The sequence below is a fragment of the Neisseria sp. P0019.S003 genome, from assembly GCF_051957115.1.
Taxonomy (GTDB): Bacteria; Pseudomonadota; Gammaproteobacteria; order Burkholderiales; family Neisseriaceae; genus Neisseria; species Neisseria flavescens_D.
The window spans coordinates 1-83,078 of record NZ_JBQCWT010000007.1 but is presented as its reverse complement, the minus strand read 5'-3'; the positions used below and the strand labels follow the sequence as shown (position 1 = coordinate 83,078).

General features: G+C 50.3%; 81 protein-coding genes and 1 other RNA gene. 43 read left to right on the top strand and 39 right to left on the bottom strand.

Features of this window, described 5'->3' with window-relative positions; translation table 11 throughout:
• A partial coding sequence (locus tag ACTHTS_RS10180) for a DUF2167 domain-containing protein (RefSeq protein ID WP_440369961.1) occupies window positions 1-811 on the top strand: 811 nt, incomplete at its 5' end.
• 65 nt (window positions 812-876) lie between these two features.
• On the opposite strand, the gene gltX is transcribed toward ACTHTS_RS10180, so the two are convergent.
• Entirely contained in the window at window positions 877-2,271 is a 1,395-nt protein-coding gene (gltX, locus tag ACTHTS_RS10175; RefSeq protein ID WP_440369960.1) for a glutamate--tRNA ligase, read from the bottom strand.
• Between the two features lie 159 nt (window positions 2,272-2,430).
• Between gltX and ACTHTS_RS10170 the strand changes: the two genes are divergently transcribed.
• Both ACTHTS_RS10170 and ACTHTS_RS10165 read left to right on the top strand, forming a co-directional pair.
• Entirely contained in the window at window positions 2,431-3,525 is a 1,095-nt protein-coding gene (locus ACTHTS_RS10170) for an ABC transporter substrate-binding protein (RefSeq protein WP_049344933.1), read from the top strand.
• Window positions 3,526-3,642: 117 nt separating this feature from the next.
• Window positions 3,643-3,795: a hypothetical protein gene (locus ACTHTS_RS10165; protein WP_234394603.1), complete on the top strand. Its 153-nt coding sequence runs from the start codon at window positions 3,643-3,645 to the stop codon at window positions 3,793-3,795.
• Between the two features lie 179 nt (window positions 3,796-3,974).
• On the opposite strand, the gene ACTHTS_RS10160 is transcribed toward ACTHTS_RS10165, so the two are convergent.
• Both ACTHTS_RS10160 and arsC read right to left on the bottom strand, forming a co-directional pair.
• Window positions 3,975-4,631, bottom strand: coding sequence for a YdcF family protein (locus ACTHTS_RS10160; protein WP_049349227.1), 657 nt, complete (start codon window positions 4,629-4,631; stop codon window positions 3,975-3,977).
• Between the two features lie 25 nt (window positions 4,632-4,656).
• A complete protein-coding gene (arsC, locus tag ACTHTS_RS10155; protein WP_440369959.1) occupies window positions 4,657-5,016 on the bottom strand; it encodes an arsenate reductase (glutaredoxin) in 360 nt (119 codons plus the stop codon).
• Between the two features lie 169 nt (window positions 5,017-5,185).
• Here arsC and ACTHTS_RS10150 point away from each other — a divergent pair, with 169 nt between their 5' ends.
• The 9 genes from ACTHTS_RS10150 (at window position 5,186) to ACTHTS_RS10110 (ending at window position 14,185) form a co-directional block, all read left to right on the top strand.
• Window positions 5,186-5,668, top strand: coding sequence for a TlpA disulfide reductase family protein (locus ACTHTS_RS10150; protein WP_049349226.1), 483 nt, complete (start codon window positions 5,186-5,188; stop codon window positions 5,666-5,668).
• A 252-nt stretch (window positions 5,669-5,920) separates the two neighbouring features.
• Window positions 5,921-6,571, top strand: a complete 651-nt coding sequence (ftsE, locus tag ACTHTS_RS10145; RefSeq protein WP_003681151.1) for a cell division ATP-binding protein FtsE — start codon at window positions 5,921-5,923, stop codon at window positions 6,569-6,571.
• Window positions 6,568-7,485 carry a permease-like cell division protein FtsX gene (gene ftsX / locus ACTHTS_RS10140; protein ID WP_128582426.1) on the top strand — a complete coding sequence of 306 codons (918 nt, stop codon included), beginning with the start codon at window positions 6,568-6,570 and terminating at the stop codon, window positions 7,483-7,485. The genes ftsE and ftsX overlap by 4 nt, the downstream gene beginning before the upstream one ends.
• A gap of 196 nt (window positions 7,486-7,681) precedes the next feature.
• Entirely contained in the window at window positions 7,682-8,935 is a 1,254-nt protein-coding gene (gene murA, locus ACTHTS_RS10135) for a UDP-N-acetylglucosamine 1-carboxyvinyltransferase (protein ID WP_283122042.1), read from the top strand.
• Window positions 8,936-9,198: 263 nt separating this feature from the next.
• On the top strand, window positions 9,199-9,678 hold the full coding sequence (locus ACTHTS_RS10130) for a protein-(glutamine-N5) methyltransferase (protein ID WP_440369958.1): 480 nt from the start codon (window positions 9,199-9,201) through the stop codon (window positions 9,676-9,678).
• 66 nt (window positions 9,679-9,744) lie between these two features.
• Window positions 9,745-10,464, top strand: coding sequence for a hypothetical protein (locus ACTHTS_RS10125; RefSeq protein ID WP_440369957.1), 720 nt, complete (start codon window positions 9,745-9,747; stop codon window positions 10,462-10,464).
• Window positions 10,461-11,783 (top strand): Mbeg1-like protein, encoded by a 1,323-nt coding sequence (locus ACTHTS_RS10120; protein ID WP_440369956.1) that lies wholly within the window; start codon window positions 10,461-10,463, stop codon window positions 11,781-11,783. The genes ACTHTS_RS10125 and ACTHTS_RS10120 overlap by 4 nt, the downstream gene beginning before the upstream one ends.
• A gap of 126 nt (window positions 11,784-11,909) precedes the next feature.
• Complete coding sequence (metG, locus tag ACTHTS_RS10115; protein WP_440369955.1) at window positions 11,910-13,967, top strand: methionine--tRNA ligase; 2,058 nt, start codon at window positions 11,910-11,912, stop codon at window positions 13,965-13,967.
• 23 nt (window positions 13,968-13,990) lie between these two features.
• Window positions 13,991-14,185, top strand: a complete 195-nt coding sequence (locus tag ACTHTS_RS10110) for a virulence regulator (RefSeq protein ID WP_440369954.1) — start codon at window positions 13,991-13,993, stop codon at window positions 14,183-14,185.
• Between the two features lie 109 nt (window positions 14,186-14,294).
• On the opposite strand, the gene rsgA is transcribed toward ACTHTS_RS10110, so the two are convergent.
• A complete protein-coding gene (gene rsgA / locus ACTHTS_RS10105) occupies window positions 14,295-15,161 on the bottom strand; it encodes a ribosome small subunit-dependent GTPase A (protein WP_440369953.1) in 867 nt (288 codons plus the stop codon).
• Window positions 15,162-15,312: 151 nt separating this feature from the next.
• Between rsgA and ACTHTS_RS10100 the strand changes: the two genes are divergently transcribed.
• The 5 genes from ACTHTS_RS10100 (at window position 15,313) to ACTHTS_RS10080 (ending at window position 20,158) form a co-directional block, all read left to right on the top strand.
• Complete coding sequence (locus tag ACTHTS_RS10100; protein WP_440369952.1) at window positions 15,313-15,930, top strand: tellurite resistance TerB family protein; 618 nt, start codon at window positions 15,313-15,315, stop codon at window positions 15,928-15,930.
• Between the two features lie 99 nt (window positions 15,931-16,029).
• Window positions 16,030-16,950: a patatin-like phospholipase family protein gene (locus tag ACTHTS_RS10095; protein ID WP_440369951.1), complete on the top strand. Its 921-nt coding sequence runs from the start codon at window positions 16,030-16,032 to the stop codon at window positions 16,948-16,950.
• Between the two features lie 108 nt (window positions 16,951-17,058).
• Window positions 17,059-18,915 carry a ribonuclease catalytic domain-containing protein gene (locus tag ACTHTS_RS10090; RefSeq protein ID WP_440369950.1) on the top strand — a complete coding sequence of 619 codons (1,857 nt, stop codon included), beginning with the start codon at window positions 17,059-17,061 and terminating at the stop codon, window positions 18,913-18,915.
• Between the two features lie 135 nt (window positions 18,916-19,050).
• Window positions 19,051-19,278, top strand: coding sequence for an exodeoxyribonuclease VII small subunit (locus ACTHTS_RS10085; protein WP_003681131.1), 228 nt, complete (start codon window positions 19,051-19,053; stop codon window positions 19,276-19,278).
• The gene (locus ACTHTS_RS10080; protein WP_440369949.1) at window positions 19,262-20,158 is read left to right on the top strand and encodes a polyprenyl synthetase family protein; all 897 of its coding nucleotides are present in this window, start codon (window positions 19,262-19,264) and stop codon (window positions 20,156-20,158) included. The genes ACTHTS_RS10085 and ACTHTS_RS10080 overlap by 17 nt, the downstream gene beginning before the upstream one ends.
• A gap of 154 nt (window positions 20,159-20,312) precedes the next feature.
• Here ACTHTS_RS10080 and ftsY read toward each other — a convergent pair whose 3' ends face one another.
• On the bottom strand, window positions 20,313-21,857 hold the full coding sequence (ftsY, locus tag ACTHTS_RS10075; RefSeq protein ID WP_440369948.1) for a signal recognition particle-docking protein FtsY: 1,545 nt from the start codon (window positions 21,855-21,857) through the stop codon (window positions 20,313-20,315).
• A 145-nt stretch (window positions 21,858-22,002) separates the two neighbouring features.
• Here ftsY and msrAB point away from each other — a divergent pair, with 145 nt between their 5' ends.
• Window positions 22,003-23,571, top strand: a complete 1,569-nt coding sequence (gene msrAB, locus ACTHTS_RS10070; protein ID WP_440369947.1) for a bifunctional peptide-methionine (S)-S-oxide reductase MsrA/peptide-methionine (R)-S-oxide reductase MsrB — start codon at window positions 22,003-22,005, stop codon at window positions 23,569-23,571.
• 129 nt (window positions 23,572-23,700) lie between these two features.
• On the opposite strand, the gene purB is transcribed toward msrAB, so the two are convergent.
• Complete coding sequence (gene purB, locus ACTHTS_RS10065) at window positions 23,701-25,071, bottom strand: adenylosuccinate lyase (protein ID WP_049329319.1); 1,371 nt, start codon at window positions 25,069-25,071, stop codon at window positions 23,701-23,703.
• 210 nt (window positions 25,072-25,281) lie between these two features.
• Between purB and ACTHTS_RS10060 the strand changes: the two genes are divergently transcribed.
• Entirely contained in the window at window positions 25,282-25,722 is a 441-nt protein-coding gene (locus ACTHTS_RS10060; protein WP_070606532.1) for a surface-adhesin E family protein, read from the top strand.
• Between the two features lie 385 nt (window positions 25,723-26,107).
• Here ACTHTS_RS10060 and ACTHTS_RS10055 read toward each other — a convergent pair whose 3' ends face one another.
• Both ACTHTS_RS10055 and purD read right to left on the bottom strand, forming a co-directional pair.
• Window positions 26,108-26,677, bottom strand: a complete 570-nt coding sequence (locus ACTHTS_RS10055; RefSeq protein WP_440369963.1) for an L-threonylcarbamoyladenylate synthase — start codon at window positions 26,675-26,677, stop codon at window positions 26,108-26,110.
• A gap of 72 nt (window positions 26,678-26,749) precedes the next feature.
• The gene (purD, locus tag ACTHTS_RS10050) at window positions 26,750-28,021 is read right to left on the bottom strand and encodes a phosphoribosylamine--glycine ligase (RefSeq protein ID WP_440369946.1); all 1,272 of its coding nucleotides are present in this window, start codon (window positions 28,019-28,021) and stop codon (window positions 26,750-26,752) included.
• A gap of 139 nt (window positions 28,022-28,160) precedes the next feature.
• Here purD and ACTHTS_RS10045 point away from each other — a divergent pair, with 139 nt between their 5' ends.
• Window positions 28,161-28,472: a DUF4298 domain-containing protein gene (locus ACTHTS_RS10045; protein ID WP_314458485.1), complete on the top strand. Its 312-nt coding sequence runs from the start codon at window positions 28,161-28,163 to the stop codon at window positions 28,470-28,472.
• Window positions 28,473-28,526: 54 nt separating this feature from the next.
• Here the strand turns inward: ACTHTS_RS10045 and ACTHTS_RS10040 are convergent, their stop codons facing one another.
• The 5 genes from ACTHTS_RS10040 to ACTHTS_RS10020 form a co-directional block, all read right to left on the bottom strand.
• Window positions 28,527-29,138, bottom strand: coding sequence for an IMPACT family protein (locus ACTHTS_RS10040; RefSeq protein WP_440369945.1), 612 nt, complete (start codon window positions 29,136-29,138; stop codon window positions 28,527-28,529).
• Between the two features lie 61 nt (window positions 29,139-29,199).
• Window positions 29,200-30,132 (bottom strand): electron transfer flavoprotein subunit alpha/FixB family protein, encoded by a 933-nt coding sequence (locus ACTHTS_RS10035; protein ID WP_440369944.1) that lies wholly within the window; start codon window positions 30,130-30,132, stop codon window positions 29,200-29,202.
• A 10-nt stretch (window positions 30,133-30,142) separates the two neighbouring features.
• Complete coding sequence (locus ACTHTS_RS10030) at window positions 30,143-30,892, bottom strand: electron transfer flavoprotein subunit beta/FixA family protein (protein WP_003686610.1); 750 nt, start codon at window positions 30,890-30,892, stop codon at window positions 30,143-30,145.
• Window positions 30,893-31,076: 184 nt separating this feature from the next.
• A complete protein-coding gene (waaC, locus tag ACTHTS_RS10025) occupies window positions 31,077-32,045 on the bottom strand; it encodes a lipopolysaccharide heptosyltransferase I (protein WP_440369943.1) in 969 nt (322 codons plus the stop codon).
• A gap of 46 nt (window positions 32,046-32,091) precedes the next feature.
• The gene (locus tag ACTHTS_RS10020; RefSeq protein ID WP_440366504.1) at window positions 32,092-32,727 is read right to left on the bottom strand and encodes a nicotinamidase; all 636 of its coding nucleotides are present in this window, start codon (window positions 32,725-32,727) and stop codon (window positions 32,092-32,094) included.
• Window positions 32,728-32,897: 170 nt separating this feature from the next.
• Here ACTHTS_RS10020 and tsaA point away from each other — a divergent pair, with 170 nt between their 5' ends.
• Window positions 32,898-33,572 carry a tRNA (N6-threonylcarbamoyladenosine(37)-N6)-methyltransferase TrmO gene (gene tsaA, locus ACTHTS_RS10015; RefSeq protein WP_440366503.1) on the top strand — a complete coding sequence of 225 codons (675 nt, stop codon included), beginning with the start codon at window positions 32,898-32,900 and terminating at the stop codon, window positions 33,570-33,572.
• Window positions 33,573-33,668: 96 nt separating this feature from the next.
• Here the strand turns inward: tsaA and gap are convergent, their stop codons facing one another.
• Window positions 33,669-34,673, bottom strand: a complete 1,005-nt coding sequence (gene gap, locus ACTHTS_RS10010; protein WP_049335677.1) for a type I glyceraldehyde-3-phosphate dehydrogenase — start codon at window positions 34,671-34,673, stop codon at window positions 33,669-33,671.
• 649 nt (window positions 34,674-35,322) lie between these two features.
• On the opposite strand from gap, the gene lpxC reads away from it, so the two are divergent.
• On the top strand, window positions 35,323-36,237 hold the full coding sequence (gene lpxC, locus ACTHTS_RS10005; RefSeq protein ID WP_440369942.1) for a UDP-3-O-acyl-N-acetylglucosamine deacetylase: 915 nt from the start codon (window positions 35,323-35,325) through the stop codon (window positions 36,235-36,237).
• A 236-nt stretch (window positions 36,238-36,473) separates the two neighbouring features.
• On the opposite strand, the gene ggt is transcribed toward lpxC, so the two are convergent.
• The gene (gene ggt, locus ACTHTS_RS10000) at window positions 36,474-38,255 is read right to left on the bottom strand and encodes a gamma-glutamyltransferase (protein WP_440369941.1); all 1,782 of its coding nucleotides are present in this window, start codon (window positions 38,253-38,255) and stop codon (window positions 36,474-36,476) included.
• A 482-nt stretch (window positions 38,256-38,737) separates the two neighbouring features.
• Between ggt and gnd the strand changes: the two genes are divergently transcribed.
• The gene (gnd, locus tag ACTHTS_RS09995) at window positions 38,738-40,186 is read left to right on the top strand and encodes a decarboxylating NADP(+)-dependent phosphogluconate dehydrogenase (RefSeq protein WP_440369940.1); all 1,449 of its coding nucleotides are present in this window, start codon (window positions 38,738-38,740) and stop codon (window positions 40,184-40,186) included.
• Window positions 40,187-40,381: 195 nt separating this feature from the next.
• Here gnd and ACTHTS_RS09990 read toward each other — a convergent pair whose 3' ends face one another.
• Window positions 40,382-41,332, bottom strand: coding sequence for a D-2-hydroxyacid dehydrogenase (locus ACTHTS_RS09990; RefSeq protein WP_440369939.1), 951 nt, complete (start codon window positions 41,330-41,332; stop codon window positions 40,382-40,384).
• Between the two features lie 128 nt (window positions 41,333-41,460).
• Here ACTHTS_RS09990 and ACTHTS_RS09985 point away from each other — a divergent pair, with 128 nt between their 5' ends.
• Together ACTHTS_RS09985 and dinG are read left to right on the top strand one after the other, a co-directional pair.
• On the top strand, window positions 41,461-41,679 hold the full coding sequence (locus ACTHTS_RS09985) for a DUF2061 domain-containing protein (protein ID WP_070826381.1): 219 nt from the start codon (window positions 41,461-41,463) through the stop codon (window positions 41,677-41,679).
• Between the two features lie 164 nt (window positions 41,680-41,843).
• The gene (dinG, locus tag ACTHTS_RS09980) at window positions 41,844-43,994 is read left to right on the top strand and encodes an ATP-dependent DNA helicase DinG (protein ID WP_440369938.1); all 2,151 of its coding nucleotides are present in this window, start codon (window positions 41,844-41,846) and stop codon (window positions 43,992-43,994) included.
• Between the two features lie 69 nt (window positions 43,995-44,063).
• Here dinG and ACTHTS_RS09975 read toward each other — a convergent pair whose 3' ends face one another.
• Complete coding sequence (locus ACTHTS_RS09975; RefSeq protein WP_440369937.1) at window positions 44,064-44,519, bottom strand: GNAT family N-acetyltransferase; 456 nt, start codon at window positions 44,517-44,519, stop codon at window positions 44,064-44,066.
• 166 nt (window positions 44,520-44,685) lie between these two features.
• Between ACTHTS_RS09975 and ACTHTS_RS09970 the strand changes: the two genes are divergently transcribed.
• Window positions 44,686-44,952 carry a DUF3079 domain-containing protein gene (locus ACTHTS_RS09970; protein WP_003686685.1) on the top strand — a complete coding sequence of 89 codons (267 nt, stop codon included), beginning with the start codon at window positions 44,686-44,688 and terminating at the stop codon, window positions 44,950-44,952.
• Window positions 44,953-45,033: 81 nt separating this feature from the next.
• On the opposite strand, the gene ACTHTS_RS09965 is transcribed toward ACTHTS_RS09970, so the two are convergent.
• On the bottom strand, window positions 45,034-45,516 hold the full coding sequence (locus ACTHTS_RS09965) for a dihydrofolate reductase (protein ID WP_049349171.1): 483 nt from the start codon (window positions 45,514-45,516) through the stop codon (window positions 45,034-45,036).
• A 197-nt stretch (window positions 45,517-45,713) separates the two neighbouring features.
• Between ACTHTS_RS09965 and ACTHTS_RS09960 the strand changes: the two genes are divergently transcribed.
• Window positions 45,714-46,511: a factor H-binding protein gene (locus tag ACTHTS_RS09960; RefSeq protein WP_440369962.1), complete on the top strand. Its 798-nt coding sequence runs from the start codon at window positions 45,714-45,716 to the stop codon at window positions 46,509-46,511.
• Between the two features lie 89 nt (window positions 46,512-46,600).
• Here ACTHTS_RS09960 and asd read toward each other — a convergent pair whose 3' ends face one another.
• The gene (gene asd, locus ACTHTS_RS09955) at window positions 46,601-47,716 is read right to left on the bottom strand and encodes an aspartate-semialdehyde dehydrogenase (protein WP_440369936.1); all 1,116 of its coding nucleotides are present in this window, start codon (window positions 47,714-47,716) and stop codon (window positions 46,601-46,603) included.
• Between the two features lie 242 nt (window positions 47,717-47,958).
• Between asd and ACTHTS_RS09950 the strand changes: the two genes are divergently transcribed.
• Together ACTHTS_RS09950 and mltA are read left to right on the top strand one after the other, a co-directional pair.
• Window positions 47,959-48,546, top strand: coding sequence for an RDD family protein (locus tag ACTHTS_RS09950; protein ID WP_440369935.1), 588 nt, complete (start codon window positions 47,959-47,961; stop codon window positions 48,544-48,546).
• Window positions 48,547-48,636: 90 nt separating this feature from the next.
• Window positions 48,637-49,959 carry a murein transglycosylase A gene (gene mltA, locus ACTHTS_RS09945; RefSeq protein ID WP_440369934.1) on the top strand — a complete coding sequence of 441 codons (1,323 nt, stop codon included), beginning with the start codon at window positions 48,637-48,639 and terminating at the stop codon, window positions 49,957-49,959.
• 105 nt (window positions 49,960-50,064) lie between these two features.
• Here the strand turns inward: mltA and rnpB are convergent.
• The 7 genes from rnpB to ACTHTS_RS09910 form a co-directional block, all read right to left on the bottom strand.
• Window positions 50,065-50,426: RNase P RNA component class A (rnpB, locus tag ACTHTS_RS09940), an RNA gene on the bottom strand.
• A 53-nt stretch (window positions 50,427-50,479) separates the two neighbouring features.
• Window positions 50,480-51,187, bottom strand: coding sequence for a hypothetical protein (locus ACTHTS_RS09935; protein WP_440369933.1), 708 nt, complete (start codon window positions 51,185-51,187; stop codon window positions 50,480-50,482).
• A gap of 54 nt (window positions 51,188-51,241) precedes the next feature.
• Complete coding sequence (locus ACTHTS_RS09930) at window positions 51,242-51,475, bottom strand: methionine-binding protein (RefSeq protein ID WP_070584510.1); 234 nt, start codon at window positions 51,473-51,475, stop codon at window positions 51,242-51,244.
• A 13-nt stretch (window positions 51,476-51,488) separates the two neighbouring features.
• A complete protein-coding gene (gene ruvA, locus ACTHTS_RS09925; RefSeq protein WP_188213320.1) occupies window positions 51,489-52,073 on the bottom strand; it encodes a Holliday junction branch migration protein RuvA in 585 nt (194 codons plus the stop codon).
• Between the two features lie 98 nt (window positions 52,074-52,171).
• Window positions 52,172-52,891, bottom strand: a complete 720-nt coding sequence (locus tag ACTHTS_RS09920) for a septal ring lytic transglycosylase RlpA family protein (RefSeq protein WP_440369932.1) — start codon at window positions 52,889-52,891, stop codon at window positions 52,172-52,174.
• A 48-nt stretch (window positions 52,892-52,939) separates the two neighbouring features.
• Complete coding sequence (gene trmL, locus ACTHTS_RS09915; RefSeq protein WP_070584515.1) at window positions 52,940-53,404, bottom strand: tRNA (uridine(34)/cytosine(34)/5-carboxymethylaminomethyluridine(34)-2'-O)-methyltransferase TrmL; 465 nt, start codon at window positions 53,402-53,404, stop codon at window positions 52,940-52,942.
• Between the two features lie 63 nt (window positions 53,405-53,467).
• Window positions 53,468-54,184, bottom strand: coding sequence for a ComF family protein (locus ACTHTS_RS09910; protein WP_440369931.1), 717 nt, complete (start codon window positions 54,182-54,184; stop codon window positions 53,468-53,470).
• On the opposite strand from ACTHTS_RS09910, the gene bioH reads away from it, so the two are divergent.
• Together bioH and ACTHTS_RS09900 are read left to right on the top strand one after the other, a co-directional pair.
• Entirely contained in the window at window positions 54,183-54,929 is a 747-nt protein-coding gene (gene bioH / locus ACTHTS_RS09905) for a pimeloyl-ACP methyl ester esterase BioH (RefSeq protein WP_440369930.1), read from the top strand. The two genes, ACTHTS_RS09910 and bioH, sit on opposite strands and share 2 nt — an antisense overlap.
• A gap of 55 nt (window positions 54,930-54,984) precedes the next feature.
• Window positions 54,985-55,779, top strand: coding sequence for a class I SAM-dependent methyltransferase (locus tag ACTHTS_RS09900; RefSeq protein WP_150537086.1), 795 nt, complete (start codon window positions 54,985-54,987; stop codon window positions 55,777-55,779).
• 146 nt (window positions 55,780-55,925) lie between these two features.
• Here ACTHTS_RS09900 and ACTHTS_RS09895 read toward each other — a convergent pair whose 3' ends face one another.
• From ACTHTS_RS09895 to ACTHTS_RS09885, 3 genes are all read right to left on the bottom strand, one after another.
• On the bottom strand, window positions 55,926-56,174 hold the full coding sequence (locus ACTHTS_RS09895) for a BolA family protein (protein ID WP_003686612.1): 249 nt from the start codon (window positions 56,172-56,174) through the stop codon (window positions 55,926-55,928).
• Window positions 56,175-56,300: 126 nt separating this feature from the next.
• The gene (locus ACTHTS_RS09890; RefSeq protein ID WP_094192864.1) at window positions 56,301-56,630 is read right to left on the bottom strand and encodes an FKBP-type peptidyl-prolyl cis-trans isomerase; all 330 of its coding nucleotides are present in this window, start codon (window positions 56,628-56,630) and stop codon (window positions 56,301-56,303) included.
• A gap of 138 nt (window positions 56,631-56,768) precedes the next feature.
• Window positions 56,769-57,944, bottom strand: coding sequence for a cytochrome-c peroxidase (locus ACTHTS_RS09885; RefSeq protein WP_049333127.1), 1,176 nt, complete (start codon window positions 57,942-57,944; stop codon window positions 56,769-56,771).
• Between the two features lie 383 nt (window positions 57,945-58,327).
• Between ACTHTS_RS09885 and efeU the strand changes: the two genes are divergently transcribed.
• The 3 genes from efeU to efeB all read left to right on the top strand — a co-directional run bounded on the left by efeU (window position 58,328) and on the right by efeB (window position 61,731).
• Window positions 58,328-59,152 (top strand): iron uptake transporter permease EfeU, encoded by an 825-nt coding sequence (gene efeU / locus ACTHTS_RS09880; RefSeq protein ID WP_036492490.1) that lies wholly within the window; start codon window positions 58,328-58,330, stop codon window positions 59,150-59,152.
• A gap of 12 nt (window positions 59,153-59,164) precedes the next feature.
• Window positions 59,165-60,331 (top strand): iron uptake system protein EfeO, encoded by a 1,167-nt coding sequence (gene efeO, locus ACTHTS_RS09875; protein WP_049333129.1) that lies wholly within the window; start codon window positions 59,165-59,167, stop codon window positions 60,329-60,331.
• Between the two features lie 134 nt (window positions 60,332-60,465).
• Entirely contained in the window at window positions 60,466-61,731 is a 1,266-nt protein-coding gene (gene efeB, locus ACTHTS_RS09870; RefSeq protein WP_440369929.1) for an iron uptake transporter deferrochelatase/peroxidase subunit, read from the top strand.
• 72 nt (window positions 61,732-61,803) lie between these two features.
• On the opposite strand, the gene ACTHTS_RS09865 is transcribed toward efeB, so the two are convergent.
• From ACTHTS_RS09865 to ACTHTS_RS09845, 5 genes are all read right to left on the bottom strand, one after another.
• The gene (locus ACTHTS_RS09865) at window positions 61,804-62,865 is read right to left on the bottom strand and encodes a hypothetical protein (RefSeq protein WP_070826394.1); all 1,062 of its coding nucleotides are present in this window, start codon (window positions 62,863-62,865) and stop codon (window positions 61,804-61,806) included.
• Window positions 62,866-62,888: 23 nt separating this feature from the next.
• Window positions 62,889-63,581, bottom strand: coding sequence for a hypothetical protein (locus ACTHTS_RS09860; protein ID WP_440369928.1), 693 nt, complete (start codon window positions 63,579-63,581; stop codon window positions 62,889-62,891).
• Between the two features lie 127 nt (window positions 63,582-63,708).
• Entirely contained in the window at window positions 63,709-64,176 is a 468-nt protein-coding gene (locus tag ACTHTS_RS09855) for a CinA family protein (RefSeq protein WP_070646414.1), read from the bottom strand.
• A gap of 75 nt (window positions 64,177-64,251) precedes the next feature.
• The gene (locus tag ACTHTS_RS09850) at window positions 64,252-65,097 is read right to left on the bottom strand and encodes a mechanosensitive ion channel family protein (protein ID WP_440369927.1); all 846 of its coding nucleotides are present in this window, start codon (window positions 65,095-65,097) and stop codon (window positions 64,252-64,254) included.
• A gap of 111 nt (window positions 65,098-65,208) precedes the next feature.
• Window positions 65,209-66,210, bottom strand: coding sequence for a thiamine ABC transporter substrate-binding protein (locus ACTHTS_RS09845; protein ID WP_440369926.1), 1,002 nt, complete (start codon window positions 66,208-66,210; stop codon window positions 65,209-65,211).
• Between the two features lie 64 nt (window positions 66,211-66,274).
• Here ACTHTS_RS09845 and ACTHTS_RS09840 point away from each other — a divergent pair, with 64 nt between their 5' ends.
• The 4 genes from ACTHTS_RS09840 (at window position 66,275) to glmS (ending at window position 70,741) form a co-directional block, all read left to right on the top strand.
• On the top strand, window positions 66,275-66,922 hold the full coding sequence (locus tag ACTHTS_RS09840; protein WP_440369925.1) for a pyrimidine 5'-nucleotidase: 648 nt from the start codon (window positions 66,275-66,277) through the stop codon (window positions 66,920-66,922).
• Window positions 66,923-66,984: 62 nt separating this feature from the next.
• Window positions 66,985-67,269, top strand: coding sequence for a membrane lipoprotein lipid attachment site-containing protein (locus ACTHTS_RS09835; protein WP_440369924.1), 285 nt, complete (start codon window positions 66,985-66,987; stop codon window positions 67,267-67,269).
• A 98-nt stretch (window positions 67,270-67,367) separates the two neighbouring features.
• The gene (gene glmU / locus ACTHTS_RS09830; RefSeq protein WP_440369923.1) at window positions 67,368-68,741 is read left to right on the top strand and encodes a bifunctional UDP-N-acetylglucosamine diphosphorylase/glucosamine-1-phosphate N-acetyltransferase GlmU; all 1,374 of its coding nucleotides are present in this window, start codon (window positions 67,368-67,370) and stop codon (window positions 68,739-68,741) included.
• A 161-nt stretch (window positions 68,742-68,902) separates the two neighbouring features.
• A complete protein-coding gene (glmS, locus tag ACTHTS_RS09825; RefSeq protein WP_440369922.1) occupies window positions 68,903-70,741 on the top strand; it encodes a glutamine--fructose-6-phosphate transaminase (isomerizing) in 1,839 nt (612 codons plus the stop codon).
• Window positions 70,742-70,991: 250 nt separating this feature from the next.
• Here glmS and ACTHTS_RS09820 read toward each other — a convergent pair whose 3' ends face one another.
• A complete protein-coding gene (locus ACTHTS_RS09820; protein ID WP_440369921.1) occupies window positions 70,992-72,290 on the bottom strand; it encodes a M16 family metallopeptidase in 1,299 nt (432 codons plus the stop codon).
• 58 nt (window positions 72,291-72,348) lie between these two features.
• On the bottom strand, window positions 72,349-73,698 hold the full coding sequence (locus ACTHTS_RS09815) for a M16 family metallopeptidase (protein ID WP_440369920.1): 1,350 nt from the start codon (window positions 73,696-73,698) through the stop codon (window positions 72,349-72,351).
• Between the two features lie 194 nt (window positions 73,699-73,892).
• On the opposite strand from ACTHTS_RS09815, the gene ACTHTS_RS09810 reads away from it, so the two are divergent.
• The gene (locus tag ACTHTS_RS09810; protein WP_004519232.1) at window positions 73,893-75,071 is read left to right on the top strand and encodes a phosphoglycerate kinase; all 1,179 of its coding nucleotides are present in this window, start codon (window positions 73,893-73,895) and stop codon (window positions 75,069-75,071) included.
• Between the two features lie 163 nt (window positions 75,072-75,234).
• On the opposite strand, the gene yccS is transcribed toward ACTHTS_RS09810, so the two are convergent.
• From yccS to ACTHTS_RS09795, 3 genes are all read right to left on the bottom strand, one after another.
• Window positions 75,235-77,370, bottom strand: coding sequence for a YccS family putative transporter (gene yccS / locus ACTHTS_RS09805; protein WP_440369919.1), 2,136 nt, complete (start codon window positions 77,368-77,370; stop codon window positions 75,235-75,237).
• A 165-nt stretch (window positions 77,371-77,535) separates the two neighbouring features.
• Window positions 77,536-78,765, bottom strand: coding sequence for a PilT/PilU family type 4a pilus ATPase (locus ACTHTS_RS09800; protein WP_440369918.1), 1,230 nt, complete (start codon window positions 78,763-78,765; stop codon window positions 77,536-77,538).
• 86 nt (window positions 78,766-78,851) lie between these two features.
• Window positions 78,852-79,898 carry a type IV pilus twitching motility protein PilT gene (locus ACTHTS_RS09795; RefSeq protein WP_004519239.1) on the bottom strand — a complete coding sequence of 349 codons (1,047 nt, stop codon included), beginning with the start codon at window positions 79,896-79,898 and terminating at the stop codon, window positions 78,852-78,854.
• 117 nt (window positions 79,899-80,015) lie between these two features.
• Here ACTHTS_RS09795 and ACTHTS_RS09790 point away from each other — a divergent pair, with 117 nt between their 5' ends.
• The 4 genes from ACTHTS_RS09790 to dksA all read left to right on the top strand — a co-directional run bounded on the left by ACTHTS_RS09790 (window position 80,016) and on the right by dksA (window position 82,795).
• Complete coding sequence (locus ACTHTS_RS09790) at window positions 80,016-80,711, top strand: YggS family pyridoxal phosphate-dependent enzyme (protein ID WP_440369917.1); 696 nt, start codon at window positions 80,016-80,018, stop codon at window positions 80,709-80,711.
• A 76-nt stretch (window positions 80,712-80,787) separates the two neighbouring features.
• Window positions 80,788-81,585, top strand: coding sequence for a pyrroline-5-carboxylate reductase (proC, locus tag ACTHTS_RS09785; protein WP_440369916.1), 798 nt, complete (start codon window positions 80,788-80,790; stop codon window positions 81,583-81,585).
• 2 nt (window positions 81,586-81,587) lie between these two features.
• Entirely contained in the window at window positions 81,588-82,145 is a 558-nt protein-coding gene (locus ACTHTS_RS09780; protein ID WP_440369915.1) for a YggT family protein, read from the top strand.
• 233 nt (window positions 82,146-82,378) lie between these two features.
• Window positions 82,379-82,795: an RNA polymerase-binding protein DksA gene (gene dksA / locus ACTHTS_RS09775; RefSeq protein ID WP_049344904.1), complete on the top strand. Its 417-nt coding sequence runs from the start codon at window positions 82,379-82,381 to the stop codon at window positions 82,793-82,795.
• The last annotated feature ends 283 nt before the right edge of the window (window positions 82,796-83,078 follow it).

The following is an 83,078-nucleotide window of genomic DNA, read 5'->3' as shown; positions in this document are numbered from 1 at the left end:
GAACTACGTTGACGACCAAATCGTTCAAGGCCCGGCAACCGTTGATTTGGGCAATCAGGCCAAACTGAAACTGCCTGCAAAAATGGTCTTTGTGAAAAAAAATCGCGCCAACGCCATGATGAGGGAAGCAGGCAACGCCACAGATCCCAACCGCTACGGCCTGATTCTCCCCGAGTCGGAAAACGAGGACAGTGACACCAATTGGATAGTAGACCTGACCTTTACCGATTCCGGCTATATCAAAGACGATGATGCCAAAGAATGGGATGTTGAGGCCATGCTCGAGCAGCTGAAAGAAGGCACCGAGGAACAAAATAAAGAGCGTGCCTCCCGCAACCTGCCGGAATTGGAAACACGCGGCTGGGTAGAAAAACCGCAATATGATGCAAAGACCCATCGTCTGATTTGGTCGATTGACGTTCTGAATAAAAACGAACCCGATCCCAATCCTGCCATCAACTACAATACTTTCCAGCTGGGACGCGAAGGCTATATTGAATTGACTATGATCACCGATTTGAAAAGCATAGATCAATACAAACCTATTGTGCAAGAATTGTTGGGTAATATCGAATTCAATGAAGGCAAGCGCTACAGCGATTTCAATGCCGCAACCGACAAAGTGGCCGAATACGGACTGGCTGCCTTGGTTGGCGGTATCGCTGCAAAAAAACTGGGATTATTAGCTTTGGCCGGCGCATTACTGGCTAAATTCGGCAAACTGATTATTTTTGGTGCTGTTGCAGCAGGTGCATTGTTTAAAGGCCTATGGCGCAAAAAAGATAAAAACAAACCGAACGAAGAAGAATAAATAAATCCTGTTCAAAATAAAAAGGCCGTCTGAAACATTTCAGACGGCCTTTTAACATTCATGCCTTACGAACGGATCCGTTTCAACACTTCTTCTTTGCCGATTAATGCCAATACGGCATCGACGCTTGGGGTTTTTGCCGTACCGCAGACAGCGAGGCGCAAAGGCATACCGAGTTTGCCCATTTTGATGCCTTCTTCGTCGCAGAAAGGTTTGAAGAGGTCGTGGATGGCTTCGGCGTTCCAGTCTTCCAGCCCTTCGAGGCGTTCGGCAAAGCGCAGCATACGGGCGGCGGCTTCGTCGTCCCAGTGTTTCTGCACGTCAGCTTCGGCAGGGGTTTGTTTGACATAGAAGTAGAGGCACTCGTCGGCAAGCGTGTTCAGGTCTTGGGCGCGGTCTTTGACCAGTGCCAACACGTCTTCCAAAGCGGGCTTGCTTGTTTCGTGGATATCGCGCAGGGCGAGGCGCGGTTTCACCATTTCGGCCAGTTTCTCGTTGGCGGTGATTTTGATGTGTTCGCCGTTAATCCAGTAGAGTTTCTTCAAATCCATGCGGCTTGGAGACGGGGAAACATCTTTCAAATCAAACCATTCGATGAATTGCTCCATCGTAAAGAACTCGTCGTCGCCGTGCGCCCAGCCCAAGCGTGCCAGATAGTTGAGCATGGCTTCGGGCAGAATACCCATTGCGCCGAAATCGGTAATGGCAACGGTATCGCCGCTGCGTTTGGAGATTTTTTTGCCTTGTTCGTTAAGAATCATCGGCAGGTGGCCGTATTCGGGCAGGGTAGCGCCGATGGCTTTTAAGATGTTGATTTGTTTCGGCGTGTTGTTCACATGGTCGTCGCCGCGGATAACGTGGGTAACGCCCATATCGTAGTCGTCCACAACAACGCAGAAGTTGTAGGTCGGCGTGCCGTCGGCGCGGGCGATAATCAGGTCGTCGAGTGCTTCGTTGGGGATGGAGATTTCGCCTTTGACCAAGTCCGTCCATTTCGTAACGCCGTCCAAAGGCGTTTTGAAGCGGACGACGGGTTGAACGTCGGCAGGGATTTCTGGCAGGGTTTTGCCTTCTTCCGGACGCCAACGGCGATCGTACGTCGCCGTGCCTTCTTTTTCGGCTTTCTCGCGCATGGCTTCCAGCTCTTCTTTGCTGCAATAGCAGTAGTAGGCATGGCCTTTTTCTAAAAGTTCGGCAATGACTTCTTTATAGCGGTCGAAACGGCGGGTTTGGTACACGACGTTGTCGGCGTTGTCGTAGTTCAGGCCGACCCATTTCATGCCGTCGAGGATGATGTTGACGGATTCGGCAGTAGAGCGCGCCAAGTCGGTGTCTTCGATACGCAATAGGAACTCGCCTTTATAATGGCGGGCAAACGCCCATGAGAACAGGGCGGTGCGTACGCCGCCGATGTGCAGGTAGCCGGTTGGGCTGGGGGCGAAACGGGTTTTGACGGTCATGATGGCTCCAAAGTCTTTGAAAACAGGTATTTTACTTTTTCGGCAAGGTTTAAACAATGTAAGACCGTCTAAAAATAATGTCGGCGCAGAAGGACCATCTGGGAACTTTTCTCCTGAAAACAAAACTAATGATAATCATTTCTTTGAAAGTATCCGCTCATGAACAAACGCGCTTTATTTACCGCCCTCGCCCTCCTGCCCCTTTTTGCCCAAGCCGAAATCAAAACTATCAAAGACGTATTGGGACGTGAAGTCAAAGTCGATGTCCCTGTCAAACGCGCGGTTTTGGCGTTTTACTATCCCGACTATATCGCGGTAACGGGTGCGGACAAATTTAAAAACGTCATCGGCATTTCGCGTGAGTTTTGGGAGAAATTCAATCCCGGCAGCTGGGCGATGTTCAAACAGAAGCTGCCTACGCTGCAAAACATTGCGGATATCGGCAACATCAGCACCGGCACGTTTTCACTGGAGAAAACGCTCGCGCTCAAGCCGGACGTATTGATTCTGGCCGACTGGCAGTATAAGGCCATCGCCACCCATCTGCCGCGCATTAAAGCGGCAGGCATACCCGTCGTCGTGGTCGATTTCAACGCCGAAACCGTCGCGCGGCACACGCGCAGTGCGGAAATTTTCGGCGAACTCAACGGTACGCAGGCGCGCGCCCAAAAAATTGCCGCCGAATACGCCCGAGGCATTGCCGATATCCAAAAACGCGTCGCGCGCGCCAAGCAGTCCAAACCGAAAATCTATATCGAGTTCGGCGACAAGGGCCCGTCCGAATACAGCTACACCTTCGGCAAAGATATGTGGGGCGCGATTGCCGACACAGCAGGCGGCAACAATATCGCCGCGCCTTACGTTAAAAACTGGGGACCGATAAACCCTGAAAAATTCCTGACGGCCAAACCCGACGTCATCGTCATTTCGGGGACGGAAAACGGCCATAAAGACAAGCCTGGCATTATGGCGATGGGCATAGGCATCAGCCAGGCTGATGCGCAACGCCGCCTGGCCGGATTTGTCAAACGCAAAGGCTGGGCAGACATTCCTGCCGTCAAAAACAAACGCGTTTACGGCATCTACCACACCGCCTCCCGCTCGCTCACCGATTTGGCCAGCGCGCAATTTATCGCCAAAACCCTGTATCCGCAGCAGTTTGCCGACATAGACCCAAACAAGACCTATCTGGACTTCTACCGCAAATACCTGCCCGTCGTGCCGGACGGTACGTTTTACATCCGATTGAAATAGCGGCTGCAAAAATCATAGGCTCAGGCCGTCTGAAGATTCAGACGGCCTGAACATGTTATGTCGATAAAGATTTAATGAGTATAATTACTGTTCTTTCAACAAAATTACTGGGTACGTATGAACGGACAAAACCAAATCGACCGGCCTCAGGCTCCGGTCGTCAGCATCAGCGAATGGTTGGTTGGTAACCAGCTTGATTATGATGATTCCGCTGGTCAATCTGATCATGATGTTTGTGTGGGCATTCAGCTCAAACACCAATCCGAATAAAGCCAATTATTTCAAGGCTGCCTTGATTCTGTTTGCTATCGTAATGGCAATTTATCTGGTGCTGGCCGTAGTCTTTTTGGGCAGTATAGCTGCAAATCAATATCAATAAGTAAGAATACATTTAGGCCGTCTGAAACCTAAAAGGCTTCAGACGGCCTTTTGTATGGCTTGCCCAAGGCTCAACTGCTTATCCAATTCCAAACCGCATCGCTCCATTTGCCGATACGGTAGAGAAACAAAGAATAGCTCTCCTGCATCAGAAACTTGGCTTTCTTGCTGCGCTCATCAAAGCGCGTGGTCGGTGTGGCAGAGAACTGCGCGTCTGACAAGCCCAAATCGGCGGCCATTTCTTCGGCGCGAGCCAAATGATACGGGTCGCTGACAACGATAATGCTGCCGACTCCGTTGGCGTGCATGATGGGGACGACATTGCGCAGGTTTTCGTAAGTGTTGCGCGACGTGTTTTCAAACAGGATATTGTGCGCCGGTATGCCCTGCTTGAGCGCGTATCGGCGCCCCACTTCGGCTTCGGTCATAAATCCTTTTTTGGGCGTACCGCCGGTGAAAATGATTTTGCCGACCCGATGGCTTTGGTAGAGCGTGATGGCATGGTTGATGCGCTCACGGAATACCGGCGACGGGCGTTTGTCCCACGCCGCCGCACCCAACACCACCGCCGCATCGGCATGAGCGTCCTTCGGCAAGGTTTGCAAACCTGTCCGGTAAATCTGCCATGTGCCACTCAAAAAAATACCGCACACCAACAAAACGCTCAAAGCAAGGCCGCGAAATAGGTAGTATCGCAAGCCATTGCGGCTTTTAAGCAGGGAAATCATCTTCAGACGGCCTTATCCAACCCCGTCAGCCGAGTAGGGCGGCAATGTTTTCCAACGGACGGCCGATGGCTGCGCGCGTAGGCGTTACCAAAACGGGACGCTCAAGCAGGGCAGGGTGTTCGACGATTGCCTGAAGCAGGGCGGCATTGTCCAAATCGGGATTGTCCAAACCCAATTCTTTGTACAAGTCATCTTTCGTGCGCATCATGCCGCGCACCGATTCGATGCCGAGTTTGGCAAACATATCCTGCAAAGTCACCAAATCGGGGGAGGTATCCAGATATTTGACCACGTCGGCGGCAACGCCTTTTTCTTCGAGCAAAGCCAGCGCGGCACGCGATTTGCTGCAACGCGGGTTGTGATAAAGTGTGAATTCAGACGGCATGAAAGTCTCCGTATTATTGCAAAATCATTCAATGATGGCGGTTATTATCGTCTGCAACTGATTTTTACTCAAACTTTTTACCTGATATCTTGATACGAATCGGTAGGCATGCCCACCAAACCGTTTTACAATAAACATAATCTCGATTGGCAACCTCAAGGATACAACCATGAAAGCCTTAACCGCCCTTCTACTGTCCGCCACCGTTTTTACCGCTGCGCCGGCCTTTGCCGCCGATGAAACGGCAGGTTGGCAGGACAACAAACCGCAAAGCCTGGAATCGCTCAAAGCCCCCGTGCGCGTGGTCAACCTTTGGGCAACCTGGTGCGGCCCCTGCCGTAAAGAAATGCCCGCTATGTCCGCATGGTACAAAGCGCAGAAAAAAGGCAGCGTCGATATGGTCGGCATCGCGCTGGATACCACTGACAACATCGGCAAATTCCTGAAACAAACACCGGTCAGCTATCCGATTTGGCGTTACACCGGCGCCAACAGCCGCAACTTTATGAAAGCCCATGGCAACAACGTCGGCGTATTGCCCTTCACAGTCGTCGAAGCGCCGAAATGCGGCTACAAACAAACCATCACCGGCGAAGTCAACGAAAAAAGCCTGACCGCCGCCGTGAATTTGGCCAAAACCAAATGTAAATAAAACAGCGGATAGGGTGCTTAACCTACGCTGCTGATACCGAGGCCGTCTGAAACCCAATCGTTCAGACGGCCTTTTTTTCAAACCATATTGCTTTGTGTTGCAAACCGGCAGTGTATCCACAGGCAGAACCGGGGTTTCACTATCAAAAAGCAGCCGAAATATTTATAATCTGTGAATATCCCCATTTTTTCAGACGGCATGTTGCCCTACCGATGACGCCGGCCGTCTGAATCCCTATTTTCAGGAAAACCCATGATCCGTTTCGAACAAGTTTCCAAAACCTATCCCGGCGGTTTCGAAGCCCTGAAAAATGTCAGTTTCCAGATTAACAAAGGTGAGATGATTTTTATCGCCGGCCATTCGGGCTCGGGCAAATCCACCATTTTGAAGCTGATTTCAGGCATTACCAAGCCTACCAAAGGCAAGGTTTGGTTTAACAATCAAGACCTCGGCACCTTGAGCGACAATCAGATCGGCTTTATGCGCCAACATATCGGCATTGTCTTCCAAGACCACAAAATCCTCTACGACCGCAATGTCTTGCAAAACGTTATCCTGCCTTTGCGGATCAGCGGCTACCAGCCGCGCAAAGCGGAAGAGCGCGCGCGTATTGCGATTGAGAAAGTCGGCTTGAAAGGCCGCGAAAACGATATGCCCATCACTTTGTCCGGCGGCGAACAACAGCGTTTGTGCATCGCGCGCGCAGTGGTTCACCAACCCAGCCTGCTGATTGCCGACGAGCCGTCCGCCAGCCTCGACCGCGCCTATGCGCTGGATATTATGGAATTGTTCAAAACCTTCCATGAAGCAGGCACGACCGTGATTGTTGCGGCGCACGATGAAACGCTGATGGCGGATTACGGCCACCGTGTCTTGCGCCTGCAGAAAGGACGCCTCGCATGAGTATAATTCACTACATCTCGTTACACGTCGAATCGGCGCGCGCCGCGCTCAAAGAGCTTCTGCGCCAACCCATCGGCACGCTGCTGACACTGCTCATGCTTGCCGTTGCCATGACCTTGCCGCTGTTTATGTATTTGGGCATCCAAAGCGGGCAAAGCGTATTGGGCAAACTCAACGAGTCGCCGCAGATTACGGTTTATATGGACACCGATGCGGCAGGTTCTGATGCCGATACGGTGAAAAACCTGCTCCAACGCGACAGCCGTATCGATAAAGTCCGCTTTATCAGCAAGCAGGAAGGTTTGGAAGAATTGCAGACCAATCTCGACCAAAACCTCGTTTCCATGCTCGATGGCAACCCGTTGCCCGATGTCTTTATCGTTACGCCCGACCCTGCCACTTCTCCGGATCAGATGCAGGCCATCTATAAAGACATTACCAAACTGCCACGCGTCGAATCGGCAACCATGGATACGGAATGGGTACAAACCCTTTATCGTATTAACGAATTTATCCGCAAAATTTTGTGGTTCCTCTCGCTGACTTTGGGCATGGCCTTTGTCTTGGTGGCACACAACACCATCCGCCTGCAAATTCTCAGCCGCAAGGAAGAGCTGGAAATCACCAAGCTGTTGGGTGCGCCCGCTTCCTTCATCCGCCGTCCTTTCCTTTATCAGGCAATGTGGCAGAGTATTTTCTCCGCCGCCGTCAGCTTGGGCTTGTCGGCTTGGCTGCTGGCCGAGGTACGGCCGCTGGTGGACGCGATTTTCAAACCCTACGGTCTGAACATCGGCTGGCGTTTCTTCACATTTAGCGAAGTGTCGCTGGTATTCGGCTTCGTCATCGCGCTGGGCGTATTCGGCGCATGGCTGGCCACCACACAACACCTCTTAGGCTTCAAAGCCAAAAAATAAGCCTTGGCAAACAGGCCGTCTGAACCATTCAGACGGCCTGAAATCTTATCCTTTCGCAACTTAAACAAACCTTGTGAAAATTTAATACCGCCAAATCTAACAGCAAGGGCATAATCCCTTATAATTGATGGTTTATTACCCATCTCATTTCATTTGTGCGGCATAAGCCGTGCAGACAAATAACGAAAGACATCCTGTGGACAAACTCAAAATCTCTGCCAACGGCCCCCTCAACGGCGAAATCATCGTATCCGGCGCAAAAAACGCCGCCCTGCCGCTGATGTGTGCCGGTCTGCTGACTTCCGGCACTTTACGCTTGAAAAACGTACCCATGCTCGCCGACGTCAAAACCACCCAAAAACTGCTGCAAGGCATGGGCGCACGCGTTTTGACCGACAACATCTCCGAATTTGAAATCAACGGCGGCACCGTCAACAACACCTGCGCACCTTACGAGCTGGTAAAAACCATGCGCGCATCCATCTTGGTTTTGGGCCCGACCCTCGCCCGCTTCGGCGAAGCCCAAGTCAGCCTGCCCGGCGGTTGCGCCATCGGTTCGCGCCCGGTTGACCAACACCTCAAAGGCCTCGAAACCATGGGTGCGGAAATCACCATCGAACACGGTTACGTCAAAGCCAAAGGCCGTCTGAAAGGCACGCGCGTCACCATGGACGTCGTGACCGTAGGCGGTACTGAAAACCTGCTGATGGCGGCCACGCTCGCCGAAGGCACCACCATCCTCGAAAACTGCGCCATTGAGCCCGAAGTCGTCGATTTGGCCGAATGCCTCGTTAAAATGGGCGCAAAAATCAGCGGCATCGGTACAGCAACCATGACCATCGAAGGCGTAAAAGAGCTGCACGGCTGCGAACACAGCGTCGTTCCCGACCGTATCGAAGCCGGTACCTTCCTCTGCGCCGTCGCCATGACCGGCGGCAAAGTTGTCCTGCGCAATGCCGCACCGAAAACCATGGAAGTCGTGTTGGACAAACTGACCGAAGCCGGCGCCATCATCGAAGCAGGCGACAACTGGATTTCCATCGACATGCAGCAACGCCCCAAAGCCGTGGACATCCGCACCGTCGTCCACCCTGGCTTCCCAACCGACATGCAGGCGCAGTTTATGGCCATGAACGCCATTGCCGAAGGCAGCAGCCGCGTGGTGGAAACCATTTTTGAAAACCGCTTCATGCACGTTCCTGAACTCAACCGCATGGGCGCAGATATCACCACCGAAGGCAACACCGCCTACATCAAAGGAGTAGAAAAACTCTCCGGCGCCGTCGTGATGGCAACTGACCTGCGCGCCTCCGCCAGCCTCGTCATGGCAGGCTTGGTCGCAGAAGGCGAAACCATCGTCGAACGCATCTACCACCTCGACCGCGGCTATGAATACATCGAGAAAAAACTCGGTGGCGTAGGCGCAAAAATCGAACGCGTACGCGGTTAATCCCATACGCAGCCGATAAATAAAAGGCCGTCTGAAAACAAAATCTAGCAAACTCGCTATGCTTGTTTTCAGTCGGCCTATCTACTTGTGAAATAAAAAGCAGGTAACAAGATAAGGAATAGGATTTTCCGATTCGTAAACTGCTCAAAAACCTACCTTCCAATCTTTTCAAAATTCATCTGGTTTATATAAACAGCATTATTAAAGCAGTAAAAAAGCCGATAATTATTCACTACTAATCTTCCACATAATCAATATACATTATGAACGATTCATCACTCACGACAAAGAAATGGCTAACCCGTTATGGCCATAAACTATGTTTCTTTATTGCCATTTTCATTTGGATTTGTTCCTTATTTCAAAATGTATTTACTTTTGGAAAAGAAGGACAATATGAGGGATTTTTTGTTCTAATTATTGGAACAATATTTGGACCTGGTTTAGGCCACATTGGATATTTTGCTGTTTATGCAAATTATATTTGGTTCATTTTAATATTCATATCTCTTATCCGACTACAAGCAAAAAAATTTATCTTTACTTTGCATGGATTATTATGGGTTATGGCGCTACTTACATTTACCTTAAACGAAGTAATTGTGAATGAAGCAGGAGGACATGCAAAACCAACTTACGGATTAGGATTGTATTTATGGTTTACAGCATTTTTATTGACAACCATCGCAGAATTTCTAAAACAGCGTATTTATCAAAATTTGAAAGAAAATACAAAAGAATAAAGTAACAACAAATATTCCTGTATACTTTGAATCAAGATTCAAAGTCTTATTGTAGAAGGAACCCTTATGAAACCTTTTATCTTTCTATTCGGTCTCTGTGCCGCTTTATCATTAACTGCCTGCAACAAGGAGAAAAACATGTACGAGGAATACGGATTTAAAGAATCGGATTTCCCTACCTACAAACTGCCAAAAGGAGATGCTCCTCCAAAGGATGTCAAAATTAACCCAAACCGTAAAGAACATTATCAAGCTGTGGTTAAAATCAAAGATGCGCCTCTAGCTTTCCAGATTGTGACGGGAGATGAACTTTACCAATCGGAAAACTGCAAATATGTAACCAATCGTTGGGTAGGTGCGACAACGTGGCCTCAATACCGAAAAAAACTGGAGATGACTAAAATTGATAATAATACATATGCTACAGACTTTTATTCGGATACTCCTTTAGATGAAGATTACTATGGGGAAGGCGTATGTAAATGGCAGTTTTTAAGTGCTGCCATAGTAATGGAACCAACAGGAAAAGATAAGCGAGAAACAGCTTTGATTGTCCGTATTGATTCGGAAGATTTAAAAAAACTGACTGAGGAAAATCCTGAATTAAAAGTAACCAATCATTATGAAAAAAACCTTTATCCCATAGCAACCGAATTTCAAGGTAATGGTTCAATTGATAGCGGATATTCTGATAGAGGTATTGAAAGTTGGCATAAAAATGTGGCGGATTATAAACCGGATTCTCTTTTTACAGTTGAATTAACATTAAGAAAGGTTGAAAAATGAGAGCATTGAATAGTCAGGATTTTGCCCTGCTGTCTGATCACATTTATGGGAAGAAAGATGAAAACGGCGAAAAAAAACTGGTTTTTGATAACGAAAAAAATAAAGAAATAACTTTAAACGGTATTAAATATACTGTCGAGAAAATCAGTAACAATCCCCAAAACGGTTATTTTGGTGCCATTTACCGCCGCCTAGACACGAACGAATTAGTAGTCGTTCACCGTGGTACGGAGTTTGAAACCCGCCAAGATCGCGAAGCCGATATGCGTATGGTTAAAGACCATACTAATCCACAATACAACGATGCTAGAGCATTAACTGAAGTGGCGAATGCAATGGCAAAACATAACGGGGCAAAAATCTACCAAACCGGTCACTCCTTAGGAGGAGCACTTGCCCAGTTATGTGGCAATCGCTATGGTCAACGCACTGAAACTTTTAATGCCTTTGGCGCAGCAGGCTTGAAAGAAGCCCTTCCAATCAACCCATTAGCGGACAGATTAATCATTAATCACCGTATGGGTGGAGACTATGTCTCATCTGCAAGCAATCATTTAGGCAGAAGTATTTTGTATACTACAAAAAACGAGGTAGATAATCTGCGCAAAGGTGGTTTTGCCACACAAGATACTTCGGATGACAACTTTTTGGCTAACAAGTGGAATCTTTACTCATCTCATGCTATAAACAATTTTACCTCTGAAAAGGGATTATCTGTTTTATCTCCACATTCTCCAGCTCATCAACTGGCTGAAGAAAATATGGCTATGCTGAGCAGATTTAATAATCTAGTAAAAGAAAAAATTCGTCAATCACCACAAGCATTTGAAAAATATATTAACTGGGCTGACAAGTTTATTGCAGAAAATCAACAACAGTATTTAAATCCCTATGAACAACAGAATCGTTCTCAATACGCCTTTTTAGATCCACAAATAAATGCTAGCAAACTACAAAACATTTCGCCTGAAACCCAAAAGCTCTTCAATACTGCAATGGTGCACCTAACGACGTATCATAAGACAAACAACCTGTCTATTGATGAGGAAAAGCTGCAAAATTCCGCGATGGCACTTACCTCCTTGGCTCTGTCAAAAAATATCACTGATCTTACTTTATTTAGTGTAAAAAACGACCAGTATCTAATCGGGAACCGAAATCCTACATTAAATCTTGCTTCTATGGATATAGGACTATCTGCATCTATTCCCGTGGAAAAGAGCTTTAATCAAATCCAGCAAACGGCACAACTCTCTGAATATGAAGAGCAACAAAAACAATTAGCGCAATCTCAATCGCGTGGAATGAGTATCGGGTAACAATCTTTCTGCTAAATCTCAAAAGGCCGTCTGAAACACCGGCAATCGGGTTTCAGACGGCCTTTGCGTATTGTTTTGCGGTATAATTCCCGACATCTTTATCCATTGTTTTTAAAAGCACAAACCATGACACGCAAAATCCTTGTCACTTCCGCGCTGCCGTATGCCAACGGCAGCATCCACCTCGGCCACATGGTCGAACACATCCAAACCGACGTTTGGGTACGTTTCCAAAAACTGCGCGGCCACGAGTGCTACTACTGCTGCGCCGACGACACCCACGGCACGCCCGTGATGCTTGCCGCTCAAAAACAAGGCATTGCGCCTGAAGACATGATTGCCAAAGTACGCGAAGATCACCTCGCCGACTTTACCGGTTTCAACATCGGCTACGACAATTATTACAGCACCCATTCCCCTGAAAACAAACAGTTTTCCCAAGACATTTACCGCGCACTGAAAGCCAACGGCAAAATCGAAAGCCGCGTTATCGAGCAGCTTTTCGACCCTGAAAAACAAATGTTCCTGCCCGACCGCTTCGTCAAAGGCGAATGCCCCAAATGCCACGCCCAAGACCAATACGGCGACAACTGCGAAGTCTGCGGCACGACCTATTCCCCGACCGAACTGATTAACCCGTATTCCGCCGTTTCCGGTGCAAAACCCGAATTGCGCGAATCCGAACACTTCTTCTTCAAACTGGGCGAATGCGCCGACTTCCTCAAAGCATGGACTTCCGGCAACAATCCGCACGACGGCAAACCCCATCTGCAACCCGAAGCCCTCAACAAAATGAAAGAATGGCTGGGCGAAGGCGAAGAAACCACCCTGTCCGACTGGGACATTTCCCGCGACGCGCCGTATTTCGGTTTTGAAATCCCCGATGCGCCGGGCAAATACTTCTACGTCTGGCTGGACGCGCCCGTCGGCTACATGGCGTCGTTTAAAAACCTGTGCGACCGCATCGGCATCGATTTTGACGAATACTTCAAAGCCGACAGCCAAACCGAGATGTATCACTTCATCGGCAAAGACATCCTCTATTTCCACGCCCTGTTCTGGCCCGCCATGTTGCATTTCTCCGGCCACCGCGCCCCAACCGGCGTGTACGCACACGGCTTTTTAACCGTCGACGGACAAAAAATGTCCAAATCGCGCGGCACGTTTATCACGGCCAAATCCTATCTGGAACAAGGCCTGAACCCTGAGTGGATGCGCTACTACATCGCTGCCAAACTCAACAGCAAAATTGAAGACATCGATTTGAACCTGCAAGACTTTATTTCGCGCGTCAACAGCGACCTCGTCGGCAAATACGTCAACATTGCCGCCCGTGCTTCAGGTTTCATCGCCAAACGCTTTGAAGGCCGTCTGAAAGACGTTGCCGACAGCGAATTGCTGGCAAAACTCGCTGCACAAAGCGAAGCCATTGCCGAATGCTACGAAAGCCGCGAATATGCCAAAGCCCTGCGCGACATCATGGCCTTGGCAGACATTGTCAATGAATACGTTGATGCCAACAAACCGTGGGAACTCGCCAAACAAGAAGGCCAAGACAAACGCCTGCACGAAGTATGCAGCGAACTCATCAACGCCTTTACCATGTTGACCGCCTACCTTGCCCCCGTATTGCCGAAAGTGGCCGAAAACGCCGCCAAATTCCTGAATTTGGAAGCCATCACTTGGGCAAACACACGCGAAACTTTGGGCGTACACACCATCAACAAATACGAACATTTAATGCAACGAGTGGAGCAAAAACAAGTGGACGATTTAATCGAAGCCAATAAACAAAGCATCGCCGCCGCAGTCGCGCCTGCCGCCGAAGAAAGTAAATACGAAAAAGTCGCCGAACAGGCCAGCTTCGACGACTTTATAAAAATCGACATGCGTGTCGCCAAAGTATTGAACTGCGAAGCCGTCGAAGGCAGCACCAAACTCTTAAAATTCGACCTCGATTTCGGTTTTGAAAAACGCATCATCTTCTCCGGTATCGCCGCGTCTTATCCCAACCCCGCCGAATTGAACGGCCGCATGGTCATCGCCGTCGCCAACTTCGCCCCGCGCAAAATGGCAAAATTCGGCGTATCCGAAGGCATGATCCTCTCCGCCGCCACGGCAGAGGGCAAACTGAAGCTCCTCGATGTCGACGCAGGCGCACAGCCTGGGGATAAAGTGGGCTAAGTGTCAAATCTTAAGGAGAAACCATGTTAAACCTTTCCGCACCGGTACTTAAAGAAATTGAGTTGCTTCATGATGCAGGCTTATCGGTTGGCGCTATTGTTACAGTGTTGCGTCTGAAGTTTCCGGTAGAACTCCATGATCGGGAGGACAAACAAATTGAAGAAGCCGTGCTTCTCATGATCAATCCGCCGCAAAAAGCACCTTCTCTTTCCCGCTAAGGTAAGCGATACCGGTTGAAAGGTAAATTTGGTTATACTTCAACAAAAGGCCGTCTGAAATTTTCAGACGGCCTTTTTATTTATCCAAACACTTATTTCCGTTAAAACTTTATCTCAACAGTTCATCGGTAACGCGTTGCAGAAACTCGATACGCTCGGGTTTGGCTTCGCCTGATTCGGCAGCGGCTTTGACGGCGCAGCCGGGTTCGGCGCGGTGGGTGCAGTTATGGAAACGGCACTGGCCGATGAGGTGGTGCAGGTCGGGAAAGTATTGCAATAAATCGGCAGCTTGGAGATGGTGCAAGCCGAATTCTTGCAGGCCGGGGGAATCGATGAGTCGGGTTTCTGCGTTTAAATCGTACAGTTGGGCGTGGGTGGTGGTGTGTTTGCCGGAGTCGAGCGCGGTGGAAATGTCGCCGGTTCGGGCGGCTTGGTTGCCGAGTAGGGCGTTGGTCAGGGTGGACTTGCCCATGCCGCTTTGTCCGAGCAGGATGTTGGTTTGCCCTTCTAAAATGGGACGCAGGATGTCGGCGTTTTCCAATGCGTTAGTTTCGACCACCGAATAGCCGAGGGTTTCGTAGAATTTGAGTTTCTCGCGCCATTGGGCGGTTTCGGGGAGGTCGGCTTTGTTGAGGACGATAACGGCGTCGATGCCGGCCGCTTCTGCCGCGAGGAGGGCGCGTTGCAACAGGGCTTCGCTAGGTGAGGGGCTGGCGGCGGTTACGATGAGGAGTTGGGTAACGTTGGCGGCAATCAGTTTGGTTTTCCACGCGTCTTGGCGGTAGAGCAGGCTTTCGCGCGGGAGGTAGTCTTCAATCACGACTTGTTCGCCGTTAATGGGGCTGATGCGGACTTGGTCGCCGCAGGCGAAATCGACGCGTTTTTTGCGGGTGGTGGCGTCATATGTTTGGCCCTCGTGGGTGCGGACAATATAGCGGCGGCCATAGCTGGTAATGATTTGGGCGGTATCGGTCATGATGGGGTTTATTGTTTGGAATGGTGTGATTGTACCGAAAGTCGGCTATGGCCGTCTGAAAACTTGTTTGCACCTTTTAACTTTCTTTGGCTTGGTTTTTTGGTGTTTCTGCCCTATATTTGCAATGTATTTGTTTTCAGGAGATTTTTTTATGGATTTCAGTCAGTTGCTCAATCAGGTTTTGGGTGCGGCTCAAAAAGGCGGCAAAGCGGTGGCGGACAGCCCACTCAATTCTTTCGGCGGCGGCGCGCTGACGGGTGCTTTGGCATCGATGCTGTTGAAAAAGAAAAATACGAAGAAGCTGGTCAAGGCCGGCTCGGTCGCTGCTTTGGGTTTTCTGGCTTATAAAGGCTATCAAAACTGGAAGCAAAACCGCCAGCAGGACGAATTGCCGCAAAGTGCGTTCCAACCTGCCGGTCTGATTGGCGAAAACCACAGCCGTGTGATTTTGCAAACGATGATTGCAGCGGCGGCTTCAGACGGCCTGATTGACGATGCGGAACGCGCGGCGATTGAGCGTGAAAGCGACAGCGATGCGGAAACTGCGGCATGGTTGCAGGCGGAATATGCGCAACCGGCCTCCATCGAGCAAATTGCCGCTTCAGTCGGCAGCGACGAGGCTTTGGCAGCCGAAACTTATCTGGCGGCCCGATTGGTCTGCGCGGACTTGTCGCGCAAGGAAATTGTGTTCCTGAGCCGTTTGTCCCAAGCTTTGAATTTGGACGACCAACTGGTCGAAAGCTTGGAAAAACAGCTCGAATTGGCTTGAGCTTGATTTAAAAGGCCGTCTGAAACCTGATTTCAGACGGCCTTTCGACTTAATTTCAGAGTAAAATAACCCTTTCGACATATTAAAGGCTGTCTGAACATGAATAAACTTTTTTCCACATTCAAAACGTTTTTAGCCGCTTCGTCCGTCTTGGTATTGGCCGCCTGTCCGAGCGGCAACGCGCCGCAATCCAAACCTTCTACGCAGGGTCAAAATACGGTTTCGCGTCCTGCACCCAAACCGAAAGCCACGGTTGCGCTGGCTTTGGGCGGCGGCGCGTCCAAAGGTTTTGCCCATATCGGGATTATTAAGGTTTTGAAAGAAAACAATATTCCGGTCAAAATCGTTACCGGCACATCCGCAGGCTCGATTGTCGGCAGTATGTACGCTTCGGGAATGTCGCCCGACCGCCTCGAATTGGAAGCGGAAATTTTAGGTAAAACCGATTTGGTGGATTTGACCTTGTCCACCAGCGGCTTCATCAAAGGCGAAAAACTGCAAAACTACATCAACCGCAAAGTCGGCAACCGTCCGATGCAGCAGTTCCCCATCAAATTTGCCGCCGTTGCGACCGATTTTGAAAGCGGCAAACCAGTGGTGTTCAACGTAGGCAATGCCGGACAGGCTGTCCGCGCTTCTGCATCGATTCCGAACGTGTTTCAACCTGTCGTTATCGGCAGCCGCAAATATGTAGACGGCGGCCTGTCGCAGCCCGTACCGGTCAGCGCGGCGAAAAAACTGGGCGCAAACTTCATCATTGCCGTCGATATTTCCGCCCGTCCGGCCAAAAACGTCAGCCAAGGCATGTTCTCCTATCTTGACCAAACCTTCAACGTAATGAGTCAAACCGCCTTACACCAAGAATTGGGCCAAGCCAATGTGGTCATCAAACCGCAGGTTTTGGAGCTGGGTTCGGTTGGCGGCTTCGACCAAAAACAACGCGCCATCCAATTGGGCGAACAGGCCGCACGCGCCGCCCTGCCTGAAATCAAACGCAAACTGGCAGCATATCAGTATTAATCATCCGCCGTTTGAACAGGCCGTCTGAAAGTATGTTTTTCAGACGGCCTTTCTTGTGCAAATCTGCTAAAATCACGCGTTTCCTACAAATTATAAAATCCTAAAAAAATGAATATCTTTTACGAAGAGTCCGGCCAATTCAAAGTTGCCTTCATCGTCCAAAAAAACGACGCCACCTACCAAGTCGATACCCAACACGGCAAACGCACCAAAGTGAAGGCAAACAATGTCTTTGCCGAATTTGACGGCGATATGGCAGCATTTTTGGAGAACGCGCAGGCGCAGGCGGCGGACATCGACACCGATTTATTGTGGGAAGTATGCGGCGAAGAGGAGTTTACCGCCGAAGCCATCGCCGAAGAATATTACGGCCACGCGCCGACCAAAACCGAGCTGGCGGCGACTTTGATTGCGCTTTACGCCGCGCCGATGTATTTCTACAAAAAAGCCAAAGGCGTGTTCAAAGCCGCGCCCGAAGAAACCTTAAAACAAGCGCTTGCCGCCATCGAACGCAAAAAACAGCAAGACGCGCAAATCGACGCTTGGGCGGAAGCCTTGAAACGCGGCGAGATGCCGTCTGAAATCGCGGCGGATTTGAAAACCATCCTGCACGCGCCCGACAAGCAGTCGCTGACCTACAAAGCCTTTACCAAAGCTGCCGATGCATTGAAAACCTCCGCCTACGAACTGGCGAAAAAAACGGGCGGCATTACGTCCATTCCGCAATACCTGCAAGACGGGTTTGAAATCAAATACTTCCCCAAAAGAACAGGCTTCCCCGATCTTCCGCTTCCTGAAATGCCCGACTTGCCCAAGGCTGACGTTACCGCCTTTTCCATTGACGACGAATCGACCACCGAAGTGGACGATGCCTTGAGCCTGACCGACTTGGGCAATGGCATGAAACGCGTCGGTATCCACATCGCCGCGCCGTCGCTTGCCATTAAGCAAGGCGACAAAATGGAAAAAAACATCATGGAACGCTTGAGCACGGTTTATTTCCCCGGCGGCAAAATCACCATGCTGCCCGAAAACTGGATTGCCGCGTTCAGCCTTGATGCAGGCGCATACCGCCCTTCCATCAGCATTTATTTCGATGTGGACAACGAGTTCAACGTCGGCGCGTCAACCTGCAAAATCGAAGCAGTCAACATCGCTGAAAACCTGCGCATTCAGACCATCGAGCCGCATTTCAACGCCGAAACCGGCTTGGACGAAGCCGGCGAAATGATGTTCGCCCACCATCAAGACCTGATTTGGTTCTATCAATTCGCCATCGCCCTGCAAAAAGCGCGCGGCAAATACGAACCCGACCGTGCGCCGCAATACGATTACAGTATCGAATTGGATGAGGAAGGCAACGTATCCGTCGTCCGCCGCGAACGCGGTTCGCCCATCGATACGCTGGTCAGCGAGATGATGATTCTTGCCAACAGCACTTGGGCGCAAATGCTGGACGAAAACGAGCTGCCCGGCCTTTTCCGCGTCCAACCGGCAGGCAAAGTACGCATGAGTACCAAATCCGAGCCGCACATCGGCATGGGTGTGCAGCATTACGGCTGGTTTACCTCGCCGCTGCGCCGCGCCGCCGACTACATCAACCAAAAGCAGCTGATCAGCCTGATCGACGACACGGCCGAGCCGCTGTATCAAAACAGCGATGCCGAGCTTTTCGCCGCACTGCGCGACTTTGATGCCGCCTATACAGCCTATGCCGACTTCCAACGCCAAATGGAAGCCTACTGGAGCCTCGTCTATCTGCAACAGCAAGGCACGAGCGAGCTGACGGCCACCATCCTCAAAGAAGACCTCGTCCGCATTGAAGGTCTGCCGCTGGTAACGCGCGCGACCGGTATTCCGTTTGACGCGCTGCCCAAATCGCAGGCATTGTTCAAAATCACTGAATTGGATGCCGAGAAGCAGTTTATCGCGCTCAACTATCAAAAAGCCGTTTTACCGGGCTGATAACGTTATTTAGTTTGAAAAAAGGCCGTCTGAACAAAGAAACAGAAATCTTTGATTTCGTTTTCACCCCTGTTCAGACGGCCTTAATCATCTAAAAATGCTACAATTCCCCTTTTCTGCCCATCATTTCAAACCATGAAAAAAAACGCCCCCCAATCCTTTGAAGAAGCCTTATCCCGCCTCGAAACCCTGACCCAAGCCATGCAAAGCAGCGAAATGCCGCTGGAAGATGCTTTGGCCGCCTATCAGGAAGGCAACGAATTGGTCAGATACTGCCAAACCAAATTGGCGGAAGTCGAGCAGAAACTGCAAGTCTTGGATGCCGGCGAACTGAAGGAGTTGAACCTTGAACCCGGCGAATGAACTCAAAACATGGCAGCAAAAAGCCCAAGCGCAAACCGAATTGCTGCTGGCGCATTTCTTGCCATCTGAAAGCCAAGTGCCGCACACGCTGCACGAAGCCATGCGTTACGTTACCCTCGGCGGCGGCAAACGGCTGCGCCCGCTCTTGGTGCTTGCCGCATCCGAATTGGGTGAAGCAAACCAAAATGCCGTCGAGCAGGCCATGGCGGCCATCGAAATGGTGCACGTCTATTCGCTGGTTCACGACGATATGCCGGCGATGGACAACGACAGCCTGCGCCGCGGCAAACCGACCTGCCATGTGCAATACGATGAAGCAACCGCCCTTTTGGTCGGCGATGCGCTGCAAACCCAAGCCTTTGATGTACTGAGCCGTCCGACAGGCCTGCCTGCCGAACGCCAGCTTGCCATGTTGTCCACGCTGGCCCAGGCGTCCGGCAGCCTCGGCATGGCGGGCGGACAAGCCATCGACCTTGCCAATGTCGGCAAAGCCATGAATCAGGCTGAATTGGAACAGATGCACAGCCTCAAAACCGGCGCACTCATCCGCGCGGCCGTGGCTTTAGGCGCACTTTCCTGCCCAGACTTAACACCGGCGCAAATCCAAACCTTAGACCGCTACGCCGCCAAATTGGGCCTGGCTTTCCAAGTGATCGACGATGTATTGGACTGCGAAGCCGATACCGCCACCTTGGGCAAAACCGCCGGCAAAGACTCGGACAACGACAAACCGACCTACGTCAAACTGATGGGCCTGTACGCCGCGCGCACTTACGCAGAAACGCTGATTGCAGAAGCCGTTGCACTGATCGAGCCATTCGGCGACAAATCCTTGCGTCTGCGCCAACTGGCCGAGTTTGTTACCTCACGGAAAAACTAAACGCAAATAAATAAAGGCCGTCTGAAACCTGATTTTAGGTTTCAGACGGCCTTTTTAACAACCTGTTTGGCTTGTATCACCCGAATACGGAGTCTTTCAAAATACGGCTCAGAAATCCCCCGCAAACTGCGTTTACAAACCTCAACCTGTCTGTTTAATCCAATAGGGCATCCACGAATGCTCTGGCATTAAACGGACGCAAATCGTCGATACCTTCGCCTACGCCGATGTAGCGGACAGGAACAGGGCGGTCGGAGGCAAGGGCGGCAAGGATGCCGCCTTTGGCCGTACCGTCGAGCTTGGTCACAATAAGGCCGGTCAGACCCAGAGCTTCGTCAAAGGCTTTTACTTGATTGACGGCGTTTTGACCGATGTTCGCATCCAAAACAACGATGATTTCATGTGGCGCATCAGGCATGGCTTTTTGCAGCACGCGTTTCACTTTTTTGATTTCTTCCATCAAATGAAGCTGCGTTGGCAGGCGTCCGGCGGTGTCGGCAAGCACGATGTCAATCCCGCGCGCTTTCGCAGCTTGGACGGCATCGAAGCAAACTGCTGCGGAATCGCCTGTGGTTTGCGAAATCACAGTCACATTATTGCGCTCGCCCCAAGCTTGAAGCTGCTCACGCGCGGCGGCACGGAAAGTATCGCCTGCCGCCAGCAGCACAGATTTACCCTGAGATTGGAAGTATTTGGCCAATTTGCCGATAGACGTGGTTTTGCCTGCGCCGTTGATACCGGCAAGCATAATCACGAAAGGCTCCTTGGTTTCCGGCAAGACCAAAGGTTTTTCCAAAGGCTTAATCAAGTCGTACAGCGCATCTTTCAGCGCGCCGCGCAATTCGTTGCCGTCTTTGAGGCCTTTGAGGCTGACACGGTCGCGCACGTCTTTCATCAAGTATTCGGTGGCTTCCATGCCCATATCGCTGGTAATCAGCACGGTTTCCAGCTCTTCGTACAAATCCTCGTCGATTTGTCCGCCGCCGAACACGCCTGCCAACGATTTTGCCATTTTGTCGCGCGATTTGGTCAAGCCTTGTTTCAAACGCGCAGCCCAACTGAGCTTTTGTTCTTCTACCGGAGCAGGGGCTTCAGCCGGTGTTTCCACAACGGCTTCTTGAACTTGCTCGACAGCTTCGCTAACTGCCTCAACAGCTTCTTCTTTTACCGCTTCGGCCTGTTCTGCTGCTTTCTCAGCAGCTTCAGCCACTTCAGACGGCATCTCGGAAACAGTTTCTTGAACCTGTTCAACAGCCTCGCTGACGGTTTCAACAGCTGCTTCTTTAACTGCTTCAGCCTGTTCCGCTACTTCCTCAGCGGCCTCAGCCACTTCAGACGGCATCTCGGAAACGGTTTTTTGAACCTGTTCAACAGCCTCGCTGACGGTTTCAACGGCCGCTTCTTTTGCCACTTCAACGTGTTCTTCTACTTTTTCGACTGTTTCAGACGGCGTTTCGGTCAAAGCTTCCCGTACCTGCTCGACGGTTTCACTGACGGTTTCACTGACAGTTTCAACAGCCGATTCAACAACTGATTCAACATGCCCTTTGACGCTTTCTGCTAAAGATTCGGCATCTTCTTTAATATTTTCAACTACTTGAGCAACTTCAGATTCTACTTTTGCTGCGGTTTCCTGAACTTGAGCCTCCTCGGGAGCCGGAGTTTCCTGTTTTTTCTTGCGACGGAAGAAGCTGAACATTAAATTTTCCTTTTAATTTTAGAAACTTGAAATAGGGAGTATTGTAGCGTATTTTACGTGGCAAGGTCGTCTGAAAATCAAGGTTGTCAGGTTTTGGCATTTCTAACGTCTAATAAGATAAACCATCCATACAGGAAACATAGAGATGAATCCCCGCACATTATTTTCACTTTGCACCAAGCTCGGCTGCCTGCTTGCGCTTGGCGCCTGCTCATCCAAAATGATGGATACCGAAGCCGCAACCGTACCGCAGGCATTGTCCTCATTAAAAACCCCTGACAACCGCCCTGCCAGTGTTTTCCTAAAAAAAGACAAACCCATCCTAATTAAATTTTGGGCAAGTTGGTGTCCTTTGTGTTTGTCCGAATTGGGACAAACCGAAAAATGGGCGCAAGATGCAAAATTTGGTTCCGCCAACCTGATTACCGTTGCCTCGCCTGGTTTTCTGCACGAGAAAAAAGACGGCGACTTTCAAAAATGGTATTCCGGTTTGAACTATCCTAAGCTGCCCGTCGTGACCGACAACGGCGGCACCATCGCCCAAAGCCTGAATATCGGCGTTTACCCTTCATGGGCATTAATCGGCAAGGACGGCGACGTGCAGCGCATCGTCAAAGGCAGTATCAATGAAGCGCAGGCATTGGCATTAATTCGCGACCCGAATGCCGATATAGGCCGTCTGAAAAACTCGTTCTACAAACCCGACACACAGAAAAAGGATTCAGCAATCATGAATACGCGCACCATCTACCTCGCCGGCGGCTGCTTCTGGGGCTTGGAAGCCTATTTCCAACGCATAGACGGCGTGATTGACGCAGTATCCGGCTACGCCAACGGCAAAACGGAAAACCCAAGCTATGAAGACGTTTCCTACCGCGATACGGGCCATGCCGAAACCGTCAAAGTCACCTACGATGCCGACAAACTCAGCCTCGACGACATCCTGCAATATTTCTTCCGCGTCGTTGACCCGACCAGCCTCAATAAACAAGGCAACGACATCGGCACACAATATCGCAGCGGCGTGTACTACACCGACCCTGCCGAAAAAGCCGTCATCGCCGCAGCCCTCAAACGCGAGCAGCAAAAATACCAACAGCCCCTCGTCGTTGAAAACGAGCCGTTGCAAAACTTCTACAACGCTGAGGAATACCATCAGGACTATCTAATTAAAAACCCCAACGGCTACTGCCACATCGACATCCGTAAAGCCGACGAACCGCTGCCGGGCAAAACCAAAGCCGTCCAGCAAGGCAAAGGCTTCGACGCAGCAACGTATAAAAAACCCGGCGCTGCCGAACTCAAACGCCTCCTGACCGAAGAGCAATACCAAGTTACCCAAAACAGCGCGACCGAATACGCCTTCAGCCACGAATACGACCACTTATTCAAACCCGGCATTTATGTGGACGTCGTCAGCGGCGAACCCCTGTTTTCTTCCGCCGACAAATTCGATTCAGGCTGCGGCTGGCCGAGCTTCACCCGCCCGATTAATGCCGCCGCCGTTACCGAACACGACGATTTCAGCTACAACATGCGCCGCACCGAAGTGCGCAGCCATGCCGCCGACTCACACTTGGGACACGTCTTCGCCGACGGTCCGAAAGACAAAGGCGGCCTGCGCTATTGCATCAACGGCGCAAGTTTGAAATTCATTCCTTTGGAAGAAATGGACTCTGCCGGCTACGGCGCATTGAAAGACAAAGTGAAATAACGGATTGAATCGAAAAAGGCCGTCTGAAAAAGATTTCAGACGGCCTTTTTAATTTGTCGAATGTAGAAAGCTGGTTCTTATCTATCAAAAAATCTCAATAACTAAGAACGTGCGCCCTACAAAAACCTTTTAAATTCGTTTTGCCAACTCTTCGGCTTTACCCACATACAACGCAGGGGTCAGCTCAAGCAATTTGGCTTTGGCTTCTGCCGGAATTTCCAACGACTCGATAAAGAGTTTCAACACTTCAGGCGTAATGCCGTCTTTACCGCGTGTCAGGTCTTTCAGCTTCTCATAAGGATTGGCCACGCCGTAACGACGCATTACGGTTTGAATCGGCTCGGCCAGCAGCTCCCAAGTAGCGTCCAAATCGGCAGCAAGGGCGGCAGGATTCGGTTCAAGCTTATTCAGACCGCGCAGATGGGCGGCAAAGCCCAATACGGTATAGCCCACGCCTACGCCCATATTACGCAATACGGTGCTGTCGGTCAGGTCGCGCTGCCAACGGGAAATCGGCAGTTTTTCGGACAAAAAGCCCAATACGGCATTGGCCATACCGAGGTTGCCTTCGGAATTTTCAAAGTCGATCGGATTAACTTTATGCGGCATAGTGGAAGAGCCGACTTCGCCTGCTTTGACTTTTTGTTTGAAGTAACCCAAAGAAATATAGCCCCAAACATCGCGGTTGAAGTCGATCAGAATCGTGTTGACACGGCTGATGGCTTGGAAGAATTCCGCCATATAGTCATGCGGCTCGATTTGAATGGTGTAGGGGTTGAAGGTCAGGCCGAGGCTGATTTCAACGAAGTTGCGGCAATGGGTTTCCCAATCCACATCGGGATAAGCGACCATATGGGCATTGTAGTTGCCGACTGCGCCATTGATTTTGCCGAGGAACTCTTGCGCTTGCAGGTTTTTAAACTGACGTTGTAGGCGGTACACGACATTGGCGATTTCTTTACCCAGTGTGCTTGGTGTAGCAGGCTGGCCATGCGTGCGGCTCATCATAGGGACAGCAGCCAACTCATGCGCCATGCCGGTCAGTTTTTCGATGATTTCGGCCAGTTTCGGCAGCAAAACAGCCTCACGTGCTTCTTGCAGCATTAAAGCGTGGGACAGGTTGTTGATGTCTTCGCTGGTGCAGGCAAAGTGAATGAACTCGCTGGCAGCAGCCACTTCAGGCACGCCGGAGAAGCGTTCTTTAAGCCAATATTCGATGGCTTTGACGTCGTGATTGGTGGTCGCCTCAATGGCTTTGACAGCGGCGGCATCTTCAAGCGAGAAGTTTTCGATCACTTTGTCGATTTCGGCAAGCGTAAAATCGCTGAAAGCAGGAACTTCTACAATCTTAGGCTCGGCGGCAAGGGCTTTGAGCCAGTTTAATTCAACTTTGACACGCGCACGCATCAGGCCGTATTCGGAGAAAATCGGACGCAATGCTTCAACGGATTTGGCGTAGCGGCCATCTAATGGGGAAAGTGCAGCGATAGGGTTAATCATGTCGGATCTTCCTATGGGATAAAAACCAAATTGTTTGCAATTATACATGATTTTACACTCCAAGGCCGTCTGAAAGACAGGTTTCAGACGGCCTTTTAGGCGTATTTTTCATAAAATTCTTTTCAGAGGTTCAACTTTGCAAAATCGATTTACGATATATGCCATCTTCACGGATAATATCGGCTGACTTTCTGTAAATAATGAGGTTTTATGAATATCAAACGTTTTTCCCTAGCTGCCACCGTATTTGCGGCTTTGATGTTGAGTGCCTGTGAAACAACCACCACATCGAGCGGCGGCAGCAGCTGGACCAATATCGGCACCATATCTGAAGGTAATATCAAAGTGGCCATTGATAGAAGCAGCATTAAAAGAAATGGCGCACTGGTTACTTTCCGCGATAAAAAAACCGTTTCCAAACTGAAAGAGGAACGTTTCGTCAACACACCGGCCTATAAAACAGCCATCGGCAACTGGGAAATTCATTGCTCAAACAAAACCTATCGTCTGGCAGCGCTGCAACTGATGGACGAACATGGTCGGGTAATCTCCAACCAAAGCTATACGCCAACCAGCATCCGCCCAATGAGTGTCATGAGCGGCACGATTACTGAAAAACAATACGAAACTGTGTGCGGACATAAGCTTTAATCCACACTTATTCACAAAGTTATCCACAGTTTAAATATTTAAAAGGCCGTCTGAATGCTTTGAATATCAAGTTTCAGACGGCCTTTTTATGTTTTGATGGAAATTTATCTTCAAATTTATCCACAAAATTTGTTTATTCAAAAATAATTTATTACAGCGATTCATTTACGCTCAAAGTTTGCTTCATTCTTTGCAAGAGCATTTCACAAAATACTGCTTTATACTCTATTTACTGACTTACTATCTGCTTAATCTATCTGTATTTACAGACTGCTATGCATCAAACTGAATCTGCACTCAATGCTTTTCACACAGGTATTCCAATCTTTTGGAAAAAATTTGCTTCTCCAAATAAATACCTTTCCTTTGATGATACAGCCCATCTTTAACGCAGCCTTACCCCTGTTTCTCCGTCAATAATCTGGCTAGGCGTTTTCTGCTTACCTATCAATCCGCCTACAACCCAGACTTTTCTGCCAAACTGTCTTCTGACTTCCCTTTCCGTTTTGCACGCCCGCTTTCCTGCACGATTGCATGAAGTAGAGACTAAAGGCATTTCCAAAACCTGACACAAACTCCTTGCACCTGCGTGCGCAGGAACCCTGACAGCCAATTTACTGCGTCCTTTTCCCCGCAATGAGGGCAATACTTTTTTTCCAATCGGCAATAAAAAAGTCTTCGGAGCCGGCCATGCTTCATGCAGCATGGTTTGGATATTTTCAGACGGCCTTTGCAGCAAAGGTTGCAACTGTTCCAAGCTATGGCCAATGACAATCATGCCTTTGTGTTGCGGTCGTTTTTTCAGATGAATCAGCTGATTGAGCGCTTTGGGCAAAGTAGGGACACAGCCCAAGCCATAGCAAGACTCGGTGGGATAGGCGACCAAACCGCCTTTTTTAAGATGCGCCTGCAGCCTGCGTTGGGCTGCAGCCGATAAAATTCTGGGGAACATCATCATAATACCAAGGCCGTCTGAAACTGAGATTGTCGGACAATCTGTGTTCAGACGGCCTGTTTCTATTCATTATTAACGGTTGATGGCTTTATCGGCAATGTCTTTACGGTATTGCATACCGTCAAAACGGATTGTTTCCAATGCCTCATAAGCCTTGCTTTTAGCTTGTGCAACATCATCGCCCAAACCGACGACACACAATACACGGCCGCCGTTGGTTACAACTTCGCCTTTTTCATTCGTTGCAGTACCGGCATGGAAAACTTTACCGATTTGATTGGCCTTATCCAAGCCGAAGATCACATCGCCTTTTTTCGGAGAATCAGGATAATTTTGTGCAGCCAACACCACGCCTACTGCAGTCTGCGGATTCCATTCGGCAGCAACACTATCCAGTTTGCTGTCGATTGCCGCTTCAACCAAGTCCACTAAATCGCTATCCAAACGGCTCATAATCGGCTGGGTTTCAGGGTCGCCGAAACGGCAGTTAAATTCGATGGTATAAGGTGCACCGGTTTTATCAATCATTAAGCCCGCGTATAAAAAGCCGGTAAATTCATGACCTTCTGCTTTCATACCGGCCACGGTCGGCAAAATAATTTCATTCATCGCGCGTTCATATACGTCAGGCGTTACCACCGGAGCAGGGCTGTATGCGCCCATACCGCCGGTATTAGGGCCTTTGTCGTCATCCAACAGGCGTTTATGGTCTTGACTAGTTGCCATCGGCAAAACATGATTGCCGTCCACCATAACGATAAAGCTTGCTTCCTCGCCTTGCAAGAAGTCTTCAATCACGACACGCGCGCCTGCATTGCCCATTTTGTTGCCCAACAACATATCGTCGATAGCGGCATGAGCTTCATCCAAAGTCATGGCGACAATCACGCCTTTACCGGCAGCCAAACCATCCGCTTTAATAACAATCGGCGCACCTTTTTGGTTGACGTAATCATGTGCCGCATCGGCATTTTCAAAGGTTTGGTATTGCGCGGTTGGAATGTTATATTTTGCCATAAACGCTTTAGCAAAATCTTTTGAACTCTCCAACTGGGCCGCGTATTGAGTCGGGCCAAAAATCTTCAATCCGGCAGCACGGAAGTCATTCACCACACCCGCAGCCAAAGGCGCTTCAGGGCCGACTACGGTAAAGGCAATATTTTCATTACGGCAAAAATCAATCAAATCTTGATGCGTCGCCAACGCTATATTCTGCAGTTTAGGCTCAATTGCCGTTCCGGCATTACCAGGTGCAACAAAGACAGTTTCTACTTTAGACGACTGCGCCAATTTCCAAGCCAGTGCGTGTTCACGTCCACCATTACCAATAACGAGCAATTTCATACCATCTCCTTGAAGAATAGATGTTGTAAATAAAATTCAATCGATGGAATATTGTTCCATCTTGCATAGCTGTTTCAAATTAAGAATAATATTGCACCAAGACAACCATACTCTAATTTCAAACAACAAAAGGAAAATCATGCAAAAACGTATTGACGAAATTCAAAGTAAATACCGTGAATGGTGCGAATTACTACCACAACTGGAAGCAGATATCGCCCGCTGGAAACATGCTGCAAGCCTCATGCAAGACATGGATGACTTCTATACCAACGAATACCAAGCGTGTTATCAAGCCATTGAAGAAGGTGCAGATGTTGATTTACACACACAGGGCGAATACAGCATTATGAGCGAAGATGCCCTATGGAACGCACTGGGAGAATTTCATCAACTGGCTTGGGAACACCTGCGCTCAAGCGTAAATGCTTTAGACAGATACCAAGGCTAAAACATCAAAGGCCGTCTGAAACTTTTGATTGATCAAATATGTTCAGACGACCTTTTATTCAAACGGCTTCTCAGTATTTACTTCAATTTGGCGCGTATTTTTCCAGGCGGCAATACAGGCTTCATAATCGGCCAACGCTATTTTCACTGTCAACTTACAATCCAGCTGCAAATCCTGTTCCACAATATCGGCCTGATATTGTTTGGCAATCCGTATAGTCTCATTCAAAACAGGATATTCACACTTCAACCAAACTGTCTTTTCGACATTCTTTTCAACAACTTCAGCTATCGCCAATGCCTGAGCCGTTGATTCCTTATAAGCATGAATCAAACAGGGAACACCCAATAGCGTACCGCCAAAATAGCGCACAACCACAACTAACACATCCGTTACGCCGACAGAATCAATCTGTCCCAGAATAGGGCGGCCTGCACTTCCGGACGGTTCTCCATCATCGTTTGCGCGAAACTGCATTCCGTCCACACCCAATCGATAGGCGTAACACCAATGTCGTGCTTTGTGATGCTCTTCCTTTAATGGGTCGAGATATTTCTTCACATCGGCCAAAGTGCGGATCGGATAGGCGTATGCAATGAAGCGACTGCCTTTATCTTTAAATTCAGCCTGTGTCGGTGTGGTAATGGTTTTATAGGTCGTAATCATGCCAAAATATTTTCAGACGACCTTTGTTATAAAAGGCCGTCTGAACGTTTCACGTGAAACATTAGTTTTTCAGTGCTTCAGTCAGTTGAGGTACAACTTCAAACAAATCACCAACCAAGCCGTAATCTGCCACATTGAAAATCGGAGCGTCAGCATCTTTGTTGATGGCAACAATTACTTTACTGTCCTGCATACCGGCAACGTGTTGGATAGCACCGGAAATACCGATAGCAAAGTACAGTTGCGGCGCAACCACTTTACCGGTTTGTCCGACTTGGGCATCGTTTGGCGCATACTCGGCATCCACTGCTGCACGGGATGCCCCTATCGCCGCACCCAAAACATCAGCCAAAGGAGTCAATACTTCATTGAATTTTTCAGCGCTGCCCAATGCACGACCACCGGAAACAATCACTTTTGCCTGAGTCAATTCAGGGCGGTCAGACTGGGAAAGTTGACGGTTTACGAAACGGCTCAGGTTTTGAGCAGGCGTTGCCTCAACATTAATCACTTCTGCATTACCGCCTTGTCCGGCAGCATCAGATGCTGTCGCACGGAAAGTCAGTACCAATTTTTCAGAATTGGATTGAATAGTTTCAAATGCATTACCGGCATAAATCGGACGAACAAATGTCGAGTTATCCACAACTTCGGTTAAATCGGAAACTTGTGGTACATCCAACAGGGCAGCAACCCGGGGCAACAGATTTTTACCAAACGCAGTTGCAGTCGCAGCCACATAGCGGTAATCCGCAGCCAGTTTAACAACCAAAGGCGCTAATTCTTCTGCCAAACCTTCAGCGTAATAGGGCGCATCGGCTACCAAAACTTTCGCTACGCCTGCAACCTGTTTCGCCTCTTCAACCACCGCAGCAGCATTGCTGCCGGCAACCAATAAATCTACATTACCCAATTTGGCGGCAGCCGTTACCGCATGCAAAGTGGCAGGATTCAAATGTTGGTTATTATGTTCCGCAATAATCAATACGCTCATTTCATACTCCTTAGATCACTTTGGCTTCGTTTTTCAGCTTTTCAACCAACTCGGCAACATCAGCCACTTTCACACCGGCTTGACGTGCTTTAGGTTCGGCAAATTTCACGGTATTCAAACGCGGAGAAATATCCACAGCCAAATCGGCAGGACTCAATTTTTCCAAAGGTTTTTTCTTTGCCGCCATGATATTAGGAAGTTTGACAAAGCGTGGTTCGTTCAAACGCAAATCTGCACTGATGACCGCAGGCAGCTTCAATGCAACAGTCTCTTCGCCGCCGTCAATTTCACGGGTTACCAATGCTTCTTCGCCTTCAATTTGCACTTTTGATGCAAAAGTACCTTGAGCCGCATTCAACAACGCAGCCAGCATTTGGGCAACTTGGTTGGCATCATCGTCAATTGCCTGTTTACCCAGCAGTAAAATTTGCGGATTTTCTTTATCCGCAACAGCTTTCAGCAATTTCGCAACGGCCAAAGGTTCCAACTTCGCATCAGTCTCAACATGAACCGCACGGTCGGCACCCATCGCCAAAGCAGTACGCAACGTCTCTTCGCATTTTTTCTCGCCAAGAGAAACAGCAACAATCTCGCTTACTTTTCCGGCTTCTTTCAAACGGACAGCTTCTTCTACCGCGATTTCATCAAACGGGTTCATCGACATTTTGACATTACCGATATCCACATCGGAACCATCGGCTTTCACACGAACTTTGACGTTATAGTCCACTACGCGCTTTACTGCGACCAGTGCTTTCATTCAATTCTCCTAAAAAGAATGTCCATCAAATCAAGCATACTGCTTTTGATACATTCTTTATATAAAATCCAATTTGGTTTTCACCAACATGATAAAACCAAATTTGTATAAATCTTGGCAAATAGAGCGGAATTATATCATTTCTAAAGCATTTACTCAGAAAATAAATCCAACTCCCCAGCAATTATTTACCGTATGCTGCAACACAATCCATCAAGGTTTGGTAAACCTTGTCAACATTGGGAATTTGAGCAATACCGCCTAAATTTTTTGCATAAGCCGAAACTTGAACGCCTGTCTTGGCTGGATCTGTATCTGTATAAATTCCTACAACAGGCTTTTCCAGTGCATTGGCAAGATGCAGTAGTCCGGTATCTACGCCAATAATACCCTCTGCGTTTTTCAATAAAAATGCAGCCTGTAATAAATTCATTTTGTCGCAAACCGAAGCAAACGGTAAATCGCTTGCAATCTGTTCGGCACGCATTTTTTCGGTTTCATTTCCCCATGGCAGATATACATTGCATTGTTGTTCTTCATTCAACTTTTTCAATAATGCACGCCAGTGTTCTACCGGCCATAATTTACTGTCGCGACTGGTTGCATGCAAAGCAACGTAATAAGGGGATTGCAAATTTTTCAGACGGCCTGATTTAGGAACCGACAAACCAAATACCTGCGTCTCAGGCATTGTATAACCAAATACTTGGGCGAATAATTCACGGTTTCGCCAGACCGCATTTTTGCCTTTCGGCACGGCAAATGTTTTACTGTATGCAAGGGCAGCTAAACTTTCACGCGCGCTGTGTTTATCCAAACCGTAAATAGGGGATTTCGCCATTTTGGCAAAGCATGCGCTTTTAATCAGTCCTTGGCTATCTAAAACAAAATCAAAAGATTCAGCCTGTAAATCCGTTTTCAGACGGCCTATTTCACACCACGTTTCAGCCTGAAAAAGGTGTTTGCGCCACTGCCGCCATTTCATTACATGAATCTTTTTGACAAAAGGATGTAAGCGGGCAATATCTGCAAACCCTGCCTCACACAGCCAATGGAGCTCTACCTCAGGACATTGTCGCGCCAAATCTTCAACTGCGGGCAACGTATGAATTAAATCGCCCATACTGGACAAGCGGACAAGTAAAATCTTCATATTTTGGAAAATGTTTCACGTGAAACAATAGAATTTCAAATATAATTTATTGATTATTAATGTATTCTTTTATTTTTTCGGCGTTTTCTAAAATAACAGCCCCGGCAGAATGCATTTCACGCCATGCAGATTCAACCGTTTCCGGAGCAATGCCGCGACAAGCCGCCTGATTGACGATGACTTTCCAAGCCCCACCTTTAAGCAATTGTAAAACCGTTGTCTTCACACAATAATCCGTTGCCAAACCGCCGACAATAACTGTATCTGCATTTTGACAGCGCAACCATTCAATCAAACCTGTACTGAGCTTTTCTTCAATATCGTGAAAACATGCGCCGTAAGGGTGTAACTCAGGATCAACGCCTTTCCAAACGCAATAATCGTATTCTTTGGCTGAAGGCAGGCCATCCAACAATTCATAGCCATATGTTCCAACCATCGCATGCGACACCCAAGTCAAATCCGCATCGGACAAACCCGTCGGTTTCAACATATCAACAGGATTATCCACAAGCCATTTTGCCGTGGCATGATGCGCATCTTTCGTCATCACGCGTAAATCCGCCAATGCAGCTTGGGCATTGAGTTCATCCGCAATCAGATGACCTTCGGTAACAGGCAATTCTTTCGGACACAAAGGCGTAAACGTTTTTTGTGCATCTACATCGATAGAAACAATCATGGATTAATTTAACCTATTGATTTTATTTTATATTATTCAAATTGAGCATTTATTGCCCATGTACGGACATTTGGAATAAATGCTTTTTATTATAACAAATTACTACCGCAAAATGTGGGAAAACATCTGTGATATGATGACAGTTTGCACAGAATATTTATCCACAAATTATGTCCTATTCGATTACGCCTATTGCAACCGTTCATTCCCCCTACAAACAAAAATTCGGCATTGCCCGCCAACCCGGTTTGGTTCCTGCAGCAGAAATTTGCATTGAACTCACTCCTGAATTTACCGCAGACAGCGTTCGGGGCTTGGAATATTTCGACTATGTGTGGATAAGCTTTATTTTTCACGGCGTATTGGATGAAGGTTGGGCGCAAATGGTGCGTCCGCCACGGCTTGGAGGCAAACAAAAAATGGGCGTATTTGCCACGCGCAGCCCGCACCGCCCCAATCATCTCGGTTTATCCCTGCTGAAACTCGAACGAATCGAAACAGGCAAACCTGTCCGCATCTATTGTAGCGGTGCAGACCTATTGGACGGTACTCCGGTAGTGGATATCAAACCCTACATCCCGTTTGTTGAATCCAAACCTGACGCATCATCAGGCTTTGTCAGCGGCAAACCTGAAGAATTGAACGTTGTCTGGGCAGAAAGTACGCTTGCGGAACATTTATCCACAGAAGAAAAACATCTCATTGAGCAAAGCATTGCCCAAGATCCCCGCCCTGCCTATCAAGATATTCCCGAACGGGTTTATGTAATGAATATTGCGGAATATGAAGTACAGTTTAGGATAGAAAAAAAATGTGCCACTGTGATTAAACTATCCACAATCTGAATTACCAATTTAATCTATCTACATACAAAAGGCCGTCTGAAATGTTCAGACGGCCTTTTAATCATCCACAGACTGATTGATTCAGTCTGTTATCCTCTAGATTTTGCTGGCAAAAAATTCCAAGGTGCGAACCAATTGGCAAGTGTAAGACATTTCATTGTCGTACCAAGCAACGGTTTTCACCAATTGTTTATCGCCAACTGTCATCACGCGGGTTTGAGTCGCATCGAAGAGTGAGCCGTACTCGATACCGATAACGTCGGAAGAAACGATTTGATCTTCAGTGTAGCCTAAAGCATCGTTGGCGGCAGCTTTCATGGCTGCATTGATTTCTTCTTTGGTAACAGGACGTTCGAGAACAGAAACCAGTTCGGTCAAAGAGCCTGTAGCAACAGGAACGCGTTGGGCAGAACCATCAAGTTTGCCGTTTAATTCAGGGATAACCAAGCCGATGGCTTTAGCAGCACCGGTGCTGTTCGGTACGATATTCAAGGCAGCGGCACGGGCGCGGCGGAAGTCGCCTTTGCGGTGTGGCGCGTCAAGGGTGTTTTGGTCGCCGGTATAAGCGTGGATAGTGGTCATCAGGCCTTCAACAATACCGAATTCTTTTTGCAATACCGCAGCCATAGGAGCCAGGCAGTTAGTCGTACAAGAAGCGGCGGAGATAACAGTTTCGCTACCATCCAAAATATCTTGGTTTACGCCGTATACAACGGTTTTCACATCATTGCCGCCAGGAGCCGAAATCACAACTTTGCGCGCACCGGCACGGATATGGGCTTCCGCTTTGGTTTTATTGGTAAAGAAACCGGTACATTCGAGGACGACGTCCACACCCAGCTCGCCCCAAGGCAATTCTTCAGGATTAGGATTGGCAAATACTTTGATTTCTTTGCCGTTAACAACAATAGCGTCGTCTTTCAATTCGGCAGAGCCTTCAAAGCGGCCTTGAGTACTGTCGTATTTGAAGAGGTGCAACAGCATGTCTGCAGGAGTCAAGTCGTTAACAGCAACGACTTCGATACCTTGGGCTTTTTCAATTTGACGCAATGCCAGACGACCGATACGGCCAAAACCATTAATCGCTACTTTAATACTCATTTTGCTACTCCTAATTAGATGGAATGGGAAAAATTTCTCAGTGAGGCCATTGTATCCTGAAATAAAATTACTTTCTAGGATTTCAGATGATTACTTTTAAGTTGTTTGATTTAAATAAAGAAAACATGAAATTCTTGTTTGTAGGAAAATATCAGGTAAATCGAATCAGACTTAGCTTTTGATATTTTATTTCATAAAAACCATTTTCCAATCTTAAAAGTTTCATAAGTTTATGATTTTCATAAACTTAGTTCTATTTCTCCGTATTTTGCCATTTTTGTGTTGATCATTCAGTGTTTTCTTCAAATTATAATATTTTATTTTTAAAATGATGATTTTAATGAAGAACCAAACTATCTGTGGATAACAGGATAACTTTCTTTAAAACCAATTTGATAATTCCTTTTTATCTTTGAGGCCAACCCCAACTGAATGCCGGAATAAAAAAGGATAGAATCTTAGTTTACCTATTTATCTGTGGATAAAACCCAAATTACCCACTTCAATTTCACATGCTATTGTGGATAATTTAAATCTAGAAGTTTCTCTCGCAAAACATCCATATTGGCAAATACTATTAAAAATGATGGCTTGTTTTTTCCTTTTTAACGTATCATTTGCCCATCAGACTTTTTAAAAGGAAGCAATTATGCTGCAACGGACTTTAGCCAAATCAGTAAGCGTTACCGGCGTTGGCCTGCATTCGGGCGAAAGGGTCGCTCTGACTTTGCATCCTGCCGAAGAAAACAGCGGTATTTCGTTCCGCCGTACTGATTTAAGTGGAGAAATGGGCGAAATAATCAAATTGAATCCTTATTTGATTAACGATACCCGCCTCTCTTCAACCATCGTTACCGATAAAGGCGTGCGCATCGGTACGATTGAACACATTATGTCGGCACTGTCTGCCTACGGCATCGACAATGCTTTGATTGAATTGAACGCGCCTGAAATTCCGATTATGGACGGCTCCAGCCTGCCGTTTATTTACCTTTTACAAGATGCAGGCGTGGTGGATCAAAAAGCCCAAAAACGTTTTTTGAGAATCCTCAAACCCATTGAAATCAAAGAAACCGGAAAATGGGTGCGCTTTACGCCTTATGACGGCTTTAAAGTTACTTTAACCATCGAATTCGACCATCCCGTATTCAACCGCAGCGCACCTACTTTCGAGATTGATTTTGCAGGAAAATCCTATATCGATGAGATTGCCCGCGCCCGTACCTTCGGCTTTATGCACGAAGTGGAAATGATGCGCGCCCATAATCTCGGACTGGGCGGCAATTTGAACAACGCCATCGTGATTGACGACATGGATGTTTTGAATCCGGAAGGTTTGCGCTATCCCGATGAATTTGTCCGCCACAAAATCCTTGATGCGATTGGCGATTTGTACATTGTCGGCCATCCGATTATCGGCGCATTTGAAGGTTACAAATCAGGCCATGCCATCAATAATGCACTGTTGCGTGCCGTTTTGGCAGATGAAAGCGCTTACGAATGGGTTGAGTTTGCCGATGACGAAGACTTGCCTAGTGCTTTTCACGAGCTGCCGGCAGCCTGATAGAAAATAGACAAAACAGTCCAATAAAAAGGCCGTCTGAACCTTTCAGACGGCCTAAATCATGTTGTTTTCCACAAGTAATTATCCACATATTCATCCCTTTTATCTTATTGAAAAATAGAAATATTAAATTTTAACGTTATTCTTATACACATCTTATCCATATGTTTTCCCAAACTAAAAAGGCCGTCTGACAACTAGGTTTCAGATGGCCTTTTTCATGTCAACCGACAAAATCAATCGCCCATGACTTTGCCTTCGCGGCGCGGGTCGGCGCCTCCGAGCAAACCGTCTTTGCCGATCACAATGCCTTGTACGCCGGAATTCAAATCACGGATTTGGACTTTGTAGCCTAGTTTTTCTAACGCATCCGCTTTATCCACTGCAGCGGTTTTTTCCTCGATCTCATACTGGCTGCCGCGATTAAGCATATTCGGCAGTGAAATTGCCGTCTGAATGTCCATACCCCAGTCGATATGTGCCACCAACGTTTTAGCAACGAAACCGATAATGCGGCTGCCGCCCGGCGAACCGACCGCCATATAAGGTTTTCCGTCTTTCATCACAATGGTCGGCGCCATTGAAGAACGCGGACGTTTTCCACCGGCAACGCTGTTGGCCACCATTTTACCGCCCTCTCCGACAGGGTTGAAGGCAAAATCGGTTAATTCGTTGTTGAGCAGATAGCCATTTGCCATCAGCCCCGAACCGAACGCGTTTTCAATCGAAGTCGTCATCGATACAACGTTACCGTCTTTATCCACAACCACCAAATGGCTGGTGGACGGCAGCTCGACCGCCATGCCTTGCGCGTATACCTTGCCGAACTTGCCTGCCTGAACAGTTTCCAATGCCTTGTCAGATTGGCGGATTTCTTTAGCACGCGGTTTCAAATAAGCCTGAGAAATCATGGCACGGGTCGGAACATTCACAAACGCAGGATCGCCGACATAATAATCACGGTCGGCAAAAGCAATCCGCGACGCATCGCCTATCCAGCGCCAACTGTGGATATTTTCCGCGCCCAACGCCTTCATATCCTGATTCTGCAATACACCCAAAATCTGCCCCAAAGCAATCGCGCCCGAACTTGGTGCGCCCATACCGCAAACTTCATATTCACGATACGGCGCGCAAACCGGTTCACGCTCGATAACGCGGTAGTTTTTCAAATCCGCCATGCTGATTTTGCCAGGATTATCCACAGCACCGGTAACGGCACGAACAATATTCTGCGCCTGCATTCCCTGATAAAACGGCGCACTGCCTTTTTCCGCCAACAGGCGTACGGAACGCGCAAATTCAGGATTTTTCAAAATCGTTCCCGTAGCCAAAGGTTTGCCGTCGGGTAAGAAATAGGCAGCAGTTTGCGGATAACGTTGCAAGGGTTCCAAATTTTGTTCGATGGATTTCGCCATACGCGGAGAAACAGCAAAACCCTGTTCCGCCAAAGTAATCGGTTTTTCAAACAAACTTGCCCACGGCAATTTTCCGTAACGCTTGTGGACATCTTCGAGCAGCTTCGGAATCCCCGGCACACCGACCGAACGGCCGCCGACCACAGCTTTCATAAAGCCCATCGGTTTGCCGTTTTCGTCCAAGAAAAGCCCCGGCGTTGCCGCTTTCGGCGCCGTTTCTCGGGCATCAAACGTTGTCAGCTTTTTCGCCTTATTGTCCCAATACACCAAAAACGCGCCGCCGCCCAATCCGGAAGACTGCGGCTCAACCAGTCCCAAAGTTGTCTGCATGGCAACCATCGCATCTATCGCACTGCCGCCGCGCTTCAAAATTTCATAACCGGCTTCAGTTGCCAGCGGATTGGCAGACGCCGCCATATAATGTTTGGCGCGGATTAATTTCTGCTCCGTCAGCCCCGTCCCTTGCTCCGGCGCATGGTTATCCATAGATACGGAGGGCAGGGAAACTTGAGGCTTTTGAACCGGCTTTTGAACCGGCTGTTGCGCACAAGCGGCCAAAATCAAAACGGATAACAGGTTAATACTAAAAGAAAACTTCATATGCATACCCTTATTGACATATTTTCAGACGGCCTTTTCCCAGCTTAAACAAAAGGAAATATGAAAATAGCTTGAAATAAAAAACCATTTGACTATTTCTCCAGTCAATCAGTTCCAATTGGAGAAGTATAAAACAAGCTAAGATTGTGCACAGGCAAAAAGTTACCCACAGAATAAAACAGCAGGAAAAATTTATCCACATCTGCAAACAAGGCCGACCATACTTTATCCTCATCAAAAAAGATCAGCTAAGTATTTGAAAAATTTTTGTAATAAAAGTTATCAACAAGCTATGGCAGCACTCAATATCATCTTCTATTTATTATTTAAAATCTAATTTATAGTTTGTTTTCCCAAAGGCAAAGGCCGTCTGAAACGTAAAGGTATCTTTTCAAAAAATTAAAAAGTTAAGGATTGTTAAAAAGTTGTAAATCAGCTAGAGTTACGCTTGATAAATTTAATCAATAATGGAGTTTCACCAAATGAAAGGCGACATTGGCGTTATCGGCCTTGCCGTGATGGGGCAAAACCTGATTCTCAACATGAACGACAATGGTTTTAAAGTTGTTGCATTCAACCGTACAACCAGCAAAGTAGATGATTTTTTAAACGGCGCAGCCAAAAATACCAATATTATCGGCGCATATTCACTGCAAGATCTGGTTGATAAATTAGAAAAACCGCACAAAATCATGATGATGGTTCGCGCTGGTTCTGTTGTTGACGATTTTATCGAGCAACTCGTTCCGCTTTTGGATGAAGGCGACATCATTATTGACGGCGGCAATGCCAATTATCCTGATTCCACTCGCCGTACACACGAGCTGGCCGCAAAAGGCATCCGCTTTATCGGTGCCGGCGTATCCGGCGGCGAAGAAGGCGCGCGTCACGGCCCGTCTATCATGCCTGGCGGCGATGAAGCCGCATGGCCTGCCGTCAAACCGATTTTCCAAGCCATCTCCGCCAAAACGCCTCAAGGCGAGCCTTGCTGCGACTGGGTCGGCCGCGACGGTGCGGGTCACTTCGTCAAAATGGTGCACAACGGCATCGAATACGGCGACATGCAGTTGATTTGCGAAGCGTACCAATTCATGAAAGACGGTTTGGGCCTGTCTTATGACGAAATGCACCAAATCTTCAACGAGTGGAACAAAACCGAACTGGATTCTTATCTGGTTGAAATTACCGCCGCGATTTTGGGTTACAGAGATGAAAACGGCGAACCTTTGGTCGAAAAAATCCTCGATACCGCAGGTCAAAAAGGTACAGGCAAATGGACCGGTATCAATGCCCTCGATTTGGGTATTCCGTTGACCCTGATTTCTGAAGCCGTGTTTGCACGTTGCGTGTCCGCGTTTAAAGACCAACGCGCCCAAGCAAACAGCCTGTTTGGCAAAACCATTACCCCGATTGAAGGCGACAAAGCCGCATGGGTGGATGCTTTGCGCCAAGCCTTGTTGGCATCCAAAATCATTTCTTATGCACAAGGCTTTATGCTGATCCGCGAAGCCAGCGAAAACAACGATTGGGCATTGAATTACGGCAATACCGCCCTCTTGTGGCGCGAAGGTTGTATCATCCGCAGCGCGTTCTTGGGCAACATCCGTGACGCATACGAAGCCAATCCTAATTTGGTATTCTTGGGTTCCGATCCTTATTTCAAAGGCGTGTTGGAAACCTGTCTGCCTGCATGGCGTAAAGTGGTGGCCAAAGCGATTGAGTGCGGTATTCCGATGCCTTGCATGGCTTCCGCCATTACCTTCCTTGACGGCTACACTTCCGAGCGTCTGCCGGCCAACCTGCTGCAAGCGCAACGCGACTACTTCGGCGCGCACACTTACGAGCGTACCGACAAACCGCGCGGCGAGTTTTTCCATACCAACTGGACAGGCAAAGGCGGCGATACCGCTTCAACCACATACGATATTTAATTTATCTAGGCAAACAAAATGCCGTCTGAGTATCTTAGACGGCATTTTTATAGGGTTATCCACAATGAAGAATGAAACGATTTAACCTACTTGATAGATAACTTTATGAAATAAATAAAGATTAATAAAGGCCGTCTGAATATTTCAGACGGCCTTTAAAATTGTTCACAACCTTATCAACAGGTTTTCCATAGATTAAACCAGATTTTGCGGATTGCCGGCTACAAAGCGGTTGATGTTGTCCAAAAGAATGTCAAACAGACGGTTGGCGGCCTCTTGGCTTGCCCATGCAATGTGTGGCGTGATGATGAGATTGGGCAATCGGGCTTTCAGCAGAGGATTGCCGTCGCGCGGCGGCTCTTGTGTCAACACGTCAAAACCTGCCCCGCCGATTTGGCCGTATTTCAACGCCGCAACCAAAGCGGCTTCATCGACCAAGCCGCCTCGCCCACAGTTGATGAGGATGGCGCCGGGTTTCATTTGCTGCAATTCGGCTTCGCCTATCATATTGGCCGTTTGCGGCGTGAGCGGGCAATTAAGCGATACGACATCGGCAGAACGGATGGCTTCGTCAAAGGAAACATAGCCGTCGCGGACGCTTTGGGCATTTTTATGTTCGGCGAACACGACATTCATTTTGAAAGCCTGAGCATAAGTTGCCAGCGTTTTACCGATATTGCCGCGTCCGAAAATCGCCAGCGTTTTGCCGTTTAAATCGCGCATCGGGGCGCCGAGATGGCAGAAAAACGGCGAGTTTTCCCACAAGCCTGCCGCAACGTCGCGCTGATAGGCAGGCAGGTTGCGCATCAGGGTAATCATCATCATAAACGCGTGTTCCGCCACGGATTCATTGCCGTAAGCGCGGATATTGCACACTGCCGTGCCGTTTTGTTTGGCAGCCTCAACGTCCACATTATTGACGCCTGTCGCGGTAACGGCAACCAGCTTGAGTTGTGGATTTTCGGCAAATGCTTGGGCGGAAATCACGACTTTGTTGGTAATCACAATGTCCGCGCCGCGGATGCGCTCCAGCGTTTCGTGCGCTTCGGTTGTGCCGTAGCTGCTCAATGTGTGTGGAAAATCAAAATCAAACGGGCGGTTGACGAGGGTATCGCGGTCAAGGACGACAATATGGAGCGGATTCATAAAATTCCTATCAAAAATAAAATATCGATTTATAAAATCTAAATCAGGATAAAGGATTTAAAATATACGCGTTAGTTGATAATAATTATTATGTAGCGATTAAAACATCAATGTATCAGGAAAACAGCATGATTAAAACCATTACATTTGCTATTTTGCATTTCAGCGTCGCATTTAGTGTCGCCTATATTTTGACCGGCAGTATCGGTGTTTCCAGCGCGGTGGCTTTGGTCGAACCCATCGTCAATACCGTCGTCTTTTATTTTCATGAAAAAGCGTGGAACCGCTACGAGAAAAACAAATCCGAAAAGCAAAAATTGTGGGTACCTCTGCATCAGTGCGGCTAAAGTTTCAGACGGCCTTTTGCTTGATTAAAACCGGTTATGCCTTTGTGGTTCTCCCATAGCTATAAAAATGCCAAACCCTAAAATAGAGTAAGACTTTACGAAGGCTTCATGAAGGTAAAAATGCTAAAATACGCTATTCTTGCAAACCCATTCAGACGGCCTCAATGCTCACCGATTTAGAAAAAAACGCCATCCGCGACCATTACCAAAACATCGGCAAAAACCTGCCCGGTTTCCGTCCGCGCGCTTCGCAGCGGGAAATGATTGCGGCGATTGCCAACGCTTTTTCGCGGACGTTGACGCGTGAAGAAGGCGAAGAAGCGCCCAAACGCGAGGGCGAGAGCATTGCCGTGATCGAAGGGCCGACCGGTGTGGGTAAATCGTTGGCCTACCTTTTGGCTGGCGGCATCATGGCGCAAACGCGCGGCAAACGGCTGATCGTCAGCAGCGCAACAGTGGCTTTGCAGGAGCAGTTGGTTGACCGTGATTTGCCGTTTCTGGTGGAAAAAAGCGGTTTGGAGCTGACCTTTGCGCTTGCCAAGGGGCGAGGCCGTTATCTTTGCCCCTACAAACTCTATCAACTGACGCAAAACAACGCCCAGCAAAACCTGCTTGGTTTTGAAGCGCCGGAAGTGTTGTGGGACAGTAAACCCAAGCCCGAAGAATTGAACCTGCTGCGCGACATTGCCGATGAATTTTCCGCCCGCCGCTTTAATGGCGACCGCGACGCTTGGCCGGAAAAAATCGATGACGCGATTTGGCTCAAAGTGACCAACGACCGCCACGGCTGCCTGAAATCCGCCTGTCCCAACCGTCCGGAATGCCCTTTTTACCTGGCACGCGATGTCTTGGAAACCGTCGATGTCGTTGTTGCCAACCACGATCTTCTGCTTGCCGACATCAGCATGGGCGGCGGCGTGATTCTGCCTGCGCCCGAAAACAGTTTCTATTGCATAGACGAAGCGCACCACCTGCCCAAAAAAGCCCTCAGCCGTTTTGCCGCCGAACATTCATGGAATATTGCCGTTTGGACGCTGGAAAAACTGCCGCAGTTGACCGGCAAAATTGCCGCACTGACCGATAAAGCCGAACTTGCCAACCTCGCCGACGAAGCTGCCACATCCTTGCTCGACAGCCTGCACGAATGGCAGTTTCACTTGGCGGAAGAGCCGTCTTTAAGTTTGGGGTCGTCTGAAAACGACAGGCGGAAACACAACGAACCGACTTGGCTGTGGGAAGACGGCAAAATCCCTGAAGGCCTGGAAACCACAGTTTCCAATACGGCCATTGCCGCGCGCAGCCTGCTCAAACATGTTGTCGGCTTGAACGATGCGCTTTCCGCCGCGCGCCGCGATAAAGAGCAGGACGGCGCGCTCCTCGACCGCCTGACCAGCGAGTTCGGCCTTTTTATCGCTCGTATCGAACAAATCAGCGCGGTTTGGGATTTGCTCTCCACCGTTCCCATTGAAGGCGAAGAGCCGTTGGCGAAATGGATAACCCGCCGTGCCGACGACAAAAACGACTACATTTTCAACGCCAGCCCTATCAGCAGCGCATCCCACCTTGCCAACAGCCTGTGGCGGCGCGCGGCAGGCGCGGTGCTGACTTCGGCCACCCTGCAATCGCTCGGCAGCTTCAACCTGATTTTGCGCCAAACCGGCCTATTATGGCTGCCCGAAACCACCACGCTTGCATTGGAAAGCCCGTTTAATTTCGATACGCAAGGCGAGCTGTATATTCCGCCGGTTCATGCCAGCCCGAAAGACCCTGATGCGCACACGGCTGCCATTGTCGAATGGTTGCCGAAGCTGGTTTCGCCGGTTGAAGCCATCGGCACGCTGGTGTTGTTTTCCTCGCGCAAGCAAATGCAGGATGTCGCCTTGCGCCTGCCTGACGAATACTTGCCGCTTCTGCTTGTGCAGGGCGAGTTGCCCAAGGCCGTTCTTTTACAAAGGCACCATCAAGCCATTGCCGAAGGCAAAGCCAGCATTATTTTCGGCCTCGACAGTTTTGCTGAAGGCCTCGACCTGCCCGGCACGGCCTGCGTGCAAGTCATTATTGCCAAGCTGCCGTTTGCGATGCCGGACAACCCCATCGAGAAAACCCAAAACCGTTGGATTGAACAACGCGGCGGCAATCCCTTTATCGAAATCACGGTACCTGAAGCCAGCATCAAACTGATCCAAGCCGTCGGCCGCCTTATCCGTACCGAACAGGATTATGGCCGCGTGACCATCCTCGACAACCGCGTTAAAACGCAACGCTATGGCCAACAATTATTGGCCTGTCTGCCGCCGTTTAAGCGGATAGGGTAGTTGTGGATCATTCAAAAAACAAAGGCCGTCTGAAATCAAATGTTCAGACGGCCTTTTATTCTTTTCAAGCTATAAATCCAATTTCATGACGGATACGGTTTCCCCGTTGTGCCAAGTCTGCGTGATTTCTTTCCAGCCGAACTTTTCATACACGGCCTGCACATCCGGCGTATAGAGAAACAGATGCGACAAACCCAGTTCGCGTGCTTTATCCAGGCAAAAGGAAACTAGCTGCCTGCCCACGCCCAAACCGCGAAATTGCGGCAAAACGAACACATCGCCCAGCCAATATTTGTGTTCGGGAAAACACGCCATATCAAACCGCTTCAATGCCGCCGAACCCATCAGCTGCCCTTTGTTATCCACAGCCGCAAACGCCAGCGGCAAGTTATCCCCATCGAGGCATTGCGCGTAATACGCACGGATTTTGTCCAAAGACGACCACGGCGCAAAATCGTGCCATTCCTCAAACAGCGCGAGGGCTAAAGGCTCGACAAATTCAGGCTTCAGACGGCATATGTTCATATCGGGTCCTCTTGTTGTACCGCGTAGGGATAGTTTTACAGTATAAGCCTTCTGAAAGATTAACACATCTTAAAAAATCAGCGTAAAACACGATAAACCCGCCGCCAGTCCCATTCAAATCACTTATAATTCTGCCCATACCGCACACAAACAAAAGAAGAACATCATGGCCAAGAAATTTCCCATTTTCCCGAAAAATCCCGAGCGTATCTGCTGGGGTTGCGACAAATACTGCAAAGAAGACGATTTGCAATGCGGCAACGGTTGCGAACGAATCCAACACCCCATCGAGTTGGACGGCCGTGACTGGTATAAAAAAGGCGACTGGAGCAATTTGTTGAGCGAAGAGCAGCAAATCGAACTTGGACTGAAAGAAGCGCCCAAGCCGGCCAAACCGCATATCAAGCTGCCTTTGAAAAACAAAACGGCTTAAACGGAATGCCGTAAACAAACGAAATAAAAGGCCGTCTGAAACCTGAAAAACAGGGTTTCAGACGGCCTTTGCGTTATCGGATTATGCCTTCACATAATGCACAAACGCGTATTCGATGCCTTTGGCGGAAACATGGTTTTCCCGAGAGGCTTCTTGCCATGTTTCTGTGGAAAACTCAGGAAAAAACGCATCGCCGTCCACATCCAAACCGACTTCAGTCAAACGCAAATCGGTGGCAATCGGCAGGGCTTGTGCATAAATTTGCGCGCCGCCCATGATGATGACTTCTTCAACCCCCTGACACAAAGCCAGCGCATCTTCCAAAGAGGCCGCCGTTTGCGCGCCTTCGGCCTGATAATCTTGGCGGGTGATGACGATATTTTGACGGCCGGGCAATGGCTTGCGCGGCAGCGACTCCCATGTTTTGCGGCCCATAATGACGGGTTTGCCGGTAGTGTAGGATTTGAAGAAGGCAAAATCCTCAGGCAAATGCCAAGGCATGGTGTTGTTGATGCCGATACAGCGGCGGGCGGCGTAGGCGGCGATAAGGGTGATTTTTGGCATGATGAAATCCGTTTGCAAAATAAAATGATTATAGCGGAAGGGAGGCTGGATGAACTGAATGCCCGATATTCTAAAAATGTTTCAATATTTATAAAATTAATATTCAAAATGCTTGATTTTGACAAAAATCATTTATTGTTCATTTTTTTAGGTATATGATAAATATCATACCAAATAAAAAAGGAAAGGAAAAAATGATGAGAACCCTCCGCATTTCTGCTTTGACTGCTTCCCTGTCTTTGATGTTGGCTGCCTGTGGCGGTGCAACAAGCGGTTTGTCGAATGCCGTGACCGAACCGCTCAATCCGCATCCGAAAGGCGTGTTGTCTGTTGAATTGAACGAATCCGTCCCTGAAAACGGTACGTTGGAGCTGACGGCCAACGGTAAACCGCAAACCCTGCAAAAAGGCGGCAAACTCGATACCGGCTTTTTGAAAACCGATAAAGTATCCTCTTACGACTACGCCCAAAAAATCAAGGTAAACGGTCAAGTCATCACTTTGGAAACGGGCGATTTCCAAGTGTATAAACAAAATTATTCCACTGTTGCCGCGCGTTACGCCAAACAAAAAGCCGATGACGCAGGCAAGCTGCAAAACCTCGATACATACACATTCACTGTCGGCGAAGTCCAAGGCGATGAAACCGCTTACCGCAATTTGCCCAAACAAGGCAGCTATCAGTATTCGGGCATCGCGTTTAATGGCGACGACCGCAGCGGCCGTCTGAAATACACTGTGGATTTCGATAAAAAACAAGGTTACGGCAAAATCAGCAGCATGGCTTCCCATAATAATGTCGATCTGCTTGCCGCAGGTATTGCCAATAACAATGGCAAAGCCGCCATCAGTGGGAAAACCAGTTTGAACGGTATCGAAAACGGCCGTTATGATTTGAAACTCTTCGGCCCGCAGGCTGAAGAAATTGCCGGTAAGGCGCAAATCAAAGTTGGCGATTCCACCAAAGAAATCGGTTTGGCCGGTAAGAAAGAATAGGAAACAAGGCCGTCTGAAAGGTTCAGACGGCCTTTTTGTGACAAAAAAAGCAACGGCCCAAACCGTTGCTTTTTTCATGCCAACCTAAATTACAGGCTGCCCAAGATAATGCGCAATACGCGGCGCAACGGCTCGGCAGCACCCCACAAGAGTTGGTCGCCAACGGTAAATGCGCTGATGTATTCGCCGCCCATCTCCAGTTTGCGGATACGGCCGACAGGAACAGACAGCGTACCGGTAACTTTGGCAGGAGTCAGCTCGTGAATGCTGGCTTCTTTTTCGTTGGGGATAACTTTCACCCAGTCGTTTGCGCCTGCCAAAATGGCTTCGATTTCAGAAACAGGCAGGTCTTTTTTCAGCTTCAGGGTGAGGGCTTGGCTGTGGCAGCGCATAGAGCCGATGCGTACGCACAAGCCGTCGATTACGGTCGGATTGTCGCTGCGGCCGAGGATTTTGTTGGTTTCCACGCCGCCTTTCCATTCTTCTTTGGACTGGCCGTTGCCCAAGTCCACGTCAATCCACGGAATCAGGCTGCCGGCGAGCGGTACGCCGAAGTTGGCTTTCGGATAATCTTCGCTGCGCAGGAAATCGGACACTTTGCGGTCGATATCGAGAATCGCGCTGGAAGGATCGGCAAGCTCGTCTGCCACTTTGGCGTGAATCGCGCCCATGCCGCTGATGAGTTCGCGCATGTTTTTCGCACCCGCGCCGGAAGCGGCTTGGTAGGTCATGCTAGTTGCCCATTCGACCAAATCGTTTTGGAACAGGCTGCCCAAAGCCATCAACATCAGGGAAACGGTACAGTTGCCACCGATGTAGTTTTTCACGCCGTTTTTGAGGCCGTTGTCGATGACGTTGCGGTTGACAGGGTCGAGGACGATAATCGCGTCGTCTTTCATGCGCAGGGAAGATGCCGCGTCAACCCAGTAGCCGTTCCAGCCGCTGTCGCGCAGGGGTTGGAAGACGGATTTGGTGTAATCGCCACCCTGACAGGTAACGATGATGTCCATTTTTGCCAATTCGGCAACATCGTTGGCATCCAACAATGTTTTGGCTGCCTGACCGAAATCAGGGGCAGCGCCGCCGACGTTGGAAGTGGTAAAGAAAAACGCTTCGGGAATGTGGACGAAGTCGTTTTCTTCTTTCATACGCTGCATCAAAACAGAGCCGACCATACCGCGCCAGCCGACGAAACCTACTTTCATGTGTTACTCCTTACAAAGAAAATCCGGATAAGTTTTATAGTGCATTAACAAAAATCGGAACGGCATCGCCTGCCACTTTGTTCAGACTTTTGTTAACCCACTATAAAAAAGGGGAAAACGAACGTTTTAACGCCGTCTGCGGAAAATGTAAAGGTTTTTATCGAAATTTTTTAGAATGATGGAAAAATAGGTTAAGATGGCAATGAAATTGCATCTCATTAAATAGCACAGAGGAAGATTAAATGAGCGAAATCAATTTGTCGGATTTGCCTAAAACAGAAATAGTAGATGTCCATATTGCTTCAGTATGGTCACGGGTCGCGGCATATTTGTTGAATTATTTATTTAATGTAATTATTTTTTTACCCTATTATTATATTTTATATACTGAGACAGCAGCAATTGCCAAGCAGAAAAATATTGCTTTTACACAAGAGCTTATAATAAGTGTCAGCGAGCGGGCCGATATGACACAGATGCTAGGATTGACCTCTATCGTATATTTAATTGTCGGTGTTGTTCAGCTTTATTACATGAGCCGCTATGGTCAATCCTTGGGTAAAAAGATCATGCGTATTCGAGTATTGAAAAGCAATGGCAGCAATCCGGGTTTTCTTGGTACGGTATTGGTACGAGAAGTTGCATGGGGCTTAATTGTACTTGCCATTGTGTTTGCTACATACTTTGTATTAAAAGGAAACATTTTAATTTATTCACTACTGATTACACTGATCAACTTCATCATGCTCTTCTCGATCAAACGCGACCGCCGCACGCTCTACGATATGCTGGCCGATACGGTTGTCGTCAAATTGCCGCCGCGCCGATAAATCGCTTTTTTGTGTTAAAATCAGCACTTTCCAACATAGGCCGTCTGAAAAAATAGCTTTCAGACGGCCTTTCGACACGCTATTGATTCCATGAAAAAACATCTGTACCGCATTACGCTCGTCAGCATTGCCGCGGCCATTCTTGCCGCCTGTCCGAGCAAAAGCATTAAAAATCTTCCTGAAACCGACACCAGCGTTATCAAAGGCCCCAACCGCCCCACCGGTACGCCCGATCCCGTCGGTACGACAGTGAGCGGGGGAGGAGCAAACTACACCGTAGTTTCCTACAACGAATTGCCGCACTGGGACCTCCAACACTTTACCAAAAGCCTGCAGTCTTTCCGTTTAGGCTGTGAAAAACTCAAAAACCGCCAAGGCTGGCAGGACGTTTGTATCCAAGCCATGCAAACACCGATGCACCATTTCCAAGCCAAGCACTTTTTCGAGCGCTATTTCACCGCATGGCGCGTCGATAACGGCGGCAATCCTGCCGGCACCATTACCGGCTATTACGAACCGGTCCTGCACGGCGACGACAAATCCACAAGCCAATCCCGTTTCCCTATTTACGGCATTCCGAACGATTTCGTTTCCGTTCCGCTGGCTGCAAACTTGAGGGGCAGCAAAGCCACCGTCCGCATCCGTCAAACCGGCCAAAACAGCGGCGTCATCGACAACAGCGGCACATACACGGCCGACTTGTCCAAATTCCCGATTACAGCACGCAGCACTGCGCTGAAAGGCCGTTTTGAAGGCAGCCGTTTCGTTCCTTACTACACCCGCAGCCAAATCAACGGCGGCGCGCTTAACGGCAAAGCGCCGATTTTGGGTTATGCAGATGATCCGGTCGAACTTTTCTTTATGCACATTCAAGGTTCAGGCCGTCTGAAAACCCCGTCCGGCAAATACATCCGTGTCGGATTTGCCGATAAAAACGAACATCCGTATGTTTCCATCGGCCGCTATATGGCGGACAAAGGCTATCTGCCGCTGGGTCAGACCAGTATGCAGGGCATCAAGGCCTATATGAAGCAAAACCCCGGCCGCCTTGCCGAAGTTTTGGGACAAAACCCAAGCTACGTCTTCTTCCGCGAGCTGACCGGCAGCGGCGATTCCGGCCCGGTGGGAGCATTGGGTACGCCGTTGATGGGCGAATACGCCGGTGCCATTGACCGCCACTACATCACGCTTGGCGCACCGTTATTTGTTGCCACTGCCCATCCGATCACCAAAAAAGCCCTCAACCGCCTGATTATGGCGCAAGACACCGGCAGCGCGATTAAAGGCGCGGTCCGTGTGGATTATTTCTGGGGTTATGGCGACGAAGCAGGCGAAGTGGCCGGCAAAATGAAAACCACCGGCTATGTATGGCAGCTCCTGCCCAACGGCATGAAACCGGAATACCGTCCATAAACAGCGGTTTAAAAAAGGCCGTCTGAAACCAAGATTCAGGTTTCAGACGGCCTTTTTATTTCATAAAAATGCGGCAGGTTTTAAAAACCTGCCGCGGTATGGGGACATACAGCTCGGACGGTAAGCCGGGTTCTGTCGCGGACAGTCATTCCTCTAGGCACATCATTGCTGGTGTGCTCAAGCAACCTACCCGAACGCTCGGCGAGCAGCGTCATCGCGTTCTGTTTGGTCTTGCTCCGAATGGGGTTTAGCCTGCTGCGCTTTGTTACCAAATGCACGGTGCGCTCTTACCGCACCTTTTCACCCTTACCTGTTTTGCCCGAAGGCAATCATCGGCGGTATTGCTTTCTGTTCCACTTTCCGTCGCGTTGCCGCGCCCGGCCGTTAGCCGGCATTCTGCTCTGTGGAGCCCGGACTTTCCTCCCCGTATGCCTTACGCGATACGCGGCGACTGTCTGTCCGACCTGTATGAGGTGCGGATTATAACACAGCCGCCATAGGGTTCAGACGGCCTAAATATTTATTTTTTCTTTTTAAATGCTATTTCGGTCAAACCCAATTCCTGTGCTTTTTTGCGGACTGCGGATTCGGGCATTTCGCGTGCCAGGCGGCTGGTGCAGTATTCGGTCATGGTGGTGGCGCAAGCTTTGAAGTTGCCAGTAAAGTCGCTGGCAGCACTTAAAAACGGGATGAGGCGGCCGGCCATGATTTCTTCGGCCGGTGCGTCTGTTTGGGCGGATACGCGTCCGGACTCGACCGCCGAGAAGATTTGTTCGGTAAAGCGTCGGGCGAAGTTTTCTTCTGTTTGGCAGTCTTGGAATGCGGTGTTTTCGTGTTGGCAGACAAGGGTAACTTCGCCTTGAGCTTCTTGCAGCGGTTCGGCCAAATCGAGTTTGAGGGTTTGCTTGTCGGTTTGCAGCCAGGCGGTGCGGCCTTGGGTTTTGATGATTTTGCCGTAAACGCCGATGGCATCGTTTTGGGGGATGTTTTTCTGTTCGGCAAGTTGTTGGGCCGAGAATAAGGGGGCTTGTTCGGCAAATGCGCCGCCGGTTTCGTGTTTGAAGTAGGCGGTGAGGTCTTGTTTGATGAGGGCTTGGGTCAGCAGTTTTTCGCCTTCGGTCAGGCGGTGTGCGAAGCCGTGTGTTTTGGGGGCGGATGCGGCATCCGTGGTCTTGGTGTCCGGTGTGCAGGCGCTCAGGAGTAAAAGCAGGGGAAGGATATATTTCATGGTTGGTCTCTCAACAGGCCGTCTGAATATATGGTTTCAAACGGTCAGCGTTGTTTATCGATAACGATAAACCCGGCGGGGATAGACGGGATAAGCCGGATTGTTGTGAACGGGTTGGCTGTCTTGGTAAATGACGGTCGTTCCCGGCGGGGCGTTGATGGTCACGGTTTTGTTGACAGTGGTTTGCGAGTGGACGGGCAGGTCCAAGACGGCGGTGCGTCCATACGGAGTCTCGGTATAGACGCACGCGCTTAGAAAGAGGGTGATGCTCAGGACCAATGCCTTCATGTTTCAGACGGCCTTATTTGAGCAGGTTTTTCAAGGCCAGGCGCACGCCTTCGCCGACTTCCGTGCCCTTGGGAATGCCTTTGGTGGCGGCTTTGGCTTCGCGTTCGTTGTAGCCGAGGGCAAGCAGAGTGTTGATGATGTCTTGGCTTTCGTCGGCAACGGCATCAGGGGCAAACAGGCCGTCTGAAACGGTATGGGATACGAGTTTGCCGCGCAGTTCCAACACCATGCGTTCGGCGGTTTTTTTGCCGATGCCGGGGGCGGAGGAGAGGCGTTTGACGTCTTCTTCGGCGATGGCTTGCGCCAGCTCGTCGGCATTCATGGCCGACAAAATGCCCAATGCGGTTTTGGCACCGATGCCGCTGACTTTGACCAGTTGGCGGAAGGTGGCGCGTTCCTCGGCTGAGGCGAATCCAAACAGCAAATGCGCGTCTTCGCGGATGACAAGCTGGGTGTAGAGATGGACGGTTTCGCCAACGGGGGGCAGGTTGTAGAAAGTCTGCATGGAAACGTCGGCTTCATAACCGACGCCGTTGACGTCGATAACGACCTGCGGCGGATTTTTTTCAATCAATTTGCCTGTAAGCCTGCTGATCATGGTGTTTCCCTGTGATTAAAAAAGGCCGTCTGAAACCTTGCAATCGGGTTTCAGACGGCCTTGTATTGTATCAAACTTCAGCGGTAACGCGGACGAAATCAGATGGCGGATACCAGGTTCAGATGACGGGCGCGTTCGCCTGCTTCGGCGGCACGTTCTTGGCTGCTGAACGGACCCATTTTGACAACGTATTCGTAGTTGCGTTTTTCAAGCATGACTTTGCTGTCTGACGGCAGGCTTTGTGCGGCTTGGTTCAAATAAGCCTGTGCTTCGCGTTGGGTACCGAAGGATTTCAAATCAACAAAAAATTCTTTGTTGTTTGGGGAAATAATGGTTTGAGCGGCGGTTTGGCCGGGGATGATTTGCTCAACTTTGACGTTGGCCGTGCCTTGGTTGATGAAACCCAATTGTTGGGCGGCGGCTTTGGAAACATCGATGACGCGGTTGCCGTGGAAAGGGCCGCGGTCGTTGACACGGACGATGACGCTTTTGCCGTTTTGCATATTGGTCACGCGTGCGTAGCTGGGAATAGGGAGGGTTTTGTGGGCGGCGGAGAGGGCGTTCATATTGTAACGCTCGCCGCTGGAAGTTTTACGGCCGTGGAATTGGTTGCCGTACCATGAGGCTTTGCCGGTTTGGCTGAAAGAGGAAACTTTGGTCAGCGGCGTGTAGCGTTTGCCGGCAACTTTGTAACTGCGGTTGGCAGAAGGATGCAGTTTTTCGACTCGGACCACGCTGTCGGCGACGGCGGCATTGATGGAAAGGACGCCGATGGTGGCGGCGGCTAAGGAAAGGAGGGTTTTTTTGGTAAAAGTCAAAACGGGTTCCGTTCTTGAGTTGATAACGCAGCGGTTTCAGACGGCCTGTTATACGCCGCCGGCAAAACCGTTTTGCCGCCATGCTTCAAACAGAATAACGGCGACGGTATTGGAAAGATTCATGCTCCTGCTGCCGGGCATCATCGGCAGGCGGATTTTTTGTCCGGCTGGCAGGCTGTCGAGAACTTCGGCAGGCAGGCCGCGTGTTTCGGGACCAAACAGCAATACGTCGCCTTCGCGGAAGGAAACTTCGTCGGGGCGGGTAGAGCCTTTGGTAGTCAGCGCGAAAATGCGGCGGCCTTCGAGAGCCTTGAGGCAATCATCGAAATTCTCATGTACCGTCAGTTTGGCAAACTCGTGATAATCCAAACCCGCGCGTTTCATTTTGGACGAATCCAGAGGGAAACCAAGCGGCTTGACCAAGTGCAAATCAGCACCGGTATTGGCGCACAGGCGGATGATATTACCCGTATTGGGCGGGATTTCGGGTTGGTACAAAACTATGGTAAACATATAAATCAATCACTTATAGAGTGGCATAATGCCGAAATGTTCCATGGGTGTCAAAAATTTTAGCTATTTTTTCATTGGCGGCCGCGCCAAACTCCAGCAATAAATCTTACCTGCGCCTGATTTTTTTAGCGTTTTCGCCAATTCGTTTAAAGTCGAGCCGGTGGTGAAGACATCATCAATTAACAGAATATTACACGCCTTCGGCAATTCGGTTTTGATTTTAAATGCATTCTTGATATTTCGCCGACGTTCGTCGCTTTTCAGCGTACTTTGCGGCTCGCTATGCCGTCTGAAAACCGCGTGGCGCGGCAGCAGCGTCCAGCCGTAGCGTTTTGCCAAAATATCCGTCAACGCCTCGCTTTGGTTGAATCCGCGCTTGAGCCGCCGCTCTTTGCTCAAAGGCATGGGCAGGACGAAATCGAAGTGTTCCGTCGCCAGCCAGTCCGGTGCGTTTTGGCTCATTAGATCTGCCAACGGACGGCTCATGCCCAAATCGGCCAAGTGTTTCAGCTCGCGTATCATGCTGCTGACGGGCGGTTCGTAATACAGCGAGGCCCACATTCTATCAAATGCGGGCAGCTTTTTCTGACAACTGCCGCACACTGCCCCACCCGCGACATGGCGGAAACACAAAGGGCAGCTTTGTGCCGCGTCGATAAAATATTCCGTCAAATCGTTTGCGCAGCCTCTGCAAAGGCCGTCTGAAACGGAATCGTGGCATAATACGCAACGTCGCGCATTGAGCTGTTTCAAACTGCGCCACCAAGAAAGAACATTCATGCCACACTCCGCCAAAAAAGTTTATCTGATACACGGTTGGGCGGCGAACCGCCATGTATTCGACGATTTGATACCGCGCCTGCCTGCCGATTGGGACGTCCGCGCGCTTGATTTGCCCGGACACGGCGATGCGCCTTTTGCTGAACCGTTTGATATTGCCGCCGTTGCCGAAGCCTTCGCCGGACAAATCGACACGCCGGCACACATTCTCGGCTGGTCGCTGGGCGGATTGGTTGCCCTGTATCTGACCGCGCTTTATCCCGACAAAATCCAATCGCTCTGCCTGACGGCAAGTTTTGCCCGATTGACTGCCGACACGGATTATCCCGAAGGCTTGGCACAACCTGCCTTGGGCAAGATGGTCGGCGCATTCCAGCAGGATTATGCCAAACATATTAAACAGTTTCTACAACTGCAACTGCTGCACACGCCGCATTCAGGCGAAATCTTAAACCGGGTGTTGCCCGATTTGGCGCGCTGCGGCACGCCTTCCGCCTTACAGGCCGCGCTTGAAGCCGTCAACCATGCCGATGCGCGCCCACTGTTGCCGCGTATTCAAACGCCGTCATTGCTGGTGTTTGGACAGAAAGACGCCATCACGCCGCCGCGCATGGGCGAATATTTACACCGCCATTTGAGCGACAGCGAGCTGGTCCTTATCGACAAAGCCGCACACGCGCCCTTTTTAAGCCATGCCGACGAGTTTGCCGAAATTTACCGAAACTTTGTCGAAAAGGCCGTCTGAAACAGCCTTAAATCATAAAAACATTGTCGGGCAAAGCCCACTGACACGACCCACCATGACCGAACAAGACAAACGCTGGCAAATTCACCGCCATCTCGCCCAAGACACCGACGAGCGCCTGCAGCTGGTCCGCAATGCACCCAAACGCATCATGCTGATTGGTGCCGATGCCGATATCAGCCGCAGCCTGCTGGCCGCGCGTTATCCCGACGCCGTGTTTGAAGAATACGATCCGAATGCCGATTTTTTGAAAACCGCCGCCGCCGCGCGCAAAGGCGGTTTCTGGCAGAAGCTGACCGGCAAAACCATTCCGCAGCATTGCCAAGCCCTGACCGCGCCGTTACCTGAAGCATCCGCCGATATGTTGTGGGCCAACCTTAGCCTCAGCCGCGCCGATGATATTTTGCCGGTATTGAAAAACTGGGCCGCTGCTTTGAAAACCGACGGATTATTGTTTTTCACGCACTTTGGCCGCGACAGCCTGAGCGAGCTGACAGGCCGTCTGAACCATGAAGGCATCGAATGCGAAGCGCCCACGTTGATTGATATGCACGATTTGGGCGATATGCTCGCCGACAACGGCTTTTACGATCCGGTGACCGATACGGCCAAGCTTGAGTTGAGCTATAAAAAAGCCGGGACGTTTTGGCAGGATATGGAAACCTTGGGATTGTGGAACGCGTTGAAGTTCAGCAATCCGCAAGCGGCCAAGGAATGTGTGGATAAGATTTTTGCCGACGAAGGCTGTCTGAACATCACGCTTGAAACCGTGTACGGCCATGCCGTGAAGAAATTGGTGTTGCCGCAAGGGGAGAATGTGGTGCAGTTTTTCCCGAAACGGCAGGGCTAGTTTGGTTGCCGTTTCCGGTAGGATTTACATTGCGATTGTGTGTTGTCGAATGCGGTTTGGCGTTTGTATCGATTGCCTGCGCTGTTTAATATGTATGAAAAAGGCCGTCTGAAAAGTTTTCAGACGGCCTTTTGTTTGATTCCAAATTAAGCCTGTTTGGCAGCCCATTCGGCCGGAGTGGCGGCAACGGAAATAGACAGCGCGTGCAATTCGTTGCTTTCGAGTTGCGGCTTGAGGCCGTCTTTAATCAGGCGGTGGCGGGCGAGGCGGGCTTTGCCTTCAAATGAGGAGGAAACGATTACGGCGAAGAAGTGATGGCCGTCGCCTTCGACTTCGACGTGTTCGCAAGGGGTAACGCCTTCAATCAGGGTTTTGACTTGTTCGGGTAAAAGCATGGGGGTTCCTTGGGAAATGGTTTGCTTGTAAAAGAGGGCATTATACCGAATCTTGATAAAAACAGGCCGTCTGAAAAACCAAACTTCGGGTTTCAGACGGCCTCGGTCTTTTGAAGCGTCAAATGCTTATTCGTACACTTTCAGCAGCTCGACTTCAAAAATCAAAGTCGCGTGCGGAGGAATCACGCCGCCGGCACCGTGTGCGCCGTAGCCCATTTCGGAAGGAATGGTCAGCTTGCGTTTGCCGCCTTCTTTCATGCCGCCGAAGCCTTCGTCCCAGCCTTTAATCACTTGGCCGACGCCCAGAGTGATGGTCAGCGGTTGACGGCGGTCGAGGCTGGAGTCGAATTTGGTACCGTCTTCCAACCAGCCGGTGTAATGTACGGTGATTTCTTTGCCTTTGACGGCTTCTTTGCCGTGGCCTTCTTGCAAGTCTTCAATAATCAGGCTCATGATGTTCCTTTCGGATGTATGGTGAAAATCGGCTCAAGATTACCATATTGTGCGCAATCGTGAAACAAAGCTGCCCATATGGCCGGCAGCAAAAAGGCCGTCTGAAACGGATTTTCAGACGGCCTTGTTTTATGCTAACCCTTATTTGTTGTCAGGTTGGGATTTGACATCGTGGGAGACGGGCAGCTCAGGCATGGTTCGGGCAGACTCCGGAACATTGCCGGAAAGGGCTTTCAAGAAGGCAACGATGTTTTCAGTGTCTTCCGGAGCCAGGGTTTTACCCAATTGAGCTTTCGCCATGATGTTGACGGCTTTATCCAATTCCCAAACGCTGCCGTTGTGGAAGTATGGATAGGTACGTTCAACGTTTCTCAAGCCGGGAACACGGAAGAAGAATTCGTCTTCGGCTTTTTTGGTTACGTCCGCACGGCCTTTGTCGTGTTTAGGATCGTCGATGTGTTTCCAGTAAGGACCATCCACCAAACCGAATTTTTGGAACATGGTACCGCCCAAGTTGACGCCGTTGTGACAAGCGATACAGCCGTTGTCCATAAATGCGCGTACGCCTTTGCGTTCTTGTTCGCTCAGGGCAGATACGTTGCCTTTCAGGTAGTCGTCCCAACGGGTCGGAGTCAGCAGGGTACGTTCAAACGCGCCCAATGCAGTGGTGATGTTTTTAAAGGAAACCGCGCCGTCTTCAGGGAATGCGGCTTTGAATTTTTCTTGGTATTCAGGGATACCGGCGATTTTGGCGGCGGCATCGGCTTCGGTCGCGTTGGCCATTTCAACCGGGTTGAGCAATGGGCCGCCGGCTTGTTCTTCCACATCGGCGGCACGGCCGTCCCAGAATTGGCTGCCCAACAAGGCGGCATTCAGGGCAGTCGGGGGGTTACGGGCGCCGAATTGGCTTTTGTGGCCCGCGCTGGTCGGCATGTTGTCTACGCCAGCAGTTGCCAAGTTGTGGCAGGAGTTACAGCTGACGGTGTTGCCTTTGGACAGGCGGGTTTCGTACCAAAGTTGTTGGCCGAGTTTGACCTGCTCTTCGGTAAACGGACGGATTTTTTGCATTTCGGCCGCATCAGGCAAAGGTTTGAACACGGTTTGCGCGCGTTCCAACAGGGCTTTGTCTTCGGCAGAAACATCGGCGGAATTTTGAGGGGCCGAAACAGCGGCGGTGCTTGCGGCAGCATCGGCAGCGCTCGCGGCAGAAGCCGCTTGAGGGGTTTCGGTTGTTTGAGCCGTTTTCTCGCCGCAGGCGGTCAACGCGGCAGAAACGGCCAAAGCCAAAGCGATTTGGTGGAGTTTTAAACGTGGCATAGGAGGGTTCCTTTGTTATGCGTTTGTTATGTAATGGATTGCTGATTGCACCAGCAATATGCCAACTATAAAAGATAAGGCGGTTTTAATTTTTGTTGTAAATCAACCTTTTAAATTTGATAAATTTTGAAAATATCACTGATAGGGAAATTTATACTATGGAACTTTTTTATTATTTATTTACAATTGCTTAGATAAATTAAGGCCGTCTGAAAAAATAAAATTCAGACGGCCTTTTAGTTTTTATTGATTACGTCCGTTATTCTATTTTAAAAAATCTTAATAAATATGGGGTTATTAAAAAATAAAAATAATTTGCGTTATTAAGCATAAAGCGTTATAAATGCGTTAATAAATGAACGTTTCACTTTAGAGTTTTTTTTATGCTGATTGCTTTATTGATTATGTTACGCGAGGGCATCGAAGCCGCCCTGATCGTCGGTATTGTTGCCAGTTTTTTGAAACAGTCGGGACACAGCGAGCTGATGCCGAAGGTTTGGCTGGGCGTGTTTTTGGCTTCGGTCATGTGTTTGGGTATCGGTTACGGCATCCATTCCGCTACCGGCGAGATTCCGCAAAAAGAACAGGAATTGGTGGTCGGCGCCATCGGCCTGGTGGCTGTGGCGATGCTGACGTACATGATTTTGTGGATGAAGAAGGCCGCACGTTCGATGAAACAGCATCTTCAGGATTCTGTTCAGTCGGCCTTGAACCGCGGCAGCGGCCAGGGTTGGGCCTTGGTCGGCATGGCGTTTTTGGCTGTGGCGCGCGAAGGTTTGGAGAGCGTGTTTTTCCTGCTGGCCGTGTTCCAGCAAAGCCCGACGTGGTCTATGCCGATAGGCGCGGTATTAGGGCTGTTGGTGGCGGTTGTCATCGGTACGCTGATTTATCAGGGCGGTATGCGCCTGAACTTGGCGAAGTTTTTCCGTTGGACGGGCGCGTTTCTGATTGTGGTGGCGGCCGGTCTGCTGGCTGGTTCGTTTCGCGCGCTGCATGAGGCCGGCGTATGGAATGTGATGCAGGATATTGCTTTCGACACATCGAAATATTTGCATGAAGACAGCCCTTTAGGCGTGCTGCTCGGCGGTTTCTTCGGCTATACCGACCACCCAACCGAAGGCGAAGTCCTGATTTGGCTGCTGTATCTGGTTCCCGTCATGATTTGGTTTTTGCGCGGCAGTGCGCCGGCAAAAACGTTAACTAAATAAAAAGGAAGTAAAATGAAAAAATTCAATCTAACTGCTTTGTCCGTAATGTTGGCTCTGGGTTTGACCGCGTGTCAGCCGCCTGAAGCCGAAAAAGCCGCGCCTGCCGCTTCAGGCGCATCCGCTGCCGCTAATGCCGACGGTTCGGTCAATATCGGCGTGAACGATACTGCCTGCGAACCGATGGAATTGACCGTCCCCAGCGGCCAAGTCGTGTTCAACATCAAAAACGACAGCGGCCGCAAGCTGGAATGGGAAATCCTGAAAGGCGTGATGGTGGTGGACGAGCGTGAAAACATCGCCCCGGGTTTATCCGACAAAATGACCGTTACCCTGCTGCCGGGCGAATATGAAATGACTTGCGGCCTGTTGACCAATCCGCGCGGTAAGCTGATTGTTACCGACAGCGGCTTCAAAGACACTGCCAACGAAGCGGATTTGGAAAAACTGTCTCAACCGCTCGCCGACTATAAAGCTTACGTTCAAGGCGAGGTTAAAGAGCTGGTGGCGAAAACCAAAACCTTTACCGAAGCCGTTAAAGCCGGCGACATTGAAAAGGCCAAATCCCTGTTTGCCGCCACCCGCGTCCATTACGAACGTATCGAACCGATTGCCGAGCTTTTCAGCGAACTCGACCCCGTCATCGATGCGCGTGAAGACGACTTCAAAGACGGTGCGAAAGATGCCGGATTTACCGGCTTCCACCGTATCGAACACGCCCTTTGGGTAGAAAAAGACGTATCCGGCGTGAAGGAAATTGCAGCCAAACTGATGACCGATGTCGAAGCACTGCAAAAAGAAATCGACGCATTGGCGTTTCCTCCGGGTAAGGTGGTCGGCGGCGCGTCCGAACTGATTGAAGAAGTGGCCGGCAGCAAAATCAGCGGCGAAGAAGACCGTTACAGCCATACCGATTTGAGCGACTTCCAAGCCAATGTGGAAGGCTCCAAAAAAATCGTTGATTTGTTCCGTCCGCTGATCGAAGCCAAAGACAAAGCGCTGTTGGAAAAAACTGATGCCAACTTCAAACAGGTTGAAGACATTTTGGCGAAATACAAAAAACAAGACGGCTTCGAGCTGTACGACAAACTGAGCGAAGAAGACCGCAAAGCCCTGCAGGCGCCGATTAATGCCTTGGCAGAGGACTTGGCCAAACTGCGCGGCATTTTGGGTTTGAAATAAGATAACGCGTTTTCAGACGGCCTTTGGATATTGAAAGGCCGTCTGAATCTTATTGTCGCCCACACAAATATACTTGAAAACCGACCTTACTTCATACGATTGCAATCTTTCCGTTCCCTGCCAAGGAGCAGACCATGAGCCAAAACAAACAACCGGCACAACCCGAAAAACGAACCCTTTTCAAAACTGCCCTTGCCGCCGGCGCCATCGGCGTTGCCGGTTATTTTGCCGGTAAAAAACAAGGCGAAGCCGCCGCCGAGACCCAAAACAACCAACATTCCGAGTTGGCCTATCCGTGTTACGGCGAGCATCAGGCAGGCATCGTCACGCCACACCAGCTCTTCGGCATCATGTGTGCTTTTGACGTTACCGCCAAAGACGCCAAACAACTTGAAAACCTATTCCGCGCCCTGACCGCCCGCATCGAATTCCTCACCCAAGGCGGCGAATACCAAGACGGCGACGACAAACTCCCGCCTGCAGGCAGCGGCATCCTCGGCAAACAATTCCGCCCTGACGGATTGACGGTTACCGTCGGCGTCGGCAGCAGCCTCTTTGACGACCGCTTCGGTCTCAAAGACAAAAAGCCGAAACACCTGCAGGAAATGCGCGACTTCCCCAACGACAAACTCCAAAAATCTTGGTGCGACGGCGACCTCAGCCTGCAAATTTGCGCGTTTTCCCCCGAAACCTGCCAAGCCGCCCTGCGCGACATCATCAAAAACACCGCCCAGTTTGCCGTCATCCGCTGGAGCATAGACGGTTGGCTCCCTAAAGCCGAACCCGGCGCCATTGCCGCGCGCAATCTTTTAGGTTTCCGCGACGGCTCAGGCAATCCCAAAGTCGAAGATCCCAAAGTCGCCGATCAGGTTCTGTGGACGGGCGTTGCCGCCAACAGCTTGGACGAACCGGCATGGGCGAAAAACGGCAGCTATCAGGCCGTCCGCCTCATCCGCCACTTTGTCGAGTTTTGGGACCGCACCCCGATGCAGGAACAAACCGATATTTTCGGCCGGCGCAAATACAGCGGCGCGCCTATGGACGGTAAAAAAGAGGGCGACACCGCCGATTTCGCCAAAGACCCCGACGGCAAAATCACGCCCAAAGACAGCCATATGCGCCTTGCCAATCCGCGCGATCCGGAGTTTATGAAAAAACACCTGCTCTACCGCCGCGCCTTCAACTACTCGCGCGGCCTCGCCGCCAACGGCCAGCTCGATGTCGGTTTGGTGTTCATCTGCTATCAGGCCAACCTTGCCGACGGCTTCATCTTCGTGCAAAACCTGCTCAACGGCGAGCCGCTGGAGGAATACATCAGCCCGTTTGGCGGCGGCTATTTCTTCGTCCTGCCGGGTGTCGAAAAAGGCAGCTTCCTCGGCAAAGAGCTTTTGGACGTATAAATCCGCTGATGGTTTGAGTAGATAAAAAGGCCGTCTGAAACCTGATTTCCAGATTTCAGACGGCCTTTTTAGTTAAGAAAGCATCAGTCCATGTGATTGGGATTGCACCATTTGTTTTTGTTTCGCCTCATATTCAAAATTTTGTGCGGTCTCCTGTATTTTGGTTAAACTTTCTTCGATGGGTGTAGTTGCAGCTATTTTCATATTCGCAGAAGCTGTTATCAACCCAGGATCTTTGTGTCCGATAGATATTTCCCCGTTATCTTTAATATTGATTAAAGACACGCCCTGCATTTTGTTTGCATAGCCTGCAGAGGTTAATGACATAGCAATTTTATCTACATCATTTGTATCATAGGCAATATTTTTCTTATCACAGAAGTCAGTAAAAGCCTGTTTACACTGGTGGAAGATGGTCTGGGCAGTTTTAGGCATATCGTTGATTTGTAGAATATTCCCATCAATACCAGCCTGTGCGTATCGATATTGTTGTTCGTGTTGATTTTCACTGATAAGCCACTGTATAGGAGTACGTTTAGGCATCGCCCTTTTGATGGTTTGGTTCAAGTCGCTATTGGGAATCTGATTAGAAATCTTGTCAAACTCTTCTATATTAGGCAATACTCGTATAGTTCCTTCGTAAGAATTATTAATGGTTCTACCTACCTCCACCCCCTCATAATGATGGATGTATTCTTTACCCTTGTATATTCCACTACGATAGAGGGCTGTAAAAGTGAAGTCGATACAACTGTTGGTAGCCCAGTTGTATACTTCTTTATTAAAACCGTAGTTTTGGGGGTATTCGCCAAAATTCTGTAAGGCCATATATTGTTCTTTGGTAATCTCCATAGTTCGTTCATAAACTGGATTCAAGTATTCTTTGTGTTCCCCCTTTTGGACATCTCCTGGTTTGTCAGGGTGATACCAATGGTATTTATCAGTATCTAGGGGAGGGGCAAAACCGTATGAATCGATAGTATGACCTCCATCTTTGCTGATACCGTAGAACACATGGCCTGGTTGAGAAGTTTTTTGCTCACCATTTTCCATCCAAGGTTTTCCATCCTTAAATAAAGGGGTACCGGGTGCAGCTACATAGATGGTTAAAGTGTATCTGTTATCATCATTCATAAGACTTCCTTTTTATTTAAAGTTTACTTTGGGGTTCGTTCTGTACTGATATATACAGATAATTTAAGTTTTGGGTAGTCTGGAAATTTTTTCAATGACCTAATGGAAAGACGATAATATCCCCCTTCTTCTTGTATTAAAAAATATGCCATCTCATTTTTATGAACGCCGTACTTTTTATTGTCAAATATCCTTAATGGAGGAATGCTGGAGGCTAAATCAGCAGTAAACTGAGTTAATTCACTTTGAAAACGGGGGACTGTTCCATTTTTATTTTTGTTTTTGTTTTTATATTGAAGTAAATCAGGATAATATATCCATTCATTACTTAAACCAATTTTAGTTTCTATATTGTTACTATCAAAATGAGATAGATTGGCTTCAAACTGCAACATTTTATTTTTAATTAAAATATCATTCGTATCTAGGCCTTTTGAAGCATCATAATATTTGTTATCATCAATTGGATACATTGTCATAATATAGATAACATAATTAGTTTCAGGTGCTTTTGGCTTTTTATTCAATTTAAAATAAAACACTTGCTCCTTTTGGGGGTCGATAATTAAAGGGTGTTCGAATGGTATTTCGTATACGGGATGTCCATTAATCTCTTTAGGTCCATTTTTGTATGGATCATTATATTGGGAACAGGCACTTAAAAAAGTTGCAAAAAAGCCTAAAAGAGCTAGTGTATATTTTTTTGTTTTGTTCATTATTTTTCCTTTATATTTTCGGTTGATAGTAAAAAATATGATTAAGTATATACCATTAAAGTTTTAAATATCTTAATTTATGAAAGGCCGTCTGAAACCTGATTTCAGACGGCCTGAGTTTTTTCTATCAAACCAAATGTTCCGCCAAGAAAGCCAATGCGTATTCGACGGCTTGCGCCCTTACTGCTTCGCGATCGCCTGTGAAAAGCGCGGTTTGCTCAAACGAGCCTTCGGGAGTGGCCAGGCCGAACCAGACTGTGCCGACCGGTTTGGCCGCGCTGCCGCCGCCAGGGCCGGCGATGCCGGAAATACTCAAGGCGTAATCTGCCTGCGCGACGGCCTTTGCGCCGCGTGCCATTTCATAGACGGTCTCGCGGCTGACTGCGCCGTGTTTCAGTAAAGTATCGGGCATGACGCCAAGACGCTCCTGCTTGGCTTGGTTGCTGTATGTGACGAAGCTTTGATGAAACCATTGCGAGCTGCCGGAGAGTGAGGTCAGCGCACCGGCAAGCAGTCCGCCGGTGCAGGACTCGGCGCAGGTAACGGTTTGACGGCGGCTGGTCAGGTGTTCGGCGATGGTTTGCAGATGGGACATGGCGGCTCCTTATGGAAATGGTGGAATAGGGCGGGCGTTTGACCCGCCGGGTTTCAGACGGCCTGAAAGTTGAAATCAGTCTTTCGGCTGAATGAGGTGGACATCACATTGTGGGAATGGGATGTTGATGTTGGCTTCGCGCAGGTTTTCGACGACCTGCTCGTTCAGGGCGAATCGGAACGGGCCGAGATTTTCTTCTTGCGTCCATGCCCAAAGGGTAATTTCGATGGCACTGTCGCCAAGGTTGGTAATGTATACGACGGCAGGTCGTTCTTCGGTTTGAACACACAATGGATGCTCGGTTGCCGCTCTCAATACGGCGGCTTTGGCGGTTTTCAAGTCGCAGGCGTAGTCGACGCCGACAACGACTTGGGCGCGGCACAGGGGCAGGGAGGAGCGGTTGGTGATGCTGTTGGTCATGACCACGCTGTTGGGCAGGACGACTTCTTCGTTGTCCGGCGTGCTTAAAGAGGTCTGTACCATTTTGATTTCGCGGACGATGCCTTCAAAACCGTTGACGCGGATAAAGTCGCCGACTTTAAACGGGCGGAACAGGATAATCAGCGCGCCGGCAGCGAAGTTGGACAGTTGGTCTTTCAAAGATAAAGCCACGGCCAAGCCTGCGCCACCGATCAAGGCGGTCACGGAAGTGGTTGGAATGCCGAGTTTGCCCAGTGCGGCGATGATGACGAGGATCAGCAGGCCGATGTTGGCAACGTTGCCGAGGAAGCTGACCAGCGTTTTATCGACTTTGGCGCGTGTCAACGCAGCTTTCATCAGTGTCACCACGCGCGTGGCGACCCAGCGGCCGATAAAGAAGATGGCCAAGGCGGCCAGCAGGTTCGTGCCGAAAGACATGCCGGTTTGGGCGAGTTGTTCCCAGCCGGAGAACGAAGAGAGGACTTGAAGATCGAAATTCATAATTGTGTGTGCGTGTGAAGTTGTTTAAAAGGTTATTGTAAAACAAGGCCGTCTGAAAAACTAATGATTTGGTTTTTCAGATGGCCTTGATGTGTTTTTAAGTTTTTCGGTTTAACGTAAAACAGTTTTGCTCCAACGGCTCACCCATTGTTTTTGTTTGGTGTTGATGTCGGCGCGATTGGGGGAATCGCTGTGTTTCGGGGTTTGGGCAAACTCGAATACTTTGGGCAGCGGCGTGTTTTTGGCAGCCGGATAGACCCACATTTCGGCAGGCAGGGCTTTTTGCACTTCGCCGCTTTGCAGCCAGCTTACCAGTTTGGCTGCCAGCTCGGGTTGTTTTGCGCCTTTCAAAACGGCCGCGCCTTCAACTTGGCGGAATGTGCCGCCTTTGAGGAAGAGGTTGCCGGTGGGTGGGGTGCTGTATTTGCCTTTGGAGTAGTGGACTTCGGCCGCCGGGCTGGTGGCATAGCTGACCACGAGGGGATAGGCGCCGCCGTTTTGGGTGAAGTCGGTGTAGTAGGCTTCGCTCCAGCCTTTGGCGACTTTCACGCCGTTTTGGCGCATTTGCGCCCACCATTTGAACGCGCCTTCTTCGCCCATGCCGCCGATGTTGGCCAAGAGGAAGGAGAGGCCGGGTGAGGATGTGGCGGGAGACGGGGTCACCAGAAGGTTTTTATATTCCGGTTTGGTCAGGTCTTGTAGGGTTTGCGGCAGGGGCAGTTTTTTCTGTTCAAACCATTTTTTGTCGTAGTTGATGGCGACATAGGCGTAATCAACAGCCAGCGCATCGGGCAGGGAAGCGGTTACGGGCGCGGATTTGGGTTGGCTGGCGGCGAGGATCCCGGCGGCTTTGGCTTTACCGATGTTGGCGTTGTCCAAACCGTAAACCGCATCGGCAATCGGGTTGGCCTTGCTCAAAATCAGCTTGTTGAGCATTTCGTTGCCGCTGCCTGCCTTGATGACGGACACTTTGGCATCATTGGCTTTTTCAAATTGCGCGATGACGGATTGGGGCAGGCTGAAGGATTTGTGCACGGCCAAACGCACTTCGGTTTGGGCGTACAGGTTTGCTGAGGCCAGTAATAGAGCCACTGCGGACAATTTCAGTTTCATTCTCTTTCCTTTGTACGGGTAAAATACGAAATATCATAACAAAATCTGCATATCAAGGCACGATATGAATCATTCCCCCGTTTGGCTGTTTGACCTCGACAATACTTTGCACAATGCTGAAGCCGGCATTTTCTACATCATCAACCGCGCCATGACCGAATACATGGCAGGCCGTCTGAAACTTTCCGAAGAAGCCGCCTCCCACCTGCGCCAAGATTATTGGCACCGATACGGCGCGACGCTTGCCGGTTTGCAAATTCATCATCCCGAAGTCGATATCGATGAATTTTTGCGTGAAAGTCACCCCCTTAAGCAAATTTTGGCAAAGGTGGAGGGTATGGATGGAACTGATGACGTTTTAGGCCGTCTGAAAGGGCGAAAAGCCGTATTTTCCAACGGGCCTTCGTTTTATGTCCGCGCATTGGTTGAGGCATTGGGCTTGGAAGCGCATTTTGACGGCTTGTTCGGCACGGACGACTTCGGTCTGCTCTACAAACCCAATCAGCAAGCCTATCTCAACGTCTGCCGCCTGTTGGGCGTCAAACCCGAACAGTGCATCATGGTGGACGACAGCGCCGACAATCTGCACCAAGCCAAAGCCTTGGGCATGAAGACCGTTTGGTACGGCGAAAAAGCCCATCCGTTGCCATTTGCCGACGGCATAGCAAAAGATATGCAGGGCTTGCTTGAATTTTGCACAAAACTGCCGTGAAGTTTTGAAAAAACAAGTACAATACACGGTATTGCCGACATTTAAAAAACAAGGACAACATCATGCGTAAACTCGCTTTAATTCTGACCGCTGCCGCCGTTTTGGCCGGTTGCTCTTGGGAAACCTACACCAACGAATCCGGCCGTACCGCCGTACGCCAAAAATATGCCACCGGCACACCTATCGTTTATCAGGACGGTACTTATTCTAAAAACATGAATTACAACCAGTTCCGCCCAGAGCGCCGCGCCGTCCAATCCAATCAAGCGGATCACGTTGAACACGGCGAACGCGGCCAACACTGGCAAAAACCGCAATTTGCCAACCAACAGCCAGCAACCGAATAACAATATCCCAAAGGCCGTCTGAAACGGAGTGAAAAACAATCAACACTTGTTGCCCCACTTTTCAGACGGCCTCAAACAACGACAACGGAAACCGTATCATGGCTCAGACAGCTTTAAATATCGTCATCCTCGCCGCCGGCAAAGGCACGCGCATGTACTCCAAAATGCCCAAAGTGCTGCACCGCATCGGCGGCCTTCCCATGGTTGAGCGCGTTATCGACACCGCCGCCTCCCTGAATCCTCAAAACATCTGCGTCGTCATCGGCCACGGCAAAGAGCAGGTCTTGGATACTGTCAAACGCGATGTCGTTTGGGTTGAACAAACCGAACAGCTCGGTACCGGCCACGCCGTCAAAACCGCCCTGCCGCACCTGTCTGCCGAAGGCCGCACGCTGGTGTTGTACGGCGACGTTCCCCTGATTGACGCAGCTACCCTCGAAACCCTGCTCGAAGCCGCAGGCGACGAAGTCGGCCTGTTGACCGACGTGCCTAACGATCCGACAGGTTTGGGCCGTATCATCCGCGACAGCAACGGCAGCGTAACCGCCATTGTCGAAGAAAAAGACGCCGATGCCGCCCAAAAGGCCGTGAAAGAAATCAATACCGGCATTTTGGTTCTGCCCAATGCCAAACTCGAAGCTTGGTTGAACAGCCTTTCCAGCAACAATGCCCAAGGCGAATACTACCTGACCGACCTCATCGCCAAAGCCGTTGCCGACGGTATTAAAGTTCATCCCGTCCAAGTCCGCGCCTCCCATTTGGCCGCCGGCGTGAACAACAAACTCCAACTGGCCGAACTCGAGCGCATTTTCCAAACCGAACAGGCGCAAGAATTGCTCAAAGCAGGCGTAACCCTGCGCGATCCGGCACGTTTCGATTTACGAGGCCGTCTGAAACACGGACAAGATGTCGTGATTGACGTCAACGTCGTCATCGAAGGCGAAGTCGAACTCGGCGACAACGTCGAAATCGGTGCCAACTGCGTGATCAAAAACGCCAAAATCGGTGCCAACACCAAAATCGCCCCATTCTCTCATTTTGAAGGTTGCGAAGTCGGCGAAAACAACCAAATCGGCCCATACGCCCGTTTGCGTCCGCAAGCCAAACTGGCCGATGACGTACACATCGGCAACTTCGTCGAAGTCAAAAACGCCACCATCGGCAACGGCACCAAAGCCAACCACCTTACCTACATCGGTGATGCCGAGATTGGCAGCAAAACCAACTTCGGCGCCGGCACGATTATTGCCAACTACGACGGCGTGAACAAACACAAAACCGTCATCGGCGACGAAGTGCGCATCGGTTCAAACTGCGTACTGGTTGCTCCCGTTACCCTCGGCAACAAAGTGACGACAGGCGCGGGCAGCGCGATTACCCACAACTGCGAAGACGGCAAACTCGTCCTTGCCCGTTCGCGCCAAACCGTCATCGAAGGCTGGGTGCGTCCGGAAAAAGGCGATAAGAAGTAAGGTTGATCTTTTATTTGTTTTCAGACGGCCTTGAGAAACAACAGGCCGTCTGAAATCCAGATTTGCCGTTTTAATGAATATAAAACGGCGTTTTCCGACTGCCGCTTTCGGGAGCCGGAGCAGCAGTCATTTTCTCAAACTTTTGATACTAAGGAACTTATATGTGCGGTATCGTAGGTGCTATTCGCGCCAATCACAATGTAGTCGATTTTCTGACCGACGGTCTCAAACGCCTTGAATACCGAGGCTATGATTCGTCGGGTATTGCCGTAAACATGGACGGCAAAATCAAACGCGTCCGCCGTGTCGGCCGTGTGCAGCTGATGGAAGATGCAGCACGCGAAAAAGGCGTGTTCGGCCATATCGGCATCGGCCATACCCGTTGGGCAACCCACGGCGGTGTAACCGAGCCTAACGCCCACCCCCACATTTCCGGCGGCATGATTGCGGTTGTCCACAACGGCATCATCGAAAACTTTGAAGCCGAACGCGAACGCCTGAAAGCGTTGGGTTACACCTTCGAATCGCAAACCGATACCGAAGTCATCGCCCACAGCGTCAACCACGAATACACACAAAACGGCGGCAAACTGTTTGAAGCCGTTCAAGCTGCGACTGCCCGTTTCCACGGCGCATACGCCATTGCCGTTATCGCACAAGACAACCCTGAACAAATGGTTGTTGCGCGCATGGGCTGCCCGCTGTTGGTGGCTTTGGGCGACCAAGAAACCTTCATCGCTTCCGACGTATCCGCCGTGATCGCCTTTACCCGCCGCATCGCTTACTTGGAAGACGGCGACATCGCCCTGCTGAACGCAAACGGCATCGAAAAACTGCTCGACAAAACCGGTGCGCAAACCGAACGCGCGATTAAAGTGTCCGAATTGTCTTTGGCTTCTTTGGAGTTGGGCCCATACAGCCACTTCATGCAAAAAGAAATCCACGAGCAACCCCGCGCCATCGCCGATACCGCCGAAGTCTTCCTTGATGGCGGTTTCGAACCTGAAAACTTTGGTGCGAATGCACGCGAAGTGTTCGACGATATCCACAGCATCAAAATCCTTGCCTGCGGTACGTCCTACTATGCCGCGCTGACCGCCAAATACTGGCTCGAATCCATTGCCAAAGTGCCGACCGACGTGGAAATCGCCAGCGAATACCGCTACCGCGACGTGATTGCCGATCCCAAACAACTGGTCATCACCATTTCTCAATCCGGCGAAACTTTGGACACCATGGAAGCCCTGAAATACGCGCAATCCTTGGGACACAAACACAGCCTGTCTATCTGTAACGTGATGGAATCCGCCCTGCCGCGTGAAAGCGAATTGGTACTGTACACACGCGCCGGCGCAGAAATCGGCGTTGCCTCTACCAAAGCGTTCACGACCCAACTGGTTGTCCTGTTCGGCCTGGCCGTTACCTTGGGCAAACAGCGCAGCCTGGTTTCTGACGAACAAGCGCGTGAATACGTTGAAGAATTGCGTCAACTGCCGGGAAGCATTCAGCACGTTCTCAACCTTGAGCCGCAAATCGCCGCGTGGGCGCAAAAATTTGCCAAGAAAACCAGCGCACTCTTCCTGGGCCGCGGCATCCACTTCCCAATCGCCCTTGAAGGTGCATTGAAGCTGAAAGAGATTACCTATATCCACGCCGAAGCTTATCCTGCGGGTGAGCTGAAACACGGCCCGTTGGCCTTGGTGGACGAGAACATGCCCGTTGTCGTGATTGCACCGAACGACAGCCTGTTGGACAAAGTGAAAGCCAATATGCAGGAAGTCGGCGCACGCGGCGGCGAACTGTTTGTCTTCGCCGACCTCGACAGCAACTTCAACGCCACCGAAGGCGTGCACGTTATCCGCGCCCCACGCCACGTCGGCGTACTCTCGCCGATTGTGCACACCATCCCCGTGCAACTCCTGTCTTACCACGCAGCCCTTGCACGCGGTACAGACGTGGACAAACCGCGCAACTTGGCTAAATCGGTAACGGTTGAATAAGTAATTGACCGGTTAAAAAAGGCCGTCTGAAACCTGAGATTTGGGTTTCAGACGGCCTTTATATTTGTCGGCTTCAGTAATAGCGAGGCTATTTATGATGTCTTTGCTTTCATTATAAATGTACAACAACAGCTGATTGTGACCGATATTTTATTGATTAGAGTGGCCTCTGATGACAAGTAAACAAACCGACAGAATGAAAACAGGCCGTCTGAAAAATCTTTCAGACGGCCTGTTGTTTTAAAGCGTTTTATTCTGCACCAACAACGACGGTGTTGAGGTCTTTGAATTTAACGCGGCGTTGCCATGCGTCGCGGACTTGTTCGACGGTCAGGCTGTTGATGGCTTTGGGGTAGGCTTCCAAGTAGTTGTTGGGCAGGTCGTAGAGGCCGATCAGGCTCAGGTAGTTGAGCAGTTTGTCGTTGGAGTCGTAGCGCAGGGGAAAGCCGCCGACGATGTTGGCTTTGGCCTGTTTCAGCTCGGCTTCGGTCGGGCCTTCGGCGATAAATTGCTCGATGACGGCTTGGGTGTCGGCCAGTGAGGCTTTGGTGTTTTTCTTTTGGGTGGAGTAGGAAACGGTAAACGTGCCTTCTTCTGTCGCCGGGGCGAGGCTGCTGTATACGCCGTAGGTGTAACCGTGTTGGTCGCGCAAAACTTTCATGAGGCGGCTGTCGAAACCGCCGCCGCCGAGGATGTAGTTGCCGGCAATGAGGGCGTAATAGTCGGGGTCATGGCGTTTGAAGAGGGAAGTGCCGAGCAGGATTTGTGCCTGTGTGCCGGCAAAGGGGATGTCGCGGCGTTGGGCGGTTTGTTTGGGAACGGGCGGGATGGCGTGGGTTGCGGTGGCTTTGGCCGGCAGGTCTTTGAGGACGCGCTCGACCAGTTGCTCTGCCTGTTTGCGGTTGAGGTCGCCGACGATGGCGACGATGGCGTTGTCTTTGCCGTAGTGGGTGCGGTGGAAGGCGCGGATGTCGTCCAGACTAACGCGTTTGAGGCTGTCAACGGTTATGTTTGCGCCGCTGCCGTAGGGATGGTTCGGATAGATGAGTTTGGTCAGTTCGCGCGTGGCGGTGTAGTCGGGGGTGGTTTCTTGTTGTTGCAAGCCGGTGATGGATTGGGTTTGACGGCGGCGGAAAACGGCTTCGTCAAAGCGTGGACGGGTTAGCGAGTGGTTGAGCAAGTTGGCGGCTTTGTCGCGGATGTCGGCTTTGCTGAGGCTGCGGAAGCCTGCGGACGCGCTTTCGGCATTGCTGTCGCTGCTGATTTGTGCGCCGATGTTGTCGGCTTCGGCATTAAAGGCTTCTTCGTCCAGCTCTTGGGTGCCGTCGGTCAGAAGGGCGGCGGTAAATTCGGCAACTTGGCTTTTGCCGTCCGGATTGGCGACGCTGCCTGCGCCCTTGAAGCTGACTTCAAGGTCGATGATGGGGTTTTCGTGGCGTTCGACAAGGAGGATTTGGGTGCCGTCGCGGTTGCGCCAGCGTTGGATGTCGGTGGCGGCTTGGACGCTTAAGGGCAGGAGGAGGGCAAGGGCGAGCAGGGTGGGTTTCATGTTGTGGCTTTCTGTTAAGGCCGTCTGAAAGGGTATGGGCTTTCAGACGGCCTGATGTTTATCGGCGTTTGGCAGCTTTTTTGCTTGGCGTGGCGGCAGCTTTTTGCGGCTCGATGATGACGGTACTCATGCGATCGTCGGTCAACATCCGGGCGGCGGCCTGTACTTCTTGCGCGCTGACTGCCTGTAAGCGGCGGTGGATTTCTTGTTCGTCGGTATATTGGAAACCGCGTGCTTCGAGGCGGCCCATCATGGAGGCTTGAGAAGACATGGAGTCTTTGGCGTAGATTTCGCTGACCGCTGCCTGGGTTTTGACGCGCTGCAATTCTTCTTCGGAAACGCCGTGGTCGGCAATGTCTTTGATTTCTTGGCGCAGTTGGGCAATCAGAGTATCGGTTTTCACGCCTTCGGCAGGCATGGCCATTACGCTGAACAGCGGCATTTCACGGCTGATGATGTCGTAATGCGTTCCTGCGTTCAATGCGGTTTGCTTGCCGCGCACGAGGTTTTTGTCAAAACGGCTGGACGCGTTGCCTGCCAAAATATCGGAGAGGATGTCGAGGGCGAAAGGCATCGTGTCATCGAGTTTTTGGAGTTTCGGCACACGGAAGTTGATGGCAATCAGCGGCTGGTGTGTAACCGGAGAAGTGGCTTTGACCGTAACAGGCTTGCGCAAATAGGGTTCGGTATGGAGTTTGTTGCGCGGCGGCTGGGCTTTGGCCGGAATATCGCCAAAGAGTTTGGCGGCCGTCTGAAGCGTTTGTTTGGCATCGACATCGCCGACAATGACCAATACGGCATTGTTGGGCGCGTAATATTGTTTGTACCACGCGCGCAGGTCGTCGGCTTTTAGCGTGTGCAAATCTTTCATGTAGCCGATGACGGAGGCGCGCATCGACGGTTGGGTAAAGGCGGCAAGATAGGCTTGCTCCCACATTTTGCCGTCGGCCGTGTCTTCCGTGCGTTGGCGGCGTTCTTCGCGGATGACGTTCATCTCATTGAGGAATTCTTTGTCGCTGAAGTTGAGGTTGTGCATGCGGTCTGCCTCGAGCTTCAGAATCTCGGGCAGGTTGGCGGCGGCGACGTTTTCGTAATACACCGTTTCATTGCGGCTGGTGTAGGCATTGTTTTGCCCGCCCAGCTCGGATACGCGGCGGTTGAACTCGCCGGAGGGAACGTCTTTCGTGCCTTTAAACATCATGTGTTCCAAAGCGTGGCTCAAGCCGCTTTTGCCCGGTTTTTCATCCACGCTGCCGATTTTGTACCAAATCTGCGAAACGGCCACAGGCGCGCGGTGGTCTTCTTTAACGATGATTTTCAGACCGTTGGGCAGGGTTTCAGAAAGCGTCTGCGCCCATGAGGCGGCAGGCAGCGCGAAGGCAAGCATTAAAGCAATTCGGCGTAACATGGTTCAATCCGTAAAATGAAAATCAATCGCCAAAGTATAGCGGAAATCTGCAAAGATTGGCCGAATGTTTCAGACGGCCTGCGGCTTTATCTGCTGATTCACATCAAGCGCGGCCGTTGCCAATCTTTACCGTCGCGCCTCATTCGCGGATAATCCCAAACATTCCCGTTTCCAACCATCACAAAGGAATCATCATGGCATTTTTGAAACTGACCGAACAAAATGTTCAAGGCAAAACCGTTCTGATCCGCGCCGATATGAACGTACCGTTCAAAGACGGCAACATCAGCGACGACACCCGTATCCGCGCTTCGCTCGCATCCATCAAATACTGCTTGGACAATGGCGCGTCCGTGATCGTGATGACCCACCTCGGCCGTCCGACCGAAGGCGAATTCCATCCTGAAGACGATGTAGCGCCTGTTGCCGCGCATTTGGGCAAACTGTTGGGCAAAGACGTGAAAGTATTGAACGACTGGCGTGAAAACAAACCGACTTTGAACGCCGGTGATGTCGTGATGCTGCAAAACGTGCGCATCAACAAAGGCGAGAAGAAAAACGACTTGGAGCTGGGCAAAGCCTACGCTTCTTTGTGCGACGTGTTCGTCAACGACGCATTCGGTACCGCCCACCGTGCCCAAGCTTCGACTGAAGCCGTTGCCCAAGCCGCACCGGTTGCCTGCGCCGGTGTGTTGATGGCGGGCGAACTTGACGCTTTGGGAAAAGCCCTGAAACAACCGGCTCATCCGATGGTCGCCATCGTTGCCGGCAGCAAAGTGTCCACCAAACTGACCATCCTCGAATCTTTGGCTGACAAAGTCGACCAGCTCATCGTCGGCGGCGGCATTGCCAATACCTTCCTGTTGGCAGAAGGCAAAGCCATCGGCAAATCTTTGGCCGAACACGATTTGGTGGAAGAATCCAAAAAAATCATGGCGAAAATGGCGGCTAAAGGCGGCTCTGTTCCGCTGCCGACCGATGTGGTTGTTGCTAAAGCCTTTGCCGCCGATGCGGAAGCTGTGGTGAAAGACATTGCCGACGTTGCCGAAGACGACATGATTTTGGACATCGGTCCGAAATCCGCCGCTGCTTTGGCCGATTTGCTCAAAGCTGCCGGTACGGTCGTATGGAACGGCCCGGTAGGCGTGTTTGAATTTGACCAATTTGCCGGCGGTACCAAAGTATTGGCCGAAGCGATTGCCCAAAGCGATGCGTTCTCGATTGCCGGCGGCGGCGATACTTTGGCGGCGATTGCCAAATTCGGCGTAACCGATCAAATCAGTTACATCTCTACCGGCGGCGGCGCGTTCCTTGAGTTCTTGGAAGGCAAAGAGTTGCCTGCCGTTGCTGCTTTGGAAAAACGCGGCGCGTAATCGGTTTTAATCTTGATGGCTGAATAAAGGCCGTCTGAAATCTGGAAATCAGGTTTCAGACGGCCTTTTGTTTTGGTTTTTATTCGAGGAAGTGTTTAGCTGGATTCAACGCCGATGTTTGGCAGACTTGTTGCTAAACAGGCTGGAAAGTGTCCGGCTCTTTTCAGACGGCCTCTGCGTCGGCTTGTCGGTGCAATGCCTGATAGCACGGGGTAAGCTGACGGATAATCAGGTCGAGCTGGTGTTTGAGGATGTGGTCTTGCTGCGCTTGTGTGTTTTGTTCAAGCTCGGCAAATTCCTGACGGATTTGGGCCATGGCCGTTTCAAAAGCCTCGGGGTCGGTTTGGGGCATTTGGATCAGCAACTCGGCGATGTGGTGGGTCAGGCGGGCATATGGGGCGAAGGTATCGCTGCCGTCGTGATGAACCTGGTCGCGGTATGCGCCGAGCGCGGAAATGTGGCCGGTCAGCGCATAGCTGGTTTTGAGCAGGGTAAAACCGTCTTGCAGGCGGTCTTGGTATTTTTTCGGGTTGCTGCTCATGTCGGATAAGGTGCTGCTGAGGGCGGCGGTGCTTTCGTGGGCTTGGCGGCGGGTGAGGCGGTAGTCGACATCGTCGCGGCTGCCGTTTTGCAGTTGGTCGAGGATGGCGTCAAGATAGCGGCCATTGGCAGTAATGGTCTGGGCGGCGGTGTGGCTGAGGGTGAGGTAACGCCAATCGGGCCAGAGGTAAGTGGCGGCAGCCCATGCGATAACGGAACCGACGATGGTGTCGATGATGCGGATAGGCATGGCGTGGTACACGTCCAAACCGGCAAGCGAGAGGCTGGTCAGGGCTTGGATGGTGATGAAGAAGGTGGAGAAGCTGTATTTGTAGCTTCGGGTCATGAAAAACAGGGTGGTGCTGGCGATGACAATCCAGAGCTTGGTTTCAACAGACGGGGTGAAGTAGGGGACGAGCGAACCGACAATTACGCCGAGAATCGTACCGGCGATACGTTGGTACACGCGGCTTTTGGTGGCGGTGTAGTTGGGCTGGCAGACGAAAAGGGCGGTCAGCAGAATCCAGTAGCCGAGGTTGAGATGAAGGATTTCGACAATGATGCAGGCCGCGGCCACGACGATGGAGAGGCGGGTGGCATGGCGGAAGACGCCGGATTCGAAATTGAGCTGGCTGAGGACGGTTTCGCCGATATTGCGGAACTTGGTGTTTTCAAGGGCGGCGATGCGGGTGTCGGCGTTGTCGTTTTCGGCAAGGGACGCATCGTTTTGCAGTTGCCGCAGTTGGTAATCGACGCTGCTGAGGTTGTCGAGTAGGCGGCGGATATTGTGGAGGTTGGCATTGTCGGCATGGGTCTCGGCAAAATGGCTGAGGGATTGGCGGCAGCCTTCCATGGCACGGCCGAGGCGTTTGCTGTATGCGTAGGGTTTGTTGTTGCGCAGGGAGGAGGCAACGTTGCGGCACGCCTGGCCTTGCATTTCGAGCAGGCGGCGGATGCGGAAGATGAGGTCGGTATTTTTGAGCTGCTCGGCCATTTCGCTGTAATCGACGTGGGCGGAGCTGATGCGTTCGTGCATGTCTTGCGCGCAGAGGTAGTAGCGCAGCATTTTGGCGGTACGCGGATGGCGGTGTTGGCCGCGCAACCGGTAGAAAAGTGCGCCGCGGCATTGGTTGAAGGCGGTAATCACGCCGGTGTTGCTCATGGCCAAGTCGATTTGGCGGTTGCCCAACCATGCGGCTTCGTCGGGGTCGAAAAAGTCGGCTTTGGCATCGAAGTAGTTGCTGAGTGCGTCGTAGGCATTGGCGACGGTTTCTTGGACGGGGCGGTGGGGCAGGATGATTTGGAAGATCAGGGTGTTGACGCTGTATAGGACAGTGCCCAGCAGAATCATGATGGGGTTGGTCAGCCAGTAGGTCTCGGGGGTGTAGGTCAGCGTGGTGTAGGTGGCAACGGCGAGCGCACCGAAAGCGAAGGTGCGATATTTGAGGCCGACGGTGCCGAGGATGGTGAAGCCGAAAGTCATCAGGGTCATGGCCAAGATGAAGGGAACGCCTGTGCCGATGGTGCTTTGGGCAAGCAGCGAGGAGAGGGTGAACAGGGCAACGGTAATGACGATGTTTTTCAGACGGCCTGTGAGGCGGTTGTCCAAATCGACTAAACCGCCGGCAATAATGCCGAGTACGAAGGGCATGACGAGCTTAGGCGTGTTGAAGTGCCAAACGAGGGTGGCGGCGATGAACACGCTGGCGAAGACGGGTAGGGAGGCAATGATCAGAGGTTTGAGCGGCTGAGTTTTCATAATGGTGTTATTTATTATTCGTTATGAGATGAATGATTGGATTTTAACAGGATTTTCAGTTGATTTCAGAATGCTTTAAATGAGATAAGGCCGTCTGAACGGATACGGGAAAATACTTGATTTCGTTTCCACATCCGTTCAGACGGCCTTGTTTGGCTTGCGCCATTAGGTCATCAGGTTGAGGTCGCTGATGCGGTCGTAGAGGCGTTCGGTATTGTTGCCCTCGTCGTGCATTTGAATGCGCAGGCGCAAATCGTTGGCGGATACCGCTTGGCGCAGGGCTTCGCTGAGTTCGATTTGGCCTTGTGCGTAGAGGTTGAAGAGGTTTTGGTCGAACGTCTGCATGCCGTTGCTGCCGGAGCGTGCCATCAGGTCGCGGATTTCCAGCAATTCGCCTTTGAAAATCAAGTCCTGCATGGCCGGAGTATTAAGCAGGAGGTCGGTAACGGCCGTGCGTTGGCGGTTTTTCTTGATGGTGAGACGTTGGCCGATGATGCTGACAAGATTTAACGCCAAATCCATCAAAACCTGTTGGCGGCGGTCTTCCGGATAGAAGTTGATGATGCGCTCGATGGTTTGGGAGGCTGTGCTGGCATGGATAGTGAAAACGCACAGATGGCCGGTTTGAGCCAGTTGGAGGGCGTATTCCATGCTTTCTTCGCTGCGGACTTCGCCGATACAGACGACATCGGGTGCTTGACGCATGGCGCTTTGAACGGCGGTTTTCCAGTTGTCGGTATCGATGCCGATTTCGCGCTGGGTGAAGATGCTGCGGCAAGGTTTGTAGATAAACTCGATGGGGTCTTCGATGGTAACGATATGGCCGGGCAGCTTTTGGTTGCGGTAGTTGAGCATAGAGGCCATGGTGGTGGATTTACCCGAACCGGTCGGGCCGGCGAGGATCAGCAGGCCGCGCGGCGCGAGTGCAAGCTCCTGGAGCTTTTCGGGCAAACCGAGGGTCTTCATCTCGGGAATGTCTTGGCTGACACGGCGCAATACCATGCCGACGCGGCCTTGCTCGTGGTAGGCGTTGACGCGGTAGCGCGTGTTGCTGCGCGATTGGACGGAATAGTTGATTTCCCAGTCGCGGTTGAAGGCTTCGAGCTGGTCGTGGTTCATGGTAGATTCGGCGATGGCGGCGGTGTCTGCGCCGGTCAGTGCTTTGTGGGGCATGGGCGTGAGGGTGCCGCCGACTTTGATGGCAGGGGGAAAGCCTGCGCTGATGAAGATGTCGGATGCGTTACGTTTTTCGGCCTCTTCACACATGCGGTCGAGCAGGGGATGAAGATGTGTGCCGATTTCGGCCGGGGTGGGGATGTGCGGTGCTTGGTTTTTTTGTGAGTAGGCTTGCACCATTTCGCTTAACAGGTCGTGCAGAGGGGCGAGGTCGCTCATGATGATTCTCTTTAAAACGGGTATTCGGTCAGGCTGAAAGGCCGTCTGAAAACGGGATGATGGGGTTCAGACGGCCTGGGTATGGTTTAGAAAACAGAGAGGTTTTCGATGTTTTGCGCCTTACTGCGTGCCAGTTCGGGGCTGATGGTGCCTTGGCGGACAAGGGTTTGCAGGGCTTGATCGAGGGTTTGCATACCGTGGGCCTGACCGGTTTGGAGGGCGGCGTTGATTTGAGCGATTTTGTTCTCGCGGATGAGGTTGCGCACGGCCGGTGTGGAAATCAGGATTTCGTGTGCGGCGACGCGGCCGTTGCCGTCGCGGGTTTTCAGCAGGGTTTGGGAAATGATGGCGCGCAAGGATTCAGACAACATGGAGCGCACGATTTCTTTTTCGCCGGCTGGGAATACGTCGACAATACGGTCAATGGTTTTAGCGGCGCCGGTTGTGTGCAGCGTGCCGAAAACCAAGTGGCCGGTTTCGGCGGCGGTCAGGGCGAGGGAGATGGTTTCAGGGTCGCGCATCTCACCGATCAAAATCACGTCTGGGTCTTCGCGCAGGGCGGAACGCAGGGCGTTGGTAAAGCTGTGGGTGTGCTGATGCAGCTCGCGCTGGTTGATGAGCGCCTTTTTGCTTTGGTGGACGAACTCAATCGGGTCTTCGATGGTCAGAATATGGGCCGGTTGGGTTTCGTTGATGTAGTTGACCATCGCCGCCAGCGTGGTGGATTTACCCGAACCGGTCGGGCCGGTTACCAAGACCAAACCGCGCGGATTTTCGGCAATTTTTTGGAAAATGCGCGGCGCACGCAATTCTTCCAGCGTCAGAACGGTGCTCGGAATGGTACGGAATACGGCAGCCGGGCCGCGTTCGGTCATAAAGGCGTTGACGCGGAAACGGGCAACATTAGGCAGCTCAAATGAGAAATCGACTTCAAAATCCTGTTGATAGAGCTTGCGCTGGTGGTCGTTCATGACCGAGGTAATCATGGTACCGACTTCTTCCGAGCTCATCTCGGGCAGGTTGATGCGGCGGATGTCGCCGTGTACGCGTATCATGGGGGAAATGCCCGAACTCAAATGGAGGTCGGAGGCTTTGTTTTTCACGCCGAACGCGAGTAAGTCGGTAATCTGCATAATGTGGCCTTGTTTTGGTTTAGAATAATAAAATCGCTTTATTTTAAATAGATAAACCCGTTCGACCAAGTAAAATTTTCAAAATGCCGAGTGATGAACGGGTTAAAGGAGAAAACCATGTCGGTATTGCAACAAAACTATCAGGACGTATGCCGGGCGGTTGAACAGGCGGCTGAGGCTGCTGGACGGCCTGCGGATGCGGTAAAGCTGGTAGCGGTCAGCAAGACCTTTCCGGCAGACGATATCCGCGAAGTGTATGCGGCCGGTCAGCGCGATTTCGGCGAGAACTATATTCAGGAATGGTTTGAAAAAACGGAAACGCTGGCAGATTTGTCGGATATTGTTTGGCACGTTATCGGCGATGTGCAGTCCAATAAAACCAAATTTGTGGCCGAACGCGCACATTGGGTGCATACGATAGGCCGTCTGAAAACGGCGTGGCGCTTGAGCGAACAAAGGCCGTCTGAAATGCCGCCGTTGCAGGTGTGCATTGAAGTGAACATTGCCGCGGAAGAAGCAAAACACGGCGTAGCACCCGATGAGGCGGTTGCGCTGGCCCTTGAAGTGGCCAAGTTGCCGAATATTAAAGTGCGCGGATTGATGTGTGTGGCCAAGGCCGACAGCAGCAACGATGAGTTACGCAGCCAGTTTCACACTATGCAGCGGCTGTTGGCTGAGTTGAATGCGGCTGGCGTTGAAGCAGATGTTTTGTCTATGGGTATGTCCGGAGATATGCCAATCGCGGTAGAATGCGGCGCAACCCATGTCCGCATCGGCAGCGCGATTTTCGGCAAGCGGCATTATCCTCAATAAAAGTAATAGGCCGTCTGAACAGGGCAGACAGCAGTTTCAGACGGCCTGATCGATATCACAAAGGAGTGACATATATATGAATATCTATTTTCTCGGCGGTGGCAATATGGCGACTGCCATTGCAGGCGGTTTGGTCAAACAAGACGGCTATCGTGTCCACATTGTCGAACGCGGCGCCGAAAGACGTGCGCAACTGGTGCAAGAATTGGGCGTAGCCACTTCTGAAAACCTGCCCGAATTGAGTGCGGACGATGCCCTCATTCTCGCCGTCAAACCGCAAGACATGCAGGCAGCCTGTCAAAACATCCGTTTAAATGGTGCGCTGGTGTTGTCCGTAGCGGCTGGTTTGTCCATCGATACCCTCAGCCAGTATCTGGGCGGCACACGCCGTATCGTGCGCATCATGCCCAATACGCCGGCCAAAATCGGTTTGGGCGTATCCGGTATGTTTGCCGATGCAGGCGTTTCAGAAGCTGACCGTATCGCCGCAGACGGCATCATGCGCTCTGTCGGCACAACCGTTTGGCTGAACGAGGAAGAGCAACTCCACAATATTACCGGCATCAGCGGCAGCGGCCCCGCCTATGTTTTCTATTTGTTGGGCGCGCTCCAAAATGCGGCTTTGGCACAAGGTTTCAACGAACAAGACGCACGCGAACTGAGTCTCGCTACATTTAAAGGCGCAGTGGCTTTGGCCGAACAAACCGGCGAAGCATTCGCACAATTACAGCAAAACGTAACTTCCAAAGGCGGCACGACACACGAAGCCATCGAAACCTTCAAAGCCCGTCACGTTGCCGAAGCCATCGAACAGGGCGTAGAAGCCTGCGTTAAACGTTCGCAAGAAATGGCGCAACAATATAAGGCCGTCTGAACATGCGTGGCGACTTGCTCCTATTATTGGCAGACGCTATTGCCATCCTGTGTATCACGCGCTTTTTGCTCCGATACGCAGGATTGGCAGCAGAACATCCCCTGCTCAAATTCAGCATACAAGCAACAGGCTGGCTGACCAAACCTTGGCAAAAAGCATTTCCATCCGGCGAGAAAACCGATTGGTACTGCCTGCCAGCAGGTTTTCTGGTGTACTACCTTGCCTGTACCGTTATTATTTTTATATCGCCGGCGCTGTCTATCAGTAATAAGCTGATTTTGGCAAACTTCTGGTTTGCCGCACTCCATATGCTGAAAGCCGCGGCCTATACATTACTTATCGGTCTGATTATTAGAATGGTGTCCAGCATACAAGGTCGCTATTCGCCGTTGACTTATACCATCGAACGAATCCTGCAGCCATTGCTCAAACCGTTTTCCTTCTTACGCGTAGGACGATACGATTTTTCAGGCAGTTTGTTGGCGCTCTTATTATGGTTGTGGCTGGCCCGATGGTTTCCCCAGCTTATCCAGCAAACAAATCTATGGTTGCTCCAATAGGCCGTCTGAAAGCGTAGCAGGTATTAACGACCAAAAATACAACGTCCTAAAAAGCGCTTTAATACATTTAGGTGTAAGGTAGTGCAAAAAAGTGCAAATCGAAATATAAAGAACAAATGAATAGGTAAAACATGATATGATTCGCCCAATTTCCAAAACGGAAATTCAAGAAAACCCAATAAAAGCAAACCCGTAGCATCTAAATCATTAACAACAAACCGAAAGCAGACACCATGGCAAAGCTGACAGAACAAGATATTTTAAACTGGGATGGTCCTGAAGAGGACTACATGAACAGCGACCAATTGGCCTTCTTCCGCGAACTACTGGTTAAAATGCAAGAAGAGCTGATTGAAAATGCAAACACCACTACCGGCCATCTTCAAGAGCACGAATCTGCCCCCGATCCTGCCGACCGAGCTACTCAAGAAGAAGAATACGCTTTAGAACTGCGCACCCGCGATCGTGAGCGTAAACTTCTCAATAAAGTGCAAGCGACCATCCGCAGCATTGACGAAGGTGATTACGGTTTCTGTGCCGATACCGGTGAACCCATCGGCCTCAAACGCCTGCTGGCACGGCCGACCGCGACATTGTCCGTAGAAGCGCAAGAGCGACGCGAACGAATGAAAAAACAGTTCGCCGACTAAAATATAGACATAAAACCTCAAAAAGGCCGTCTGAAATACTCTTTCAGACGGCCTTAGTATTGAACCGGGTTGGATTTGGGAAGCGAATAGGGAAGATTTGAGTGTTTTTAGAAAAATAAAAACCCTGTTAAAACAGGGGAGTGATTAATTTTCTGGAAATAATTTTGCGAAAGGTGTTGACTGGTTTTGTTGGTAGGCGTATAGTTCGGTTCTTCGCTGCTGACGCGGTGAAGAAAACGAAGCAGATAGTATAACACAGTTAGTTAAAATTTTCGATAATTTT

Coding starts and splice junctions, on each gene's coding strand:
- gltX (WP_440369960.1), bottom strand. CDS start 2,271: ATGACCGTCAAAACCCGTTTCGCCCCCAGCCCAACCGGCTACCTGCAC.
- ACTHTS_RS10170 (WP_049344933.1), top strand. CDS start 2,431: ATGAACAAACGCGCTTTATTTACCGCCCTCGCCCTCCTGCCCCTTTTT.
- ACTHTS_RS10165 (WP_234394603.1), top strand. CDS start 3,643: ATGAACGGACAAAACCAAATCGACCGGCCTCAGGCTCCGGTCGTCAGC.
- ACTHTS_RS10160 (WP_049349227.1), bottom strand. CDS start 4,631: ATGATTTCCCTGCTTAAAAGCCGCAATGGCTTGCGATACTACCTATTT.
- arsC (WP_440369959.1), bottom strand. CDS start 5,016: ATGCCGTCTGAATTCACACTTTATCACAACCCGCGTTGCAGCAAATCG.
- ACTHTS_RS10150 (WP_049349226.1), top strand. CDS start 5,186: ATGAAAGCCTTAACCGCCCTTCTACTGTCCGCCACCGTTTTTACCGCT.
- ftsE (WP_003681151.1), top strand. CDS start 5,921: ATGATCCGTTTCGAACAAGTTTCCAAAACCTATCCCGGCGGTTTCGAA.
- ftsX (WP_128582426.1), top strand. CDS start 6,568: ATGAGTATAATTCACTACATCTCGTTACACGTCGAATCGGCGCGCGCC.
- ACTHTS_RS10130 (WP_440369958.1), top strand. CDS start 9,199: ATGAACGATTCATCACTCACGACAAAGAAATGGCTAACCCGTTATGGC.
- ACTHTS_RS10125 (WP_440369957.1), top strand. CDS start 9,745: ATGAAACCTTTTATCTTTCTATTCGGTCTCTGTGCCGCTTTATCATTA.
- ACTHTS_RS10120 (WP_440369956.1), top strand. CDS start 10,461: ATGAGAGCATTGAATAGTCAGGATTTTGCCCTGCTGTCTGATCACATT.
- metG (WP_440369955.1), top strand. CDS start 11,910: ATGACACGCAAAATCCTTGTCACTTCCGCGCTGCCGTATGCCAACGGC.
- ACTHTS_RS10110 (WP_440369954.1), top strand. CDS start 13,991: ATGTTAAACCTTTCCGCACCGGTACTTAAAGAAATTGAGTTGCTTCAT.
- rsgA (WP_440369953.1), bottom strand. CDS start 15,161: ATGACCGATACCGCCCAAATCATTACCAGCTATGGCCGCCGCTATATT.
- ACTHTS_RS10100 (WP_440369952.1), top strand. CDS start 15,313: ATGGATTTCAGTCAGTTGCTCAATCAGGTTTTGGGTGCGGCTCAAAAA.
- ACTHTS_RS10095 (WP_440369951.1), top strand. CDS start 16,030: ATGAATAAACTTTTTTCCACATTCAAAACGTTTTTAGCCGCTTCGTCC.
- ACTHTS_RS10090 (WP_440369950.1), top strand. CDS start 17,059: ATGAATATCTTTTACGAAGAGTCCGGCCAATTCAAAGTTGCCTTCATC.
- ACTHTS_RS10085 (WP_003681131.1), top strand. CDS start 19,051: ATGAAAAAAAACGCCCCCCAATCCTTTGAAGAAGCCTTATCCCGCCTC.
- ftsY (WP_440369948.1), bottom strand. CDS start 21,857: ATGTTCAGCTTCTTCCGTCGCAAGAAAAAACAGGAAACTCCGGCTCCC.
- msrAB (WP_440369947.1), top strand. CDS start 22,003: ATGAATCCCCGCACATTATTTTCACTTTGCACCAAGCTCGGCTGCCTG.
- purB (WP_049329319.1), bottom strand. CDS start 25,071: ATGATTAACCCTATCGCTGCACTTTCCCCATTAGATGGCCGCTACGCC.
- ACTHTS_RS10060 (WP_070606532.1), top strand. CDS start 25,282: ATGAATATCAAACGTTTTTCCCTAGCTGCCACCGTATTTGCGGCTTTG.
- ACTHTS_RS10055 (WP_440369963.1), bottom strand. CDS start 26,677: ATGATGTTCCCCAGAATTTTATCGGCTGCAGCCCAACGCAGGCTGCAG.
- purD (WP_440369946.1), bottom strand. CDS start 28,021: ATGAAATTGCTCGTTATTGGTAATGGTGGACGTGAACACGCACTGGCT.
- ACTHTS_RS10045 (WP_314458485.1), top strand. CDS start 28,161: ATGCAAAAACGTATTGACGAAATTCAAAGTAAATACCGTGAATGGTGC.
- ACTHTS_RS10040 (WP_440369945.1), bottom strand. CDS start 29,138: ATGATTACGACCTATAAAACCATTACCACACCGACACAGGCTGAATTT.
- ACTHTS_RS10035 (WP_440369944.1), bottom strand. CDS start 30,132: ATGAGCGTATTGATTATTGCGGAACATAATAACCAACATTTGAATCCT.
- ACTHTS_RS10030 (WP_003686610.1), bottom strand. CDS start 30,892: ATGAAAGCACTGGTCGCAGTAAAGCGCGTAGTGGACTATAACGTCAAA.
- waaC (WP_440369943.1), bottom strand. CDS start 32,045: ATGAAGATTTTACTTGTCCGCTTGTCCAGTATGGGCGATTTAATTCAT.
- ACTHTS_RS10020 (WP_440366504.1), bottom strand. CDS start 32,727: ATGATTGTTTCTATCGATGTAGATGCACAAAAAACGTTTACGCCTTTG.
- tsaA (WP_440366503.1), top strand. CDS start 32,898: ATGTCCTATTCGATTACGCCTATTGCAACCGTTCATTCCCCCTACAAA.
- gap (WP_049335677.1), bottom strand. CDS start 34,673: ATGAGTATTAAAGTAGCGATTAATGGTTTTGGCCGTATCGGTCGTCTG.
- lpxC (WP_440369942.1), top strand. CDS start 35,323: ATGCTGCAACGGACTTTAGCCAAATCAGTAAGCGTTACCGGCGTTGGC.
- ggt (WP_440369941.1), bottom strand. CDS start 38,255: ATGAAGTTTTCTTTTAGTATTAACCTGTTATCCGTTTTGATTTTGGCC.
- gnd (WP_440369940.1), top strand. CDS start 38,738: ATGAAAGGCGACATTGGCGTTATCGGCCTTGCCGTGATGGGGCAAAAC.
- ACTHTS_RS09990 (WP_440369939.1), bottom strand. CDS start 41,332: ATGAATCCGCTCCATATTGTCGTCCTTGACCGCGATACCCTCGTCAAC.
- ACTHTS_RS09985 (WP_070826381.1), top strand. CDS start 41,461: ATGATTAAAACCATTACATTTGCTATTTTGCATTTCAGCGTCGCATTT.
- dinG (WP_440369938.1), top strand. CDS start 41,844: ATGCTCACCGATTTAGAAAAAAACGCCATCCGCGACCATTACCAAAAC.
- ACTHTS_RS09975 (WP_440369937.1), bottom strand. CDS start 44,519: ATGAACATATGCCGTCTGAAGCCTGAATTTGTCGAGCCTTTAGCCCTC.
- ACTHTS_RS09970 (WP_003686685.1), top strand. CDS start 44,686: ATGGCCAAGAAATTTCCCATTTTCCCGAAAAATCCCGAGCGTATCTGC.
- ACTHTS_RS09965 (WP_049349171.1), bottom strand. CDS start 45,516: ATGCCAAAAATCACCCTTATCGCCGCCTACGCCGCCCGCCGCTGTATC.
- ACTHTS_RS09960 (WP_440369962.1), top strand. CDS start 45,714: ATGAGAACCCTCCGCATTTCTGCTTTGACTGCTTCCCTGTCTTTGATG.
- asd (WP_440369936.1), bottom strand. CDS start 47,716: ATGAAAGTAGGTTTCGTCGGCTGGCGCGGTATGGTCGGCTCTGTTTTG.
- ACTHTS_RS09950 (WP_440369935.1), top strand. CDS start 47,959: ATGAGCGAAATCAATTTGTCGGATTTGCCTAAAACAGAAATAGTAGAT.
- mltA (WP_440369934.1), top strand. CDS start 48,637: ATGAAAAAACATCTGTACCGCATTACGCTCGTCAGCATTGCCGCGGCC.
- ACTHTS_RS09935 (WP_440369933.1), bottom strand. CDS start 51,187: ATGAAATATATCCTTCCCCTGCTTTTACTCCTGAGCGCCTGCACACCG.
- ACTHTS_RS09930 (WP_070584510.1), bottom strand. CDS start 51,475: ATGAAGGCATTGGTCCTGAGCATCACCCTCTTTCTAAGCGCGTGCGTC.
- ruvA (WP_188213320.1), bottom strand. CDS start 52,073: ATGATCAGCAGGCTTACAGGCAAATTGATTGAAAAAAATCCGCCGCAG.
- trmL (WP_070584515.1), bottom strand. CDS start 53,404: ATGTTTACCATAGTTTTGTACCAACCCGAAATCCCGCCCAATACGGGT.
- bioH (WP_440369930.1), top strand. CDS start 54,183: ATGCCACACTCCGCCAAAAAAGTTTATCTGATACACGGTTGGGCGGCG.
- ACTHTS_RS09910 (WP_440369931.1), bottom strand. CDS start 54,184: ATGAATGTTCTTTCTTGGTGGCGCAGTTTGAAACAGCTCAATGCGCGA.
- ACTHTS_RS09900 (WP_150537086.1), top strand. CDS start 54,985: ATGACCGAACAAGACAAACGCTGGCAAATTCACCGCCATCTCGCCCAA.
- ACTHTS_RS09895 (WP_003686612.1), bottom strand. CDS start 56,174: ATGCTTTTACCCGAACAAGTCAAAACCCTGATTGAAGGCGTTACCCCT.
- ACTHTS_RS09885 (WP_049333127.1), bottom strand. CDS start 57,944: ATGCCACGTTTAAAACTCCACCAAATCGCTTTGGCTTTGGCCGTTTCT.
- efeU (WP_036492490.1), top strand. CDS start 58,328: ATGCTGATTGCTTTATTGATTATGTTACGCGAGGGCATCGAAGCCGCC.
- efeO (WP_049333129.1), top strand. CDS start 59,165: ATGAAAAAATTCAATCTAACTGCTTTGTCCGTAATGTTGGCTCTGGGT.
- efeB (WP_440369929.1), top strand. CDS start 60,466: ATGAGCCAAAACAAACAACCGGCACAACCCGAAAAACGAACCCTTTTC.
- ACTHTS_RS09865 (WP_070826394.1), bottom strand. CDS start 62,865: ATGAATGATGATAACAGATACACTTTAACCATCTATGTAGCTGCACCC.
- ACTHTS_RS09860 (WP_440369928.1), bottom strand. CDS start 63,581: ATGAACAAAACAAAAAAATATACACTAGCTCTTTTAGGCTTTTTTGCA.
- ACTHTS_RS09855 (WP_070646414.1), bottom strand. CDS start 64,176: ATGTCCCATCTGCAAACCATCGCCGAACACCTGACCAGCCGCCGTCAA.
- ACTHTS_RS09850 (WP_440369927.1), bottom strand. CDS start 65,097: ATGAATTTCGATCTTCAAGTCCTCTCTTCGTTCTCCGGCTGGGAACAA.
- ACTHTS_RS09845 (WP_440369926.1), bottom strand. CDS start 66,210: ATGAAACTGAAATTGTCCGCAGTGGCTCTATTACTGGCCTCAGCAAAC.
- ACTHTS_RS09840 (WP_440369925.1), top strand. CDS start 66,275: ATGAATCATTCCCCCGTTTGGCTGTTTGACCTCGACAATACTTTGCAC.
- ACTHTS_RS09835 (WP_440369924.1), top strand. CDS start 66,985: ATGCGTAAACTCGCTTTAATTCTGACCGCTGCCGCCGTTTTGGCCGGT.
- glmU (WP_440369923.1), top strand. CDS start 67,368: ATGGCTCAGACAGCTTTAAATATCGTCATCCTCGCCGCCGGCAAAGGC.
- glmS (WP_440369922.1), top strand. CDS start 68,903: ATGTGCGGTATCGTAGGTGCTATTCGCGCCAATCACAATGTAGTCGAT.
- ACTHTS_RS09820 (WP_440369921.1), bottom strand. CDS start 72,290: ATGAAACCCACCCTGCTCGCCCTTGCCCTCCTCCTGCCCTTAAGCGTC.
- ACTHTS_RS09815 (WP_440369920.1), bottom strand. CDS start 73,698: ATGTTACGCCGAATTGCTTTAATGCTTGCCTTCGCGCTGCCTGCCGCC.
- ACTHTS_RS09810 (WP_004519232.1), top strand. CDS start 73,893: ATGGCATTTTTGAAACTGACCGAACAAAATGTTCAAGGCAAAACCGTT.
- yccS (WP_440369919.1), bottom strand. CDS start 77,370: ATGAAAACTCAGCCGCTCAAACCTCTGATCATTGCCTCCCTACCCGTC.
- ACTHTS_RS09800 (WP_440369918.1), bottom strand. CDS start 78,765: ATGAGCGACCTCGCCCCTCTGCACGACCTGTTAAGCGAAATGGTGCAA.
- ACTHTS_RS09795 (WP_004519239.1), bottom strand. CDS start 79,898: ATGCAGATTACCGACTTACTCGCGTTCGGCGTGAAAAACAAAGCCTCC.
- ACTHTS_RS09790 (WP_440369917.1), top strand. CDS start 80,016: ATGTCGGTATTGCAACAAAACTATCAGGACGTATGCCGGGCGGTTGAA.
- proC (WP_440369916.1), top strand. CDS start 80,788: ATGAATATCTATTTTCTCGGCGGTGGCAATATGGCGACTGCCATTGCA.
- ACTHTS_RS09780 (WP_440369915.1), top strand. CDS start 81,588: ATGCGTGGCGACTTGCTCCTATTATTGGCAGACGCTATTGCCATCCTG.
- dksA (WP_049344904.1), top strand. CDS start 82,379: ATGGCAAAGCTGACAGAACAAGATATTTTAAACTGGGATGGTCCTGAA.